Below are 115,343 nucleotides of genomic sequence, written 5' to 3'. Positions count from 1 at the left end.
GTGAAACTTCGGCCGAAGTGGCGGGGACCACACATATTTCGCTCCTTCGAAATCTGGCTTTTCCAAATATGTTTGATCGAGCATCAGATACTGCGGACATGTTTCTCCCCAGATATCGACACCGCGATTGCGTGCTTCCGTAATTTGCTGCACAGCCTCTTCACACGTCACATGCACCACATAGAGCTGCGAGTTGGCTAATGCTGTGAGCTTCGCAGCACGCCCTGTCGCTTCCCCTTCTATCAAGGATGGCCGTGTCAGCGCGTGATAAATGGGGTCCGTCTGACCCGCTTCGAGCGCTTCTTTGATTAAATACTCAATCACATCGCCATTCTCTGCATGTACCATCACGAGTGCTCCATGCTTTTTCGCCTCAAGCAAAGTCCTATACAGTGTGCCGTCATCCGCTTGAAAGACATTCTTATACGCCATGAAAACCTTTAGAGATGTGATCCCTTCGTCATGAATCATGCTCGGCAGCTCGGCCAGCACCTCATCATTGATTTCCGCAATCATCAGATGGAAGCTATAGTCAATGACGGCTTTGCCTTCCGCTTTCTGGTGCCACGTCTGAACAGACTGACTAAGCGGTTTCCCTTTATTCGTCAAACAAAAATCAATCACAGTCGTCGTTCCACCAAATGCAGCAGCAATCGTGCCAGTCTCGAAATCATCTGCGGTGACCGTCCCGCCAAATGGCATATCCAGATGGGTATGCGGATCAATACCGCCAGGAAAAACATATTTTCCTGTGGCATCTACAATTTCGGCGCCTTCGAGTGTAAGGTTCAAACCGATTCCAGTAATAATCCCATCTTCGATGAGAATATCCCCCTGATAGTGATCCGTTGCAGTGACAATGGTTCCATTCTTAATCAGTTTGGCCATGGCTACACAGCCTCCTTCTTATCGGCATCTTTACCCTCGGTCAGTTTGGCAACAGCCGCTTGACGCTCGTTCCACGTCATTGGCTCCTCTGTCCCCTTCACCTCAACCATCGAGATCACACCATCTACGGGACAGACAATCGCACACAAGTTACAGCCTACACAGTCCTCTTCCCTCACCTGCAAAAAGGACTTCCCTTGCTCATCTGTGTGTCGCTCAATGCATTGATGCGAGGTATCCTCGCAGGCAATATGGCACTTATTGCAGTTAATACATGTTTCCGTGTCGATCTTGGCAACGACGGCGTAGTTCAAATCCAAATTTCCCCAATCTGCATAGCGCGGGACGGATTTCCCGATTAATTCGGAGACGCTGGCTAACCCTTTTTCATCCAAATAGTTGTTCAGCCCATCGATCATATCCTCCACGATCCGAAAGCCATGATGCATAGCCGCTGTGCACACTTGAACACCTGTTGCGCCCATGAGCATAAATTCAACCGCATCACGCCAATTGGAAATGCCGCCAATGCCGGAAATCGGAATATTCACCCCTGGATTACGCGCGCAATCCGCGACCATATGAAGGGCAATGGGCTTCACAGCAGGACCGCAATAACCGCCATGTGAACCTTTGCCGCCGACATGTGGAATGGTGTTCCACGAGTCAATGTCGACGCCTGCGAGCGAGTTAATCGTGTTGATGAGCGAGATCGCATCTGCCCCGCCACGAACCGCTGCTAAAGCGGTGCTCGTTATATCCGTGATGTTCGGCGTCAACTTCACGATCACAGGTGTTTGGGCTGCTTCCTTCGCCCACATCGTCTGTGCCTCCACGAGATCAGGCTGCTGTCCTGATGCCGCTCCCATGCCACGCTCCGCCATACCGTGCGGACATCCGAAATTCAGTTCAAGTCCGTCTACGCCAACGGCTTCGACCTTTTTGACGATCTCGTGCCACTTCTCTCGCTTGGGCTCAACCATCAGAGAAACCACAAGCGCATGATTCGGAAATCGCTTCTTCGTTTCATAAATTTCCTTAAGATTAACCTCCAGTGGACGGTCGGTGATCAGTTCAATATTGTTAAAGCCCGCAACGCGTTGTCCATTGAAATGCACAGCAGCGAAGCGAGAGGATGTATTAATAATCGGATCGCCAAGCGTTTTCCACACGGCTCCACCCCATCCCGCTTCAAAAGCCCGTTGTACCTGATACCCCGTGTTCGTTGGGGGAGCCGATGCCAACCAGAAAGGGTTGGGTGATGCTATTCCAGCTAGATTCGTTCGTAAATCAGCCATGCTGAATCCCTCCTGAGTCTGAAGTAACCCTACCTAAGCTGACGCCTCTTGTCCCTTTACCAACTGCTTGTAAATCGCGTAAGCCACTAATTTGCCTTGTTGTGCTGCCGATACGACCATGGCTTCACCCTGTCCATCTCCGAAAATAACATCACCAGCTGCGAACACCTTCGGATTCGATGTCATTCCTGCAGCTGCATCTACCAATGTCACGGTGCCTCGTGAATGAGCGAGTCCGAACTGCTCGATCAGCGAGATATGTTTCGTCTGACCGATCGCCTTGATCACCGCGTCCACGTCGATGACAAATTCAGAACCTGCAATGGGTACCGGGCGTTTGCGCCCTCCGTCATCAGTCTCAAGAAGCTCCATCCGCACACATTCGATGCCAATGACGTTCCCCTGTTCATCACCAAGGATCCGTTTCGGCGCCGTTAACCATTGAAAGGCAACGCCATCGAGCTTAGCAAACTCATATTCAAAATCATACGCTGTCATTTCTTCTTGTGTTCGTCTGTATACGATTTGCACGTTGCCCGCCCCAAGCCGGACAGAGCACGTAGCTGCATCTATGGCGGTATTCCCAGCTCCAATCACAGCAATCCGCTTCCCGATGAAAGACTCATCGAGATCTGGGGCCGTTTTCGTCGCCTCTACGAAATCAATGGCGTCATAGACGCCGGTCAATTCTTCTCCTTCGATGCCTAGCATGGGCACCTTTGACATCCCAACTGCGAGCACCACAGCGTCATAATCACGTACCAATTCAGCAGCACTGACATCAACTCCGACACGCGTGTTCATCCGAAACTCCACACCAAGCTGCCTGACTTGCTCGACTTCCCAAAGCGAGATTTCCGGCGGTAATCGGAAGGATACGATCCCATATGTATCCAAGCCGCCAGCTTGCTCCTTCGCCTCGAACACGGTCACCTTAAAACCGAAGCGGGCTAGCTCACGAGCTGCTGCAAGTCCCGCAGGTCCGCTGCCCACGATCGCAACCGTTTTACCATTACTCGCCCCTGCTTTAAATAAAATCTGCTCATTCTTGATGGCCCAGTCGGTTGCATACCGCTGCAACTGACCAATTAAGATAGGCTTGGACGAATGATTGAGGACACAAGCCCCTTCGCATAATTCCTCTGTGGGACATACTCGTGAACAGGAAGCGCCAACTGGATTGGCATCCATAATTGTTCTGGCGGAGCCTTTTAGATTGCCAGTGGCAATCTTTTTAATAAAGGAAGGGATATCAATGCCTGTTGGACAGGCGTGCGTGCAAGGAGCGTCATAACAGAACAAGCAGCGATTAGATTCTTCGATCGCCTCTTTCGGCTTCATACCCGCTTTCACTTCGGCAAAATTGCGCTTCAACTCCGTTAGCGAAATAAATGTCGTACTCATCTTGCTCCTCCTCCCTCATTCAAAGTTGCGTGATTTGATCATAGGTTTCTGGCCTGCGGTCGCGATAAAACTGCCACACGTTACGTACCTCCCGAATCATCGTTTTGTCCATCTCCCCGATAATCACTTCGTCTTGATCCCGACTGCCTATCGTAACGATTGACCCCCGCGGATCCACTAAGTACGACTGGCCATAAAATTCACCCATGTTCCACGGCGCTTCCGTTCCAACTCGATTTATCGCAGCTACATAATACCCGTTGGCTACCGCATGCGCGGGCTGTTCGAGCTTCCATAGATATTCAGATGTGCCTGCAACGGTAGCAGATGGGTTAAACACAATCTCCGCACCGCCAAGTCCAAGTGCCCTTGCTCCTTCTGGAAAGTGACGATCATAGCAAATGTAGACGCCTACCTTGGCAAAAGAGGTATCGAATACGGGATATCCGAGATTGCCCGGCTTAAAATAATACTTCTCCCAGAACCCACAGGACCCGCCTCCTGCCGCAACATGAGGGATATGATGCTTCCGGTACTTCCCAAGATATGACCCGTCCGCATCAATGACTGCTGCTGTATTGTAGTAGGAGGCAATTCCCTCGCGCTCGTAAATGGGGAGAATGATTACGATACCCAGTTCCTTCGCTATGTCTTGAAAAAGCTTCGTCGTCGGTCCATTTGGGATTTCCTCGGCCGCATCGTACCATTTCGTCGTTTGCTCTGCGCAAAAGTAGGGACCATAGAAGATCTCCTGTAAGCACACGATTTGTGCTCCCTGTGCTGCCGCATTACGAACCAAACCAAGATGCTTCTGAATAGCGAACTCCTTATGTGTAGCGACCGGTTCATCACCATGGACGTCGTGTGAGGCTTGGATGAGACCGATGATGACGATACTCATACTCGGAATCCCCCTTTATCCACCACGATCTGGCGGGCAGTTCGGTACAGAAGTTCCGTCCCTAATGTTATATCCTCTGGGCTAGCATATTCCTTCGGATTGTGACTAATGCCCTCCAAGCAGCGCACGAAAATCATGCCATACTCGCACACGTAGGACATGGTTAGCGAATCATGGAAGGGACCGCTCATGAGCTCAGGCGGCTTCATCCCCATAAGACCCGCTTCCTTGTGCAGAGCAGCTTTGATCCAGTTTGCACAATAGCGAGGATCGCTGTTCGTATCTTCCCGAATCGTATAGGTGAGCCCATGTTCGCAGGCTACGTTCTCGATGACACTAAGGAGCTCCGCCTCAAGTGCGTTTCGACGACAGATATCGATGTCTCGTAAATCAATCGTAAAGCTGACCTTCTCTGGGATAATGTTACGAGAATCTGGAAATACCGTGAGTGAACCGACGGTTCCCACCGTTGGGACGCCTGGTTCACGACGAACAAGCTCGTTAAGTGCAACGATAATCTTGGCACTGCCTAGCAAGGCATCATGTCGCATCGACATCGGCACGGAGCCGGCATGACCCGCGAAGCCCGTCATTTCAACCGTGAGCCATAATGGACCGGAGATTCCGCTCACGATACCAATCGGCTCGTTCAGAGACTCCAAGACGGGTCCCTGTTCAATATGCAGTTCCAGGAAAGCGCCAATTCGGCCCTCTTGGAACGTATAGCCTTCGAAATCCGAGGGATCGCAGCCGAATTCCAATAGTGCTTCCCGGCGGGTAATGCCGTTTTTGTCCGTACGTTCCAACTCATCCGCTTCGAGTTTACCGGTCATGCCTCTAACGCCGAACAGCCCTTTATTGAAGCGACTGCCTTCCTCATCACAGAAAGCAACAACTTCGACATTACAAGCGGGTATCACTCCTTGTTCCACCATCGTTTGCACCGCTTCTATCGCGCCAAGCACACCAATTGCCCCATCAAATCGCCCCCCATAGGGCTGCGAATCCACGTGTGAGCCGAGCATTAATACAGGTGCCCCCGGATCACTCCCGCGCCATACACCGACCAAGTTAGCAAAGGGGTCGATATAAGCCTCCATCCCGGCTTCTTCCATCCAGGATTTCACAAGCTCCACACCAGCACGATCTTCCTTCGATAGAGCAAGTCTGCAAACGCCTGTTTCGCCGATTTTACCTATTTGCGCCAGATCATGAATATGCTGTCCAAGACGTTCTGCGTTGATTTGGATAGGTGGCATTGTCGACAAGTCCAATCATCCTTTCTCTTGCTCGTTACTAAATACACTGAGTAAAGTTTCGATTATGAAACTCACATCGTCATCCGTAGAAGATAATGGCGGACTGAGCGTAAGGATATTGGCATAGCCAGGAACGGTATCCCCATTCTTACCAACGAGCAGCCCTTTGCTTTTGCAGGCAAGAATAAGATGAGTTACCCGTTCTACCGAAGCGGGAATCTTCGATATCCGATCCTCTACCAGTTCAATGCCCATGGCCGATCCGAAAATACGTATTTCCCCGACATGAGGATGCTCATTCAACGGTTCTAATCGAGTTCTGAACGCTTGCCCAATCTCAGCCGAACGTTCAACAAGGCCCTCACGCTCAATAATCTCAAGATTTGTTAAGGCCACTTTACAGGAGACAGGATTTCCACCAAACGTATTGACATGTCTAAAATGGCTAGTCGCTTCTTTCTCTTTGAAAGAGTCGTATAATTCGGCTGATACAGCGGTGGCTGATAGAGGCGAATAGGCGCTTGTTAACCCTTTGGCCATCGTGACGATGTCGGGTCTTACCGCATAATTCTGATGACCGAAGGGCTTCCCCGATCGCCCAAAACCACAAATAACTTCATCTACGATTAGCAAAACATCATATTTATCACAAATGCTTCTAACCGCCGGTAAATAACCGTCATGAGGAACAAGCATCCCCCCGCCAGTAATAACAGGCTCCAGAATCACACCAGCAACGGAATCTGCTCCCTCCCACACGATGGCATTCTCGATTGCTTTGGCACATTGTAAGGAACAAGTCTCTTTCGTCTGCCCGAAGGGACAACGATAACAATAAGGCGGAGGCACATGCTGGAAGCCTACTCCAAGTGGTTCATATTTCAGCTTGCGTTGTGCTTGCCCCGTGGCTCCCAATGCACCCATGGAATTCCCATGATACGCGCGATGACGCGAGATGAACTTATGTTTACTCGGTTTTCCATTCTGATGGTGATATTGACGAGCGATTTTGAACGCGACTTCATTCGCATCTGATCCTGAATTGGAGTAAAAAATACGGTACTCCCCTTCAAGCCATTCATTTAATTTCGCCGCTAATTCAATAGCCGGGATATGGGATTGAACCAATGTCGCATAAGCAATTTTCATCATTTGGTCAGCAGCTGCTTCAGCAATTTCTCGCCTTCCATGACCGACATTCACGCACCATAATCCTGACATACCGTCTAAATAACGATTACCATCAATATCTGTCACCCAACTGCCTTCGCCGGAAGCGATGATCATAGGATTCTCATTATGGGCAGACATATGATGCCAAACATATTTGCGATCCTTCTCTAGCAATTCCTCTTTCACCAATGGATCAACGTCATCCTGAGCACGCATAAGCAGTCCCTCCATCTCTTGTCCATTCGTTCTTACACTAATCCTATGTTCAAAAAGAGGATGTCATCCCTAGCTATTGTTGTTATTTTTCAATTAGTAGATTTGGTTTTGACAGCGTAGTAAGTTGGTGGTAAATGAAAGATAACCTTAGCATTGTTTAAAAGTTACTCTTCGGAGGATTCACTTCCCTCGTAAACAGACTTTCGAATTGCAGCGGTTAATTCCTGAAAAAGTGGGGAATCCCTCGTTTGCAAAGTGCGATCATTACCTAATGGAACCTGATGAATCGCATGCACACGACCTGGATTGGCGGATAAAACGATGATCCGATTTGAGAGGAACACGGCCTCAGTTGTACTACGGGTGACAAAAACGATGGTTTTGTTCATTTTCTTCTTCATTTCCAGTAAATCGATTTGTAATTTGTCATTCGTAAATTCGTCTAAAGTTGAGAAGGGTTCATCCATAAAGAGTATGGGAGGATCGAGGGATAACGCACGGGCTATAGCTACTCTAATTTGCATACCAACACTGAGCTGCCAGGGGTAATAATCCTTAAATTTAGTTAAACCGAGTGTATCGAGTAAGTGGTCTACCCGATCTTGGTACGTATGTCGAGACTGTTCGTAAACTTCAAGTGGCAACTCGATATTCTCTCGTACAGTCCGCCATTCAAATAAGTTAGGCGTTCGAAAAATAATGCCGAATTTACGGCGCAGCCGCACTTCCTTGGGATGCTCCTTCTGAATCGTAATTTGCCCACTGGAGGGCTGTAAGAGATCAGCCATAAGTCGCAGCAACGTTGATTTGCCACAACCTGAAGGCCCTAATACCGTGACGAATTCATTCTGCCCAACATTGAAGGTAATGTTCTGAAGGACGGTCACTTGCCTCCCTTTTTTACCGAACACCATACCGACGCCATCCAACGAAATTTCCACTTTCTGACGGGAAAAGTCTGAATTCACCGGGCTCCTCCTTCTATCCACTGAAGATCGCGTTATCTCTCTGTGAGTATTAGTAACTCTATATGTTATATTATATCTCGAATTTCATTATTTTCATTATACATTCTGTTCCTAAATTAGAGCCGAAATTTGACATAGTGTAAACTCATGTATCTATTTCTGCACTATGGATTCGCGGATTAGTTCTTTTGAGTTCATTTTAATGACATAACTAATATTATGTAAACAAAATTTCAGCTTATTTCTCATATCCATATATTGTTCATATTCTCTATTTCTTCAATTTGATAGAATGTGTAAGTAACCACATTCGACATCTAGGAGGAAGACGATGAAAAAGATCATTCTTACAACAGTTGTTGCTACTAGCCTCATGTTCGGTGGAATTGCAAATGCCGCGCCTTCCAATACGTACATAGCCACGGATTCGGACACCTTCTGGTCCATTTCTCAGAAGTTTAATGTGCCTCTGTCCGAGCTTATCGCAAATAACCCTAAAGTGAATGCGGATAATATTTATGAAGGCGTTATCATTTCTATTCCTTCGAAGGCGACTCCAAAAGCTAGCTGGGAAGTCAAAGCCGATGCGATCATTGCAATTGGGATGAAGCAGCTTGGTGTACCTTATGTTTTTGGCGGCAGCACACCTTATGTAGCCTTTGATTGTTCGGGTTTTGTTCAATATGCGTTTAATCAACAAGGATTTAATTTGCTTCATTCTGCAGCTTTACAAAGTCAATTAGGAGCGCCTGTGGAGAAGAGCAACCTTCGCAAAGGAGATTTAGTTTTTCTACAAGGAACCTATACAACTGGTGTTTCTCATGTCGCTATCTATCTAGGCAATAATCAAATTCTACAAGCAGGAACAATGGGAACAAGAGAAGTGAAAGTCAGCACTTTATTTGGTACTCCTTATTATGATGCGCATTATTGGGGAGCACGCCGTTTGATTAACTAACGACCAGTGAAGGACAAAAAAGCCGGTATCTACCGGCCTTTTCCTTTTATATTTTCCAGCAGTTAAGTTGAGCTATCCTGTGACGGTTGGTTCTAAAACGGTCAGTTTGTTCGCATACGTATCAAGTTCAGCCATAGCCCCGATGGGAATAGCCGCTTTGTATAAGCCATGGGCCGTACTAAAGTTAGTCAAAAGTGGTTTCCCTAAAGGCACGATGATCCCCAAAATTAAGTCATTATAGGACGTCGCATAGGACGTGGTACAGTTCGTACATTGTCCCATCACGATCCCCACGCAATCTCGAAATTTCCCCGCCATAATCAATTGCGTCAAATAGCGATATATCGCATTCGTCGGTTCATGCGTCTCTTCGATGACGATTATTTTACCCACTGTATTTACTTCGAAAGGTGTCCCCAGTGTCCCAACGAATGAGGTGAGATTACCACCAACAATTTGCCCTCTTACCGTACCCTTCACAAGCCCATTCAACGGCATACTAGGTGGATTTTGAATGACTCTCGGGCTAACAAGCGTGGAGGTCGCTGCATAAAATTGATCGAAATTATAGGCTGGTGTATTCGGGTTAAAATCAATCAGCAATAGACTTTGAAATGTAATGAGATTCGAAAATTGAAATAAAATATTTAATAAAATCGTAATATCACTGTATCCCGTAACGATTTTCGGATGACTATTAATGAGGGGATAATCGAGAAGTGGCAATATATCCTTAACCCCTGTACCACCTCGAGTTGGGAGAATCATACTTACATTCGGATTGACAAACATACTCATCAGGTCTTCCGCTCGCTGTGCTGCCGTCGCTGCAACGATCCCTCCATACGCGTATGCGTATTTGCCTACGACAACATTAAAACCCATGTCCCCAAGTGTCCCTATTCTAGCATCAATCGTGCTCGCATCAAGTGGGCTTCCTAATGTAACAATGCCAATGGTATCTCCACTTTGTAAGATGGGTGGGCGTATTGCCATCGCTATACCTCCTACCAATGACATTGTGTGAAAAAAGGAACTTCTCCCTCAATCCCTTTTATGCTCCGAATTAGCCAATTATGACAACTTAACCCTTAGATCCCCATTCCGACTGGAATAAATGCGGATACACGATTCATGGCTTCCTGCTTTTGTTTATCCCCTACATGTGTGTATATTTGGGTCGTTTGAATACTGGCATGTCCAAGCAACTCTTGCAGAGTTCGAATATCCGTCCCCGCTAACACTTGCATCGTTGCAAATGTATGCCTCAACTTATGGCTCGAGAAAGATTTCCCTTGCAGCTCCATATATCGCCCCTTCAATTGCTCGAACTGCTTCTCAGCAATCGATTGAATCATTCGTATGCTAATACGCCGACCGAATTGGGATACAAAGAACGGCTGCTCGCTCCCACTTCTCGCCTCCAGTCGCTCAACAAGCGCGCGCTCAAGCACATGTACGATTTCACTGGGAAGCGGGATGACACGCCACTTGCGACCTTTCCCTAGAACCATTAATGAATTCGTGCCGCGATTAAAATCGGAGATATTTAACCGATGAAGCTCACTGACCCGTAAGCCCGCATAGCTCATTAATAGGAACATGGCTACATTGCGAATCTGATATTTCCCTTCGATGGATTGTAGAAAGACGGAAAGCAGCTCCTCACTCAGAAATGTCGGAACCGAATTCTTTTCTACCTTCGATTTCTTGACTGCGATAGAAGGATTGTTCTTCACTATCTGCAATTCAATGAGTGCTGAGAAAAATGTTCGGATCGATGAGAGGTAGCGATTCCGCGCGGCATCTCCCGCCCCACCCTGTCGCATCTTCGTCAAGAAGCGCATGATATCAATTGCTTCAATCGTAGACAACTCATTCTCTCCAAGGCTCGTCAGAAATAAACGCACATCTCCCAGGTACGCTTGTTGTGTTCGTTTCGTGAACCCCTGATCTTTCATCCAAGTGTCAAAAAGCTCCAAAAAGTCGTCATCATATGTGAATCTAGTGTCCATGCTAGTAAACTCCGTCCGTTTCAAACTAAATTGCGTTAAATATAGATTTAGTGCAATTTTTTGGGGTGAAAAAATCGCTTATTCTTTACTATCATAGCCAGACGCGTAACAACCGCTGCATACAAAAGTAAAAAATAAGCGTATGGGTTAAATTTCAAGCTGTCCTTTCTATTAATCCCGCGGATACTCCACTTTCATAATATCCATGAACGGCACCTTATCCAGCTCGCCTTTACAATCCATATGTACTCTTCCCGTACGTGAATCCATCGTCGAGATCGTGCCTCGCACCGTTTCCTCGCGCCCCCAAACCGTTAAAACAATCTCGGAATTCTCCATCTTCGCTTCCGACAACTGGTTCCCGATTTCTTCTAATACGAATTCATCGCGTGTTGGCCGTTTCGCTACCTTCGCTTTTGCCATCCCCTATTCTCCTCCATGTTCCGTCAATTGGACGGCGTAATAATTTCTTTCACCCGACCGACTTGGCCATCTGTGAGTCTTACTTTTATACCATGAGGATGTGTAGGTGAGTTCGTTAATAAATCCTTCACGATCCCGCGTGTAAGTTTCCCGCTTCGTTGGTCTTGCTTTAACACAATGTTCACTTCTCTGCCAGGTACTACATCTTTCCGATTTTGTCCATTCATGCTGCGTAAGTCGCCTGCTTTCATGCCATAATGTGATTCATTATACCATAGTTTCCCCATCTACCCCATCTCGATGAAGGATTTTACTCATAATATTTAATTAATGCCATTAATATTTTATCTCATTAAATGAAATCAAACACAAAAAAAGCGGGAATCCTAAGATTCCACGCCTTTCATAACCGTCCTCACAGCTGATTCATCACTTTTTCTCGAAAAATAGGGGATTAACAAGGCACTTGAGAAACTAAAGATCATCACAGCCTTAAATACGTATCCATCAAAGTCCTGAATCCCGAGGATCAACGCCAGTAGAAACATTCGTGAAATAACAAGGATAAGTTCCCGCCATACCATTACTCTTGTTTGATGAATCGGTTCTAATTGATATGTCACAAGAAATTGTCGGGAACTCCAAATTGTAGAGAAGAAGAACAATCCGATCGTCGTTAAGATGTTGGAAAGAATCAGAATCAAAGGAGTCGGGAATAACGCTAACAAGAAACCTGCTGCCGCGGCTGCCATGCCAAAGCTTAACCATTTGTTGTCACTAATCTCTCGTGTACGACTAAAAATACGATAAATGAACACACAAGCAATCGTGAACGATGTGTACATGATTTGGAGCAATGCAATGTTGAGCTTATCTTGTGTGACTGAAAAGGTAAAGATCAGTGAGAATATCCCCTGAAACTGAATGAAAAAACCGCCAGCAACAAGCGAAGGAATCATCCATTTCAATTGTGGTGTTGCAAATACATGGCCCAAGCGGAACTTACGAAAAACAGGTTCATTCGCTTCTTTTAAAGAAATAGGTGGAACGAAATACGATGTGAAAATCATAAGTGCGATGAAGATGAACATAATGAAGAAGGACGCAGTGAATCCCATCCACTTAATAATCACTGCAAATAGTAATGGATTAAGGAAAGAAATCAACTGACCAATCACATTGACTGCAGAAAAAAATACGGTAAACTCCTTCCCTTTGCCGAAAAGCGAGATGCCCATATTATTCGCAGATCCATACAAACCGTTCGTAAGCCCCACGGGAATTGCGATCAAAGAAATATAAAGGATTTTCGGTTCAAAATGCACCCAGGATAGAAGAACAAATGTGACGCCTGCCCCTATGGCAGCAACTCGCATCACGGAGCCAATCGTAAACTTAGATAGAAGATTGGCTCCGTACATAAAAGCCACTCCCCAAGCTAGAAACATAACGAGATTAAACCACGCAACGTCGAAGATTTGATTTCCTTTTTCCCAAATAAAAAGATTAATAAATATGCCCATATAGTTAAAAATAATGCCAGAACTTATACTCATCCATAATAGTCGTTTTAATGCGGTCGTCATGTTGTCCACTCTTTCTGAACGAATTTTTATAAACTAGTTACGTAGGCATAGATTCTCCCTTATAATGAAAATATACGAAAGTTTATGCGGTTTAACTTTCATCATCATATCACGGAGTCAGTTCGGAAGGAATGTATGTTATGCCCAGGTTCATGGACGATACAATAAGTCCTTATCCACTTCGAATCATTACTTTACCAATCGATGCTAGTAAATTGAAGCTGCAATCCCTCCTCATTCGACATGTCGGACATCTGCCTGGGCGGATTATGTTTCGCGGACATGCCACATTCGAGAGCTTTGCCATTGTATATATCGCAGGAGGCAAGGGAACTTACCGAGTCAATGACGGACCAGTTCAAAAAGTGGAGAGCGGCAGTCTATTTTTCTTCCGGCCGAATCAAGTTTATCAATATGGCCCTGATCCCGGAGGCTTCTGGGATGAGTATTATTTTACGCTCGAAGGCAGCCGAGTAAAGGAATGGCAGAACAGTTGGTTGACAGACTTAGATCAAGTGAAACAGGTTGGTTATGAAGATGCTGCCCAGCATAATCGAATTGAGCGAATATTCATTGCGATGGAAAGTGGCATTCCTGCTAATATTGATCGAGCAGCTTTACTTATTGAGTCGTTACTGTTTGAATTCATTCAGCGGGCGGAAGCCACAACGGAAACAACGAAGTCGGGGCAGTTCATCAATCTTATCAATGAGCTCAGTGATTCGTTATATCAACCCTTTGATGCACATAGCATTGCGAAACGACATCACATTTCACTTTCTACCCTTCGCAGAGTCGTCAGTGATTATTCCGGTTATCCGCTAAACACTTATATGCATAGAATGAAAATGGCTGAAGCCAAAAATATTTTGTTGAATACGACGAATTCCGTAAAGGAAATTGCCGACTCGCTGGGTTATAAAGATGTCTTCTACTTCTCGCGTATTTTCAAAAAGTATGTAGGCGTCTCCCCTCATATCTTCCGAAATACGATGCACACATAATCACAAAAATTTCCGACTACTTAGCACGACTTGTCACATTGCCGCATATGATAGATTGAAAGCAAATCTTCGTATGTGGGGGTGAATCAGACATGGCACTTACACTATCGGGTTTAATGCTTTATGCAATGTGGCTTGTCTTGGGAGTCATGGGTCTTAGCTTTGTAGTAGATTTGTTCAAATCGTTCTCATCAGGCACGTTCTCCAGTTCTACGATTACAAATTACTTGAGAGACCTTTTGTACTTTGTGTTCCCATTATTCTTACTTTCCAACATGATGCCGCTAGATCATACCGATTTCATTATCAAAATCGCCTATTATATCGGTGTAGTTGGCGTCCTCTACAATTATGTTGGAGGCTATTTTAAAAAATAATTTTGCAATCGCATTCAAAGCTGCTGAGACGCTCAGCAGCTTTTTTAATGCAAAATGCAAAAAAACTGTTCACCATATGAATGGTAAACAGCTTTTCAAATCCTTTAAAATCGCGGTAAATTCGATAAATTATTGCTTGGATCTCCATCCGGATAGGAACGTAAGGTTTTCTCGCCTTTCCGATTTACCCCCGTATTCGCATCTTCGATTAAATCGGCTTCCGTCATCTCAATAGCTGTCTGGACATCGACCACTTGGCCATTTTGAAATTGAACAGCCCCAATACTTCCATTTTCATAATGTACGGATTGAATCATAGCTTTATTCGGATCAATCGTATGCGGACCACTATTACGACGTCGCGGCATTATATCTCCTCCTCTATCTTCCTGCAAGTTGTACAACCCCACGAAAGTGGGGTCGCAGTATAGCTTCATTCAGATACTATGACTGTGTAGACTCACTCTGGGATTTAATTTCCTGCTTCAGATCTTCCGTCTTCTGCTGCGCTTGCTTAATTTGAGTTTGAAGATCCTCTAATTGCTGCTCAGCCTCAGTGAGAGCGGCAGCCGTAGCTTGCGAATAGATTTGCTGTGCAACTTGCAGCGTTTGCTCTGCTGCTTGCTCTGCTTTTTGAGCAACATCTTTGATTTGTGCTAAACCAAGTTCCTTTTGTTGCGGCATGGTAATACCCCCAGCTGATGTTTTGCATACCCAATTAATGTAGGCAACCTAGTCCTTTTTTATTCGGGCAAAAGATAAGCATGTGTACTTAACTGATCAGCTAAAAGATTGGTCGGTATGATGAATTCTGGTGTCCCCATGTAACCTGGTGTAACCCCATATTTTTGAAACACGATGACAAGCTTGCCATCCTTATTGATATAGAAGCTTTGATCTTTTTTTATGGAACTAAAATAAAATTTCACATCATTTGGAACACCCTCTACCCAATAAATTATAGCTGGGTCCTCTTTCATCCGTTGTATCATTTGCTCCTTAATATAATCACTAATCACTTGAACATATCCTTCATCCTTAAATAAGCTCGGTAAGGTGATTAGCAACTGATTTTTCTTATCAATCGTGTCATATTGGAAGGTTGTGGACGAGGAACCCACAGTATTGACAACATATCTGCCCACCGCTAAGATCTGATCATTGTCGGTTTTTACAATATAACCACTATCTACCCCAAGATGTCCCTCTAATCCACTAGCTTTCATCTTCTCAATGTCGAACATGAAATCCGTGTAGAGCTTCTTACTTTCTTCCAAGTATTTGGTATTTAGGGATTCCTCTAACACTTTATTATCCAAATTCGTGATGATGGGGACTTCTACTTTTGCATTATGTGCGCCATCATCATACAAGTATTCGCGGAAGGTCAGCACTTTGATCAGTTTGCCAACGACGGGCATATCTGCTAACGAATGAGCGAAAGCTGGGCTCGTGTTAAGACCCGCAACAAATACGATAGCTGCCGCCGCGACTGCGGTCATCCATTTCAGATTAGTCCTAGGCTTTTTTCTATGTTGATTTATCGCTTGATTGACAATGAAATCGAGTTCTGCAGGAATGGGTATGTCCATATAGGTTTGTTTCATTTGTTCTAACTTCTCGTCCATGGTTAGTTTACCTCCACAAGCGTATCATCGTTCATTTTTATCCGTAAAAGCTTAAGTGCTTGGTAGAGCCGAGTCTTGATCGTACTCGTGTTTTCTTTTAACACATCCGCAATTTCATCGATCTTCAAATCTTCAAAATAGCGAAGCGTAATCACACTGCGATACATGGTAGGTAAATCTTCTAACGCTCTCTCCAAATCAATATTCGTATAGGCATCTTCACTGCCAGGCGTTATCGCTTCCATCGTCACATCATCCATAACAGTAAGTTTCTTATGTTTACGCAAGAAGTCTAATGAAGTATTGATGACAATTCGGTAAAACCAGCTTTTAATTGCCACATGGCTTTTCAATGAATCTGCGGCAGCAAAAGCTTTCTGAATCGCCTCTTGTACGATATCAAGTGCATCTTCTTGATTTTTCACATAGCTATAGGCAAGACGATATACATGCTCCTTTTGCTCCGTTATACAGGTAATTAGTTCGGTTTCTAGCTTCCTATTCTTAGTCATATCGTTGATGACGCTCCTTTTACCGCGCGGTTAATCAGAATTGAATCATGTTGTAGCTAAGACGTTTATGGAGGCCAAATAGTTTGATCTCGATGCCTACCAATTTAGGGAATCCACTGGTATACTAACAGCAAGACGCTTATGAGGTGAACCGTATGAATATTATTAAAGTCAAAGACCGCCATGAGTTAGATCGACGAGTCCCTTCGATGCCTTGGTATATCGAGAAATTTATTAATTATAAGCTCCCTGATCTTTCACCTTCATCGCTTCTTGAATATGTACGTGATTATGAAATTTTCCTATCCTGGCTTCTTGCCGAAGGATTAAGCACGGCGACTGTAATGAATCAAGTTCCCCTGGAGGACTTAGAGCGACTACATATGGACAGCGTTAATAATTTTCGCATGTTCCTTGCAACTCGTAAAGCACAAGCTAATGGTAAAACTACGATTAACCGCAAATTGTCTGCGCTGCGTTCCTTATTTCATTATTTGAGTCAAATTGCCGAAGATGATAACTTCTACCCGCTCCTGAAACGAAATGTAATGGCGAAGGTGGAGATCAAGCGTGCGCACAAGGCCAAAGACAGCGCGGCGAAGCTCGAAGGCAAGTTGCTGCAAGAAGAAGAAATTGCCGAGTTCATTGCTTATGTGAAGGAAGGCTATGAGCACGATGTCGCAACGAATAAACAAGCACTGTATGCCTATGAGTTAAATAAAGTCAGAGATGCCTGTATCGTCACACTAATCCTAAATTCAGGACTTCGTGTATCCGAGGTGTTCAACTTAAACGTCGATGATATCGACATGAAATTGAAGCTCGTTCATGTGTATCGCAAAGGTAAAAATGACGATACGTTCAAAACGCCGGTCTACTTTCGTCTCGATGCCATTCAAGCCATCACGGACTACTTGAGTATCCGCACCTCCCGGTACAAGCCAGCCAAAAAAGAAAAAGCCCTCTTCGTTGCCATGGCTAATGGCAAAAAAGAAGGCGAACGTATGACGAAACGAGCAATTCAAGAGCTTGTGATCAAATACGCCAAAAGGTTTGGAAAGCCGTATTTATCTGTACATAAGTTGCGACACTCATTCGCTACCGACTATTACCTACAGAACGACTTGTACAAAACGCAAGAGCAGCTCGGCCATGCTTCCCCTGAGACCACGCAAATCTATGCGCATCTCACCGATCGTACGATGTCTGAAGCGATTGATAAGCGCGCGGAGTCTTAACCCTTTCAAATTACTCCACGCGCGCACTGCTATTTCATTAATCAGCCAGCCATGTTGTTGATAGAGTGAACGGTATCAAATACAGAAATATGATCTACTTTGCCAGAGGATTTAGGAATAATAAATTTGAGTTGAAATTCTTGTGAGGCTTTATAAATATAAATGGTATCATCACCATTGACTTTGGTGTCAGTCGGTTTGCCTAAAGCTTGTTCAATCTGACTTAACGTCAACGTGTGCAACTTTGAATCATTCGAGCGAATATCTATGATTTGACTTCCCTTATTATAGCCAATAACAGCATTCTTCTTGGAGTAGGTCGCGTAAATGCCACTACCCGCTGATTCGGTCTTATCTGCCTTTCCCCACAATTTCTCGACATCTTCGGTAAGTCCAGTATTCGCTGCAAACGGAATGCCGCTAACTTTGCCTGATTTGGCAAGCTCAAACATATCTTTAATTTGCTTAGATACCGTACTAGCACTTGTAGATGACGAAGGCACTGTTGAAGCAGTAGGAGCCGCAGAAGGACTTGCTGTTGGACTCGCTACTGAAGTTGTTGCAGGTGTAGTGGTCGGTGATGGTGACGAACTAGGACTCGGAGTCGTCGTATTGGACGCCGGTTCTTGTGTTGACGAACATGCTGTTGCTAAGAGCATTGTCGACAAAATCAAAGTATATATCGTTGTTTTTCTTTTGTATATTTTCATAGTAATCTCCTCTAATCGATTTAGTTACAGTTTACTAACGAAGAAACCACATAAAAAGTTGCTAATCTCGAAATAAAACAAACCATAAGGGAATAATCCCCTATGGTTTGCGTTGTTCCATGCAATTCAATTTTACTATGTAGTATGTTTCAAATCTTCTCTGATAATCCCTTGATTCTGAAAGATTACTTCAAGATCTTCTCAATTGCTGCCAATTCTTCCGGAGCAAACTCCAGATTTTTAAGTGCAGCCACATTCTCCTCAATTTGTGACACGCGGCTTGCACCAATCAATGCTGACGTAACACGTTCGCCGCGAAGTACCCAAGCCAGCGACATCTGCGCGAGGCTTTGACCACGAGAACTCGCCAATTCGTTCAATTGAATGATTTGGTTAAGCTTTTCTTCTGTGATGTCTTTTTCCTTCAGGAATTGGCTCTTTCCGCCGGCTCTTGAATCCGCAGGAATCCCGTTCACGTATTTATTCGTCAACAAGCCTTGAGCAAGTGGGCAAAATGCGATACTTCCAACACCGAAATCATCCAGCACATCTTGTAAGCCCTCCTCGATCCACCGATTCATCATACTGTAAGAAGGTTGGTGAATAAGAAGTGGAGTACCTAAACCTTTAAGAATCGAAGCAGCTTCTTTGGTTTGCTCAGCCGTATAATTGGAAAGTCCAACATAGAGCGCTTTACCTTGACGTACGATTAAATCCAACGTCGCCATTGTTTCTTCGAACGGTGTGTTCGGATCTGGTCGGTGAGAGTAGAAAATATCTACATAATCTAGGCCCATTCTTTTCAAACTTTGATCTAAACTGGACACCATGTTTTTCTTGGATCCCCACTCACCATAAGGACCTTCCCACATGTGGTAACCCGATTTTGTCGAGATGATGATCTCGTCGCGGTAAGCCCCGAGGTCACTTTTAAGCACACGACCCATTAATTCCTCTGCTGATCCTGGTGGCGGCCCATAGTTGTTCGCTAAGTCAAAGTGTGTAATCCCCAAATCAAATGAACGAAGCAGCATGGCTCTTCCGTTCTCATGTAAATCTAACCCCCCGAAATTATGCCACATGCCGAGTGATATAGCAGGAAGCTTAAGCCCTGATTTCCCAGTACGATTATATTTCATTTCTGCATAGCGTGTTGAACTTGCTTGATAGACCATGATTATCCTCCTTCATAATTCTAAGTAACATTGTTATTTGGCAAGAAACCTATGTATTCACTAAAGTTTTCACAAATATCCTGCTTCCTATGTACCAGTATAGTTTAAGCCTATCAACAAAAAAAGAACTGAAAAAAACGTGTCTTACTAACCTTAAGGTTAGTATGGCACGCTTTATGGATTAATTCAGATCAAAACGAAGTAAGGTATTATGCTCTTGGAGCCATTTCGTTTTCTCATAGGTATTGCCAATAATATCGACCAACACACCTTGTGGATCTACCCCATCCAAGTATCTTCCTAGGAAATGAATGAAAACATCTAGTCTACGAAGTTCGATTAACAAAGGTAATATCCTGATTTCTTCTTGTGATAATTGGACAAATTGACGGTAACCGTCATAGAATGCTTTGCTATTCCTTCTGAGTCTATCCTCGGGAAGCATCGGATCAATTAGATCGGATAAACAAACGGCAAGTTCCATAACCCTCGCATCGATGGTTACAAATTCAAAATCAAGAATGGCTACAAAACGGCCCTTGTCATCCACCAGCATGTTGGAACCGTTAATATCGCCATGAACGAGTTGATGGGGAAGCTGACGAATCGTTGGTATTGCGCTGTACAAGGCCATGTATCGATTAAATATATAAGCAAGTTCGTCCTGCTGTGCGATGAAAGGCTCTGGCGGTTGCAGCGCAAACGCTCGAATCGCATCTGGCTTGCAGCTAGGATGAATATGTTCTATTTCATAGTAAGGAGCGTACTCCGGTTTATCTGTAATTGAAATCCTGGCTAAGGAAGCAGATAATTGTCCTGCTGCTTTCCCCATCTCTTGCAGTTGACTTATACCTAATTCGATTGGATTATGACCATCTGTAAAAGTAAACAAGGCAGCAAGCTTTCCCTCATCATCATCCCCTAACGTCACCACAGTTCCCCCAGTTGGTAACTCTAGTGGCATCGGAATTTCGAAAGGAAGCTCCTCCTTCATTTCAGCTAAACGAAGCAAAACGCTATGCTCAAACATAATTTTGTTCCGGTCACGATGTGTCTCGTACAGCCTTAGAACATATGTACGACCCTCCACCTCAACGAATCGTGTTGTATTATTCATCCCGCCTGCACCAACACGAAGCGTCCATGTTTGGGCCCCGAACCAATTAGCAGGGAGTAATGCTAACTGTTCCTCTTTTTCAATGACTCGCATAATACCCTGACTCAGCTCCTCTTCTTATACTTGGTTGTCGCCTTCCACCGCGAATTCAAAATCCTCTACATCGAAAGCCTCAACAGGTATGGCAAATTCCACTAATCGTTCAATAAAATCAAATTGATCCGTTAATAGTACAGCTTGTTCTTTAATCGAAGTCAATATCAATTCCGTTTCGATGGGATCAAATTGGTCGCCATAAGCTTCATTATCAATCGCATAAACAATTTTCAATGTGACATGCTCATTTATTGGTAACGGCGGGCTTTTCCCCCATGGTATGGACAAAGCTTTTTCTATTTTTTTCTTATTAAACGATTCCTCAAAAAATGCAATGAGCTCACCAATCATTTGTTTGACGAAGCCATCATCTTCTTGCTCTAACATAATAGGTTCAGGGCTGCTATGCAGCTCATATAATTCTTGAATGGTCGTATATGGAATCAAATAAGTCACAGGCTTTGATGGCAGCATGAGCTGGCCATGCACGGCTAACATCACCGCTTCAATAATAAACGTTTTGCTCATGGAGTCCCCCCTAATGCTACAATCATTATTCAGCAATACTTCGCTAAGAATACGCGGAAACCCTTTTTTCAAGTAGAAACACATCATACCCTTGCCTTAAAAACGAAACCGTTAGCTCCCAAGATCGCTTTGACCATTCGAGCTAACGGTTCATAACCCAGCTTATAAACTGCCATCGAACACCTCATTGTCTTCATAAAGGGGTCGATAAGGTTTCTTGGAGAAGCGATTCGCATAGGCGGATGCAACATAGCAATCGGGTTTAATGACCGGCACCATACCAACAGATTCCACCCGTCTCACCATTTCTTGGACGAATTTTGCCGTCCGATTTCTATTCTCATCATCTCCCGCATCAATATGAATGAACATATCGAAAGTGGCACCTTGATACAGATGAGGAAGAATAATATTTTCCATATCTAATCGCTTGTTTTCGTCAAAATACATCGCAATCTCTTCGCTTAACGTCGTTTCCATCGAAAGCTTTTCTTTGATGGAGTGAAGCGCTCTTGGTACGATGACTTGACGATAACATGCCCACGCTCCTTTCCCTAGCCGCTGGATCACTACGCCGGTAATGAATTTCGTATGACCTGTGTGTACCTGACAATCCGTCCCTATTATGAATTTATAGGTTGCCACGGGGTCAAGACGCATGAAATGAAGAATACGCTCGTGCACGGTATCCAGGTTAAGTCCTCTTTCCGTTGTGTTCCTAAATTCCAGTGGTTGGTTCGTCGCCGAAGGTTTCAAAGATAAGGCTCTCCCTTTCTCCATAGACTATGAGAAAAAAAAGGCGGATGCTGAAGGCAGCACCCGCCTCTCTTCTATAGTATATGGCAAACCTTGCCTGTTCGAACCATCAACTTATTTTAAAACAGGCCCACCGTACAAAAATCGATTTTCCCACTGCTTGCCATCAATTGTATCCACACGAACGCCGCCGGATTCAACGGAATAGGTATGCATCATTTGGCCGTTGCCCAAGTATAAACCAACATGTGTAATCGGCTCAGTCAATACATTAATGCCATCGTAATCTGAAGCTTTGGAGCCTTTATAGCTGCTAAAAAATAGAAGATCCCCGCGTTTTAACTTCGTCCAATCCTTCACTATGGATCCCAGGGATCTCACATAGCTACCTTGCGCAGCAGAGTCACTTGGCAAGGACAAACGGAGCGCATCCCAGTACATCGTTTGCACAAAGTCAGAGCAGTCAAATGTAGAGGGATCATTCCGTTCGGAACCAAATTCATAAGGAGTCCCTAAGTAGACTTCGCCTGCGTCAATCACGGCTTCAATCTCATCCGCTACTGGCATATTAGGTTTGATAACGGAGAAATCCGCTGTTATGTATTTGGAACTAGAGCTTACAAAGCCACTGACACCGTCAGAATCTTTGACTTTATACCAGCTATCATTCACTTTATCAGTGATAAGAACTTCTTCCCCTTTGCTCAGCATTCGAATCACTTTCGAACCTGAACTTACGTCTGATGACGGCAACGTACGGAAATTAACGCCATAAATGATCTGTGCATTGCTCACAATCGTTATGTATTTACTGTTGGTCGATACGAATCCACTTACACCTTGCGCATCCTTAATTTGAAACCAATTCACTGTCGTATAGTCTTTCACCGTGACCACTTCGTTGGCCTTCAACATGCGCATGACATTACTCGACGTACTTGGTTGATCTCGAAAGCTTACACCTGCTACGATCTGAGCCTTCGTCACGACACCTTCTTCAGCTTGCGTAACTTTGGGAAGTAGAGCCATGAAGGATACCATCAATACCGCGATAACCATTGTCAACTTATTCATCGTCTTACCCTCCATCCTCTTGATGTTAAAATTTTCAATCGTATCCTTATTATAGTTTGAGGGGGTATTAGGCGAATATAGGTGAATGGTAGCGATTATTGCCATCGTATGCGTGGCGATTAGCCTATTGACGGCTAGGTTTAATTTTCCAATTTCCGCGCTTCTGCTTTACGTGTTAAAGAAGACCAAAACAGGCGCCATTGCGGGGAGTTTTTGAGTTTTACATTCCCTATTTTCATCTCGTTTTCTTCCAATTCAATCACTTGCCAACTGCTTGGATCTGGAACGGCTTGCGATTCTAAAAAGGCTAAAGCGTGCTCGTTCGCTTCCTCTCGCTCATGCCAGAATTTCACACCATAGTAGGCGAGTCCATAATGGTTAACTAGCGTTGTCGTATAAATTTGCTCAGACTCTTTCTGCTGCAGCACATAAGGCATCTTCCATTCCTCCTGGTAAAAAGGCCCATTCACCACGAGGGGAATGGGCCTCCGTTTATAGGCGAGCTTATCAGTTAACAGTTACGCCAACTTACAAATACGCATTCTCATGCTTCGCTTTCAGCATATTCCAACGGCGTTCCACTTCCGTCTCGAACGATTTCAGTGAACCTTCATATTCGGGTTTCGTAAGATGTTTCGTTTTACCCATCGTTTTCAACCAATCGGATAACGGAATCTTCTTACTCTTATCCTCCGGATTGTAAGTGATCGAAGTCACTCCATGCTCCACTTCATAAAGTGGGAAGAAACAGGAATCCACCGCAGCACCAACGATATTGGAGCCCTCTTGGTCATCCGACAGCCAGTTCAATGGGCAAGCAATGAGAATTTTGCCATATACCAACCCCTCATGCTGCGCATACCATTGCGCCTTCGCCGCTTTCTTGACCAGATCTTGCGGATACGCTTCGGAACCGGTAAATACATACGGAATATGAGTTGCAGCCATAATTTGCGCCGTATCCTTGTGATGGAAAACCTTACCACCTTGATGCTTTCCGACATTGGAAGTCGAAGTCCGATGACCCATCGGCGTTGAATACGATAACTGTGCACCTGTGTTCATGTATCCTTCATTATCGTACTCAAGAATAATCATTTTATGATTCCGTAAAGCTGCCCCAATAGCAGGCCCCATTCCGATATCCATACCGCCATCGCCCGTAATCATGACGAAAGTGAAATCGTCCTTTAACCCTAGATGATCAAGTTCTCCGCGACGCTTCCGCTCCCAGAACATCTCTACAACACCTGACAGCGTTGCTGCGCCATTCTGGAACAGATTGTGAATATAAGTAGCTTTATGTGCCGAGTACGGATAACCGGTGGTTACAACCATTGCACAGCCTGTATGGAAAATGGAGACAATATCGCCTTCTATTCCTTTGAAGAACAGTTCGAGTCCTGAGAAAATACCACAGCCCGGACAAGCGCCATGACCTGGTGCAATCCGCTTTGGCTTTTTGGTCAAGGAACGAAGAGGCGGAATGCGTACATTCAATTTCCCAGTATTCTCATCTGGAGAAACGGTGATGAGACCCGTCTTCAAATCTTCATACTTCATTGGCGTCAATACTCGCTTCGGTGCTTTCGAAGGATCCCCCGGCGTATGGCCGTAGTAATCGAAAGGTACATCTACCTTGCCGCTTTCCATCGCATCAATGGCGAATTGGAACAGATTATGCCCATCCTCGGCATAAAAGTCTTTGCCACCTAAGCCATAGATTCGGCTTATGACAAGCGTGTCTCTGTTCCCATTGGTGAACAGCGCCGCCTTAATTTCATTGACCATGTTGCCGCCATGTCCGCCATAGGAATCCGCGCGATCGCCTACCGTTATCGCTTTAACATTCGCAAGCGCCTCGGCGATCTGCTTCGCTGGGAAAGGTCTGATCAGGTTCGGAGCGATCGAACCTGCTTTAATGCCCTTCTCGCGGAGCTGGTCGACGACATCCTTGATGATTTCGGAAGCCGAATTCATCAGGAATACCGCGACTTCCGCGTCCTCCATCCGATATAGCTCTAGAATCGGATAGTCACGACCCGTTAATTCGGCATACTCCTGCCGAATGCGGTCATATACTCCTTCGGCATTATACATCGCCATCGACTGTTGATAACAGTTATTAATGTAATCCGGCTCATTCATATAAGGTCCGACGGTGATCGGATTATTACGATCTAAGGTATCTGGGAAGCCCTGTGGCTTCTCACCTACGAATGCCTGCACATCAGCCCGATGTGCGAAGGTTTGCACTCTGCGCTTCTGGTGAGAGGTGAAATAACCATCGGACGCGACCATAACCGGCAAACGCACCTCAGGATCCTCTGCTAATTTCAGCGCCATAATATTCATATCATATACGGCTTGCGGATCTCGACACATGACAATCGGCCAACCCGTATTCAAAGCATAGTAAAGATCAGAATGATCCCCATGAATATTCAGTGGTCCCGAAACAGATCGGCAAACCAAGTTCATAACCATCGGAAACCGGGTTCCGGATTGTACCGGCATTTGTTCCAACATGTACAAATAACCGTTGGCGCTTGTCGCGTTAAATACGCGGCCGCCAGCAGTTGATGCGCCATAACATATACCTGCTGAACCATGTTCACCGTCTGCAGGAATTAACACAATGTCATGCTGTCCATTGGACTTCATGAGATCTAGAAACTGAGCTACTTCCGTGGATGGTGAAATCGGAAAGTATCCCATGACATGATAATTAATTTGATGTGCGGCATAGGCAGCCATCTCGTTCCCTGATTCATACACGATGCGCTGTTCAACTTTAGCTACCCCAAATTCCTGCTTGATATCAATGGCCATGCGTGTAGTTCCACCCTTCTCCCATAAATACTCTCTAAGAGTTTATAGCTAGATTGAATCGATGCGGCATGCGATTTAGATCAGCATAACCATCTTCTTCACGCTCACTAGAGAGCGCATCGGTTGGACAAGCTTGTACACATTTAAGGCAACCTTTACAATATTGATAGTCTATGCCTTGCAGGAACATTTGGGGACGGCCTTTTTTGTCAGGGAGTTCATCCCATACAAAACAAAAGTCAGGACACACATTGTCGCATGAAGCGCAGTGAATACAGGAATCTTCATGAAAATGCGGCATCATCCCAGCACGGGAAATACTTAAATCTTTTAGTATACTATTACCTGGGTTCGTAACGACTCCCCCGATAGGCTGTGTAGCAAAGCCCAGAACTGGTGTATCATACCGTACAAAATCTGGCATAGATTCCCCTTCTGGAAGCGCATACGTTTGGAAAACGACCTCGTTGTATCCACGATCGAATGTCCGTAATGCTGGTGCAACTGCAAGTGGGTATTTCTTTTCTAATGACTTTCTAATAACACCTCGCATGACATCTGGATCCAGAAAATCACACAATCGGAACATGGCACCCAACATGGCCATATTTACACGATTCTTTTCCTCAAGCGAAATACCAATTGCGTCAATGACAGCAATCGTGCCTCCCCTGAGCTTCATCTTCTCTTTTAATTCGTCAGGCGTTTTCGTTGAATTTACTAATACGGTACTATCCTCATAGATGCCACTGATAACGTTTACAGTTTTGGAAAGTGACTCATGAAAAACACCTACAACATGCGGTCGTTCAACGGGCGATGTATCCCGAATCTTCGTATCCATGTCACAAAATCGAATATGTGCTTTTACTGCTGATCCTTTCTTCTCAGACCCATAGGATGAGAAACTGACACCGTTCAAACCAACGCCAACGACTCCTGCTTCAGCCAGCATTTTACCTGCCAGATTCGCTCCTAGACCGCCGATGGATTCCAGTCTTATCTCGAAAAATCCGAGATCGTTCAATTTAGGTAAAGTTACCATGCTTGGTCTCCTTTCAAAAATGAACCGCATATAGAGTGAATAGCGTGAATAATAAATCTACTATTATTGTAACAAGAAATGGCTGGTAATCAACCTTTTTTTAAATCAGCCATTTAAAGCAAATAATCAATGATTAAACCGCTTTTCCCCAAATAAAAACTAAACGATTCCCGTTCCACTTCCACGTCATTCTGCCTTGCCTCACAATCTTCACAAACGTCTACATAATCGTCTTCAATCGGATTAAACACAACACCGCACACCTGTGAGCACAACCGCATTCACATCTCTCCTCGGCTTCAAATCCCCTAATATTGTAAACGTTTGCAAACTTTGTTTTCTTTATTATACAGCGGTTTATACAGCATTGACTATAAGTCTTTATGAAATCTTTAGCATTCCAATTAGAGCATTTCTCTTGATTCAGATCGCATTTATGAGATAATGTAGAAATAATTCCCAGATTGTCGAAATATGGAAAGGATGCATAGGATTGCTTCATTTCATTATTGCCAATGAATTACAAAACCTTTTCTACATCATGAGCGCTGCTCTGCTCCACCTTATTCTCGCTCCTCTTTTCATGCATAAAGAAAAGCATTTGAATCTCTTATTCTCTTTAATTCTAGGAAGCTTCATCCTTCTTTATTGGAACTTTGCGGATATTGACCCCTTAATCTACTCCTTACAATTAGTTCCTGTCTGCTTGCTTTTTGTGACATTAGGCGTTGGCATTGCGCCTTCAATTATGACATGGATCATATTCAATATCGGTTGTATGTTCGTCTTAAACTATTATTGGGAGCCAGCGCTACTAAGCAGTACATTCTTACTGATGCTAGGAATTTTAGTTCGAAATCGCGTAGCTAACGCCGATTTGATAGTGAAACTCATGTATGCAACCGGAATCCTCATCATATATGAACTACTATATGCACCACTTGCTCCTTATGTCTTAGCTCCATTTTCCTTATACACTGGCTTTGTTTTAGCCCTTGCTTTTATCTCATTATGGATTATGATTTCATTACTTTTTTATATTAACAAATATGAAATACAGAGAAGGCATATCACTCATCTTGAAAAAAATCGCATGCTTGCCGAGCTATCGGCTACAGTTTCACATGAAATCAGAAATCCTCTAACATCAACGCGTGGATTTCTGCAATTATTGGCAAGATCGGATCTTACGCCACCAGATCGTAGGCGTTATGTTGACCATGCTTTATCGGGCGTGGACCAAGCTATCACTATATTGACAGATTTCCTTAACTATGCGAAGCCCTCCGTTGACATGAAAGAACAGCTTGATATTAAAGAAGAACTGGAACATACCATACGATTTATTACCCCCTATGCGCTTGATTTTCAAATTACAATTGATATTTCACATGAATGTGAAACACCTCTTTATATTCTTGGAGAGTCTCAAAAGCTTCGCCAATGTTTACTTAATCTTATTAAAAATGCCATTGAATCCATGCCAAATGGCGGAAAGCTGTCGTTACGTACTTGCAAACATCCTAGTGCCGTTCAGATCTCGATCACAGACACAGGTGTTGGTATGTCCAGCAAGCAGTTGAACTCCTTGGGCAAGCCTTTCTACACGACCAAACAACACGGCACTGGACTTGGGCTTGTCGTAGTCATGAGTCTAATCAAGAAAATGAATGGCAAAATTTCATTCACTAGCAGCCTCAATTGCGGAACGCAATGTTCTATTATTTTTCAACAATACTGAACAAAACCAAAAAGCAAGCTAGACAAGAGGCTCACTCTTATCTAGCTTGCTTTTTACTGTATTGTATGGCACTTACTTAATCAGTCCATGTTGAGCCGCGATATGTGCAAGCAACCGACTACAACTTTCCTCAACCATTTCATATACTTCTTGAAAATTCCCCGTATAGTAGGGATCAGGCACTTCAGTAATTGTTTGATTACTTGCGAAGTCCAATAATTTATGTATGGAGGCGCGCTTCTCATCCTCCGTATATTCTGGAGCAAATGCAGCTAAGTTCACGACATTACTGTCATCCATAGCGATAATATACGTAAATTGATAGAAATCATCTGGGCGGACCTGCCTAGCTTTTAAGCCCTCATATGCAATCTGATATTGGTCAAGAATATCACGTGTTCCTTGATGGGGAGGATGACCGATATGCCAATCCCCAGTACCCGCTGAATCAATTGAAATGACATCCTCAAGGCCGGCTTGCTTCACTTGGTGACGAAACACCGCTTCCGCCATAGGTGATCGGCAAATATTGCCCAAACAAACGAATAAGACCTTAATCATATTTGACCAAAAACAAGCATTTTTTCATTCAACGTGAGTGGTCTAGCTGGAATGTCCAAAACGATCCGACCTTCCGATACTCCCCAAATACGTGTAGCAAACCGCTCGGCGAGTTCGACCTTATGAAGCGTCGCGATCACGCTCATGTTCCGTTCTTTGCATAACGATTTCAAATCCTGTAGGATGTATTCCGTTGATTTAGGATCAAGACCCGATACAGGTTCATCTGCTACTAGAACTTTGGGCCCAAGAATCAACGCTTTCGCAATGGCGACACGTTGCTGCTCTCCACCGCTAAGCTGACCAACTTTCTTTTCTCCTTTATCCAGCAGACCAACTTTCTCCAAGAAGTCCATGCTATCGATTTTCTCATTTCTCGACGATAAGCCTGTAACCATCCGAAGTGGAGCCTGATATACCCTACCCATCAACACATTTTTGACAGCGCTTTTATTCCGATTTAGAAAAGGCTTCTCCTCCAGGTAAGCGAAATCCTTACCCAATTTGAATCTGTCCCACGGTCCTGGCTTCGTTATATCAATTGAGTTATATATGAGCTGACCGCTTGTCCATTTCTCTTGATGACTAATACAACGAAGCAGCGTTGTTTTCCCACTACCACTGCTGCCGATTACCGCGATAAACTCTCCGGCATCGACTTGAAAGCTAATTTGCGATAGGACTTGATTGTCCGGAGGGAATACTTTACTCAAATTTCGAACTGTCAGCATGACAACTCTCCTTCACGTAAGCCTAGTAGTCATTGATAAGAAATAATAAATCGCCACTCAACTCTGGCCATTGAATTGCTCGTTGAGGGCGATTCCTTTCTCATTTACATGTCAAAATTAATCACATGAAGTCGGCGCTTCTGCCGCGCCTGCTTCAACATTAATTTTATCCGAAATCGTGTCTCTAACTACGGACATAACAAGTTGAAGCAAATAGTTGATATCTTCTTGTGTTTGCTTGAACTCATTAACGATGGGAATGCCATCTAATTCATCTTGCAGAACTTCGATTTCATTCTCGATTTTTTCCACCATTTTCTTATTTTGGAACGTTTCAAAAGCAACAATCTCTTTTTGCTTCTTCTTAATCGCACTAATCAAACCTTGAATATCAGGATTCGTTGCAATTTGCTTTTCCGCTTTTTGATAGAACTGAACTTCATTGGAAGTAGTAAGCAACGCAGCTAGTTCCTTCGCTTTCGCCAGAATATCTTCGCGGACGATCATTTCTGTATTCGTAAATTCCTCTACTTGAAATGCATGAGGCTGGTTATCATCATGTGCATGATCACATTGGGACATTTCTTAACACGCTCCTATTTATCCTGTTCGTAATTTTATACAGACATCTGAAGCGGCTTATGTACAATCTCACCCTTCAATATCCAAGTTTGTGCATGTGTAACTTTGACATGAACCATTTGACCGATCAAGGATGGATCTCCAGTGAAGTGAATTAGCTTATTCGTCCGGGTACGACCAGCAAGCACATCTGTATTGTTCTTGCTCTCGCCTTCTACTAAGACTTCGACAGTTTGATCTAGCAAACGTTCATTACTATCTTTACTCAGCTTATTTACTAGCTCATTTAATCTATATAAACGCTGTTTCTTTACTTCCATCGGTACATTATCTTCCATCTCGGCTGCAGGCGTACCTACTCTCGGTGAATAGATAAAAGTAAATGCAAAATCGAATCCAACTTCCTCGTACAGCGTCATCGTATCCTCGAATTGCTCATCGGTCTCACCGGGAAAACCAACGATAATATCTGTCGTTAATACGACACCTGGCATTGTAGCCTTGATTTTACCTGCAAGTTGCAAATAATGATCTCTCGAGTACTTTCGACTCATCCGTTTTAGGACTTCTGTGTTACCAGCTTGCACAGGTAAGTGGATGTGCTCAACGAGATTGCCACGCTTCCCTAGTACCTCAATCAAACGATCATCGAAATCTCGCGGATGTGAGGTTGTAAAACGAATACGAGGAACATCAATCTTACGAATATCGTCCATCAGATCAGCGAAAGTGTACGTTATATCTTCAAAGTCTTTGCCATAGGCATTGACATTCTGTCCAAGTAGCGTAATTTCCTGAAAGCCTTGACGAGCCAAATCTCTGACTTCTGCCAGAACATCCTGCGGTCTACGGCTTCGTTCCTTACCACGTGTATATGGAACAATACAATAAGTACAGAACTTATCACAGCCGTACATAATATTAACCCAAGCACGGATACCTTCCCGTTTTTTGGGGAGATTTTCTACGATATCGCCTTCCTTTGACCATACCTCCACAACCATTTCTTTGTTGAAAAAGGCATCTTTCAATAGGCTTGGCAAGCGATGAATATTATGTGTGCCGAAAATCATATCGACAAAGGCATGTTTCTGCATAATGCGATGAACCACGGATTCCTCTTGCGACATACAACCACATACTCCAAGAATAAGTCCTGGCTTCTGCGCTTTCAATGTCTTCAAATGACCTAGTTCACCGAACACTTTGTCTTCCGCATTCTCACGAATCGCACACGTATTTAAGAGGATCACATCTGCGATCTGCTTGTCATCCGTAGCTGTATAACCCATCTGCTCGAAAAGACCTCGCATGACTTCGGTATCATGTTCATTCATCTGACATCCATAGGTCGTGATTAAATAATATTTGTCCTTACCAAACTCCTGCATATCTTCTGGAATCGCAAAATCGTAGTGAACCTGAATGTCCTCTTTACCACGTTGCTTCTCATCCTTGTAGTTCGGCGCAGAATTAATTTGGATGTTTCTACCTTTAATTCGATACGTCGTTTTGCCCTCTTCTTGGCTTAACACTTTCGCATCCGAGAAGTCAAAGTATTTGGAGTAGTCCTTAACCTTGTCGGATTTTAAGTCCGATGTATTTTGGTTCTCCTTTGACATGGTGAATTCACTTCCCTTTATCTATAAATATAGCTCTAACTTGTATTAACCCAATATCAAATTATAGCACAAAAGATACCTGTATATCCATATTGGCTTCCGTTTCAGATTCATGAGAAAAACCTTCTCCAAAGAGAAGGCACTTAAATCACATTTAACCAAATGTATATTGCTGCTTAATGATACCAGTCATCTCCTGCGCAGGTAATGGACGGCTAAATAAGTACCCTTGCGCTTCATTGCATTCTTTTAGTAGTAAAAATTGAAGCTGTTCCTTCGTTTCTACCCCTTCTGCGATTACCTTCAGATCCAAATTATGTGCCATTGAAATGATCGTATGTACGAGTGCAGCATCTTTCGCATCCTCAAACATATTTCGAGTAAACGATTGGTCAATCTTCAAACTATCAATTGGGAACAACTTTAAGTAATTCAATGATGAATATCCCGTTCCAAAATCGTCAATCGATAAAAAGATACCCATAGCCTTTAATTTATGCATAGTTTCAATGGCGTACTTGGAATCTTGGATAATACTTTCCGTTAGCTCCAGTTCTAGATACTGGTGATCTAGTCCGGACTCATCTAAAGCTTTACTTACCATATCGATTAGATTACTTTGTTTAAATTGCCTGGAAGATATATTTACAGCTATACGAAATGGTGCATAGCCTTGCATCTGCCATTCTTTATTTTGGCGACAAGCCTCATTTAGCACCCATTCGCCAATTGGAATGATTAATCCGGTTTCTTCTGCTAGTGGTATGAAATCCGCTGGTGATATCGGCCCCCAATCCGGGTGCTGCCAACGAATCAATGCCTCTGCACCAGTAATCTTCCCCGTATTCACATCAATTTGCGGTTGATAAAAAACTTTAAATTCTTTTCGCTCTAAGGCTTTGCGCAGCCCAATTTCCATTTGCATTTTTTTGGTGACCGCTTCATTCATCTCTGGAGTATAAAATTGAAAATTATTTTTACCTTGTTCTTTTACACGGTACATCGCGGTATCTGCATTTTTAATTAACGTCTCAATATCCCCTCCATCAGATGGATAGAGACTAATACCAATGGAAGGTGTAACGAATAACTCGTGTTCAAGGATGGTAAAGGATTGTGAGAAAATACGAACAATTTTGTTCGCATTTTTGATCATCTCATCAGCAGTTGTATGTGCCCAAAGAATAATAAATTCATCGCCACCTTGCCGAGAAACCGTATCTCCTTTACCGATGCAAGCTTCGAATCGCTTCGCAACCTCAATCAATAATTTATCTCCCATAGCATGGCCAAGCGTGTCATTAATAAATTTAAATCGATCCAAATCAATAAACATGATCCCCATACTTTGTTGATTTTCATACGCTTGGTCTAAAGCTAGATCGAGACGATCATTTAATAAAAGCCGATTTGGCAGACCCGTTAAAGGATCACGATACACCATCTGATTAATCTTTTCTTCTGTTCTTTTTCTTTCAGAGATATCTCGAATTATGCAGCTAAAGTATGTATTGCCTTCTTCTTTCCACACTGCAAGTGAAAGTTCAATTGGAAACTCGGTTTGATCTTTTCGTAACCCAATTAATTCGTAAGTCAATCCAAGCTCATCCACTTCACCAGTGGCAGTCGCAAGAAAACTCTCCAATCGCTCTTTATGCGATGCAAAGAACCGTTCTGGGAAAATACGATGTAACCTTTCTCCAATAAGCTCTTGTTCTTCATAGCCAAAAATGAGCTGTGCACCCTTATTCCAAGAGATAATTGTCCGATTATGATCAGCCAAGATAATCGCATCATGGGCTGATTCAACAACGGAACGGAATCTTTTCTCCGACATCATCATCTGTGATTCAAATCGTCTATCGATGAATGTACTGATGAACGCTAGTCCTAGAATGAATAAAATACCAAAACCTATTAAATAAGCCAGCAATTTCGTATCGAACGTAAGGTCTGAAACGATTTGTGAATGATCATGCTTGAAGGTTGCTGCTGCCATTCCTGTATAGTGCATACCACTAATTGCTATGCCCATGACCAACGAACTAACTAACTTTCGCAACATAATACGTGGTGAGCTCGCATTTTGTTTTACGGCGAATAACAACAGAAGTGCTACTAATGAGACAACATAAGCAATGATAGCAGAAAGAGCCCATAGAAAGGGATTATATTTAATCGTTGCTCCCATCACCATTGCTTCCATGCCAATGTAGTGCATGGATACGACTCCTGTCGCAATAAAAGTAGCTCCAATAAACACATGTGGTTTGCGCATCACGGGTCTACTGATAATATATAAGGCTAACCATGATGCAAGCAACGCTGGAACGATTGAATAAATCACAGTAGATAATTGGTATGTGACAGATATAGATAAATGAAAAGCTAGCATCGCAACGAAATGCATCGACCAAATACCCATTCCCATTGCAAAAGCACCGCCTGCCAACCAGGCTTGCCTCGCTGAACTTTTGGCCTTATGAATTCGAATTCCCAGGTCCAATGCAGCAAATGATGCAATGATCGCAATGAGAATTGAAAAAATGACAAAGGGGATGTGATACGTACTTGAGATAGTTTCCAATGTGATGTCTCCTAACTTAAGGCAATGATAATGATATCTACAGGAGCCATTGAATCAAATCGATACGGCTAAGCAAATATATGTACTATGAATCTATTACAAACTATTTTACCATGATTTACTTAGTGCCTCTATACGTTTACGTCGAAAATAATCGAAAAATGTAAAACTTACATCTCAACGTAATTTTCATGCAAAAAAAGCGCAAAAAGCATCCCTTACACGTCTTAGAAAGGATGCTTTTTGAATGTATTAACCTCATTAATAATTAATGCCATTAATCAATATTATAATAAGAGCTCCGCTTTGTCCCCCGTTTTCACGCCTGCTGCATTTCCTTCGTCTGTATCAATATGCATATCCAACGCGAATTGGTCTGACACTCGGGCAATCACATCTTCAAATATTAATGGCCTTTCTCCCCGCAGATGAACTCGTAGAAGTTGTTTATCTTGAATTCCCCATTGAGTGGCATCAGAAGTATGAAAGTGAATATGTCTTGCCGCTACAATGACTCCCTGCTCCAATGTAACTTCTCCTTTAGGGCCAATGACACGCACTCCAGGTGTTCCTTCAATATGTCCTGATTCGCGTACTGGCGGATGGATACCAAGTGCGAAAGCATCAGTACGTGATACCTCGATTTGCGTTTGTGGTCGAATCGGTCCGAGAATTCGGACCTTATCGAATTGTCCTTTAGGCCCTATTATAGCAACTGTTTCTTGTGCTGCGAATTGGCCTGGCTGCGATAAATCCTTGAACCTCGACAACTCATATCCCTCTCCGAATAGTGCAAGTAAATCGGTTTGTGAAAGATGTATATGTCTTGCTGAAACACCAATTGGAATCATGGGCATGGTAGGTACTCATCCTCTCTTTAGATCATAATTGTCAGTATTACCGCTCAGCAAAAAAGGCATACGGAATATCACCGTATGCCTTCTTAGGAAATTGTTATTTAAACTCTGTAAGCAATTTGCTGAAGTCAGCTTCGGAAAGCTTAAGATCTTGTTTAGCTAGACCTTCTTTAGCAAAGCTTGGAATGGAATCTTCATAGCTCTTTTTATCTTTGTTTTGGTAGATGATACCTGTCAACATGGAGTTTGTTTCCATGATTTTGGTCATCGCCATCACACGGTTTGTGTAATCATAGTCTGGGATCTCATCCAAATCAACAATATTCTCTTTGAACCAGTCATATGTGTTTACTTTATTGAAAGTAACACAAGGGCTGAATACGTTGATCAAGGAGAAACCTTTGTGATTCAAACCAGCTTCAATAACAGCTGTTAACTGTTTCAAGTTACTGGAGAATGACTGTGCTACGAAAGAAGCACCTGCAGCCATTGCAATTTCAAGTGGTGAAATTGCGGACTCAATTGTACCGGATGGTACACTTTTCGTTTTGAAACCTTCCGCACTACGTGGTGATGCTTGACCTTTCGTCAAACCGTAGATTTGGTTGTCCATTACGATGTAAGTAACATCAATGTTACGACGAATAGCATGAACAGTGTGCCCCATTCCAATTGCAAAGCCGTCTCCGTCTCCACCAGAAGCAATAACTGTCAAATCACGGTTAGCCATTTTCACACCTTGTGCGATGGGCAGGGATCTTCCGTGAATACCGTGGAATCCGTATGCATTGATGTAACCCGAAATACGTCCGGAACATCCGATACCTGAAACGATTGCTAAGTTTTCTGGCTCCAAACCAACGTTAGCTGAAGCACGCTGAATAGCCGCTTGTACGGAGAAATCTCCGCATCCAGGACACCAGTTAGGCTTTACATTGTTACGAAAGTCTTTTAATGTTGCCATGCTAAAGTCAACTCCTTACATTTTTGTTCGATTTCTGCTGGTAAGAACGGGTTACCGTTGTATTTAAGTACGTTTTTGATTTTATCTGCATGGCCAACATGCAATTTAATTTGATCAGCTAATTGACCTGTAGCGTTGTTTTCAACAACGATAACTTGTTTCGCTTTTTCAACAAGCGGGCGAAGTTGGTCAGCTGGGAACGGATGAATCAAACGTACTGTTGCGTGGTTAGTTTTGATACCTTCCAATTCAACACGACTTCTTGCTTCATCAATTGTTCCACCTGTGGAACCCATTCCGATAATAAGAAGGTCTGGATTCTCGTGAGGAGCATCAAATTTGATAGCATCTGTCACTTGAATATGTTTCAACTTCTCAAGACGCTTATCCATCATACGTTGACGATTTTCTGTGCTTTCGGAAGGACGACCTGTTTGGTCATGCTCTACTCCTGTAACATGGTGAATACCATGCTTCACGCCAGGGATTACACGAGGAGAAACACCTTTCTCCGTGAACTCATAACGTTTGAACAACTGATTAGGCTCTTGTTCAGGTGCTTCAGTTACTAGTGCGCCGCGGTCAATAACGATGCGGTTGTAATCAAGCATTTCTGCGGATTGTTTACCTAAGGAAAGTTGAAGGTCCGTCATAAGAATAACAGGCACTTGATACTGCTCAGCAAGGTTGAAAGCTTCAATTGTATCGTAGAAGCACTCTTCAATCGTACTTGGAGAAAGAACGATTTTTGGAATTTCACCGTGCGTTCCGTAAACCATTGCGTTTAAATCAGATTGCTCTTGTTTAGTAGGAAGTCCTGTACTTGGACCACCACGTTGCGTATCAACGATTACTACTGGCGTCTCGGTCATACCTGCAAGACCAATTGCTTCCATCATTAGGGACAAACCAGGACCTGCCGAAGCTGTAAGTGCACGAGCACCTGCGTAGTTAGCGCCGATAGCCATTGTACATGCTGCAATTTCATCTTCCGTTTGAATAACTGTCCCACCCAATTTAGGAAGTACTTTTTGCAAATACTCCATAACTTCGGATGCAGGCGTAATTGGATAAGCCGGCATGAAGCGGCAACCTGCAGCAACTGCTCCAAGAGCGATTGCATCATTACCGATCATGAATAATTTTTGTTGTCCGTCAGCAGGCTCAAGTTGGAAGTCAGCGATAGGTCCGCCAGCTAGTTCAAGTACAGATTCTGCACCTTTGCGAACTGCTTCAATATTCTTCTCAACGACAGCCGCACCTTTACGGCCAAATTCTTCTTCAACAGCTTTATTAAACACGTCAATCGGCAAGCCAAGTAGAGCCCATGAAGCGCCTGACGCGGCCATGTTCTTAAATAGGGAAGTTCCTAATTCCTCTGCAATTGCAGTAATTGGTACTGGGAACAATCTAGCTTTAATTCCTTCAGGTAAAACAGGGTTAAATTTAGCGTCCGCAACGATTACCCCATTGTCACGAAGTTCGTGTGCGTTGAAATCGATACTTTCTTGATCGAAAGCAACTAGAATATCCAAATCGTCTGAAATTGCGCGAATCGGTTTGGTGCTGATGCGAATCTTGTTATTTGTATGTCCCCCCTTAATCCGTGAAGAGAAATGACGGTACCCATACAAATAGTAACCGAGACGGTTCAATGCAGTAGAGAAAATGCGGTCTGTACTTTCGACCCCTTCACCCTGCTGACCTCCGATTTTCCAAGATAACTGACTAATCACCGTACGTCCACTCCTTTTGATTGTAGCTGCGTGAAGAAAATTTGATAAGCTGATTGTTTAGTAATTTAAGATGATGCAATAAAAAATTTCTTTCACTTGTCATCCAAATTCTATGCCTTTACAGAGCAAAATGCAAGAGGTTTCACCGTTTCTAACAGATAGAGTTTTTAGATTGTATCCATATCAATATTAGATTGATTTCGACTTATTCATTGCGGAAGGTTCCGCAACATGAAATTTCGCCAGTTCCCGTACAAAAACGCCTCCACTTGCGACTCCGTATAGTTTTTACACAAAGCTTCTATAATATTTCCGTAATGACCAACATGTCTTAAATCTTTTACCCATTGTTCAATCCCATCAAAATCCGAACCAAAACCTATTTGGGACTCTCCGCCTAATGCACAGATATGATCAATATGTTTCAGAATCGCTGAAATCTCGACTGGCGTTTTCAAGTTCTCCAGAAAGTAAGGAACAAATGTAATCCCCATTATTCCTTTACATTGTATGATAGCTTTAATTTGATCGTCTGATAAATTTCTTGGATGAGGACATAACTGATAAGCGTTTGAGTGAGAGGCGATAAACGGTTTTTGGTAAACCTCCACAAGCTCCCAGAAGCCCGCAACGGAAAGATGGGACACATCGACTATTATACCCATAGTTTCTATTTCTTTTAACATGAGCTTCCCTTTTTTTGTAAATCCGCCTTTTCTCTGTTCCATAACGCCATCCGCCGCCCAATTTGCGTAATTCCACGTGAGTCCTGCACAACGAACACCTAAGTAATCGAGAATTCGCAAGTTGGTTAGATTACCAGCAAGCGCATCCATACCTTCTAATGTCAAAATAGCACCAATCTCCTGGGTTTGCTCCACGTCTAACCAATCCGAAGCAGTACGAATAAATTTCATTTGCGGATGGCTAATAATCTTTCGTTGAAAAATATCTACCATTTGCAAAACATGCTCAAAGCTAGGGTTAGGGATGGATTCCGGAAGATAGATCGCAAAACATTGTACTTTAACACCTGCCTGCTGCAGCTTTGGAATGCTTACATCCAATTCTAATACATCTTGGTTAAATTCCAGTTTAACATTCTGATATAGTTTCGTTAATGCGTCACAATGTCCATCTACAATTTTCATTATAACCCGCCTCCTGACATCGCACTTTATGCCCAAACAGCACAAAAACCTCTATACAGAGGTTTCATAGGTACTGTGATAACATTTCGATTTAACTGGTTGTCAGTCATGAAAGTCAACACTTATGCAGTTGCCTTACCGTCTACCGAGGCTCGACAATCAATTTAATAGCTGTCCGGTCCTCCCCATCAATAACGATATCCGTGAAGGCTGGTACACATATTAAGTCGACTCCACTAGGCGCCACAAACCCTCTTGCGATAGCTACTGCTTTGATGGCTTGGTTCAATGCGCCTGCACCTATCGCTTGAAGCTCAGCGGCTCCACGCTCACGCAATACGCCTGCCAATGCACCTGCTACGGAGTTTGGATTGGATTTTGCTGAAACTTTTAACACATCCATGAATAGTACCTCCTCGGAAATGATGGATAGCTTCCAATACCCATCATATTCACGAGGAACACGAAACATGCTACCTCATCCCATTTATACGGTTACTACTAATATTTTTACTACTAATCCATAAATACTTGATCTTCATCATACCTAATCAAGTTAATCCCTTTAGATAAACCTGTTTGATCGTTTAATTCAATAACAACGGCATGGAAATGCCATTTACCTTCATCTGTAATGAAACGAACGGGAAGCTGTGTCTTAAACTTCTGAAGCACTGCATTACGTTCTACCCCTAGAATGCCATCACGAGGCCCTACCATCCCTACATCCGTCACATATGCAGTGCCTTGAGGCAATACTCGATTATCATTTGTTTGAACGTGTGTATGGGTTCCTACGACCGCAGACACCTTACCGTCCAAATGCCAACCCATTGCAATTTTCTCCGAAGTCGCTTCCGCGTGGAAATCGACAAAAACAAATTTGTGCTTTTTCTTATCGGCTTCCAATATTTCATCCACTTTACGGAATGGACAATCAATTGGGGGCAAGAATGTTCGTCCTTGTAGATTAATAATAAGAAGTTCTTGGTCCTTTACTTTGATGACTGTATGACCTTTACCAGGTGTACCTGGCGGGAAGTTCGCAGGACGAACCATTTTATCGTCACGATCAATAAAATCGAAGATTTCTTTCTGATCCCACGTGTGGTTTCCCATCGTAATGGCTTGAATACCCATTTCATATATTTCTTTGGCAATTGCTTGCGTAATTCCTTTACCCGCGGCCGCATTCTCTCCGTTGGCAATGAAGACTGCATGTGGATGCAATTGTTTAAGTCTTGGCATGATATTTTTCAATGCTTTTCTTCCTACAGAACCTACGATGTCACCAATAAACACAATTTTCATAACGTAAAACGAGCTCCTTTATATGACCCAATTCCATTCGGCCTTGAAAATAAGGAAAAGTGGCTATAATAGCCACTTTTCGCATTTGATTCTTATTTAGCGTATTCAACTGCTCTAGTTTCACGAATGACCGTAACCTTAATATGTCCTGGATAGTCGAGTTCACCCTCGATTTTCTTCGTAATATCACGGGCTAAACGGAACGCTTCAGTGTCATCCACTTTCTCTGGCTGCACCATGACACGTACTTCACGACCCGCTTGAATGGCGTATGATTTCTCAACACCCTCAAACGATTCTGAAATCTCTTCCAGCTTCTCAAGACGTTTAATATACGTTTCTAGCGTTTCTCTTCGAGCACCTGGTCTCGCCGCTGACAATGCGTCCGCAGCACCGACTAACATGGCAATTACTGAAGTTGCTTCCACATCACCGTGATGTGAGGCAATACTATTAATTACAATTGGATGCTCTTTGTATTTCTTGCCTATCTCAACACCGATTTCGACGTGAGACCCTTCCACTTCATGGTCTAACGCTTTACCAATGTCATGAAGCAGCCCGGCACGTTTCGCCAAAGTTACGTCTACCCCGAGCTCTCCGGCCATTAAACCAGCCAGATACGCTACTTCCATGGAATGTTTCAACACGTTTTGTCCGTAACTTGTTCTGAACTTTAGGCGCCCCAAAATTTTGATCAAGTCAGGATGCAAACCATGTACCCCAACTTCAAACGTCGCTTGCTCCCCATATTCGCGGATACGTTCGTCCACTTCTTTGCGAGACTTCTCAACCATCTCTTCGATACGTGCGGGATGAATACGTCCATCCGCCACAAGTTTCTCAAGTGATGTGCGAGCAATTTCACGACGGATTGGGTCAAAACCAGATAAGATTACTGCTTCAGGCGTATCATCAATAATAAGGTCAATTCCGGTCAAAGTTTCCAAAGCTCGGATATTTCTACCTTCACGACCGATAATGCGACCCTTCATTTCTTCATTAGGCAACGAGACAACGGATACCGTGGTTTCCGCTACGTGATCTGCCGCACAACGCTGAATAGCAAGTGTGATAATCTCACGTGCTTTCTTATCGCCTTCTTCTTTGGCTTGTTGTTCAATCTCTTTGATTAGCTGAGCAGTTTCATGGCGAACTTCTTGCTCTACATTAGTAAGAATGATGCTCTTAGCTTCTTCCATTGTAAGACCAGAAATTCGTTCCAATTCTGAAACTTGGCTTTTATAGAGCTGATCAATTTGTGTTTGTGTATCCTCGATTCGCTTCTCTTTGTTGGCAACTAGCTCTTCTTTACGCTCGAGAGACTCTAATTTTTTATCCAGCGATTCCTCTTTTTGCAACAGTCGTCTTTCTTGTCGTTGAATTTCATTCCGACGTTCACGAATGTCTTTTTCAGCTTCGGATCGTAGTTTGTGAACTTCGTCCTTTGCTTCCAGAACCGTTTCTTTTTTCAGTGCTTCTGCTTCCTTTTTGGCAGATTCTTTTATCTGCTCAGCGGCTGTTTCAGCACTGGAAATTTTCGCTTCTGCAAGAGATTTACGGATAAAATAACCAATCCCTAAGCATGCAGCTCCAACAACGAGAATGATCGCGATCCAGATGGCAGTCATCATCTTGTTCACCTCCTCGTTGGTTTCTCCAAGGTGTTAGCCTGGGGTACCTTCGGTTTTTTAATCCGATTCAATTGTTTGACTAGTCATACATACCCTTAAAATGTAAGAGTATGGCTTTTAAATGAATGCGCACAGTGCGTTAGGGCACTATAGTGCTAATAATCCATAATCAACAGTGTAAAAATTGGCGGTTTTTACATCTGTCTCTCAAAATCAATGAAATTAGTATGATTTTGAATACATTATGAAAATATACACTGTTATTTTATCTTTTGTCGAAGAAGCTTGTCAAGCGAATGTCCAAGAGTTGATTATTTAGACCCAAAACTCAAATGCAAATAGTTAATGCCATTAAGTTTCTCGCAATTAATTAATGTGATTAATTATATTCGAATCCATCCTCCACAAATTCCAATTCTTCCTCATCCGTTTCATTGCTTATGAGCCCCAATACCTTGGTAACAATAGCCCCCGTGTAACCTCTTCGCATTAGAAATGCCGCAGTTTTACGCTTTCTATCCATTAGTTTTCCTGAGGTTTGCTTCCACTTCGTTCTCGCTATTTTCAGTGCCCCGACGTACTCATCCTCTGGATTAATTGACTCCATGGTACTTTTAACCACATCTTGATGAATCCCTTTTTGTTGAAGTTCTTGTCGAATCAGATTACGTCCCTTGCGTTGAGAAATCACCCGGTTGTCCGTCCACATTTTAGCGAATTCTTCATCATTGATGTATTTATTTTCAATAAGCTTGTCACTCGCCCAATCAATAATAGGCGCTTCAAAACCCTTTTCTTTCAATTTACGCTTCACCTCTGAGAGCGAATGCGGACGTCTTCCTACCATATGGAGCGCCTTTACATAGGCCATATTTCGCTCTTCATCTAAAATGATAGCTTCAATCGCTTGCTGATAAAGGGATTCTCCTTTGTTTAAACGGTGCTTGATCAGAATATCTTCATGCACAGAAAAAGCGTATTCCTCATTCAGATAAATGTTATAGCGATGTCTTCCTTGTTTTTGTTTTTCCACTTTGGTTATTACTTGTAATTCTTCCTCTTCGTGATTCATCTCAATAATCCCCCAAATGAAGAAAAAACACCCCAACACAAGGTTAAGGTGCTTTATCCATCCTATTTTTCAAACCTATTCAAAAGCTGTTTCCAATTCGTCTTCTTCTTCATCCATGTTCGGACCAACAACTTTAATCAAGTTACTATTTTCTCTAATTCTTAGCTCAATCGTTTCTGAGATCGCTTTATTATCTTTCAAGAATTGCTTCGCGTTCTCACGTCCTTGGCCAAGACGCTCACCTTCATACGAATACCACGCGCCGCTTTTATTCACGATATCCAGCTCAGTTCCGATATCAATAATGCTACCTTCGCGTGAGATACCTTCACCGTACATAATATCGACTTCAGCTTGTTTAAATGGAGGTGCTACTTTATTCTTAACGACCTTAATTCTCGTACGGTTACCAACCATGTCATTGCCTTGCTTGATAGTTTCAATACGACGAACATCCAATCGAACGGAAGAGTAGAACTTCAGTGCACGTCCACCCGGAGTTGTCTCTGGATTTCCGAACATAACGCCAACCTTTTCTCGCAATTGGTTGATGAAGATAGCGATAACTTTAGATTTATTGATTGCACCAGACAGCTTACGAAGCGCTTGTGACATCAATCGCGCTTGAAGACCTACGTGAGAATCTCCCATATCGCCTTCAATTTCTGCTTTCGGTACTAGTGCTGCAACGGAGTCGATAACAATAATATCTACCGCACCACTACGAACAAGTGCTTCAGCGATCTCAAGTGCTTGCTCACCTGTATCTGGTTGAGAAAGCAATAGCTCATCTATATTAATACCAAGCTTGCTTGCATAGGAAGGATCTAACGCATGCTCCGCATCGATAAAGGCAGCTTGTCCACCTACTCTTTGAACTTCAGCAATCGCATGTAAAGCTACAGTTGTTTTACCTGATGACTCTGGTCCGTAAACTTCAATAATTCTTCCGCGTGGGAATCCACCTATTCCAAGTGCGATATCCAGAGCAAGTGCGCCCGAAGAAATCGTTTCAACTTGCATATGTGTAGATTCTCCAAGTTTCATAATGGAGCCTTTTCCGAACTGTTTCTCAATTTGACGTAATGCATTATCTAGCGCGGCACGACGATCTGACAAAACGACCACTTCCTTCTATCATTATAGGTATATGATAACTTGTTTTGGCATGTTTGCCAAGCATTTTTTCGAACATACATTCGTTTTTTTTGCGAACAAACAAAAAACCGTAACAAAGTTATCGCTTTGCTACGGTTCTTCCGTTAACTAACTCTGATTATAGAGGATTTCTAGTTTTCTTTCAACTGTTTCCACAATTGATAGAGTGCACGCTTAGCAGCCCTTAATTTTATTGACTCCCTGTTGCCTGATAGTTGGAGAGTAAACACTTCCGTCTTCTCATTCTTTTGTGCTAATCCCACATAGACAAGCCCTACAGGCTTCCCTTCAGACGGGCTTGGACCCGCCACACCGGTCACGGAGATGCCGAAGTCACTACCAGTCCTAACTAGCAACTGTTCGGCTAAAATGACAGCTGTTTCGCTGCTAACAGCACCAGGAGCACCTTCCCCCTCCAAAATATCCATTGGCACACCGAGCAGCTTATTTTTTAACTTGTTTGAGTAAACGATAATCCCGCCTAAGAAAGATTCTGAGCTACCTGGCACTGTCGTTATTAAATCACTAAGTAAACCTCCTGTGCAGCTCTCAGCGACTGATAGCGTCTTCTTGCTAGCCGCCAGCAATTGCAAGACAATCGTTTCAATAGGGACGTCTTGATCCGCATAAAGATACTCACCAAGTCGCTTCTTAATTTCAGCTTCCGTAGCTTTCAGCTTCAACTCGCCTTCTACTTCCGCATGGGCACGCGTTGTCAATCGTATTGTTACTTCACCTTCTTTGGCGTAAGGGGCAATTGTCGGGTCGGTCTGTGATTGAATCAAATCCAACAACAGATGCTCCAAATTGGACTCTCCTATGCCTGCAAACTTTAGCATCTTCGAATACAGCGGAACTTCAACTGTCATTCGTGACTGAAGCCACGGCACTGCATATTTTGTAAACATCGGCTTCATTTCTTTAGGAGGTCCCGGTAAAAGCACGAAATGTGTCCCCTCGAATGTGAGTGCATTTCCCACAGCTAATCCTGTCTCGTTATGTAAGGGATCGCTTCCTTCTAGCATAAGGGCTTGACGACGATTGCTTTCCACCATATGAATCCCTCTAGAAACAAACATCTCAGAAATAGCCTCCATAGAAGGCTCATGAAGCACCAGATTACGTCCCATCAGTGTAGCTAACACATCCTTAGTCAGATCATCCTGTGTTGGCCCTAATCCTCCTGTACAAATCACGACATCAGCTCGAGATGCAGCTAAACGAAGACTGTCCAACAAGCGCTGTTCATTATCCCCAACAACCGTTTGAAAGTACATATCAATCCCTAGTGCTGCACATTCTCTAGAAATAAACTGCGCATTGGTATTCACGATTTGACCAAGCAGCAATTCTGTTCCTATCGCAATGATTTCTGCTTTCATGTACGAAACCTCCTTAAATTGAGAAAACCTCTAACACGATCGCTCGTTATTGATCGACCGCGTTTAGAGGTAAGTTTAATGGAACTATGACTTTTCCGAAAAGTCTATGACGTGTTTATTTTTAACGAAATATTCCACACCTGAATAAACGGTAATAATTGCTGCAGCCCAACTAGCTATAACATCAAAGGGAAAATCTAGAAACGTAAATGGAAAATTATTAATCAGCAGTGCAATGATGGCTGTAATTTGAGCCGCGGTCTTCGCTTTACCCCATTTGCTGGCCGCCATGACCGTACCCTCTAAGAGGGCAATTTGACGAAGTCCAGTCACAGCCCATTCTCTGCTAATAATGACAATAACGATCCAAGCATCAACTTTATCCATTTCTACTAGTGAAACAAGTACAGCGGTAACAAGCAGCTTGTCTGCCAATGGATCCAATAGCTTGCCCAGATTCGTAACAAGATTACGTTTCCTAGCAATGTAACCATCTAAGCTATCTGTACTCGCAGCAATAATAAAAATTAAAGCAGCAATAATTTGATTATACGTTATGCTAAACTCCTCTATCCGTATTTGAGGAAATTTTACCTTAATCAACAAAAAGAACATGATGATGGGTACTAATAAAATTCTCGCTACGGTGATGCGGTTAGCTAAGTTCATGCAATTACCTCCCCGGATAAGTCAAACTCATAGGAGTGGGTAACACGAACTTTCGCAAGTTCTCCAATGTTCAATTTCGCATTCGAAACGAATACTTCACCATCAATTTCAGGTGCATCGAACTGGGAGCGCCCAATATAAACGTCGCTTCTGCCATCGTATCTTTCAATAAGCACGTCGATTTCTTGCCCAATACGACGACCACCGCGAATATTCGAAATTTCACGTTGAATTTCCATAATAGCGTTAGCCCGGTATTCTTTTACATCATCAGGCACTTGATCCGGCAGTCTTGCTGCTGGCGTATCATCTTCTTTGGAGTAGGCAAACACACCAAGACGATCGAACTGAACATCCCGCACGAATTGTTTCAAGTTCTCAAAATCTTGTTCAGTCTCACCTGGGAAACCAACAATAAGCGACGTACGCAAGGCAACATCAGGAATGGATTCGCGAATTTTACGAACGAGTTCACGTGTATCCTTTTGGCGGCCTGGTCTACGCATACGCTTAAGAATAGAATCTTCACTATGCTGTAAAGGCATATCAATGTACTTGCATACTTTAGGATTCGTTGCCATCACTTCAATCAATTCATCACTGAAGAAGCCCGGGTATGCATAGTGCAGACGTACCCATTCAATTCCTTCAACTTCACTTACTTTGTTCAGCAAGGTAGGAAGCATGAAGCTATCATAGATATCAGTTCCATAGTTTGTGGAATCTTGAGCAATTAAGCTAATTTCCTTAACGCCTTGAGCCGCAAGGTTAGCAACTTCTGCAACGATTGATTCCATGCTTCTGCTCTTAAAAGCACCGCGCATAATTGGAATGGAGCAGAATGTACAAGCGTTATCGCAACCTTCTGCAATTTTCACATAGGCTGTGTAACGAGGAGTCGTCATCAGTCTAGGCAGGTCAGCGTCATAGTTAAATACCGGATTCCCTACTAGAACCGGTTTCTTCCCTCTAAGCGCTTCGTCCACAATGTGATTAATTTTATCAAAATCACCCGTACCTACAATGCCATCGATCTCAGGCATCTCTTCCATTAACTGCTTTTTGTATCGTTGTGTTAAACAGCCTGAAACGATTAGCGCCTTGAGATTCGCTGTTTGCTTCAGTTCTGCCATATCCAAAATTGTATTTACGGATTCTTCTTTAGCAGCATCAATGAACCCGCAAGTGTTCACGATAATGACTGTAGCATCTTCCTTGTTGTCTACAAGTTGGAAACCACGGCCATGAATTAAACCTGACATAATCTCGGAATCAACTAAATTCTTCTCGCATCCGAGAGTAACTACTTTAACCTTTTCTGTCATGAAAGAAACAACCTCCAATAGTCCTAAAAAACACTCCCTACCAGTATAATACAAGCCAATAGGGGTGTCAAAATGTAAAAACCCCCTGCATCCAGGGGGTTTTCCTTCAAGCAACCATAAATTCCTGATTATTTCATATTAACAAACTGCAAATCCAATGGAATATCTGCTTTCCGAAGCAAAGCGATAACAGCCTGTAAATCGTCACGGCTCTTCCCGGTTACACGGATTTGATCCCCTTGAATTTGAGTTTTCACTTTCAATTTTGAATCACGAATCAGTATATTAATTTTCTTAGAGTTGTCTTGATCGACACCTTGTTTCATGCTGATTTTCTGTCTAACTGTGGAACCAGCGGCTGGCTCTACCTTGGAATATTCGAGATTTTTAATCGAGATTCCACGTTTGGTCATTTTGGCATGCATAATATCAAGGACATTCTGAAGCTTAAACTCATCATCCGAAGTGACAACAAGCTGATCTTTATCTAATTTAATGCTACTTTTACTTCCTTTAAAATCAAAACGGGTCAACATCTCTTTCTCCGCTTGTTGAATCGCATTATTTAGTTCTTGCATATCCACTTTGGATACAATATCAAACGAACTCTCTGAACTCATCTACATCCCAACATCCCTTCCATCAAATTACATTAGCATTATAGCAAGAACACGTAAAAAAGGAAATATCCTACCGCCAATGGCTTCGAATATTTCCCATAAAACTATTTTCATTACCCGGGAAAGCGCAGGAACTGGCAAATTGCTAGCTTTTCTGCAAATTCAGTTGAACCCGCTTCGGATTCGGCGTATCGCCAACAGGTACGAGAGTGCCATTGACCATGAGCTGCAATGCACTAGCTGCTCCAACATTCAAAAAAGCTGAACTTGCTAAATCAAATGTATCCGTTTCACCGGAATTATACAGTTTCTGCCTTAGCAATGTTCCCTTCTCACCCTCAGGGGTAAGTTCATTAACAGCGATCCAGCATGAACCAGTAATTTTGAATTGAATATTCAAATTTGCAGTACCTGTAATGATGTAATTATCTACACCCTTTTCAGTAGCGCTAAATTTCACCTGTACAGCAGGCGGTGTAGGGGTCGGAGCTGGTGTTGGGGTTGGCGTTGAAAGCCCTGTTGCTTTACCATCCCCAGTAGCATTAACAGACGTGCTCGGCGAAGGGTTCGTCGAGTCTGTAATACGCGGCGATTGCGTTTGCGTTGGCTTCTCGTCCGCTGGCGTTCCCTTATAATTCTTATATGTATAATAGTATACGATCCCGAATATGAGCAAAATAAAACAGACAAACATCAGGCTCGAAGCCCAGCGGCTCATCTTTTCTGTATTGCGAACACTTGATCTATTCTTGCGAATCGCTTCCACAACAGGCTTCTCAATTGTTGGGGCAGGAAGCGTTGATTGATACATATTCAGAACTTCATTCGGATCAAGCCCTAATGCTTCCGCATAACTTTTAATAAAAGCCCTCACATAGAAACTTCCTGGCAGCACCTTGTAGTTTCCTTCTTCAATGGCTTCTAGATAGCGCTTGCGGATCTTAGTAACTTCCTGGAGATCATCCAGTGAAATCTTTTTTTCCAGTCGAGTTTTGCGCAAAATGTAGCCTAAGTCAGACATATGGTCACCTCCCCGAAGGAATTATTCATCCTGTTATTGACGTTTGAAACACTAAAAAGGTTCGGACGTATACGTAAACGAATCGTAGTTAATTTCTTCATCCGGGCTGTTCCGGAGCTCAATGATATAATCGAAGTGATTATAGGTGTATTCCGATTCGCGAATAAAAATGTCTGGATGCTCGATAACCTTTGTTGAAGGGAGACCCATAATATCTTGCAAAAGACTGTAGTGCTTCTCATTGGAACGAATTGTAGAAACAATACCGTCAATGATATAGACATTGTTTGGGGCCATCTCATCCTCAGAAAGCTGACTGCGAACGGTTTGTCTTAATAAGGTGGAAGAAACAAATGTCCACCTTTTGTTCGCACAAACACTGCCTGCAATAATAGATTCCGTTTTACCAACTCGCGGCATGCCACGAAGTCCAACAACTTGATTGCCTTCACGTTTGAATATTTCACCTAGGAAATCAACTAACAAGCCTAGCTCGTCTCGCGTAAAGCGAAATGTTTTGCGATCGTCGGAGTCGCGCTCTATATACCTACCGTGGCGAACAGCCAAAATATCCACTAATTTAGGTGGTCGCAAAGCAGTAATAGTAATATTATCTACTTTTCTCAACATTTTACCCATTAAATCAATTTTTTCTTCATCATTTGTTTGTAGAAGCATTCCACGTGTACGATCTTCAACCCCATTAATCGTCACGATGTTAATATCCAGCATCCCCATTAATGAAGCTATATCTCCTAATAAACCGGGACGGTTCTTGTGAATTTTGTATTCCATATACCATTCTTTAACGTCCAATTCTTCCACCTCATCATCATCTCTGTCACTCATATCTGTTAATGAACCAGACTGTTTATGGCCATTTAATTAATTTCTACAAATTCCGCCATAATCCTTCTTAAAAACCAAATTACCCTGATATTATTTCATTTTTAGTTCCTTTAGCTCTTGCGGATTGTAGTTTTGGATTCCTTTTTGCCAAGTATGAGTTTTCATCATGGCGAGTCGGTTATCAAAAATTTGTGTCCAATTGAGATCGGCTGTTAATGCCCCGGCAAAGTCCATGACTGATACCCCCAAAGATTTTGCTTTCTGCAACTGATCTTCACTCACCGGGCTATAAAAAATAACCCATGCTGCGTGATGTTGATGTACTTGAAAAGTCAACTGCTGAAACCATTGGTTGTTATTGTTTAGCAAAACAATGTGATCGGATTCCTCGGAAGGTGCCCATGCGGATGGAATTGGACGCTCGCTTTGCGTCACCCATTCGATAACCACATTTTGAAACAGAAGATCTTGAATCGCCTTATTCTTCATGGTTTCCATCTGTTGCAAGTCCAATTGGAGCAAAGATGCCTGCTCATTCACGGTAATTGCGCTGCCCTCTGCAAATGGCTGACTTTGTAAAAAAGTCCATTTACTTGTAGTAAGACCTAATGCCATCTTCTCATTGGCTGAAGGGAATAGCTCATTTCCAACAACGTATATGTAATCATATGTTTTCGATTTTAGTTTCGAATCCACATTATCATCTAGCGCATTTAAATCTTTAACCCACTCATAAGCAATCGAATTTCCGTCTCGCCAATTCTTTAGCGTTTGACCTAGCACGTCTTTTGCTGATGCCGATAACCCGCTACTTGAGAGCATTAAAACAGACATTTTCTGATCGAGTAGTTCTTGCTTAATAACTGGAATTCCACGATTCCCGCAACCAGCAAGTAGTGATATTAATAAAGTTATAATAAATAATAATCGCGTCTTATGCATACATTGATAATTCCTTTCCAGCTTATAAAGCATGCAAAAGCCTCCGAAAGAGGAGGCTTTCACATCATACCCTATTGAATTGTAAAACGGTTATTAACCTTTGTCTACTAATTTTACCATGAGGCGAGCAAGAGTATGCTTTTCCTGTTCATCCCCAGCATCCCACAACTCTTTGAGAACTCGTTCTTGCTCATTCTGAGGATCCACCTTGTCTGCCAAAAACTCCCCAATTTGAAAAGCCAGCTTGGAGATGGTTTCATCACTCATCCCTGCATGTCCAGCCTGACTCACGCGTTCAGCCAAAAATTCTTTCCATTTGTCGAACACCTTAAGTACAGTAGCCATTGTAAGAAGCCTCCTTTGAGTTATGAGAAATGGTCATTACATACGTAATATGCGCTTCTCAAAACAGAATTATGCGTGGACTTCTCTACAATGGATTCATGTGACTACGTAAGCCAGCCCCCGTTGGGTGAGATGATTTGACCTGTAATATAACCGGATTCAGGCAAGGCTAAGAAATAGACAAGCGATGCTACCTCATGTGGAGATGCGAGCCGGCCAGCAGGAATTTCGTTGGTAATGGCATCGATTTCGTCAGCCTGAAAGCCAGCCATCATATCCGTCTGAACAGCCCCAGGTGCTACGGCATTCACCGTAACACCGGATGGAGCAAGTTCTTTGGCTAGCGCTTTCGTAAACGCATTAAGGCCACCCTTGGCCGTTGAATAGAGTACCTCGCACGAAGCACCAGAGATGCCCCATATCGAGGATACGTTAATGATTCGACCATACTTTTGTTTAACCATGGCGGACATAAAAGCTTGAGTACAAAGGAAGGAACCCTTGAGATTGACATTCATAACACGATCCCAATCTTCTTCCGTCACATCAGCTAGCATCCCATAGTGAGAAATACCTGCATTATTAACGATGATGTCTGGTACCATGTTCATCTGTTCAAGCTTATCTCTCATTTTGAGAATCTGCTCATGCGATTGAATATCCGCGGATACTGTTAATACCGTTGCCCCTTGCTTCATACAAGAACGGGCAATTTCATTGGCTGCTTCATGTGAATCCCGATAATGAATAACAATCTGCATGCCTACCGCGGCGAAACGTTGGGCTATTGCAGCACCAATCCCTCTGCTAGCTCCCGTAATCAGCACGGTCTGTTCACTAAACGGTTTTACAACACTCACGATGGCTCACGACTCTGTACAATGGAAACTGCGAGCTTACTCCAATCAAAATGCTCACGGAAGCGACGATTCACATCTTCAAGTGTTAGCTGTTCGTATACCGGCAAGATATCGAAGAGATCGATCCCTTTGAATCGATATTTGGTATATTCATTCGCAATTGATTCAGGTGAGTTCATCATTCGCAGGAAACTGCCAATCTTCTTCTTACGACTTCGTTCGAAAGTGACACTATCGAGGCCAGCTTCTTTCCTTTTTTCAACCTCGTCTTGAATCCTTGTAATAAGCTGTTCCGGATCCTTGGTGTCCCCCCCAACAATGGAGAATGCATACCCATCACTACAGTTATACTCATGACCGAAATTATCAGAAATTAACTGATCATCATAGAGTGTCTGATAAATATCAGAGCTGGAGCTAAATAAGATATCCAACATTAATTTGGTCGTTAATTCTCTTACCAACAAAGGCTTGCCTGTTACCGCTGGTGCGGCTTCCTTGAAGCCCATTAAACATTTCGGCAACGAGACTGGAAGTATGATATGTCTGCGGGATTCCTTGACTTCTACTGGCTCATCAGGAAAGAACCTTTGGATCTCACCTTGTGGCGGAAAAGTTTTAGCAGCTTGATTATCTTTCACTAACGTAATAACCTCTTGTGGAACTACCCCTCCTACAACGAATAAACTCATGTTGCTTGGGTGATAGAACGTGTTATAGCACTCATATAAGGTCTCTTTGGTAATTTCTGCAATTGACGCAACAGTTCCGGCAATATCAATATGAATCGGATGTTTCGCATACAAGGATTCAATTAAGCCGTAATAACTTCTCCAGTCCGCATTATCCTCGTACATCTTAATCTCTTGCCCGATAATCCCTTTTTCCTTTTCAACATTCTCATCCGTAAAATAAGGGTTTTGCACGAAATTAATTAATGTCGTTAAATTTTCTAAATAGCGATCTGTTGATGAAAATAAATAGGCAGTCCGGTCAAAGCTTGTAAAAGCATTGGCCGATGCCCCGTTCGTAGCAAACGTTGCAAAAATGTCTCCTTCCGGTTCCTCGAACATTTTGTGCTCTAAGAAGTGCGCAATACCGTCTGGTACTCGCACGACATCTTTACCTTGAACTTGAAAATGATTATCAATAGACCCATATTGGGTAGTAAAAGTTGCATACGTTTTCTGGAAACCTGGTTTGGGTAACACGAACACATGCAGCCCATTATCAAGCTTTTCATGATAAATGGTTTCATCAAGATGTGGATAAGGTATACTCTGCATGGTTTACTCCCCCTTCTGATCCCGTAAAAAGTATATCGTGTCCAACTGAACTCGTTTCGCAACCTCTGCTATAGCCGGTATATCCACTTGCTCGACTGCAGAAATTAAACCCGCTACCGTACGCTCTTTCCCTGACAAAATGGCATTAAAATCAAACGAGATCAGCTCAAACGCTGAATCTTGTATTTCACGCAATTGATTGGAAATCATAGCTCTTGTTTGACTCCATTCAATGTCGGTGATTTCTCCTTGTTCCAATGCTTTCAGTTGTTTACGTATGATATCTACGGCTTTCTCATAGTTAGCCATCTCAATACCAGACTGAATTGTCAAAATGCCTTTATGTCCATCAAAACGAGAAGAAGCATAATAGGCTAGACTCGCTTTCTCGCGAACATTTGTAAATAATTTGGAATGCGGATATCCGCCTAGAACCCCATTATACATAAGTGCAGCCGGGTACTGATCGTCGCTGTATGAAATGTTCGTACGAAGACCCATGTTCAGCTTACCTTGGTTAACATCCAATCGTTCTACGATCGTTTTCACTTCACCTGTTACGCCACGCGGCGCAGATGTGACATAGTTAGCATCAGAATTCCGCTCAATGGCAAACGATTGCTTCACGATTTCTTCAACTTCACTTAGCGTTGTGTTGCCAACAACATAAATGTCCATTGGTGAAGTTTGGAGCCATTCTTTATATTGTTCGTAAAGCTGCTCCGCATTCATACCGTCGATATCTTCTATTTTACCTAATGGATGAAGTCGATACGGTTCATCACTGCACATTTCTTCCATACAACGTTCGGCAGCATAACGAATTTTATCATTTATGACCGATTCGATTCGTTTACGAATTGTCTGCTTTTCTGCGTCTACATATTTCGCGCGAAAATGTTGATCCTCTAATGCTGGACGGGTTAACGTTTCACCCACAAAATCAAGTCCTTGTTTCAGCAAAGAATCCGCTGATTTCACGAATCGATCATTGATAATGTCCATGCGTAACTGAACGATTTGGTAGTCGCCTCGCTTATAAATATCAAAGCCAAACCCTGCACCGTACAAATCATCTAAATACTCCCGGAACTGCTTCGTTTCAGGACGAAGCTCTGTACCTCTGCGAAGGATAAAAGGTGTTATTGCGGTACTTGTGACCGTCTCATCATCTAATTGACGTCCTATGTATACGGAAATGGCAAATGTTTTGAAACGATCTGTCGGTAGAACGTGTATTCGGATATGCTTCCAGCTGCTGCGCTCAAATTGAATAGGCTTCAAAGGTCAGTCTCCCTTCTATGTCCGTGTAATAAATCCATTATATTCCTATACGAAGAGGAGAAGCAACCACATGTGGTTCCTTCTCCTTGTCCAATTTATACGCAGAAAATGTGTTTACCAATTTTTTTAATTTGTTTTCTTGTCCAAATCCATTTGGACGTAGCCGTTTCTGGGTTGAAGTAATAGATACAACCACCCGTTGGGTCCAATCCATTCAATGCATCTCTCACAGCTTTTTTGGATGATTCGTTCGGTGTTAGCCATATTTGACCATCAGCAACAGCTGTGAAAGCACCTGGTTGAAATATAACACCAGAAACTGTGTTCGGAAAACTTGCCGATTTCACTCGATTTAAAATAACGGCCGCTACGGCAACTTGACCTATGAATGGTTCACCACGCGCTTCACCATTGACAGCATTGGCCATTAAGTTAATATCCTGTTCCGAGTAACCAAGATTGTTCGAGGGAGTTAAATTAGCCGGAGTATCCGTTCCCGTTCCAGTACCTGCACCTGCACCTGAATTACTAGCACCTTGATTACTATTCGCAGTTTCTCCTGCTGAAGGTTTCCAGCTTTTCGTTGCTTCCCAGAGCTTCAGTTTGGTCTTCGGTCCAACGATACCGTCTACCTTCATGCCAAACTCACCTTGGAATCGCTTTACTGCGGTTAATGTCTTGTACCCATAGTCGCCGTCAACACCACCGTTATAAAACCCAATGAATTTCAACCTTCCTTGAAGTTCATAAACATCAGATCCTGTGGCGCCATAGCGTACTTCATTCTTACTAAATGTTTCTTCCGTCGGCGGATTGAATTTGCCCTTCAATTGAAAAGAAACTACCAAAACAAATACAATACAAAATGTAATGACAATTAGTCGTTTATTCATTCCCCTTCTCAACCTCACTTTTCAAATTACAACCTTTTCTTGCTTATTATGAGAAAGTGAGTCCATGATTATACAAATAAAACACTCCCCAGAGGAGAGTGTTTGTCCGATACAGATTAAGAACTAATCCGGTTATGATGATATTGTTCAAGTGAGATCAGTACTTCACGCGGTTTACTGCCTTCATATGGGCCAACAACCCCTTTAGCTTCCATGGCATCGACAAGCCTAGCAGCACGTGTGTAACCGACTCTCATTCGACGTTGAAGTAAGGATACGGATGCTTGCTTCGCTTCCAAAACAATTTGAACGGCTTGATCGTATAGCTCGTCCTCAAATTCATTCTGCTGCTCTGGCATTTCTTCAACCTGTGGTACGAGTTCCTCCCGATAATTGGCTTGTTCCTGCGTTCGTACGAACCCAACAACTTGCTCTACTTCGCCATCGGAGAGGAATGCCCCTTGGATACGTACAGGCTTGGATGCACCTACTGGCAAGTAAAGCATATCTCCACGACCTAGTAGTTTCTCCGCTCCTACCATATCCAAAATTGTTCGCGAATCCACTTGCGAAGAAACACCAAAAGCGATACGGGATGGAATGTTAGCCTTGATAACACCAGTAATAACATCCACCGAAGGACGTTGTGTCGCAATAATTAAGTGAATTCCTGCAGCCCGAGCCATTTGAGCAAGACGACAGATGGAATCCTCGACATCATTAGCTGCTACCATCATAAGATCTGCTAACTCATCCACGATAATCACATAGTAAGGCAGAGGTGCTGCAGTGCCACTCTCTGTCAACATCGCGTTATAGCCTTCAATATTTCGTGTCCCACTCTTAGAGAATAGCTCATAGCGTTTCTCCATCTCGACAACGATTTTCTTGAGCGCTAGGGATGCTCGCCGCGGATCCGTAACAACAGGTGCTAATAGATGCGGAATGCCATTATACACATTCAATTCAACCATCTTCGGATCGATCATTAAGAACTTCACTTCATTTGGCTTTGCCTTATATAAAATGCTTGTGATAATCCCATTGATACAAACCGATTTACCAGATCCGGTAGCACCAGCAACTAGTAAATGGGGCATCCTTGCCAGATTCCCAACAATCGGTTGACCCGAAATATCTCGTCCAAGAACTACAGATAGTCGTGAGCTAGACTCCTGAAAAGCAGTCGTCTCCATGACTTCTCGCATCGTAACAATGGAAACTTCTAAGTTTGGCACTTCGATACCTATCGCAGATTTTCCTGGTATTGGTGCTTCCATCCGAATATCCTTTGCTGCAAGAGCTAGTGCAATATCATCCGTTAAAGAAACAATTCTGCTAACCTTCACACCCACATCAGGTTGGATTTCATATCGCGTTACCGCAGGGCCTCTTACTACCTCAAGAACCTTAGCTCGAACTCCGAAGCTCTCTAATGTTGCTTCAAGTTTTCTTGCATTGGCTTTGTAATCCGCCATTTCGCTTCCTTTGCCAAGAGCTGGTCTTGCTAATAAATCAAGCGAAGGTATTTCGTATGGACGAGTCACGATAACTGGAGCATCTTGAAACTCAATTGTTACTGGCTCATTCTCATCTCCATCCACACTAGTTGGAACTGTTGTCGCATTATTGGATACAGAAGGAGTTGCAGGTCTAACAACTTGTTGTGCTTCTTGAATAACCTGTTCTTGAAAATCACGAATAATCGGTGCTCCAGTAGGTTCATCTGTATTATGTATCGGTTCAGCTGTTGGATGTACAGGGTTCGAGTATACAACTTCCTCCCCGACCACATCAGCTTCGCCATCTGACAAATTATCCTCGATGTTATCACTTTCTCTTGCTGCAGATTTCTTCCGGTTCTCCTTAATTGGTCGAAGGAGTTCCATAAATAATGGCGTTTTCTTCGCACGCTTGACTGGTTGAAAGACTTCTTCATCAAATTCATCATCAACAGGTACATAAGCTGGCTTCTTCACTTTAGTAGGCGCACTTCCCGCTGACGCTGATTGTGCCTGCGGTTGACGTCCTTCTCGGTCTTGCAGCCATTCCTTCATCCGGTCTTTAAAATTTTGTCCTACATTACTGAAACGACCCTTAACGATATTACCTAGATCCACATAAGAAACACCTGTCGCTAGAATAAAACCCATAACAAAAAGCATATATTGGATTAATCTGGCTCCAAGGTAATCGAATAAGAAATAGAGGATGCTGTATAAAAAAGCGCCTACCATTCCTCCACCAATACCATGTTCTAAGGCTGCTCTCCCAGCTTCAGTAGGGTGCAATCCCTCAAGCATGGCAGACCATGTCGAAGAAATGACTTTCCCCGATGTAAAATCGTTGTTAGGATACAGCTGAGCAAATAAATCAATATGATTCTTGATTAATAAACCAAGAATGAACAACAAAATTCCCGCTTTCTTGGGAGTAACCATTTGTGGCCAAGCTCGTTTGATCATTGCGTATAAGGCCACGTAAATGAAAATAAGTGGTATAAGTGAATACCAAGTCCCCACAAAAAAACGAAACAAATAAATCAAAGAATTTCCGACATGACCTTGATGTGCAAGGGCAATGACCGAGAAAATCAAGATGAGGATTCCATACAGCTCGAATAATAAGCTGGTTTTTACAGCCTTCGTCTTTTTCCTGCGTTTCGCCAAGATTGTCACCCCCAAGTCCACATTATACCATATTTGACTCGAGGGATGATACGGGAACAAGACCTAACGAGCTGAATTGACCGCCAGCTGAGGTTGGTAGGAAATGATGCTGCCAGGCGTGAAGTGTTCATTTAAATAATCTTGTGGATTACAGCTATACAACCTTACAATACGTGCTTGATAGCCACTTAACGGCTCAATTTGCATCATAAAACCGTCTACTTCTATATCTAAGTATTGTGGGCTAAATGCATCGAATCCTTCAAATATAACCTCCATCGGAATCACGGAATAATGGATCACTGAACAATCCCCCCAGAGTTCGCCACTTTCTTCGCTTCAATCCGGCTGTTCAGCTCACGAATGGCATCTCCGATGCCACCTACTTGATTGATTAATCCATATTTTACCGCATCAATACCAATTACCGTTGTACCGATATCTCTCGTAAGTTCACCCGTCTTAAACATCAGCTCTTTAAACTTCTCTTCCGTTACGTTAGAATGCTTCGTTACGAACCTTACAACACGCTCTTGCATCTTATCTAAATATTCAAAGGTTTGCGGCACTCCGATCACCAAACCATTCATTCGAATCGGATGAATCGTCATGGTCGCTGTTTCTGCGATGATCGAATAGTCAGCAGATACGGCGATTGGAACGCCTATACTATGTCCTCCACCCAAGACTAATGCAATCGTTGGTTTCGATAACGTCGCGACCATTTCAGCAATTGCTAAACCAGCCTCCACATCGCCGCCTACAGTGTTTAATATGATCATGACACCTTCAATTTTGGAATTCTGCTCAGCGGCTACAAGTTGAGGAATCAGATGTTCATACTTGGTCGTTTTATTCTGAGGTGGGAGCACAATATGTCCCTCTATCTGTCCTATTATCGTTAGACAAAAAATATTGGATTCACCAGAAACCGTGTTCGTTTGTCCTAATTGTTGGATATTTTCGAGAACCGCATTTTTCTTGACTTCCTCTGTTACCGGTTCTTGTTCCTGTTCTTTCGAGCCTGGTACTGATGCCACTTCATAATCCCCTTTCAAATTAACTACAAAGATAAGTCGTTCAAGATCTCCCATAGTATGAATAAACTTGTATACTTTCATGCATACTTCACTTTGCAACAACAAGAAAAAGCTCCCTCCAATTGGAGAGAGCTTTACTATTTGCATAGGCTCAAGTGACTTGTTCGAGTACCTAAACTTCCATAATGATAGGAAGAATCATTGGTCTTCTTCTGGTTTGTTCATATAAAAAGCGTCCGAGAACATCTTTCACATTTGTTTTTAAAGATGCCCATTCATTTACATTTTCATTCATAAGTTTAGTTAACGTATTTGTTACGATTCGATTGGCTTCTTCAAGAAGTCCTTCGGATTCACGAACATAAACAAATCCACGTGAAATAATATCTGGGCCAGACAAAATTTTGCCATCTTGCTTACTAAGTGTAACCACGACAACAAGAATTCCATCTTGCGACAGTAATTTACGGTCACGCAATACGATATTGCCTACATCCCCTACACCTAGTCCATCAATTAGGATGTTGCCGCTTTGAACTTTCGATCCTTTGCGTGCAGCCCCATTTTGAATTTCTACCGTATCACCAATATCGCACATGAAAATGTCTTCTTTAGGAATGCCGACAGTTTCGGCAAGGATAGCGTGTTGACGCAGCATGCGATATTCGCCATGAATTGGAATAAAGTATTTAGGCTTCATCAGGTTAAGCATTAACTTTAATTCTTCCTGACTACCGTGACCTGAAACGTGAACACCAGTTACAGATCCTGGTCCATAAATCACGTGTGCACCGATGCGCATAAGCTCATCAACCGTTCTGCCAACGTAACGCTCATTTCCTGGAATCGGAGTTGCCGCAATAATAACCGTATCCCCTGGTAAAATATCAATTTTACGATGGGTTGAACGTGCCATTCTTGTCAGAGCAGACATCGGTTCGCCTTGGCTACCCGTTGAAAGGATAACTACACGATCAGCTGCAAGCTTATTAACTTCCTCTGGCTCAATCAACATGCCATCTGGAATATGCAAGTAGCCTAATTCGCTAGCGATCGAAACCACGTTGACCATACTGCGACCAATTACTGTCACTTTGCGATTCGTTGCTGCAGCTGCATCAAACACCTGTTGAACACGGTGAATATTTGATGCAAATGTCGCAATGACAACTCTTTGCTTCGCTTTACGAAACACCTCTTCAATCTCAATCCCTACGCCGCGCTCAGAGCCCGTGTAGCCAGGACGTTCTGCATTCGTACTGTCTGAAAGCAAGGCAAGAACGCCTTTCTTTCCGATCTCAGCCATACGATGCAAATCTGCATATTGCTCATTAACTGGAGTCTGATCAAACTTAAAATCTCCCGTATGAACAACAACACCTTCTGGCGTATCAAGTGCAACACCCACAGAATCCGGAATACTATGATTGGTTTTGAAGAATGTTGCCGTAAGAACGCCTAGGGGAAGAACTGATTCCGAATTGATTAGAATTCGATTCGTCGTTCCGAGCAAGTTTGCTTCCTTCAGCTTAGCTTCAATAAGTCCCATCGTTAACTTCGTAGCATAGAGGGGAACATTAAGATGTTTAAGCACGTAAGGTAAGCCACCAATGTGATCCTCATGGCCGTGAGTGATAATGATGCCGCGTACTTTATCCCGATTCTCTGTTAAGTACCCGATATCTGGGATGACAATGTCGATTCCGAGCATGTCCTCCTCAGGAAATTTCAAACCACTGTCAATGACAATAATATCGTTCGCATACTGAACGCAATACATATTTTTTCCGATTTCGCCCACGCCGCCAAGAGCGAAGATCAAAAGTTTATCAATATTTTTTTTGGACAAGAATATACCTCCTTCATAGATTGGACGACGAATTTTAAATGAAAAAACCGAACTAGTCACTTGCAACCATTATACATGAAAAAAAACAGCAAATACAAGTTAATACTGAATACGTTTAGATTTCCCAAAAAAAGAAAACCGATGCCGGAAGCACCGATTCATTAGGCATGATCATACAAAAAGTGATTGAATGAATTGACCTTCTTGCTCGGATACACGAACTAACGGAAGTCGAACGCCGCCTGTTTCAATCCCCTTAAGTGCCAAAGCATGCTTAATTGGCGCAGGGCTCGGTGCACAAAAGATGCCAGTGAATACAGGATGAAGCTTACGATGAAGCTCAGCAGCTTGCTGAATGTTGCCTTCTAGATAATACTTTATCATAGTTTGCATTTCTTTTCCAATCACATGACTCGCTACGCTGATAATCCCTTCACAGCCAATAGCTAAAGAAGGCAAAGTATTACTATCATCTCCGCTATATACGAGGAAATTAGGGGCAGCATGTGTAAGTATACGTGTCATTTGATCCGTATTCGAGCAATCTTTGGTCGCCACGATATTCGGTATTTGGGAAAGACGAATCGTTGTATCCGCATCCAGGTTCACTCCTGTACGGCCAGGTACATTATAAAGCACGACAGGTGTATTAACAGCCTCTGCTATTGCTTTGAAATGTTGATACACCCCCTCCTGTGAAGGACGGTTGTAATAAGGAGCAACAAGAAGTAAAGCATCCACGCCAATCTTTTCTACTTTGCGCGAAAAAGCAATTGTATGATTAGTGTCGTTGCTTCCAGTACCTGCGATGATTTTGCAACGCCCAGCCGCTACACGAACGGAAAGTTCAATAAGTCGCAACTTTTCATCTTCTGATAACGTTGGCGACTCCCCTGTCGTCCCACAAATCACAAGGCTATCCGAATGTTGTTCTTCAATTAAATAATTAATTAATGGCTCTACTTGATCCCAGTTCACTTGCAACTGATCATCAAATGGAGTAACCATTGCTGTGACTACTCTTCCAAAACTCACTTGGTACGCCTCCTGACTTTCTTGATTTATTTAAATAAATTGAATTTTCGATGAAGTGCACGCACAGACTTGATCATGTCAACACCTTGGACAAGCACCCAAATGGTCGTGTTCGAATCTGCTGATTGCAGAATTCGGATATCTTCCACAGTTAATGCTTCAACAATATGCGCCATAATACCAGGTACACCATTCATTCCGCCACCAATCACGGACACCTTCGCGCAGCCGCTCGTAAACTTGGGCTCGTAACCCTGTGCCTTAAGTAATTGAACTGCACGTTCAGCTTCATGATCAAAGACCGTATATACAACGCCTGAAGGGTTCACATTAATAAAATCAACACTAATCTGATGCTGAGCCATCGTTTTGAATACACGAAGTTGAAGATCAAATTCGCCATCAACGGCAGCGACCTGGATCTGTGTAATATTCGTGAAGTGTGCAATCCCCGTAACAAAGCGATCTTTAACATGGTTAATATCTGTCGAGGTGTTGTCAGAAGCTGTGACTAGCGTTCCTTCTTCCTTGGTGAAGGTTGATCTCACACGAATCGGAATGTTCGCTTGCATAGCAACTTCTACAGCTCGTGGATGAATCACTTTGGCACCATTGTGTGCCATATTACAAATCTCACTGAAGCTCACGCGTTGTAACGGTTTAGCATCTTCAACGATTCTTGGATCCGCTGTCAAAATACCATTAACATCTGTGAAGATATCCACAATTTCTGCTTTGAGTGCGGCACCAAGTGCTGTAGCTGATGTGTCACTGCCCCCGCGGCCTAATGTAGTCAACTCATCATTGCTTGTTTTCCCTTGAAACCCAGTGACAATGACAACCTGGTCTTGCTCTAACAATTCAAGAATCCGATTAGGCTTCATCGCTATGATCTGAGCATTACCATGATTCTCATTCGTGATCAGACCAGCTTGCCCACCCGTCAAAACCGTGGATCGAATTCCTGTTTTGTTCAATAAACTACACAATAGTACTGCAGATATTAATTCTCCGCATCCCATTAACATATCGAGTTCCCGTGCTGGCAGTCCCTCCCCATTCTTTCGAACGAGGTCAAGGAGCGTGTCAGTCGCATAGGGTTCCCCTTTTCTTCCCATCGCAGAAACAACAACAACAAGTTTATAATGTTGAATTAGTGCGTCTTGAATATGTCCTATAACGTGTTCTCTAGCTTGTGCGGTAGAAAGTGAAGTACCTCCGAATTTCTGGACAAGAATTCGCATGAGTTTCCCCCATTTTCACTGCTCAAATAAGCAGTTTGCTGATTATTGTTGCTCTATAGCAATATATTCAGCAATTTGCACTGCATTCCAAGCAGCACCTTTTAACAAATTATCTGAAACAATCCACATGTTAAGCGCTTTAGGGTTACTTAAATCACGGCGCACACGCCCAACGAAAGTTTCAAGTTTACCTGCAGCATCAGTAGCAAGTGGATATTGTTGTTCTGCCGGATTGTCAATGAGTACTATGCCAGGGGCATTTGCAAGTAGTGTTCTCACGTCTTCCATGTCGAAATCTTCTTTCAATTCTACATACACGGATTCAGAATGCCCGTAAACTACTGGAATACGCACGCATGTAGCAGTGACTTCAATGGACTCATCGCCCATAATTTTCTTTGTTTCAAGAATCATTTTCATTTCTTCATTTGTAAATCCATTATCTAGAAATTTATCAATTTGAGGAATAGCGTTAAAAGCAATCTGATGCTTTACTGGTAAGGAGCCAACTGGTAAAATATCTGGTTTTGCCTCATTACCTGCTAGTACTTCTTTGGACTGTCTAAGCATTTCATTAATGGCTTTAGCACCTGCACCTGAAACAGCTTGGTACGTGGAAACAATAATACGTGAAATTCCATAACGGTCATATAGCGGCTTAAGCGCTGCAACCATTTGGATCGTAGAACAATTTGGGTTTGCAATAATCCCTTTATGTTCATTGATTTTCTCTACATTCACTTCAGGAACAACAAGTGGTGTGTCTGGATCCATACGGTACGCACTTGTATTGTCAATACAAATCGCACCCGCTTCTACTGCATGCGGAGCTAATGCTTTCGTGACATCGCCTCCTGCACTAAAGAGCGCAAGATCAACACCTTGAAAGCTATCAGGAGTTGCTTCTTGCACAACTACTTCTTGGCCTTTAAATGCAATCTTTACACCTGCAGAACGAGCAGAAGAGAGTAATTTCAATTCCTTGATGGGGAAATTCCGTGCTTCTAGTAGACGGATGATTTGCTCGCCGACAGCGCCTGTAGCGCCTACAACTGCAACATTGAAAAGCTTCTGGTTGGACATATGCTGGTTTCTCCCCCTCAAGTTGACATCTATCCGTTAGTATTGAAATCTCTCAATAATCATGGGCTGCAATTGTTTACCTTCCAGTGCAGCTTCACAAGCTTCCATAATCAAGTCCATTCGGGCCACCAACGAATTTGGTTTGGCTCCTGGTGCATCTTGACCGTAAGGCACGAAGTAAATATTCTTGGTAATCAAAAGTTTTGCAATATTCATTGCATTCAAACCCAAACCATCATTCGTTGAAATCGCTAAAACAAGCGGTCTCAAGTTTCTCATTTGTGCTTTAGCTGCCATAAGAACGGGGCTTTCTGTCATCGCATTTGCTAGTTTACTAGTTGTATTACCCGTACAAGGAGCAATCACCATCACATCCAATAACTTGGATGGACCTAGTGGTTCTGCATCAACAATAGTCGAAATAATTTCATTCCCCGTAATATCTTTCAGCATTTGCTGCCAGTCAGCAGACTTACCAAAACGTGTGTCAGTCGTCATAATTGTATTCGATACAATCGGAATGACACGAGCACCCGCATCTACAAATCTCTTAATTTGAGGCATGACCTCTTCAAGTGTACAGTGAGAACCGGTTAATGCATAACCGACTGTTTTCCCTTGCCAATTCATTCCACATCGCTCCTGTCTTTGAAGTCTTCCTCGATCAGCTGACTTAAGGTGTTAGCCATAATACGGCCAGCTGTTTTGGGGGCGACGATTCCAGGTAAACCGGGCGCTAGCATCGCTTTAATGCCTCTCTTCTCGGCAAAACGAAAGTCCGTTCCGCCGGGTTTTGAAGCTAAATCGATAATAAGCGCGCGATGTGGGATATTGGTAATAACTTGCGCTGTGACTATCATAGTCGGAATTGTGTTAAAAAGCAAGTCAATATTCCCCACTTCCGGGTACAGATCCTTCGTATAAAAAGGCTGAAAACCCATCTCCCACGCCCTTGCATAATGCTCCGGTTTCCTAACGCCTACCTTGACGGTTGCCCCTAATCCTTGCAAAGTTTTGGCCATTGTGAACCCTGTTCGACCAAAACCCAAAACCATACAAACGGATCCATGAATTGTAATATCGGTGTTCTGGATGGCCATCATAAGCGCACCCTCTGCAGTTGGAATCGAGTTATAAATGGCTATGTCATCACGATCTAATAACTCTACAAGCTCAATATCATGTGTCGAGACGAGCTTCTTCAAATAGCTCTTCGCCATACCTGTATATACCTTCGCATGTTTCGGCAATGAAGATATATGCTCATCTGTCAAAATCATCTCTTCACTTGAGAAAATAGATTCCACTTGTCCTGTCTCATCCGTACCTACAACTGGCAATATAAGTGCATCCACATGCCCAAACAATTCTGGATCTAACTTCACATTCGTGACACCGTGAAATTGCCTCCCGAGATTGTCAAATCCGAGTAAAATAACGGTAGCGTCTAGCTCAGTAAATTTCTGAATTACTTCAAGTTGCCGGGCGTCTCCCCCCATAATAGCAACCGAAATCCCAGTAAGCATTCTTGCTTACACCCCTTCCTCGGTCCGTTTCGATACGTTATAGTATGCGTTCGCCTATAGATGGGTGACTTCCGACTTTGCAACCTCTGAAACAAGAAAGAACCCCTTCCTAAGAAGAGGTTCTTTCTTGTTCGTATTATGTAACCAGCCGTATTAGCGCCCAGTATGGCCAAAGCCACCTGAACCACGTACCGTTTCTGACAACTCATTCACAACGGTCAATTGAATTTGTGGTACACGTTGGAATACCATCTGAGCGATGCGCTCATTCCGCTGAATAACGAATGGCTCATGGCCATGATTAATCAGCAACACTTTAACCTCACCGCGGTAATCCGCATCAATGGTTCCCGGTGAATTAAGCGTTGTAATACCGTGTTTATAAGCAAGACCGCTTCTTGGGCGAATCTGTGCTTCTAGCTCAGGTGGCATACTTAACGCAAAACCAGTTGGAATCAGTTGACGCTCTCCAGGTGCGAGTACAATTGGCTCTTTAACTGCAGCATGCAAATCATAGCCGCTAGCTGCTTCAGACATTTTCTGAGGTAAGAGAATATCTTCTTGACCTTCGATTCTTTTCATTTGTACTTCAAAATCAAAGAGAGACAAGCTGATCCCTCCTGAAGCCGCTAATGACATCATCCGCATTTCCGACCATGGACAGAGCAAAGGGGGTTGCAAATAAATTTTTCGTCAGTTGGCGAATATGATCCATGTTCACACTTTCAATACGTTCAATCATTTCATCCAAACTATAATGTTTACCTGTCATCAATTCATTTTTACCAAAACGGTTCATCCTGCTGCTAGTGCTTTCTAAACTTAGAATAAGGCTGCCTTTCAGCTGCTCTTTACCCTTCTTAAGTTCATTATCTGTCATTCCGTTTACAGCAATATCATGAAGCAGCTCCATCGTAACTTTCAATACTTCTTCCGTTTGCTTAGGGGCCGTCCCTGTATAAATTGTAAACATCCCGCTATCAATATGTGAAGAGTGATAGGAATATACGGAATAAGCTAAGCCACGTTTCTCACGAATTTCTTGGAACAGTCTTGAGCTCATACCACCACCAATGGCATTATTCAATAAAACCATCGGATACAAATTATCCTCTTGTAACGACAATCCAGGTAATGACAGACAAATATGATTTTGTTCTGTTTTCTTCGCATGGAAAATCAACTCGCTAAGGAAATCTGGTGCATCATAGCTTGTTTCAAAACCTGATTGTGAGAAGTCACCGAAATGCTTTTCAATTAATTCCTTTACACTATCATCAATATTCCCAGCAATACTCAGCACGGTATTTTCTGTATTGTAATTTTGTTTGAGATAAGAACGAAGATCATCTGACTTCATTTTGGACAAATTGTCTTGCGTGCCTAGGATCGTATAACCCAAAGCATGCGTGCCATATGAAGCTTTCGCTAACAAATCATGAACGAGATCATCCGGTGTATCTTCATACATAGAGATTTCTTCGTAAATGACGTTCTTCTCTTTTTCTAGTTCACCTTCATCAAAGGTTGAATGAAAAAACATATCCGACAGTACATCCATCGCTAAGGGTAAATGTTCATCCAATACTTTGGCATAATAGCACGTATATTCTTTGGAAGTGAAGGCATTTACATTCCCGCCGATGCCATCAAAGATTTCTGCGATATCTTTCGCCGAATGACGTTCCGTACCTTTGAACAACATGTGCTCGATAAAATGTGAAATACCATTGTTCGTTTGCGATTCATTGCGTGAGCCTGTTTTTACCCAGATCCCGAATGTTACTGATCGAAATGTGGGGATTTGTTCCATAACCACTCTCAAGCCATTATGTAAGCGATATTTGATCACCAAGGTTCCTCCTCGAAATGGTACACCTAAAAGTCCAATTCTCCTATTATACTTCCTCAGTCTAACAAAAATGTGCCTAGGACTCAAATTAGCAGCAGTAAATCATGACTATTTCATGATTTGCCCCTGTCCGGTGATCCTTTTGGAGGATAGAAGATCTGATACAGTACCTAATACCAACCCTTTTTTCTTAATCAAACTGATCATTCCTGGCAATGCATCACGTGACGAAACGGTTGGGTGCATCAAGATAAGTGTCCCAGGTTCAACATTGGTGGATAAACGCTCCAGAATGCGACCTGCTCCTGGATTTCTCCAATCTATCGTATCAAAGGTCCACAACACCGTTTGCAACTTTAATTCGGAAGCAACTTGAATCGTTTCTTGATTGAAGTATCCTGAAGGAGGAGCAAATAGTGAGTTTTTAACACCCAGCTGTTTCAGCAAATCTTCTGTTTTCGAGATTTCTTCTACTGCTTTACTTCGCGAAATCGTACGCATGTCTTTATGTGAATAGGCATGGTTCGATACCTCGTGTCCTTCGCTTAGAATGCGTTTAGCCATTTCAGTATTTTTCTTTAACCAAGAACCATCAAAAAAGAATGTCGCGTGGACATTTTCCTTACGTAACGTTTCTAACATACTAGGCAAAAATTCATTGCCCCATGCGACATTGATCATAAATGAAACCATTGGCTTCTTCGAATTACCTTTATATACTGGATTGGGAGCAAGGTCGTCTAATTGAATTTTCGGCTCTATTTCCTTCATCACATAATTAATTTGATTTGGTGATAAATGATGCTCCGCTAACTTCAGAGTCTCCTCAATATCCACTTCAAGACCATTATAACCAGGGATAGCTTTCCATACAGAATCTACTTTTGCATTAATCGGAGCTACCTTACGGTTCTCTGCTTCTTTGGTTATCGTTTCTAATAAAGTAGATTTGTTGCCAGAAGCAAAAACTGGACGTATGTCAACCCTCGTTTCAACATGCTCACGATCATCTCGAAGTTGATTATTTTTTACACTTTGAATATAGGTTTCAACACTTGGGATCGCATTTACACTAAATAGAACCATAGCAAAAAAACTCCCAAGCAAAATCCATTTTTTGTGGAGCATACACAGGTCCCCTTTCTTCATCTCCTGATTGTATGAAGGTTAGGACAAGAGTAGAACCCGTGCATGTCCTCGAAAGTGTGAAAAGCAAAAAAGAGACAGATAGATCTGACTCTTTATCCTGAACTATGAATGAAACGCACTCACGATTTACGATTCTCTAGCTTTGTGTAGAGACCTGTGAAGTTAACGTTGCTTTGCGTGAAAGATTTACTCTTCCTTGTTGATCGATCTCAGTAACTTTAACCGTAATCTGATCTCCAACGTTCACAACGTCTTCTACTTTTGCTACACGCTCAGTAGAAATTTGTGAAATGTGTACGAGACCTTCCTTACCAGGTAGAATTTCAACGAATGCGCCGAATTTCTCTACGCGCTTCACTGTACCAAGGTAAGTTTCGCCAACGATAACTTCACGCACGATACCTTCAATAATGGAACGTGCTTTCTCGTTCATTTCTTGATTGGACGATGCAATGAATACGCGGCCGTCTTGCTCGATGTCGATCTTCACGCCAGTTTCCTCAATGATTTTATTGATGATTTTACCACCTGCACCAATAACATCACGGATTTTGTCGGGATTGATGTTCATTGTAAGAATTTTAGGCGCATATTGAGAAAGATTTTTGTTTGGTGTAGAAATACGGGATACCATTTTACCCAAAATGTGCAAACGGCCTTCTTTTGCTTGTTGCAACGATTGTTGCAAGATGTTCCGGTCGATGCCATCAATTTTGATATCCATTTGAAGTGCTGTGATACCTTCAGCAGTACCAGCAACTTTAAAGTCCATATCTCCCAGATGATCTTCCATACCTTGAATATCAGACAGAATGGAGAAATGATCGCCGTCTTTGATAAGACCCATCGCAATCCCTGCAACTGGAGCTTTAATTGGCACACCAGCATCCATAAGGGCAAGTACACTTGCACAAATACTCGCTTGGGAAGTTGAACCATTCGATTCCAATACTTCAGATACGAGACGAATTGTGTAAGGGAACTCCACTTCGTTCGGGATGATCGGCTCAATAGCTCGCTCGCCTAACGCACCATGTCCAATTTCACGACGGCCTGGAGGACGTAAAGGTCTTGCTTCCCCAACGCTGAATGGCGGGAAGTTATAATGATGCATGAAACGTTTCGTTTCCGTCAGATCTAAACCATCCAAGATTTGAACATCGCCAAGCGCACCTAATGTACAAATGCTAAGAGCTTGTGTTTGTCCACGTGTGAATAAGCCAGAACCGTGCGTGCGCGGCAACAAGTTGACATCGCACTCAATTGGACGTATTTCTTCTGGTTTACGTCCATCGGGTCTTACTTTATCATGCGTGATTAAGCGGCGTACTTCCTCTTTCACGATATCATAAAGCGTTTCTTTTACATCACCTAGAAGACCAGGTGTTTCTACATATAAAGCTGTGAAATGCTCAACAGCATCTGCATTGACAACATCGATTGCTTCTTGACGAGCATGTTTCTCAGGAATTTTAATCGCATCCACTAATCGTGCTTGAGCGAATTCACGCACCGCGCTATTCACTTCAGCATCGACAGCATGGAGTTTAACTTCCATTTTCGGCTTACCTACTTGTTCAACCAATTCCTCGATGATCGCAACAATCTTGCGAATTTCATCATGACCGAACATGATCGCTTCAAGGACAACTTCCTCTGAAACTTCTTTTGCTCCAGCTTCAACCATCATAATCGCATCTTTGGTACCGGCAACAGTTAAGTGAAGATCACTCTTCTCTGCTACATCACCTGTAGGGTTGATAACGAATTGTCCATCAACACGACCAACAATCACGCCACCAACAGGTCCGTTAAAAGGAACATCAGAGATCGCAAGTGCAGCGGAAGTACCGATCATTGCAGCCATTTCAGGTGGGCACTCTTGATCCACACTCATGACGATCGACACGATTTGAACATCATTACGGAAGCCTTCTGGGAAAAGTGGACGAATAGGACGATCCGTCAAACGGCTCGCAAGAATCGCTTTCTCACTAGGACGCCCTTCACGCTTAATAAAACCACCAGGAATTTTACCTACAGCGTATAATCTTTCTTCATAGTTCACCGTTAACGGAAAGAAATCTAAATCTTTCGGTCCGCTGGAAGCCGTTACTGTGCTAAGCACAACCGTATCGCCATAACGAACAGTTACTGCTGCATTGGCTTGTTTGGCTAGTCGGCCTGTTTCAAGTATGAACGGCTTACCGCCAAGTTCCATTTGTACCCTTGTCTCCATAAAATCCTCCTAAGGCATGGTTTGAATTTCAAAATATGTGTTTGATAAACATGTACAGAAATCATGAGATCCAGAGACCAATCCGAATCTACTCCGTATGTATGCAAAATTGACAAGCTATGGAGTTATCCTCTATTTCTGCGTTATGTCTAGTATTTCCTTCTTTTCCCGTTTTAAAAATACAAGAAAAAGCAACCTTTTGCTGCTCTCTGCCAGAGCTTTATCAAGCCTAGCAAAGGAGCAACAGGTTGCTTCTCATTGTCGGTTTTATCGACGCAAACCAAGCTTTGCAATCAAAGCACTATAGCGGCTTACATCTTTGTTTTTAACATATGCTAGCAACTTACGACGTTGTCCAACCATTTTAAGCAAACCACGACGGGAGTGGTGATCTTTCTTGTGCGTACGAAGGTGGTCTGTAAGGTTAACAATGTTTTCTGTAAGGATTGCTACTTGTACCTCAGGTGAACCTGTGTCGGTATCGTGTACCTTGTGAGTTTGAATCAGTTGTGTTTTGCGCTCTTGCGTAATTGCCATAATCGTTCATCTCCTAAATTCTATTAGTATCCCCGCTAGCCTAGAAAGCGCCGATGAAAACGTCAATCCAAGCTAAGGTTCATGCCAAACGAACAAGTCCATTTGACAACGTTACTCAGTATATCACAATTGACTAGTAGAAGTAAATGTATGATTACGTCTCTAACGTCAATTTCTCTCTTGCTTCTGCTGCATCAAGTTTTATTTGAGCAACTAAATCTTCTAGTGAAGTGAATTTACGTTCTGGTCTAAGAAAAGCAATTAGCTCAACCATGACGGTTTCTCCATAAATTTGCTCGGAAAATTCGAATAAATGCGCTTCAAATGATGGTTTTAGTTCTCCAGTCTCAAATGTTGGTTTCACACCAATATTCATGACACCTTGATAAACATCCCCGCGGACGGTTGCTCTAATTGCGTAAACACCGTTCGTTGGACTGACATACGGTTCTTCTAATTGGAGGTTAGCTGTAGGGAAACCTAGCGTTCTTCCTCTCTTCGCGCCATCAACAACCTTACCGCTTATGCTATAAGGGCGTCCCAATAGCCTTGTTACGGTGTCCATTTCACCTTGCTGCAAAGCTTCACGAATACGTGTACTGCTTACTTTTTCACCATTCATATGAAAAGGTCTCACCACTTCAACAGAGAATTTACCGTGACTCAACTCGCAGAGTGAATCCGGAGTACCTTTACCTTGGAAACCAAAGGTAAAATCAAAACCACAAATGACGCTATCCACACCAAGCCGGTCTAGGACTTGATCCACGAATTGTTCTGGAGATAAACGCATGAGCGATGCATCAAACGTTACAATGTAAGCGTGATTGATGCCCATGCTTTCAAAGATCTCCATCTTCTTCTTCGTGGGAGTCAACGACTCCACATATTTATCTTGCCCCATTACCGCTCTAGGATGAGGATAGAAGGTCATGATGGCCGAGTTAAGTCCAAGGGTCTTAGCCGTAAGCATAGCCCGTCCTATTACCTCTTGGTGCCCTAAATGCACACCATCAAAGTCACCTATAGCCACCACTTGTTTGCCAACAATCTGGGCCAACCGATCCGAATCCATCGGATATGATATTGGTATTATTTGCATATAAGTTCGTTCACCTACCCATTTCAACCCGTCCCGCGACGATTATGATTAAAGAAAAACTTTGGCCGGGACCAAGACGTGGCTAGTGCTATTCCATTCAAACAGACCCAGAAATCGTTCATCTGGTGAATAGGCCCGAAATATGGTTTGAGATGCATCTGCATGAGCCACTCGATTCGCAGCTAGAGCTATTTTCTTTCCTTGTAATGAATGAACTGTTTCTTGATCAGTGAGAGCAATAGATGGAATATGTGAGATGGCGATGTCCATAGGTATCATATGTTGCTGCAATGAGCCTTCTTCTTTCATTTGAACAATTTGCTCAAATGTTAAACACTGCTCTTTGCGGATGTTTCCTGTTGACGTACGTATCAAACTTTCCATAACGGCAGGGTATCCTAGTACTTTGCCAATATCTACACACAATGTTCTGATGTAGGTACCTTTGGAGCACACGGCACGGAAACGAATTTCAGGGTGCTTCTGATCCAAGTTAAGCTCGAGAATCTCAAGTTCATGGATTGTCGCTTTCCTAGCTTTTCGTTCAACTTCCTTACCTTCTCTCGCCAATTCGTAGAGTCGTTTGCCATCTACTTTAACAGCAGAGAACATAGGAGGGATTTGCTCGATGTCTCCTATGAAAGATTCCAGCACATTACGTACTTGAGTTTCGTCAAGTGACACAAGAGGCACTTCTTCCAAGACAGTCCCCGTCATATCTTCAGTATCTGTAGACAAGCCAATACGTAAAACAGCTTCATATTCCTTCGGCAACTCTTGAATATATTCAACCATCCGTGTAGCACGACCAATGCAAAGTGGTAGTACCCCTGTTACTTGTGGGTCAAGCGTACCCGTATGACCAATTCTTTTAATACTTAGAATCCTTCTAACTTTGGCGACAACATCATGTGATGTAAAGCCCGCAGGTTTCCAAACAGGCAGTATGCCTTCTAGCGTCATTTCAGCTTGTCCCCTACTTCCTCAACCATTCTAGCAATTGCTTCATCTAGCGTACCATGGATTGTACATCCCGACGCTCGAACATGTCCTCCACCGCCAAGTGACTGTGCTACTGCAGCAACATCGACTAGTCCCGAGGAGCGCAGACTTACTTTAATGACACCAGGCGCCTTCTCTTTAATCAACATACCCACTTCAACACCCTCAACATTGCGAGGATAATTCACTAAACCGTCCAAATCATCGCTCGACGCACCTGTTAACTCTAAATCTGCGAGCGACACAGCAAGCCAAGCTAACTTTCGATCATAGGCAAAGGATAGTGTGGATAGCGCTTTTTGGAGAAGTACAATCTGTGCATATGTCATTCGTTCAAGTACAAGTTCAGCGATTTCAGCACCCTTGACCCCTAACTCCAACATAGAGGCTCCAATTTTCATAACCTCTGAAGAGGTATTTGAGTAACGGAATCCACCTGTATCTGTAAGCAAGCCCGTATAAATGCATTCACCGAAAGAAATATCAGGTTGCAGTTTCATATGTAACGCCAAATCATACAAAATTTGAACGGTTGCCGCGGCATCATGCTTGATTAAATGACAGGAACCAAATTGATCATTCGTTGGATGATGGTCAATATTGAGCAGTTTTACCTGCTCATCAAAAAGAGAGCTGATCCTACCCATTCTGGAGAAATCAGCACAATCAACACTTATGATGGTTTGATAAAGTCGATTCGGTGCCTGTTCACTATAATCAATTGTATATTTACTACCTGCTAAGTAGGAAAATTTAGAGGGCATAGCGCCCTCATTGATCATTGTGAATGACTTCCCAAGTTGACTTAAAATCCAACCTGTTGCATACGTTGAACTGGCTGCATCTCCATCCGGCTGGATGTGAGATACAACCAAGAAATCATCATGCTGCTCGATAAATGCAGCCGCTGCTGCCAGCTGCTGACAGTATTCGGTGGCATGGTTCATTCCGATATTCATACGTTTGTATTTCCTTCCTGATTGAGCTTATACAACAATTGGTCAATGTGACTACCATAGTCGATAGAAGCATCAAATTTAAACTGAAGCTCTGGAATCTTACGTAAACGAATTCGCTTGCCTAACTCAGAGCGAATATACCCTGAAGCAACAGAAAGTGCCTTAAGGGTGGCAGCTTTCTCTTCTTCAGTTCCCATTACGCTTAAATAAACACGAGCGAGGGACAAATCATTCGTCACTTCAACCCCTGTAACGGTCATGAAACCAATACGAGGATCTTTCAGTTCAGCTTGAATGATTTGACTAAGCTCTTTCTTAATCTGTTCGCCAACTCGACCTACACGAACTCTAGCCATTTATAATCACCTCTCAACGGACTCCATGATAAAGGCTTCGATGATGTCGCCCTCTTTAATATCATGATAACGCTCAAGAGATATACCACACTCATAGCCTTGTGCAACTTCTTTTTGATCATCCTTGAATCGTTTCAAGGAATCAATTTTGCCTTCATGAACAACAATTCCGCTACGAACTAAGCGTGTTTGTGCATTACGAGCAATTTTACCTGAAGTTACATAACAACCTGCAATTGTTCCTGAACCTGTAATTTTGAATACATTACGTACTTCAGCTTGACCAAGTACAACTTCTTTGAAGATTGGATCCAGCATGCCTTTCATCGCTTGCTCGATTTCTTCGATTACGTTGTAAATGATGTTATGCAGACGGATATCAACTTTCTCTTGATCAGCCGTTGCTTTCGCAGCAGGCTCAGGACGAACGTTAAATCCAATAATAATCGCATTGGAAGCAGACGCCAGAATAATATCTGATTCTGTTACTGCGCCAACACCATTGTGAAGAATCTTAACGCGAACACCTTCAACTTCAATCTTCTCAAGAGAGCTTTTCAGTGCTTCTACAGAGCCTTGAACGTCACCTTTGATGATCACATTCAGATCTTTCACTTCACCATCTTTAATATGCTTAAAGAGGTCTTCCAAAGTAACACGTGAATTAGCTGTCATCTCGGATTGACGAAGTGCAATCGCACGACGATCTGCAATGTCTCTTGCTTTACGCTCATCTTCATAAGCCAAGAACGGATCCCCAGCTTGTGGGACTTCTGTCAGACCCGTGATTTCAACCGGAGTTGAAGGACCCGCTTCTTTCAAACGTTTACCTTTATCATTTACGATCGCACGAACACGACCGAAGCATACACCGGCAACGAAGCTATCTCCAACTTTTAACGTACCGTGTTGAACTAGGATTCTAGCTACTGGGCCTCTTCCTTTATCCAATTCAGCCTCAATGACAGTCGCTCTAGCACGCTTGTTCGGGTTAGCCTTGTACTCTTGCACTTCAGCTACTAGCAAAATCATTTCAAGCAAGTTTTCAAGACCAATACGTTGTTTTGCGGAAATTTCGCAGAAAATCGTATCGCCGCCCCACTCTTCCGGAACTAACTCATACGCCGTTAGAGCTTGCTTAATTTGATCAGGATTAGCGCCTTCTTTATCAATCTTGTTCACAGCTACAATGATCGGTACGCCAGCCGCTTTAGCATGACTAATCGCTTCTACGGTTTGTGGCATGACACCGTCATCTGCTGCAACAACGATAATTGTAATATCCGTAACTTGAGCACCGCGGGCACGCATTGTAGTAAACGCTTCGTGACCAGGCGTATCCAAGAAAGTAATTTTCTTATGATTAACTTCGACTTGATAAGCACCGATGTGCTGCGTGATTCCGCCTGCTTCGCCTTCCGTAACACTCGTTTTACGAATGGCATCAAGCAATGTTGTTTTACCGTGATCGACATGACCCATGATAGTAACAACAGGAGGACGCTCAAGTAAATCAGCCTCGTCATCGATTTCTTCGAATGTTTCGAAGTTATCTTCTTCGACTTTAATTTTGATTTCAACTTCAACACCAAATTCGGTCGCAATCAATTGAATAGTTTCCAAATCTAGCTCTTGGTTGATCGTAGCCATTGTGCCAAGGAATAGAAGTTTCTTAATAACTTCAGAAGCATCTTTGTGAAGCAATTTCGCTGTCTCACCAACAGTCATATTACCACGAACAATGATCTTCTTAGGTGTGTTATCCACTTTTTCTTTCTTAACCATATCTTGTTGGTAACGACCTCTGTTGTTTCCGCGTTGGTTGCCTCTGTTGTTGCCACCAGGACCACGGTTACCACCAGATCGATTATCGTCAAAACGTTTAGGTGTTGGTTTAGATTTCTTCGTTGTAATCACGCCAGCTTTTGCTGCTGCATCATCCAACTCAGCCGCTGTTGCGCCAACATGGAATTGCGGTTTGGCTTCTTGAACAACCGGTCTTCCACTTTGGTTATTGTTGCGGTTCTCGAAAGGCTTGGACTGACGATTAGGACCAGCACTGCGATTCGGACTAGATTGTGGACGTCCACTGTTTGCACTTTGACCACTGCTTGCGCCAGCGCCGCCAGCGCCTTGATTCGGACGTGAGCCTGCATAGTTACTATTCGTGCGAGGTGCTCCGCCTTGTCCTTGGCCGCCTTGGCTGTATCCTTGACTAGCTGGACGACTGCTATTGTATCCACCGCTGCTTCCACCTGAAGGACGTTGTCCACCAGGATTGGAACCTTGGTAACCACCCGTACGCTGTCCGCCTTGGCTGGAGCCTTGACCTGCAGGACGTTGTCCACCAGGATTGGAACCTTGATAACCTGTACGTTGTCCACCTTGGCTGGAACCTTGACCACTAGGGCGTCCACCGTTTGGATTAGATCCTTGATAGCCCGTACGCTGCCCGCCTTGACTATTGCTAGGGCGGTTTCCACCTTGATAATTACTGCTTTGACCACTTGGACGTGACTGTGGTGGGCGACTTGACGTATTTTGTGTAGACTGACTTTGTTGAGGAGACGTGGCTCCAGTTGATGTAGTCGGTTGACTAGTGGATTGTTGCTCAGTAGTAACTGGCTTAGCGGCCGGGGTTACTGCACCTTTATTCTCTTGTGCTGGAGCCTGCGATGCAGGATTCTGATTCGTCGTAGATGAACTCACATTTCCTCCGTCCGTAGCTGCTCGTTTGGCAGCTGCATTAGCTTTGATATCTCTAAAAAACTTTTCCACACTGCTAACTGCGTCATTCTCCATAACACTCATATGGTTGTTAACAGGTATATTTAATCGTTTGAGAATGGTAATAATTTCTTTGCTGCTCATATTGAGCTGTTTCGCGTATTCGTACACGCGTGTCTTGTCTTTATTATCTTGTTTATTGGTCAATATGTTTCACCTCCGCAGGATTTTCTTGACTCTTCTGCAGCATCTGCGCGAAGCCTCCGTCCAATACACCTATGGTGACACGCATTTCTTTCCCAATGCTGCGGCCCAATTCATACTTCGTACCGACTTCCATGAGCTTAACCCCATAAAATAGGCATTTATCTTGAAATTTTTTGCGTGTATTAGCAGAAGCGTCTTCCGCCATAATAACTAGCTTGGCCTCACCCGAGCGAATGGCTTTGAATACTCCTTCGTCACCCGTTACGAGTTTCCCGGCTCTCATCGCTAATCCTAATTGATTTAAAAATTTAGGATTCATCTTCTGATTCCTCCTCCTCTTTCGAAGAAAGGAATTCATCTTCTACACGAATGAAATCTTGTTCCAGTTGGTCATAAATGTCTGCGCCTACAGCATGCTTCAGAGCTCTATCCAGGGCTTTGCTTTTCTTTGCCAATTTAAAACAAGAAACTTTACCGCACAGGTAGGCACCGCGCCCAGACTTCTTTCCCTTAAGATCAATGAGAATGTCATCCTCAGGCGTTTTGACGACGCGGATCAATTCCCTCTTCGGCATCATTTCCTGACAGGCAACGCATTTTCTCAGAGGGATTTTTCTCTGCTTCATTCCGATCACCCCTTGTTCCAAACAAAAACTTAATCGATGCTAATCGAATCTTGGTGCATCTCTTCCGAGTAAGTTTTCACTCTGCCATATTCTTGTTCTGCTTGTGTTTCGCTCTTGATATCGATTTTCCAGCCAGTTAACTTAGCAGCTAAACGGGCGTTCTGTCCTTTAATCCCAATTGCCAGAGAAAGCTGATAATCAGGTACAATGACTCGTGCCATTTTTTCATTTTCATGAATCTGAACTTCAAGCACTTTAGAAGGGCTTAGCGCATTCGCTACGTACTCTTCTACACTCTCCATCCAGCGAACGATATCAATTTTCTCTCCGCGCAGCTCGGTTACAATCGTTTGTACGCGAAGACCTTTAGGGCCTACGCATGATCCGACTGGATCAACCTCTGGGTTACGAGAATGAACAGCAATCTTCGAACGGAAGCCTGCTTCACGTGCAACGGAACGAATCTCAACTACGCCATCGAAAATTTCAGGTACTTCAAGCTCAAATAAACGCTTCAACAACCCTGGATGTGTTCTCGATAAAATAATTTGAGGTCCCTTTGTCGTGTTCTCAACTTTCGTTATATAAGCTTTAATACGATCTCCCTGTTTGAACTTATCCGTAGGCATAAGCTCTGTAAGTGGAAGAACAGCTTCTACTTTGCCAAGGTCAACATAAATATTACGTTGGTCTTGACGCTGCAGGATACCCGTTACGATATCTTCTTCTTTATCGATAAACGCATTATAAATTAAGCCACGCTCGGCTTCGCGGATTCTTTGCGTTACAACCTGTTTAGCGGTTTGTGCGGCAATACGTCCAAAATCACGAGGCGTTACTTCAATTTCAACAATATCTTCCAATTGGTAGTTCGGATTAATTTCACGCGAAGCATGAACAGAAATTTCCAATCTTGGATCCAATACTTCCTCTGTTACGGTCTTCCGTGCATAAACCTTAATAAGACCCGTATGTCGATTGATATCTACACGTACGTTCTGTGCCGTGTTGAAATTACGTTTATAACTTGAAATCATCGCCGCTTCAATAGCATCAATGAGTAGCTCCTTGGAGATACCCTTCTCTCGTTCAATTTCCGACAGCGCTTCAATAAAATCCGTGTTCATTTGAACTGAGTCCCCCCCTTCAATAAGTAACGATTACTAAAATACGATAGCAAGACGTGCACTAGCTACTTTGGCAACCGGAATGCTGATTTTCTTTTTACCAATCTCAATCACGAGTACTTCCTCGTCATAAGACTGCAACAACCCTTCAAATTCCTTAGAACCGTCGATCGGTTCATATGAAGTAACAAATACGTGACTATTCACGGCTTTATAAAAATCTTGAGTTTTCTTAAGCGGACGTTCTGCTCCAGGAGAAGAAACTTCCAAGAAATAAGCATCAGTAATCGGATCTTTCTCATCCAATTGAACACTTAAGTATTCACTGATGCGGCCGCAATCATCTATATCAATTCCGCCTTCTTTGTCAGCATAGACGCGAAGGAACCAATTGCTGCCTTCTTTGACGTATTCAATATCCACGATTTCAAATCCATTTTGTTCAACAAAATCCTTCAGCATGTCCTCAATGATGGATTTGATTTGTTCTTGTGTAGCCACAGATATGTGTACCTCCTAAATTGACTTCTCCTTGTCGTATCCCGAAAAGTCCTATATCAAAATGTAAAGAGTGGGTTTCCCCACTCTTTAATCACAAGATGATATCCTCATTATTGCCAATAAAAATTATACCATAACCATTCTTTGCATTACAATAGCAAACTTGTTAATCATTTTCACTTGACAGCTGATTTTTAAAATAAAGAAAGCTGATTGGATTCAGGCATACCACGGAAGCACCCCATAGAAGTCAGAAGCTCTATGACGGTTTTAGAAGCCTTAGATTTATTCTGGAAATCCTCAATTGATAGGAAATCGCCTTCTTCTTTGGCAGCCGCAATATTCTTAGCAGCATTTTCACCAATTCCTGACATTGCAGCAAACGGTGGAATTAAGGAATTGCCATCTATGATAAACTTCGTTGCATCGGAACGATAGATATCAATCGGCTTGAAACTAAAGCCGCGTGAAGTCATTTCCAGTGACATTTCAAGAATTGAAACCATGGCTTTCTCTTTCGGCAGTGCTTGGAAACCTTTGGCTTCAATCTCAATTAATACTTTGAGAATCGCATCATAGCCTTGGCAGAGCAATTCCAGATCAAAGTCCGCTGCACGTACACTAAAATAAGTCGCATAGTAAGCGATTGGGTGATACACCTTGAAGTAAGCGGTACGAACAGCAGAGATAACGTAAGCAGCAGCATGCGCTTTTGGAAACATATACTCAATCCGTTCGCAAGATTCAATATACCAAGCTGGCACATTACAACGCTTCATCTCATCTTTCCATTCATCGGTAAGGCCCTTCCCTTTACGCACACTCTCCGTAATTTTAAATGCAAGACCTGCATCCATCCCTGCTTTATAGATCAAATAGAGCATGATATCATCCCGACAGCCAATAACCGTCTTAATGTTACAAATCCCTTTTTTGATCAGTTCTTGTGCATTACCTAACCAAACACCTGTTCCGTGTGACAACCCCGAAATTTGAAGTAAATCAGCGAAAGATGATGGTTGTGTTTCTTGAAGCATTTGACGAACGAATTTCGTCCCCATCTCAGGGACTCCATACGTTGCGACAGGAGAACGAATCTGATCAGGTCTAACGCCTAGCGCTTCCGTTGAATTGAAAATACTCATCGCTTTCGCATCATTCATTGGAATCGTTGTGGGATCTACGCCCGTCAAATCCTGAAGCATTCTCATCATCGTCGGATCGTCGTGTCCCAGAATATCTAATTTGAGCAAGTTCGCATCGAAAGCATGATAGTCAAAATGTGTTGTCATCCATTCTGAATTTTTATCATCTGCTGGGAATTGAACCGGCGTAATATCATCGACCTCAATGTAATCAGGGACAACAACAATACCGCCTGGATGCTGCCCAGTACTTCTTTTGACCCCTGTACAGCCTGAAGCTAATCGAGCAATTTCAGCCCCGCGCCACTTCTGGCCCTGTTCTTCTTCATATTTCTTGACGAATCCGAAAGCCGTTTTTTCAGCAACAGTACCGATTGTCCCTGCCCGGAATACATTCTTAGGTCCAAAGATCTCCTTCGTGAAGTTATGCGCAACCGGCTGATAAACCCCTGAGAAGTTCAAATCGATATCGGGAACTTTGTCCCCTTTAAATCCTAAGAAAGTTTCGAACGGAATGTCATGTCCATCCCCTTTTAAATCCCCGCCGCAGGAAGGACATACTTTGTTCGGCAAATCGAAACCACTCGGAACACTACCGTCAAGGAACCATTCGCTGTGCCTGCAGGAAAGGCATATATAGTGAGGTGGTAATGGGTTAACTTCTGAAATTCCCAACATCATGGCAACGACAGAGGAACCAACGGATCCCCGAGAACCTACCAGGTAGCCATCCGCATTCGATTTTTTTACGAGACGTTCCGAAATCAAATAGTTGGCAGAGAATCCGAATTTAATGATCGGAACTAGCTCTTTCTCTAACCGAGCAATAATGACTTCGGGCAGTTCTTCCCCATACATACTTTTCGCCGTATCATAACAAGTCGTACGAATTTCTTCGTCTGCCCCTTCGATAATAGGTGTAAATAGCTTGTCTGGGAAAAGTTCGATAGATTCAAAACGATCTGCAAGATCATTCGTACTGCGTATGACAACTTCAATCGCCTTCTCTTCACCCAAAAACTTAAACTCTTCGAGCATCTCTTTCGTAGTACGGAAATGTGCGTCAGGCTTCTTCATTGCTTTCAGCGGACTAAAACCTGTAATCCCATTGATCGTAATATCCCGACATACTTTCTCACGTGGATTCAGATAATGAACGTTCCCTGTCGCGATGACCGGCTTACCCGTTTTATAACCGATTTCACATACACGCCGAACAGCATCCTCTAGATCTTCTTTAGAACCAACCAAGCCTTTTTCTACGAGATGCATATTATAGCTAACGGGTTGAATTTCGAGAATGTCATAAAACTCTGAAACTTGCTCAGCTTCTTCAATTGATTTGTTCAGTACAGCTTCGAAAAATTCACCCTTTTCACAACCAGAGGTGACCAAGAGTCCCTCTCTGTGCTCAACTAACACACTCTTGGGAATCGTCGCAGCTCGCTGCAAGTAAGTGGTATGAGACAGCGAAATCAGTTTAAATAGATTTTTCTTACCAACTGGGTTTAATGCGTATATACAGCAATGAAATGGACGTTGATTGGATAAATCTTTACCTACATAATCATTCAATTTCGCTAGGCTCGTAATCTGACGATCATTAGCCTCATTAATTAAATGATAGAGCACATAACCTAGCGCAATGGAGTCATCAATCGCACGGTGATGATTATCCAGACCTACTTTAAATTTATCAGACAACGTATTTAATCGATGATTTTTCATAGATGGGAAGAGAAATCTCGCAAGCTCTAATGTATCAACTACCGAATTTGTAACCTCAGGCAAGCCCATGCGCTTTAAATTCGTTTGAAGGAAGCCCATATCGAAACGCGCGTTATGCGCTACTAGCACGCAATCTCCAATAAACTCTATAAACTTAGGAAGCTCGTCCTCAATATCCGGAGCATCCTTCACCATGTCATCATTAATATTCGTTAACTGTTGGATGTTATAAGGAATTTTCTCGTGCGGATTAATGAATGTGGCGAAACGATCAATCTCTTTGCCATCTTGCATTTTCACGCCTGCAAGCTCAATAATTCGATTATTAATAACAGAAAGTCCTGTCGTCTCCACGTCGAAAATAACATAAGTCGCTTGCTTTAAATCGAGATCTCGACCATTCATAACGATAGGGACAGAATCATTCACGACATTCGCTTCAACACCGTAAATAACTTTGATGCCATGCTTTTTAGCAGCTTTCCCGGCGTCAGGGAAACATTGAATATTACTATGATCGGTAACAGCGATCGCTTTATGTCCCCATTTGGCCGCCATTTTCACATATTGATCAATCGGTGTCAGTGCATCCATCGTACTCATAGTTGTGTGCAAATGGAACTCTACTCGCTTCTCAGCAGCATCATCCATACGATCCCTTGGAGCCATCACTTCGTATAAATCATTCGGAATCATCACAAGCTCAGGAATTTGCATGAAACGATCATACTCAACTTTTCCTCTTGCTCTAATCCAAGTACCGTTAGCAAGAAGACTCATGATCTTCACGTCGTCTTTGGTCTTCGCAAAAACCTTCATAGCTAATGAATCACTGAAATCCGTAATATTGAAAGTAAATAACGTATTACCATTTCTTAATTCTTTGACATCCAAGCCAAATACGGTACCTTGTACTGTAATTTTCTTCTCTTCTTCTTGGATATCCTTAAGTGGCGTAGGAACTTCTTTTATATCAATGCCCATGACTAGCTTCAGATCACCCTCTGGTAAAGAAGATTCTTCTTCCTCCATATCGATGGACATCATGATTTCTTGTGTATATGATTTTTCACCTTGTTCTCGTTGCTTTGCAAACTTCTCATATTCTGCAACGATTTCCGTAGTGTCACTTATTGCATACTTGACAGATAGTTCAGTTTGAAAAAAATTATGGAAAAAATTCCGAATAAACATATCGATATTCTTTTTCTTCGCTAATTCTAGACCTATAGCATCTAACATAATCAACGATAGGGCATTTCCTTGTACTTCGAACCTAGCTTTTGACATCCAACCATTGACAGAGGGAACTTCCCGCTGTAACCATTCCATAAATAAGCCCCAATACTCCTCAACGAGAGCAGCAGGTTCTGCTTGTTCATATTTCCAAATAAACCGAATTTTTGCGATCTGTGCAAACTTCTCTTGAATCATTTTACAAAATGAACGATAAATATTTAGAGGCACAAGGTCATTTTTCACCAAATAGAACGTCCAGTCACGATTTTTTCGACTAATCTCTACTTGATCAATGTAGCCCTCTGTAAAATATGACCGTACAACATCGGCTGGAATCTCGGCTTGCTGCATCAAAAGCTCAAAGCGATTCCGTTTATCAGCCAAATTACTCATGAACAGCCTCCCCATAAAACATACCAAGGGCAATGGAGTTAGACCTCCATATGCCCTTGATTGTAATTAATAGCTTCGACCAAAGACAACTGTATGCTTGGCAGGATCGCCACACACAAGACAAGTCGATTTGGTTTCGGATGGTGTGAACGGGATATTACGACTTGTTGCTCCTGTTTCTTCCTTCACTTGCGATTCACAAGCGTTAGATCCACACCAGCCAGCCAAGGCAAATCCGCGTTTCGTCTCCAAGAATGTCTTAAACTCATCGATCGTATCTACCGCAATATAATGCTCGTCACGGAATTGCTTCGCTTTATCATACATCTGCTGATGAATCTCAGCAAGTAAATTTTGAACTTCTTGCACGAAGTCAGACTGTTGAACAATTTTCTTTTCTCCACTAACGCGAGAAACAAGAACGACTACGCCATTTTCCATGTCGCGAGGACCTAACTCTACGCGAATTGGAACGCCGCGCATTTCGTACTCGTTAAATTTCCAACCTGGGCTTTGATCAGCACGATCATCCACTTTAACGCGAACGCCAGCTTTCTTCAGATCCGCAAACAACTCGTCAACCCGCCCAATTACTTGTTCACGCGTCTTCGGTGGTCCAATTGGAATCATGATAACTTGCGTAGGTGCAACCTTCGGTGGTAATACTAATCCCCGATCATCCCCGTGAACCATAATAAGTGCGCCAATTAAACGTGTACTAACTCCCCATGAAGTTGTATGTGCAAATTGGTGTTGATTCTCACGATCTAGGAATTTGATATCAAAGGCAACAGCGAAATTCGTTCCAAGGTAATGAGAAGTCCCTGCTTGAACAGCTTTGCCATCCTTCATCATGGCTTCAATTGAAAAAGTATCAATGGCACCAGCAAACTTCTCTGAAGGCGTTTTTTGACCTACAATTACCGGGATCGCTAGGAAATCTTCCGCAAATTGACGATAGACATCCAGCATTTGCATCGTTTCGCGGCGAGCATCTTGCTCATCTTCATGCGCAGTATGACCCTCCTGCCACAAAAACTCAGTTGTACGGAGGAACGGCAACGTGCGTTTCTCCCAACGAACTACGTTTGCCCATTGGTTGATTAACAAAGGTAGATCACGATAGGAGTTAATCCACTCGGCGTACATATGCCCAATCATCGTTTCAGATGTAGGACGGATAGCCAAACGCTCTTCTAACTTCTCTCCACCTGCCTCAGTAACCCAAGGAAGTTCTGGATTAAAGCCCTCGACATGTTCTTTTTCCTTTTGGAAAAAGCTTTCTGGGATAAACAATGGGAAGTACGCATTACGATGACCCGTTTCTTTAAACTTGCTATCCAACTCACGTTGAATATTTTCCCAGATTTCATAACCATCCGGTTTAAAAACGATACACCCTCGAACCGGGGAGTAACTCATTAAATCTGCTTTCTTAATAACATCTATATACCATCGGGAGAAGTCTTCTCCTTGTGGTGTAATTTCTTTAACAAATTGCTTTTCGTTTGACATAAACCCTCCCACAGATTAAGACTAACCCTTAATCAATCGTAAAATATCATTGTATGTAACAGCTACCATCAACAGCATCAGGAGTGCAAATCCAACAAAATGAACCATACTCTCTCGGTTCGGGTCTATCGGTTTACCTCTCAATGCTTCTAACCCCATGAACAGCAGACGACTTCCGTCTAGCGCAGGGATAGGCAATAAATTAAAAATACCTAGATATAAACTTAATGTGGCAGCCCAAGAAATTAAGTATGTCAGTCCCATTTTAGCAAACTCAGCAGATACTTGAGCAGTTCTCACAGGCCCACCAAGATCATCTAATTTGAATTGAAGCATAACTAATTTTTGCAGACCAGTCACGATTCCAATGGTAGTACCTACTACCTGATCATAGGTTCCTGTAAATACTTCACCCAATGTTGCACTTCTCCGGTCACCGCTTATGACAACACCAAGCTTCCCAGCTCCTGCTTCCATTTCTGGTGTTACTTGAAGTGTAATTGGATTACCTGCACGATCGATCACCCATGTCATTGGCTTTCCAGCAGAAGATTGTATCGAGGTAACTAGTTTCTCCCTATCATCCCCAATAGGCTGCTTATCAATGGACATAATGATGTCGCCTTTCTGAAGACCTGACTTCTCACCAGCTTTACCAGCAAGAACAGAATCCAGCTTCACATTCGTGAACACACCAGACATAATCACGACAATGAAGAACAAGACAATCGCCAAGATAAAATTCATTACTGGTCCCATAACGATAGCAATGGCACGTTTCCCTACGGATTTTGAGCCGAATTGACGATCATATGGAGCTATTTGGGTTTCTGTTCCCTTCGTCACCATCATGGCTTGTGGATCAATTGGGTAAGTCACTTTCTCACCGTCAACATCGAGGGATAAGCGAAGTGTTCTCTCTAAATCAATTTGTTCCACGACACCCATGATGACGTTAGAACGACGATCTAATTGATCTAGATATAAAAATGTAACTTCGTTCTGTTTGTTTAATTTAATTGCAACCGTCTGTCCATGATTAACTTGAACGATTTCTGGGTCTTCACCTGCCATGCGGACGAATCCACCAATTGGTAAAATCCGTAACGTATATCGGGTCTCCCCTTTTTTATATGAAAAAATTTTGGGACCGAAGCCAATCGCAAATTCACGAACTAAAATACCTGCACGTTTTGCAAAGTAAAAATGACCCCATTCATGAATCGTAACAAGAACGAAAAACAGCAGAATAACCTTTAAACCAACTTCAATAGCCGACAAGTCGTATTTCCTCCTTCGGGTTTTCTTCAGAAAACTACCTTATGTAGCAATGACCCGACGCTTTCGGTAAATGTGTCTACCTTCTAAGCATCTACTTCAGATCAGCTGTTCTTGTTCTTAGATTACCACTATTGAACGGCTGAATACAAGCTATGCTCGTAAAGGTCATTATACGATCTAAGTGAAATATATAGACTTTGCTTTACAACCTCGGTTGTCGGAAATTGAAAAGAAGAGCTGAGCCATGCAAGCTGACCTCATCTCTTCCTGACATTTAGAAACGGATAGACGCTGCAAACGATCTAGCCCATTGATCCTGTTCGTGAATAATCTCAATTGTAGGATTAGCATATGACTCATGTTTTTGCAATGAAGCTTCGATAATATCTTCAATTTGTAGAAATGAAATGTCACCCTTAAGGAAACGAGCCACCGCAATCTCATTAGCAGCATTATACACAGTAGGGGTAATTCCACCTTGTTTACCACTTTCAAATGCCATGCGCAAGCAAGGGAATCGCGTATAATCCATCTCACGGAAATGAAGTTTACCGATTGCGGCTAAGTCTAATCTTGTTGTTGGCGTTGAATAGCGATCTGGATACGTTAACGCATACTGTATGGGAACCCTCATATCCGGATTACCTAACTGAGCGATGACACTATAATCAACAAATTCAACGTAAGAGTGGATGACACTTTCCGGATGAAGCAACACTTTGATATCCTCATAAGCTAACCCGAAAAGCCAGTGTGCTTCCATTACTTCAAGTCCTTTATTCACCATTGTTGCAGAATCAATGGTGATTTTGGCGCCCATCGACCAATTCGGATGCTTTAGTGCATCCTCCACGGTTACACCTACGAGTTGTTCACGCGTACGATCACGGAATGAGCCACCTGAAGCCGTAATCGTGATTTGGGCAATTTGAGAACGCTTCTCACCATTTAAACATTGAAAAATTGCAGAGTGCTCGCTATCTATCGGTAATAAGGCAACACCTTTACGAGCTACAGCTTCAGTTACAATGTGACCCGCACTCACTAAGGTCTCCTTGTTGGCTAATCCAATATCTTTTCCTGCTTCAATCGCGGCTAAAGTTGGTCTTAATCCTTGACTCCCAACCAATGCGCTTACAAGCAAATCCGCATCTGTCGCAGCTGCGACCTCCAACAATCCGACTTCACCATAAAGAACTTTAATGTTTGATGGTATTTGCCCAGCAACAGTTTCAGCTAATTCCTTCGTAGCAACAGAAACGAGCTTTGGTCGAAATTGGTTAGCCTGCTCAATGACAAGATCACTGTTGTACCCTGCTGATATCGCCTCGACCTGAAACTTTTCTGGCGAATGCTGTACAAGATCCAAGGTTTGAGTTCCAATGGATCCTGTCGATCCCAAGATGGCAATTTTCTTCATATGTTCAACCCCGCTCATGAGAATTAGTTAGGAATCAAATTGAGCAGATAGATAAAGGGGAAAACAATTAACCAACTATCCATCCGATCGAGTACACCACCATGACCTGGCAGCAAAGTTCCAGTGTCTTTAATTCCTTTAACACGCTTATAAGCGGATTGAATTAAATCACCAATTTGTCCTACTACTGCAATAACAAAGCCTAATAAGAGTGATTTCCCTACACTTAAGAGATCCGGTGCGTACAATGCAAAGCATACGGCCAAAATCATCGCAATAACTACTCCGCCAAGTGCTCCTTCAATCGACTTCTTAGGGCTTATTTGTGGCCATAAAGGATGCTTACCTAACTTCGAACCGACAAAATATGCGCCTGCATCTGATGCCCAGATACAAACGAACACCATGATCGTCCAAAATAATCCATTATCCGCCAAGCGAGCCTCGATCATATAGTTAAAGCCAAATCCAATGTAAACGACACCTAGTAATATCACAGATACTTGATCAATCGTTATTTTGTTCTTGGAAGCAACTGTTATGAAAAGCAACAAAAACATGGCAAACCAAATAACGGCTGTAAATGAAATGGTCCATGTTATACCTAACAACCCCCAAGGGATCGTTAAACATAAAAGTGCTATGAGGCCAGCAACAGCTGTGAGTTTAAAAGGCATATAACCATTCATTTGTAAGTACTCGCGATATCCGATAATTGAAACGAGTACGATTAATCCTGCATACCACAAATCACCAAGAACTAGAAGAGTAATAAATGCTAGACCCGCTATAACGCCTGTTATGATCCTTTGTTTCAAGTTGAATCCCCCTAGATGAACAACGTTTATCTCTAAGACTTCCTTTTTAGTGAAAAACGATTACACAATCAGATGTTAAATACCACCGTATCTTCTTGCGCGGCGCTGATATTCAGCAATGGCTTGCATAAATAACTCCTCTGTGAATTCTGGCCAATAGGCATCTGTGAACCATAATTCCGAATAAGCTAATTGCCATAGTAAAAAGTTGCTCAATCGCAATTCTCCACTTGTACGAATCAACAAATCGGGGTCAGGTAAATCTGACGTTAACATATAGGATGAAAAGAGTGATTCATTCAACTCATCCGGGTTCAAGTTTCCGTTTTGCAGATCCTTCATCATATCTTGGACACCTGCAATGATTTCCTTACGTCCGCCGTAATTTAAAGCAAAATTCAAAATAAGACCCGTGTTATCTTTCGTACGCTCGATCGCACCTTCTATAGCTTTCAGCGTATAGTCAGGTAGACCATCTTTCCACCCCGTCATTCGAATACGCACATTGTTCTGAATTAATTCTTCAATTTCCAAAGGAAAAAACTCTTGAGGAAGCTTCATTAGAAACTCGACTTCTTCTTTGGGGCGTTTCCAATTTTCCGTTGAAAAAGCATACATGGTTAGTACTTTGACACCAATATCATTGGCTGCCATTGTAATCTTCTTTACATTTTTCATGCCCGAATGATGACCTGCTACGCGAGGCAAGCCTCTTTGTTTGGCCCATCGACCATTTCCATCCATAATTATCGCAACGTGCGCAGGTACTTTGTCCAGCTCTATATCCGCTGCTGTTGCATTTGCTGGCTTGCGTGTTGGATTTAACCATTTCTTAAATAGCTTGAGCACAGTTGTTCCTCCCAACTAGGGAAAGATGAAAAACCCCCAGCAAATGAATACCCGGGGGCATATCTATCTTATACTTCCATGATTTCTTTTTCTTTAGCAGCCAAAACTTTCTCAACTTCAGCTACGAATTTATCAGTAAATTTCTGAATGTCCTCTTGATGCTTACGGGATTCATCCTCAGAAATACCTGCTTTCTCAAGCTTTTTAATTTCGTCATTCGCATCACGGCGAATATTACGAATTGCAATTTTGGCTTCTTCGCCAAATTTCTTCGTCATTTTCACCAAGTCACTACGACGCTCTTCAGTTAATGCAGGAATAACAATACGAATAACAATTCCATCATTGGATGGAGTTAAACCTAAATCGGACTTCATAATTGCCTTCTCAATAGAAGACATAGAGCTCTTATCCCATGGTTGAATGAGAAGAGTACGTGAATCTGGTGTTGTCAAATTAGCTAATTGATTAACAGGCGTCATTGCGCCATAGTATTCCACTTGAATACGATCTAATAATGATGGTGTTGCACGTCCCGCACGAAGAGAAGTCAAATCCCTTCTAAGTGCTCCAATTGCTTTGTCCATCCGATCTTCTGCGTTCTTCTTCACTGATTGAGGCATGGTTTATACGCTCCCTTTAACTGTAGTCCCAATTTTATCGCCAAGGACCACTCGTTTGATATTCCCTTTTTCCGTGATATTAAATACAACCAACGGAATGTTGTTATCCATACAAAGGGAAGATGCAGTGGAGTCCATGACACCAAGGTTATTGCTTATAACTTCCATATAGGTTAACGTTTCGAATTTCTTCGCTGTTGGATCTTTGAATGGATCAGCTGAATAGACGCCATCCACTTTATTTTTGGCCATAAGAATAACTTCTGCTTCAATCTCTGCAGCTCTCAAGGCAGCCGTCGTATCCGTCGAGAAATAAGGATTACCTGTTCCCGCGGCGAAAATAACTACTCTACCTTTTTCAAGATGGCGCATAGCTCTCCTACGTATGTAAGGTTCAGCAACTTGTTGCATAGTAATGGAGGACTGGACTCTTGTTGGCACCTCTAGGTTTTCCAATGCATCCTGCAAAGCAAGTGAATTCATGACAGTAGCTAGCATTCCCATGTAATCCGCTGTCGCACGATCCATCCCTTTCTCACTACCCGCGATTCCACGCCAGATATTCCCGCCGCCAACTACGATAGCAACTTCAACATTTAACTCTACAACATCCTTCACTTGTTGAGCAATGGAAGTAATCACTTCTGAATCAATGCCATATCCCTGCTGTCCGGCTAAAGCTTCGCCGCTCAATTTAAGCACTATTCTTTTATAAAAAGGTTGACCCAACTTGTATGACCTCCGTTTCCATGCGTAACTCCATGTCTTTAAGGGCTAAAAAAGAAGGAACACCAAGTGTTCCATCTTTTTTGAATGCCTATTATAGTTTAACTTGGGACATAACTTCTTCCGCAAAGTTTTCTTGTTTTTTCTCAAGACCTTCACCAAGTCCGAAACGAACAAAACGACGAATGGAGATGTTCTCACCGATTGCAGCGATTTTCTCATTCAACAATTGGTCGATAGTTTTGTCTGGATCTTTAATGAATGCTTGCTCCATTAAGCAGAACTCTTCGTAGTATTTACCAATACGGCCTTCAACCATTTTGTCGATGATTTTCTCTGGTTTACCTTCGTTTAAAGCTTGGTTACGAAGAATTTCTTTTTCTTTTTCCAAAGCTTCTGTTGGAACTTCTTCACGACGAACATACGATGGGTTTGCTGCAGCGATGTGCATAGCAATGTCTCTGCAGAACGTTTTGAATTGCTCTGTTTTACCAACGAAGTCAGTTTCACAGTTGATCTCAACAAGAACGCCAACTTTACCACCAGCATGGATGTAAGATTCTACAGCGCCTTCTGTAGCAATACGTCCAGCTTTGTTAGCTGCTGCAGAAAGACCTTTCTCACGAAGAAGTTCTCCTGCTTTAGTGATATCGCCGTTTGCTTCTTCAAGTGCTTTCTTGCAATCTAACATACCTGCACCTGTTTTTTCACGTAACTCTTTTACTTGTGCTGCTGTAACTGCCATTAGAAGAAACCTCCTGTTAAATGTTTATTGTTTATATGTAACACTAGTTTATTCTTTAAAAAAAGGGTGGTGACAGGCTGTTACACCTTCCAACCACCCTTTTCACATTGCTATAATTTAAGCTGTTGTTTGCTCGCCTTGGTGTGCTTCGATAACTGCATCAGCAATTTTCGCTGTTAACAATTTAACTGCGCGAATCGCATCATCGTTACCTGGAATCACGTAATCAATCTCGTCTGGATCGCAGTTTGTATCAACGATACCAACGATTGGGATACCCAATTTACGAGCTTCTGCTACAGCAATACGCTCTTTGCGAGGATCGATAATGAAAAGTGCACTTGGCAAACCTTTCATGTTCTTGATTCCGCCTAGGAATTTCTCAAGACGCTCTTTCTCTTTGCGAAGAATGATAACTTCTTTCTTAGGAAGAACTTCGAAAGTGCCATCCTCTTCCCATCTTTCAAGAGTTTTCAAGCGATCGATACGTTTTTGAATTGTTTGGAAGTTAGTCAATGTACCACCCAACCAACGTTGGTTGATGAAGTACATGCCACAACGTTCTGCTTCTTCAGCAACGGAATCTTGGGCTTGTTTCTTAGTTCCTACGAAAAGAATTGTACCATTGTCCTCGGATACGGATTTAACAAAGTTGTAAGCTTCCTCAACTTTTTTAACCGTTTTTTGAAGATCGATGATGTAAATACCGTTTCTTTCAGTAAAGATATACTTGTCCATTTTCGGGTTCCAACGACGTGTTTGGTGACCGAAATGTACGCCAGCTTCTAAAAGCTGTTTCATGGAGATAACTGCCATCCCCAATCCCTCCTCTAAATGGTTTATTTGGTATCCGCCGCCCCTCGCATCTTTGCATAAAACCTACCGAAGTAAGCACCATTATGCAAATTGACGGGCGTGAGTTTTTAACACCGTGAATAAATATACCACAACTGAAAACAAGGTGCAACCTTTTATCCTGAATGTCATTCTTCCCTTGAATTGGATAGTTTATGTATAAGCAAACAAAAAAAGATCTCTATATAAAGATCCTTTTCCTACAATGATTATTGAACTGTAATAAGATTCGTTACAAGTGTTGGCATATCCATTTTACCTTCAAACTCATGGTATCCAACTTGAATTTTGGTGTTGCCACCTTGTTTATCAAGCTCAGTAATGAATGCCTTACGATCCGAAATTACACCTGCTCTAAACAATAAATCAGCTACTGTAGAAGCATCTAAGTTTTGCTGAACATAAACGACGATCTTAGAAGAAACTGCAGGCGGGGATGCTTTAGGCTGATCTTGTGGTTTACTTGCTGCTAATTTATCCGTTTCTTCTTTTAGCTTCTTCTGGACGGCTGAATCTAATTCGGCTTGAGTATACATTTTCACATTTTTCTCAAGTACTAAATAGTATTTAGAGGCCTCTTCCTTGAGCTTCTGAGGATCCATCTCCTCCAACGATATACCTGACTTGCTCGGGCTACTTGGACGAATCAGCATCACTTGAAGAAGAATAGCGCCAACAATAATACCTACCCCAATACCAGTAACTAAGGCTCTATTTTTAAACACGGGTCCTTTCCTCCTGTCTTGAAAGTTGAAGGATCAAACTGACCTCGCCTTTATTCATACTAAGCTTTTTGGCAATAGCCTCCACGCTTTTCCCTTGATCATGTAAAGTAAACAATTCAGAATATCTGCTCTTCATACTTAAACCCACATAAACTGGCTCCTCAGGAAGAAGATCAGGAGCACTCTCGATTACGTTTACGGTAGCAGGAATATCATGATTAGGTGCGTTCAGAGCACTAAGCATCTCCGCAGGAGAAAGAACTGGCGGTTGATTCACATGAAGAGTCGTAAGCTCTTTGGACAGCTCGTGCTTTTGGCGCTCCAAGGTTTCCAAACGGCCTGCTAACTTAGCAAGCTCCACTTCATAATCTTGTTTTGTCTTTGAAAATAGATCAAGCATCGCTTGATTTTGTTCATCCATCTCAGCGGCGAAATGTTCTATCGTATCTTCGATTTCCTGCACAACCGTAGCATTTGCGGATGAAGCCGTCGTTTGTTCCTTCGGTATAAATCTCGCATAAACAATCATCACAAGACCAAGAAGGATGACATAGAGCACCGGCTGCATAACCATAAAGTTCACCTTTTCCTATAGCAAGTTAGAGGGAGAAGTCAATATGATGACCTTTATAAGGATGGTCCGGTTGGTGTTCCGGATCCGTAGAAAGATTATTTAATTGCCCTCTTGTCTTACCTTTACCTATTTGCGTTTTTTTCTGTTCACGACGATCTAAGATATCAGCGCGTCCACTCTCTTCTAGTTTGCTTGTCCGCCCTCGATCACGTTCCGTCGTTTGTATAGCTTGATTTTCTAGAATCGTTCCATCTTGCCGCGGCTTCTGCATCATATGATTCTGCTTTATACCAGCCTCATCGTTCTTGTGTACAGCGAATTGTAAATCGATGGCTTTGAAACTCATCGTCTACTTCCTCCTCACTTACACATTTGCACTCATGACAATATCGCCGTCACTTAATCGGAAAGTCATTCGGTTCGTTGGATCTTTAATAAATTTCGTGTAACGACCAATGACAATTTTGCTGCCACCATAAATCGTCGAAACAACTTGAACCTTTGCATTCTCAGAATCCTCTAGAGATTTCTCAATTTCCAAAATACGTTCCTTAATCGATACTTGTTCATCTACCGACTGCTTCTTCGTATTATTAAGTTTGATACGCATGGCAAGTTTATCAGGACTGAGCTGACCCGCTGCAGCTAATTGATCCAACAAAGTAAGCGCTTTACTCGTCTTCTCCATATTCTCACTTAGTATTCTTAGTTGATTACGAAGTTGAATCATTTCATTACGCAATTCTGGCAAAACACCTACCTCAACAACAGTTGCAGTAGACATTGAATTCCCAATTGTTCGAGCCGTAACGCGTTCTCCAGCTTGAATTGTCCCGCCTACGATTAAACCTTTTGCACCCACACAGTTAACACTTCTACCCGCTCTCACCGTCGAATGCATGATACTTTGGGAAACGTTTAGATCACCAGACACTTCAATCGTGGCATCTTGGATGAAAGAACTCTTCACATTCTTACCAGCTTTGATCAAAGCTTTATTTTGCCCTACAATACCTGCCGAGATTTCAATCGATCCTTCTGCTTCAAGCTCTGCGGCTTCAACACCACCGGTCACACGAATGTCTCCAGCTGCTCGAATCTTGAATCCAGGTAGAACATTCCCTCTAACAACAACTGTACCGATGAAATCAATATTACCAATATTATAATCGACATCCCCATTAATCTCGTACACAGGGAATACGTTTATTTTATCCCGATCGGTTCGGACTACCATGCCATCAATTGTTGCGTATAGCCCCATCTGCTCCGCATCAGTTACAACATTTTTACCTACTTTGAATCTAGCTTCTTTACCTGACTTTGAAAAGAGCGTTTCGCCAGTAACTGCACGACCAGGTGTACCGGCTGTAGCTAAAAAGCGCTGACCAATCAATTGCCCTTTTCTAACATTATGAATGGATACAACTTCTTTATAATTGACCCGGCCGTCTTCCAGCTCCAAAGGTTTTTTTTCGTTGTCATCGAAGTCAAAAGATAATTTAATATATCCATTTTGACCATCTACCTGTTTAGTTCCCGTGGCAATTAATGTCTTTTTAAGAGAAAATGATTTAGGATTAGCTGCAATTTCTGCAAGCACTACTTGATTTACTCCATGAATAATACGATTTTTTTGAACCAGGTCTAATAATTGCCCAACTGAGACTTTAAACGTATCTTCAGTATTACTGATAAGTAAATGAGCAGATAACTTGTCATCTGACACAGTAATACTTATGAAGAAATCCAAAGGCATGTTCCCTTCACTCACGGACATACCACCTTTCCATACTTTCAGAATAAGTTTAATTATCTTGAAAAAGTTGATTTTTAAATCGTCCGAGTACACCTTTAAGTCTTAAGATCGCTTTAGAATGCAATTGAGAAATGCGAGATGGTGATAAACACATGACCTCAGCAATTTCACTTAATGATAACTCTTCGAAATAAAATAGTGATACAACGGTTCTTTCTTTTTCTGTCAAACGATCTATTGCTTTCGCCAATGATTCTTTCAAATAAAACTCGTTTACTTGAGACTCTGGGTTCTTGGCTTTCTCATCAACAATGAGGGATAATCTTGTCTCTGATTCTTCTTCGCGTATGGGATCATCAATCGAACAAATCGTCGTAATAGAAATATCCTGTAACATTTGTTGAAAATCTTGCTCACTAATTTGTAAAAAAGTGCTTATCTCCGAATCTGTAACTGATCGTAGATATTGTTGTTCGAGCTTTTGATAAGCGTCTTCTACTTTTTTAGCTTTTTCTCTAACTGACCTTGGAACCCAATCCCCTTGACGTAAGCCATCAATGATTGACCCGCGAATTCTCCAAGAAGCATAGGTTTCAAATTGTAAACCCCTTGCATAATCAAACTTCTCAATAGCATCAATTAATCCCATAACTCCAAAGCTAGATAAGTCATCTTTGGATACACTTTTGGGAAGACCAATGGCTAACCTGCCTGAGACATACTCCACTAAGGGTAAGTAGTTCTCTATTAGAGCTTGTCTAGCCGCAATAATACCTTGTTCTTTCCACTGTTTCCATAAATCAATATTTGCAAGCTGAACTTGCTTTTGATCAATCATGATTAATGATACACCATCCTTAATCTTCAGACATTCGCCTCAAGGCACCCGCCAGTTGTTCAGGGTCCAAATTATTCTTGGTGACTAGCTTAGGTGGATTCAATGGTGAAAATTGCATATCATTAGATTGTGCATCTTTTGTCTGATTCGTGTGGTTCGACTTCATTAGTTGACGTGTTTCTTCATCCTCATCGGGTGTACTTAGATCTAAGTTCTGACCAACCGCGGATGAGGAGTTCTCGAGTATAGAATCCTCCAGTGAAGAAACAGGTCCAATTAATAATCCTAATACCCATCTAAATCCAAATGTGACAACGAATAAAATGAGAAAGCTATATCCTGCTTTAATACAAGATGATAAAAATAGATTATTGTCTATCGATAAGGCAAACGTAAAAATTCCAGCTAACAAAGCTACGATGAGATTAATTCGAATAGTACCAATCATCATTAAATTTCCTTTACTCCTAATTGAACACTACGAATCTGGAGGATACCTGTCGCACAAAAGAACTCAATCGTACGACCATAATTAGCTCCTGTATCCTCTGCCAGAATAGGAATCTTGTAACGATTCAACATTTCTTTACAAGATTCTACATTCCTCGGTCCAATTCTCATCGTATCATTATTTCCGGCAAATGCAAACATTTGAGCACCACCAGCTAGCTTGGCTTCAAGCTTACTTATATTGGCTCCTAGCTTTTCCATTCTCGAAATTAGCTCTGGAATAGCTGTATCTGCATACTTCGCTATGTTCAATGAACCTTCTCGCGCTATTTCAGATGAAGGCAGCATGACGTGAGCCATTCCTGCTACTTTTGATCGGCTGTCGTATAGGGTAACACCTACACATGAACCCAATCCTGTTGTCTTCAAAACTCCAATTTGATGAGCAACATTCAAGTCAGCCATACCTACTTTAATTAAGTTTTCTAGCGTCATGGAGAGACTACCCCTAATGCCGAAAAGATTTTACCAAACGATTCCGGATCAGGGATTAAGAAAAAGTGCCCTTGCACTTCATTCTCCCCTTCCAAGAATTTAGTATCAATGAGAAGAGCCTGGTCTCCCATTTGACCAAATTGCAATAAACCATAGCTTAAAATTGCACCAGCCATGTCGATCGCCAGCGCTGGAACCGTCGGCTGCATATTTAAATTCGTAAAATCAGCAAGCGAGGATAAATAAGAACCGGCAAGGATGTTTCCAATTTCATTCAGTGCTGATAATTCTAACTCTGAATATTCTTCTTGATCAGTAATGGATAAACCAACCAAATCATGAAGCATGTTTTTGGCAGCATCCAAGTCAAGAATGAAAAACATATTTCCCGGAGCATCCCCTTCTACACGTAAGAAGATGGCTAGTACGACTGTCTCAGCCCCACCGACGCTTTCGCAAATTTCTTCGAAAGGCAACATTCTTACTTTTGGTACCAACATATCGATCGGCTTATCCAGTAAGGTAGAAAGCGCAGTTGCTGCATGCCCTGCGCCAATATTACCTACTTCCTTAAGCACATCTAATTGAAAATCCTCTAATTGGCTAAAAACGTCCACAAGCTATTCCTCGAATCTTTCTAGCTGTTGAATTTCACTGCGATTTAAAACTTGCTCTAGGTTTAGAAGAACTAATAATCGACTCTCGCCTACACGAGCGATTCCATCCAAATATTTCGCTTTAATGCCACCAACTACTTCTGGCGGTGTATTAATATTATCTGTATCGACATCAATGACATCATTAGCCGAATCAACAATCAAACCGACTTCAAATTCAGCCGCAGAAACGATAATAATACGAGTTGCATCCGTACTAGCAACCTCTTCAAGCCCGAATCTAGCGCGTAGATCAATAATTGGAATTACGACACCACGCAAATTAATAACACCTTTAATAAACTCAGGTGCTTTAGGTACGCGTGTCATTGGTTGCATTCTTTCGATCGTTCTAACCTTTTCTACTTCTACACCATACTCTTCCGATCCAAGTGCGAAGACAATTACTTTCTTTTCTTCTCCCATTGTCAAATCCTCCTTAAGGAATATGGTTTATTTAATCAATGCATTAGGATCAATGATCAAAGCAACTTGTCCATCCCCAAGGATGGTTGCTCCTGAAATTGCGAAAATCCCAGTTAAATATTTACCTAGTGTTTTTAACACGATTTCTTGTTGACCAATAAATTCGTCCACCATAAGTGCTACTTGCTTATCGCCCTTGCGAACAACAACGATTTCTGTTTCTTCTTCCAAATCCTCGTTAAAATCAGGAACTTGAAATAAAGTGCTCAGGGACAATAATGGGATAACCGTTTTGCGATAATCGATCATTTTAGTACCTTGGATGTTCCGGATTTGCGATTTCTGAATGGCTGACGTTTCCACAATTGAGGATAAAGGAATCGCATATTTCTCACTACCCAAACGTACTAACATCGCCGAGATAATGGAAAGTGTCAGTGGCAGCTGGACGGAAAATTTACTTCCAAAGCCTGGTTTAGAATCAACTTGAACATGTCCGCCAAGCATCTGAATTTTTGTCTTCACGACATCTAAGCCCACACCACGACCAGATATATCTGAAATTTTCTCCGCCGTACTAAACCCTGATGCGAAGAGCAAGTTATACACTTCATGATCTGTTAATTTAGCTGCTTGTTCTGCTGTAACGAGACCATTTTTCAAAGCAGTTTTCAAAACTTTATCTCGGTAAATCCCTTTACCATCTTCTTCGATTTCAATAAATACGTGATTCCCGCTGTGAAATGCACGAAGTTGAATCGTACCTTGCTCATGTTTACCAACGGCTACACGCTCACTAATCGATTCAATACCGTGATCAACTGCATTTCGCAATAAATGGACTAACGGGTCCCCAATTTCATCAATAACAGTTCGATCTAATTCAGTATCAGCACCAGTAATCACTAGATCTACTTTTTTGTCTAAGGATTTGGCAAGATCTCTGATCATACGAGGGAATCTATTGAATACCGAATCTACAGGAACCATGCGAAGCTTCAGAACGATATTTTGCAAATCACTGCTGACACGGGACATATGTTCTACTGTCTCAGTCAAATCATTCCGTTTCACTTCACTTGCCAATTGTTCGAGACGAACACGATCAATCAACAGCTCACTGAATAAATTCATCAGTGTGTCTAAACGCTCAATATCTACACGAATCGTACGGCTTGCAACTGGAGCTCCGCCTGCGGCTGGTTTAGCAGCACCTGCATTCACAGCTGGTTCTGAAGCTTTGGGTGCAGCTACTTCAATTGTAGGTACTGCAGTTACACCTGCAGCAGCGATTTCTTTACGAGCTGTTTCAATCTCTGCAATCGGTCGGGATAATTCTGCAAGAGATTCTGTATCAACGGTTATAATAACAGCAGAAGCAATTTCAGAAACATTTAGAATTTCTTTCTCAAGCGTTGCTTGATCAACTTTGGAGATAAAGTACAATGAGAACGAGCGATCAAACTTCTCTTGCTCAATTTCTTGAACGGAAGGCGTCGACTTAATAATTTCGCCCATTCTCTCCATAGCATCGAATACCATGTAAGCACGTGCAGCTTTTAACACACAGTTTTCATTGACACTAACTTCGATATAGAAAACTAGAAAGCCTGAATCGATCGATTGTTGAAGAATTGAGTATTGAAACTCATCCACTTCAATGCCTTTGGCTGGTTCTTTTACTGCAACTGTTGTTGTAATAGCTGGGCCTTTTTTGTAGTCGCCTGTCACGATGGATCTTAGAGAGGTAACGATTGGACTTACATCGGCTTTACCTGTCCCACCTTGAATGATATCTTCAACCATAGATTCCAAGGAATCCAAACTTTTAAAAATACAATCAAATATGTAAGGGTCCATATCAAGTTTACTATTACGGACAAGGTCAAGCACATTCTCCATGTCATGGGTAAGTGCTGCGATGTCCTCAAACCCCATCGTTGCAGACATCCCTTTTAACGTATGAGCTGAACGAAAAATGTTATGTACAATACTTATATCTTTCGGATTACTTTCTAAATTAAGAAGATTTTCGTTCAATGATTGCAAATGCTCTTTTGATTCATCGATAAACATCGATAGATATTGACTAAGTTCCACTACCACACACCTCCAATAGAATCATCCAGTACCCCATGTTTGCTTCAATTCATTTCATTCTTGTACACACCTAGTTAAACGAACCGCAATTTCCTGCTGAGGTAATACATGCATTGCAGCTTGATTTTCTACAGCAGCTCTTGGCATCCCATATACGACACAAGTTTCTTCCGCTTCAGCAATAGTTGTGGTTGCCCCCGATTGTTTCAAGGAAAGCATCCCTTTGGCTCCATCACTTCCCATTCCTGTCATCAAAACGACATGTCGTTTTAACTCATTCATGTTTAGTAAGGATTCAAACATCACATCTACTGAGGGTCGATGACCTGAAACAGGTTCATCTTTGGTTAATCGAATTTTGTACGTTCGGTTAGGATCTTTGTGAATAACCATATGCCATCCACCCGGGGCCACATAAGCAGTCGCCGTTTGAAGGACTTCTCCATCAGCAGCTTCAACAACCCTAATTTGAGAAATATCATTCAATCGTTGAGCTAATGATTTGGTGAAGTTAGGCGGCATATGTTGAACAATTAAAATTGGTGCTGGAAATCCTGCAGGAATATTGGAGATAACTTGATGTAATGCTCTCGGACCACCGGTTGAAGTCCCTATGGCTACTACATGACTAAAATGTGTTGTAGTTGGAATAGTCTGAGCAACTGAATCCGATTGTTTCAAATTGTCTTTCATCATCTTGGATCTCAAAGACAAGGGATTAACCTTTACTACAAGTGATTGTACGCTTGCTGGTTGGTTGACACACATTTTCGAACGTACTGCCATGAGTAGTTTCTCATGCAGCAACAGCTTAACTTTATACAAATCCAGAGAGATGGAACCCGATGGCTTTCGAATAAAGTCTACTGCCCCCAACTCCAATGCTCGAATCGTCTCAAAAGCGCCCTCTTGCGTTAAGGAGCTCAGCATGATAACGGGAGTTGGCTGCTCTTCCATAATGTGTTTAAGCGCATCCAATCCATTCATAACAGGCATTTCGATATCCATTGTAACAGCATCCGGTCGAAGCAGCTTAACTTGTTCAATTGCTTCTTGACCATTCTTAGCAGTACCAATGACTTTAAATTGCGGATTCTCTGAAATTAAATCACTTACTATTTTTCGCATAAAGACGGAGTCATCTACGACAAGAATGTTATATATTGCCAAGCTGCTTCCCCCCTCTATCTGCTTATTCGACACGTTTTTCAAAATTCCTATTTCAAAAGTTTCAACATTTTATTTAAAAAGCTCTTGACACCGGTTGAAGGTGTTTCAATTACGCGATATCCCTTAATATAATTGTCGGTAAGTGTTTTGATGCTCTTAGTTGCCGTTGAATATGGAAATGCGATTGAGAAAGGAATTTGCCTTTTCACTGCTTTAGAAACAACCGGATCGTCATCAACAAACCCTAAGGTTGGAATATGAATATTCAGAAATTGTTTAGCTACTAAAGAAATTTTGTCAGCTGTCTGTTTGCCTTCTCTAGCATCTGTAACACGATTAATAACTAGTTTAAATGAAACGTCGTGGCCCATTGAATTCACCATTTTAATGATGGCATAGGCATCTGTAATGGATGTTGGCTCAGGAGTCGTAACCACGATGGCTTCTTCGGCCGCAAGAATGAATTTTAACGTTTCTTTGGATAAGCCTGCACCTGTATCGAAAATAATAAAATCTACATAGCCGTTCAGTTGCATAACTTGTTCCGCAAAATAATCTAATTCATCTTCCGTTAATCGCAATAGGTCATTAAAACCGGATCCACCCGCAATGAACTCCAAATCATTCGATCCTTTTTGGATGATTTCCCAAATCGTCTTATCCTTCTTTAAAAGGTGATATAGACTATAAGTTGAAGATACGCCCATTAATACATCAATGTTCGCGAGTCCTATATCTGCATCGAATACAAGCACCTTGTAACCCAAAGACTGCAGTGATAAAGCAAAGTTTAGCGTAAAATTGGATTTACCTACACCACCTTTTCCACTGGTTACGGTAATAATCCTGGTTGTTCTTGTGCCTTTATCACCTTGTGTTTGAACCAGATTCCGCAACCCTTCTGCTTGATCCTTCATGTTCTAGGCTCCTCCAATAACAAATCAATGATTTGCCACTCGTTCATTTCCGCAATATCATCGGGTACACTTTGCCCAGTTGTCACATACGAAAGCTTGAGAGAAAACTCATGAACAACATTCAAAATGGCGCCATAGGAATCCGTTTCATCCATTTTGGTAAAGAGTACTTTGTCCAATTTGAATTTACTAAAATTATTCGTAATCGCACGTAGATCTCGATATTTGGTCGTTAAGCTTAATACGAGTATCGTTTCACTGTTCCCTTGTGTCTTCAGTAATGAATTCAATTCTGAAACATACATTTCGTTACGAAAATTACGTCCAGCCGTATCCATGAAAATAATGTCACATTCTGCTAGATTTTGAAATGCCTTCGTCAAATCCTGCGGTGAAAATACAACTTCAAGTGGCACATTTAAAATGGTTGCATATGTTTTCAGCTGCTCAATCGCAGCAATCCGATAAGTGTCTGAAGTAATGAACCCAACTTTACGATGGTATTTCAATACTTGCTCCGCGGCCAACTTCGCTATCGTTGTCGTTTTACCAACGCCAGTAGGGCCAACGAAATGAACAACACGTGTTTGTGTAGATATATGCTTACTATGATCCGTTTGTAGAATCTCTCCTAATTTCGAACGAACAAGTTGATGAGCTGTTTCTTCAGTAACAGGTTCATCTGCAAGTTGAAAATCTGCCATAACCTCATCCATGATGTGTCGCACAAGCGTTGGATTCACTTCATGGTCATAGAGTCTTTGCTCAAGTTTTTGCAACGGCTCAGGTAGTTTATCCCCATCGGTCACTTGTGTAAGCTTCTTCATCATTTCTTTCATTTGTTTGAGTTCATCCATTACTTGATCATCTTTAACCGACGCCCTCGCTGCTGAATGAACAGAAGAAGGTGAATAGGCTTGATGCCCCGCAGGATTCATAACTCTCTCTGGTTGAGCAACGGTACTTACCGCTACTGGCTCACTCTTCATTGCCGCAGGTGCTAATACATCAGGTACATCCGGAAAATCTGATTGAAAACTAGTTTTAATGGGAGCTACCTGACTATTCACCTTTGGTTGAGGTGGAATCTGAGTTGCTACTCGTTGGGGAGCAGGCGCAGGTTTCGCATTAGCAGCATCAATTGCAGCAATGACTTCTATTTTCTTCTTCCCAAACATACCAAGAAAACCACCAGTCCGAATCTCTTTCGTATTCAGAATAACCGCATCCTTGCCAAGATCCGCACGAATTTTTTGCAAAGCATCTGGCATGGAATCAACAACATATCTTTTTACTCTCATAAATTGACTACCCCCATGCTTTGGATTTCAACGCTAGGCTCTAATTCGCTATAAGAAAGTACCGGTATATCTTGCAGTGTTCGTTCTAAAAGCTGTCTTACATACATCCGGATCGTTGGTGAAGTTAAAATAACAGGTTGCTGTCCTGATTGGATTAATTTCGTAACTTGCTCCGTTACACGATGATAAATAATTTGTGATGATGAGGGATCTAACGCCAAATAGCTGCCTTGATCTGATTGTTGCACAGAATCTGCGATTTTCTTCTCCACCGAAGGGCCTACCGTAATTACTTTGAGTGAATCTCCATGAGAAGTAAACTGCTGTGTGATTTGTCGTGATAGTGACTGCCTCACATATTCAGTTAAAATCTCAGGATCTTTCGTGTACGTACCATAATCCGCAAGTGTTTCTAAGATTGTAACCAAGTCACGAACAGATATTTTCTCGCGTAATAGTTTGGATAGAACTTTCTGAATATCTCCAACAGCAAGTACGGAAGGGATTAAATCATCAACAAGCGCAGGATATGATTCTCTTACATTTTCGATAAGCGCCTTCGTTTCCTGACGACCCAGTAGCTCATGAATATGTTTCTTAATAATTTCAGTTAGATGCGTCGCTACAACAGAAGGCGGATCTACAACTGTATAACCGGATAGCTCTGCTCGCTCTTTGTTTACTTCATCTATCCAAATTGCTGGTAAACCGAATGCCGGTTCCGTTGTTTCAATACCTGATATTGAATCATCATCAAAACCTGGACTCATAGCCAAATAGTGATTTAAAAGTAGTTCGCCGCGTGCAACCGTATTGCCTTTAATTTTGATGATATACTCATTGGGTCTTAATTGGATATTATCGCGAATTCGAATGACAGGAACCACGACTCCTAGCTCCAATGCACATTGACGACGTATGAGAATAATTCGATCTAATAAATCACCGCCCTGCTGCGTATCTGCAAGAGGGATTAGTCCATATCCAAACTCAAACTCGATCGGATCAACTTGTAGTAACGAAATAACACTTTCTGGACTTCGTACTTCCTCAATCTGCTGCTCTTCAACCAATTGTTCTTCTTTAATTGCTTCACGTTCCAAATTCTTTTGCATTTTAAATGCGGCATACACCAATAAGCCAGCTATCGGATATGTTGTAAACCAATGGATCGGAGTAAAAGTACCTAATACAACTAATGTACCGGCAACGATATACAACAATTTAGGTTGAGCCGTTAATTGTTTTGTTATATCATGACCTAAATTACCCTCAGATGATGCGCGAGTAACAATGATACCTGCTGCAGTTGAAATTAATAATGCAGGGATTTGGCTGACTAGTCCGTCACCAATTGTTAAGATCGAGAAAGTTTGCAGTGCCTCTTGAAAATCCATCCCCTTCATGGTCATCCCAATGATAAATCCACCAATTAGATTGATAACAAGGATAATAATCCCGGCAATTGCATCACCTTTGACAAATTTACTTGCACCATCCATAGCTCCATAGAAATCTGCCTCACGCTCAATCTTTTGTCGTCTTTCTCTTGCTTGAACCTCATTGATTAGACCAGCATTCAAATCGGCATCAATACTCATTTGCTTGCCGGGCATTGCGTCTAAGGTAAACCTTGCCGCTACCTCGGCAACGCGCTCAGAACCTTTGGTAATAACAATGAATTGCACTAAGACAAGGATGAGAAACACAACGAATCCCACGACGATATTGCCCTGCGCAACAAATGAACCAAAAGTTCTGACCACGTCGCCTGCTTCAGCATGCGCCAAAATATTACGAGTTGTTGACACGTTTAATGCCAATCGAAAGAGTGTCGTAATCAATAACAAAGAAGGGAAAATCGAGAACTGTAGTGCTTCTTGTGTATTCATAGCAACCAAGATAATCATTAGTGCTATGGAAATATTAATAATAAGTAAAAAGTCCAGCAAAGGGATAGGAACAGGTACAATCATCATCAACACGATGCCAATAATACCGACTAAAACTAATAAATCCTTGATTTTCATCAGATTGCACCTCCCTCTACGTTAATTCGTCTTACCCTTCATCTTATATACATACGCTAGTACTTCTGCCACAGCTTGGAATAGATCTGCTGGAATGGCATCACCAATTTCCACCTGTGCAAAAATCGCTCGAGCAAGCGGCTTATTTTCCATCGTCATGACGCCATTCTGTTTGGCGACTTCCTTAATTTTTAATGCAACATAATCTGCCCCTTTTGCAATTACTGTAGGAGCCTGCATATTTTTAGCATCATATTTCAGGGCAACTGCGAAGTGAGTTGGGTTGGTAATGATAACATCGGCCTTAGGAACTTCCTGCATCATGCGTTGCATGGCCATTTGACGTTGTTTGGCACGGATCTTCCCTTTAATGAGAGGATCGCCCTCACTTTTCTTATACTCATCCTTAATATCCTGTTTAGACATTTTGAGACTTTTCTCATGTTCGTATTTCTGATAAATAAAATCAAAAATAGCTAGTACAATCAGAATAGCCCCGATTTTTATTCCCAAACTTAGCGTAACCGAAGCAATAAATGAAAATGTACTCTCCAAAGGTGTGTGACCTAGCCCCAACAACCTCGCTTTTTGCCCCATCAACGTGGTGTAAACCGCATAACCGATGATCAACATTTTCAAAGTCGATTTTAGAAAGTCAACCACTGTTCGCATCGAAAAAATCCGTTTAAAACCACTGATTGGATTAATCTTGTCAAACTTCATCATCAAGGGCTCACCGATAAACATAAACCCAATTTGCGCGTAGTTCGCTATAAAAGCGATCAGAACTACCAGTAGAAAGATTGGAGCTACAATGACCAAGCCTTGTATCGTTAAATCCGTGAATAACACTTGTACGTTTCCTACGGTTAAATCCATACCTAATTGATTCTCATATACATCTCGAAAGATATGAATAATCCTACCTTTCATAAAAGAACCAAACATTAGAAAAGCCACGAATGAAAACAGTAAAATGGAAGCCGCGGGCAAGTCCATACTTTTAGCAACTTGACCCTTTTTTCTGGCATCCTGTCTTTTCTTGGCAGTAGCAGGCTCCGTTTTTTCCCCAGCAAACCATTGTAAATCAAGCTGTAAACGAAGTTGTTGGGACACGGTTCTCCTCCTACTTAGGTGTTGTCTGCGGCGAACCGCCCATTATATGTAGTATTTGCTCCATATAGTCAAACATTGTTCCAAACAATTGCTGAAATTGTGAAATTAACTCTGGGAATACAATAACAAGCAGGAAAAACCCAAGAATCATTTTAAGAGGCGCCCCGATTACAAAAATATTGAATTGCGGTGCAACCCTTGTCAGAAGACCTAAACCTAAATCTGTTAGAAATAATGCTGCTACTATGGGAGCAGCGAGTTGGAATGACAGGTAAAACATCTTGGAGAGCGATTTAAATAAAAAGTCAGAGATTTGTCCGTCGTATATGCGGCTAAATAATGCGTTATCAATTGGCACCCATTTGTAACTGTCAATGATCGCTCTGATCAAGTAATGATGACCGTCAAAAGATAGGAACAACAGAACAGCAATCATATATTTCAAATTACCTAGCATTGGTGTTGAAGCACCTGATAAAGGATCGATAACGCTTGCCATACTGAATCCAATTTGCATATCCATAAATGAACCCGCCGTTTGGACAACGGTGAAAAACAGATACGCGAGAAAACCTAAAATGATACCTATAAGCATCTCACGAATAATCAATAGTACGTATACACCATCAATCGGCATGGACTTCTCCATCCCCAATGTCGCAAAAATAATCAAGGATATAAATACAGAGAGTCCTACTTTGAACATCATTGGTATATTTCTGGAAGAAAGAATTGGTACCACGACAAAAAATGATGTAATTCGACAAAAAATAAGCAGAAAAATAGGGATAGCTTGAATAATTGTTGGCATTTCACTCACAACCTAACCAACGAATTTGTAAAGATTGTTGAGTAGATTAAATGTAAAATCAACTAATGTATTCATAATCCATGATCCAAAAATAAGGATGGAAAGCAATACAGCAACAATTTTCGGAACAAAGGCAAGTGTTTGCTCTTGAATCTGTGTCGTTGCTTGAAAAATACTAATAGCCAAACCAACGATTAATCCAATAAGCAGCATTGGCGCACTAGCCTTAAGAACGGTATATACAGCCTCGCCAGCAATTCGTATTACAAATTCCGAACCCATCTAGATTACCTCCGATATCTTGGTATTTAACCGTAGCTTAAGAGTAACGATCTCACCACAAGATACCAACCATCTACAAGAATAAAAAGAAGGATTTTGAATGGAAGTGAAATCATCACGGGCGGGAGCATCATCATCCCCATCGCCATTAATGTACTGGATACAACCATATCTATAACCAAAAATGGAATAAATATCATGAATCCCATTTGGAATGCAGATTTTAATTCACTGATGGCATAGGCAGGTACTAGTGAAGTGAGAGGTATGTCTTCTACACCAGTCGGCGCTTTAGCTTTGGAATAATCGAGAAACAGCTTCAAATCTTTCTGACGCGTATGCTTAAACATAAATTTCTTCATGGGTAATGATGCCGTCTGAAAAGCCTGCGTTTGATTGATTTCACCTTTTAAGTACGGTTGAAGTGCTGTTTGATTAACTTCCCCTAAAGTTGGAGACATAATAAAAAAGGTTAAAAACAGAGCGAGTCCGATTAAAACCTGATTAGGTGGCATTTGTTGAGTTCCTAATGACGTTCGAACAAAACCCAATACAATAACAATGCGTGTGAAACTCGTCATTAAAATAAGAATTGAAGGAGCTAGACTTAATACCGTTAGCAACAAAAGGAGTGTAACCGTATTCGAAGAGCCCCCCGTTGCCGTGCTCGTACCGATATTAACGTTTAATCCGGGAATCGGATTCGTAAGATCAGTTTCGGCAGCAGAAGCAGTTAATGACAGTAGGAACATGGATATCACAGTGAACAGTAATAGGGCAATTAATTTATTTCTTTTCATTCTTCATTCAACCGATCTGTTTGTTTTTGATCAGACAACCATTCTTCTACATGCTTATTCCGATCTGTTACACGCTTTAATTTATCTTGAAATACTTGTTGAAACGAAGAAGTAATCTCTACTTCCTCTTCTATATCGTTCTTCTTTCGTGGTATCTTGTTGATCCACTTGCTTATTGTACTAAAGCCCATTCGATCATCCTGTGAGGATTGTAAGAGCTCTGAGATATAAGCCACTTCATCGGCGTCCATGATTTTATCCAATAATTGAATATTCTCACCGACGCCAACAACGAAGAGGGAATGCCCGATTTCCACAATTTGTATGGATTTGTTTTGGCCTAGGGGAACTCCACCTAAAGAACGAATCGAGTTCCCAAACATTGTACCTTTATTTTTCTTTGCCACATATCTCATCAGTACATAAAAAAGAATAATAATAAATGCAAGAACTAAAATCACCTTAACAACCATTAAAAGTGAGTCCCCTGAGCCCAATGAACCTGGATAGTCAGTTATTGGATCAACTTTATTCGGTTCAGTTTCAGCATGTACGACTTTACTTGTGTAGAGCATGGCCATAAAACTGAGAATCGTTAAGTATGCTTTTTTCGATTGAAGTCTTTTCATAAGAACAACCCTTTCGGTTTATGTAAGACTCAACCGAATCCGGACGGTTTAACCTAGAGTCTTTTTGATAGCTTCGATTACACGGTCAGCTTGGAATGGTTTAACAATGAAATCTTTCGCGCCGGCTTGAATGGCATCAATAACCATGGCTTGTTGACCCATCGCAGAACACATAATTACTTTCGCGTTTGGTTCAATTTTCTTGATTTCTTTCAAAGCTTGAATACCATCCATTTCAGGCATTGTGATATCCATTGTAATTAGATCTGGTTTCAATTCTTTATATTTTTCGATAGCTTGTGCACCATCATTCGCTTCGCCACATACTTCATACCCATTTTTAGATAAAATATCACGAATCATCATTCTCATAAAAGCTGCATCATCCACAATTAGAATACGGTTAGCCATTGAAAATATCCCCCTAAAATTAAATTATTGTAATTTTTGAATTCGTTCCCATTGATTAACAATGTCAGTTACACGAACCCCAAAATTCTCATCGATAACTACAACTTCACCTTTGGCAATCAACTTATTATTCACCAAAATGTCTACCGGTTCACCAGCAAGCTTGTCTAATTCAATGATAGACCCTTGAGACAGTTCTAAGATGTCTTTAATCACCTTATTCGTTCTGCCCAACTCTACGGTTACCTTAAGTGGTATATCGAGAAGTAAATTCAGGTTTGTATCATCCGCTTGCGTGTAAGAGCCTGATTGCAAATTACCAAACTGGACAGGCTGAACATTCACATTACGATTAGGCATACCACCAAACGCAGCTGGAGGCTGTTGTTGATACATTGGCTGCTGCGGTGGATACATCGGTTGTTGTGGTGGATACATCGGCTGACCCATAGGAGGCTGCTGATACATCGGCTGCTCATACATCGGTTGTTGGTAAACAGGTTGCTCATACACAGGTGCTGGTTGCGATTTAGGAGCTTCTTGTACAGGTGGAGCTACTACTGGTGGTGCTTGCGCCGCTGGTGCAGCTTCCATTGCTGATTCAGTATCACCACCACCCATTAAGATCGATACCATTTCTTTGGCAAAAGGAACAGGCAATAACTGCATAATATTGGAATCAATAAGATCGCCAATGGCAAGTCGGAACGATATCTTTATAAATACGTCCTCGTCAGGCAGTTTTCCTTCTCCTTTCGACAAATTTAATATGTCGATTCCAGGTGGAGAGATATTGACAAATCGATTAAAGATCGTAGACATGGATGTAGCCGATGAACCCATCATCTGATTCATGGCTTCTTGCACTGCGCTGATATGAATTTCACTTAGGTTTTCATCACCGCCTGTGCCGTCTCCACCCATCATAAGATCGGCGATAACTTGTGCATCTTTGGTTTGAATAACAAGTAAGTTAATTCCATCGAAACCATCAACATAGTTCACATGTACGGCTACATGAGGTCTTGGAAACTGTTCTTCCAATTCTTCTTTACCGATAACAGACACCTTAGGTGTCGTAATATCTACTTTTTTGCCCAGTAACGTCGATAACGCTGTCGCCGCGCTGCCGAACGTAATGTTACCAATTTCCCCAAGCGCATCTTGCTCGAGCGGGGATAAAAAATCTTCTACTTGCGGAGGCCCATGAAATGAAGAGACAGAACTTTCTTCAGATGATTGTCTCAATAAAGCGTCGATCTCTTCCTGCGACAAATAATCTCTGTTATTCATCATATTCTTCTTCTCCTTCATTCACGATTTCTGTAATTTGTACAGCCATCTTCCCTTTTACGGTACCAGGGCTTCCGAGATATTTCAGCTTCTCGCCCACTTTGACTTGAAGCGAATCTTCGACGGATTTATGCAGAGGGATTACATCGCCTATTGTTAAGCCTAAGAAATCTTGGATAGAAATTTCAGACGATCCCAATTCTGCAATGAGAGGTAGCTTGGTTTTCTCCAAGCGTGATTGAAGTGCTTCCACTTCTTCAGGTGCTCTCGTTTTCTTCTGGGAAACAAACCAGTGATGTACAGAAAGCCGAGGCATAATAGGTTCAATAACAACATGAGGAATACATAAGTTGATCATACCTGTTGTGTCCCCGATTTTGGTGCTCAGCGATATTAATGCAATCGTTTCATTAGGAGAAACAATTTGCATAAACTGCGGATTCGTTTCTAGTGCCTCTAAACGAGGTTGAATATCAATAACGGTCTTCCATGCTTCTTGCAAGCTATCAAATGCTCGACTGAAAATGCGCTCCATAACGATTGTTTCAATCTCGGTTAATGCATTAATTTTGGTTGGCGTCGTACCTGCTCCGCCTAGTAATCGATCCAACATAGCAAAGGCAACATTGGGATGTACCTCAAGTACCATTCGACCCTCTAAAGGCTCTGCTTCAAAGATGTTCAAAATGGTCATTTTCGGGATCGAACGAATAAATTCATCATAGGGCAATTGTTCAACCTGAACTACACTGATTTGCACGAAAGTACGCAGTTGCGCTGAAAAATATGTCGTTAAAAAACGCGCGAAATTTTCATGAATCCGAGTTAAGCTACGAATATGGTCTTTAGAGAAACGTACTGCTCTCTTAAAATCATAAGCCCTTACCTTCTTCTGAGTATCCTCCTTCTTAAGTTCATCGGCATCCATTTCCCCAGAGGACAACGCAGCCAGCAAGGCATCGATCTCATTTTGCGATAAAACATCAACCATTCGAGTCACCTCCTTTAAGCAAAATCATTTATGAGTTACTGCAGCACTTTATCAGTTATCCAAATTTGTTTAATTTTACCTTCATGCAATAATGGGTTTAGTTTGTTCATTATTGTAGAAGTTAAACTATCTGAACCTTTGCTTCCTTCAATTTGCTCTTTCGTCATATCGCCAAGAATCTGGACAATCGTTCCCTTAACGGCAGAGTCGAGCAAACTATCGAATTCAGCTTTAGCCTTTGAATTTTCCATTTCAAACGCAAAGCTTATTTTAATGAAATTCTGACTGCCAGATAAGTTCGTTAAAATATCCTTAATGATTGAAGTATTCGCCTTAACGGTCTCCGCTGAAGGTGCTTTCGTTGGTTTCACACTCGCAACAGCATCCTGAGCCTTCACAGCAGGATCTGTGGACTCATTATTCTTCTCCATAAAGTTCCACAACACGAACGCAGCTGTAAGAATTAGTGTGATAGCAATAAGGATGGAAACAATGAGAATAAATATTTTGTTCTTAAACACTTATGAACCCTCCGTATCCCTGGACTGTATTGTCGCTCGGACGGAACCAATTTCTTGCATGTAGGTCCGCACTAAGCTTACCACAACCTCTGCCTTTTCGAGAACTGTGATTTTCTTGCCTGTCGTCAACGTAATCATCGTATCCGGAGTTTCTTCGATAAGCTCAATAAGAATTGCATTCAAGATAAGCGGCCTGCCATTTAAACGAGTGAGAGAAATCATCGTTCTCCTCCTGAATCAGGGTAAGGGGAGCTTAGCTCCCCCCTTCTATTCATTCAATTACTCACTATTGCTTAAGATTTACAACCTCTTGCAGGATTTGATCTGAAGTTGTAATAATTCTGGAGTTCGCTTGGAAACCACGCTGAGCAATAATCATTTCTGTAAATTCACCAGTTAAGTCTACATTAGACATTTCTAGTTGCCCAGAGACGAGTGTCCCCGTTCCCGTTTCTGGATCACCAGGAGAACCAACTACAATCTCAGGCTCTGGATTTGCGTTTGCAGTCATTTGATA

At 42.3% G+C, this 115,343-nt stretch carries 115 protein-coding genes (2 of these 115 cut by a window edge); 5 read left to right on the top strand and 110 right to left on the bottom strand.

Features of this window, described 5'->3' with window-relative positions:
• The 7 genes from hydA to ASL11_RS33705 form a co-directional block, all read right to left on the bottom strand.
• On the bottom strand, positions 1–888 hold the 5' portion of the coding sequence (gene hydA, locus ASL11_RS33735; protein ID WP_056625235.1) for a dihydropyrimidinase. It extends 555 nt beyond the left edge of the window; only the first 888 of its 1,443 coding nucleotides appear in the window; the start codon lies at positions 886–888; its stop codon lies off the left edge, out of view.
• A 2-nt stretch (positions 889–890) separates the two neighbouring features.
• Positions 891–2,186 carry an NAD-dependent dihydropyrimidine dehydrogenase subunit PreA gene (preA, locus tag ASL11_RS33730; protein WP_056625232.1) on the bottom strand — a complete coding sequence of 432 codons (1,296 nt, stop codon included), beginning with the start codon at positions 2,184–2,186 and terminating at the stop codon, positions 891–893.
• Positions 2,187–2,219: 33 nt separating this feature from the next.
• On the bottom strand, positions 2,220–3,590 hold the full coding sequence (locus ASL11_RS33725) for an NAD(P)-dependent oxidoreductase (protein ID WP_056625229.1): 1,371 nt from the start codon (positions 3,588–3,590) through the stop codon (positions 2,220–2,222).
• A 19-nt stretch (positions 3,591–3,609) separates the two neighbouring features.
• Positions 3,610–4,491, bottom strand: a complete 882-nt coding sequence (locus ASL11_RS33720) for a nitrilase-related carbon-nitrogen hydrolase (protein WP_056625227.1) — start codon at positions 4,489–4,491, stop codon at positions 3,610–3,612.
• Entirely contained in the window at positions 4,488–5,750 is a 1,263-nt protein-coding gene (locus ASL11_RS33715; protein WP_056625569.1) for a M20 family metallo-hydrolase, read from the bottom strand. Before ASL11_RS33715 ends, ASL11_RS33720 begins: the two co-directional genes overlap by 4 nt.
• Positions 5,751–5,765: 15 nt before the next feature.
• Entirely contained in the window at positions 5,766–7,139 is a 1,374-nt protein-coding gene (locus ASL11_RS33710) for an aspartate aminotransferase family protein (RefSeq protein WP_056625224.1), read from the bottom strand.
• 164 nt (positions 7,140–7,303) lie between these two features.
• Positions 7,304–8,107: an ABC transporter ATP-binding protein gene (locus tag ASL11_RS33705; protein ID WP_235550657.1), complete on the bottom strand. Its 804-nt coding sequence runs from the start codon at positions 8,105–8,107 to the stop codon at positions 7,304–7,306.
• Between the two features lie 331 nt (positions 8,108–8,438).
• On the opposite strand from ASL11_RS33705, the gene ASL11_RS33700 reads away from it, so the two are divergent.
• The gene (locus ASL11_RS33700) at positions 8,439–9,065 is read left to right on the top strand and encodes a C40 family peptidase (protein ID WP_056625221.1); all 627 of its coding nucleotides are present in this window, start codon (positions 8,439–8,441) and stop codon (positions 9,063–9,065) included.
• A 72-nt stretch (positions 9,066–9,137) separates the two neighbouring features.
• Here ASL11_RS33700 and ASL11_RS33695 read toward each other — a convergent pair whose 3' ends face one another.
• From ASL11_RS33695 to ASL11_RS33675, 5 genes are all read right to left on the bottom strand, one after another.
• Complete coding sequence (locus ASL11_RS33695) at positions 9,138–10,061, bottom strand: S66 peptidase family protein (protein WP_056625219.1); 924 nt, start codon at positions 10,059–10,061, stop codon at positions 9,138–9,140.
• A 95-nt stretch (positions 10,062–10,156) separates the two neighbouring features.
• Positions 10,157–11,080, bottom strand: a complete 924-nt coding sequence (locus tag ASL11_RS33690; protein ID WP_056625211.1) for a tyrosine-type recombinase/integrase — start codon at positions 11,078–11,080, stop codon at positions 10,157–10,159.
• Between the two features lie 171 nt (positions 11,081–11,251).
• Entirely contained in the window at positions 11,252–11,503 is a 252-nt protein-coding gene (locus ASL11_RS33685; protein WP_056625207.1) for a YolD-like family protein, read from the bottom strand.
• Positions 11,504–11,526: 23 nt separating this feature from the next.
• On the bottom strand, positions 11,527–11,730 hold the full coding sequence (locus ASL11_RS33680; RefSeq protein WP_056625563.1) for a YwbE family protein: 204 nt from the start codon (positions 11,728–11,730) through the stop codon (positions 11,527–11,529).
• Between the two features lie 159 nt (positions 11,731–11,889).
• Entirely contained in the window at positions 11,890–13,089 is a 1,200-nt protein-coding gene (locus ASL11_RS33675; RefSeq protein WP_056625203.1) for a hypothetical protein, read from the bottom strand.
• 140 nt (positions 13,090–13,229) lie between these two features.
• Between ASL11_RS33675 and ASL11_RS33670 the strand changes: the two genes are divergently transcribed.
• Positions 13,230–14,093 carry an AraC family transcriptional regulator gene (locus ASL11_RS33670; RefSeq protein WP_063795768.1) on the top strand — a complete coding sequence of 288 codons (864 nt, stop codon included), beginning with the start codon at positions 13,230–13,232 and terminating at the stop codon, positions 14,091–14,093.
• Between the two features lie 92 nt (positions 14,094–14,185).
• Positions 14,186–14,470, top strand: coding sequence for a hypothetical protein (locus ASL11_RS33665; protein WP_056625201.1), 285 nt, complete (start codon positions 14,186–14,188; stop codon positions 14,468–14,470).
• A gap of 104 nt (positions 14,471–14,574) precedes the next feature.
• On the opposite strand, the gene ASL11_RS33660 is transcribed toward ASL11_RS33665, so the two are convergent.
• From ASL11_RS33660 to ASL11_RS33645, 4 genes are all read right to left on the bottom strand, one after another.
• Positions 14,575–14,838 carry a DUF3892 domain-containing protein gene (locus ASL11_RS33660; RefSeq protein ID WP_235550656.1) on the bottom strand — a complete coding sequence of 88 codons (264 nt, stop codon included), beginning with the start codon at positions 14,836–14,838 and terminating at the stop codon, positions 14,575–14,577.
• A gap of 76 nt (positions 14,839–14,914) precedes the next feature.
• On the bottom strand, positions 14,915–15,154 hold the full coding sequence (locus ASL11_RS33655) for a hypothetical protein (RefSeq protein WP_056625198.1): 240 nt from the start codon (positions 15,152–15,154) through the stop codon (positions 14,915–14,917).
• Between the two features lie 59 nt (positions 15,155–15,213).
• Positions 15,214–16,098, bottom strand: a complete 885-nt coding sequence (locus tag ASL11_RS33650) for an RsiV family protein (RefSeq protein WP_056625195.1) — start codon at positions 16,096–16,098, stop codon at positions 15,214–15,216.
• Positions 16,099–16,100: 2 nt separating this feature from the next.
• The gene (locus ASL11_RS33645) at positions 16,101–16,610 is read right to left on the bottom strand and encodes an RNA polymerase sigma factor (RefSeq protein WP_056625192.1); all 510 of its coding nucleotides are present in this window, start codon (positions 16,608–16,610) and stop codon (positions 16,101–16,103) included.
• 155 nt (positions 16,611–16,765) lie between these two features.
• On the opposite strand from ASL11_RS33645, the gene xerS reads away from it, so the two are divergent.
• Positions 16,766–17,848, top strand: coding sequence for a tyrosine recombinase XerS (gene xerS, locus ASL11_RS33640; protein ID WP_056625189.1), 1,083 nt, complete (start codon positions 16,766–16,768; stop codon positions 17,846–17,848).
• A gap of 41 nt (positions 17,849–17,889) precedes the next feature.
• On the opposite strand, the gene ASL11_RS33635 is transcribed toward xerS, so the two are convergent.
• The 10 genes from ASL11_RS33635 to ASL11_RS36870 all read right to left on the bottom strand — a co-directional run bounded on the left by ASL11_RS33635 (position 17,890) and on the right by ASL11_RS36870 (position 27,462).
• A complete protein-coding gene (locus ASL11_RS33635) occupies positions 17,890–18,558 on the bottom strand; it encodes a YjgB family protein (RefSeq protein WP_056625186.1) in 669 nt (222 codons plus the stop codon).
• Between the two features lie 185 nt (positions 18,559–18,743).
• A complete protein-coding gene (gene mgrA / locus ASL11_RS33630; protein ID WP_056625182.1) occupies positions 18,744–19,733 on the bottom strand; it encodes an L-glyceraldehyde 3-phosphate reductase in 990 nt (329 codons plus the stop codon).
• Between the two features lie 181 nt (positions 19,734–19,914).
• Positions 19,915–20,943 (bottom strand): phosphotransferase enzyme family protein, encoded by a 1,029-nt coding sequence (locus tag ASL11_RS33625; RefSeq protein ID WP_056625177.1) that lies wholly within the window; start codon positions 20,941–20,943, stop codon positions 19,915–19,917.
• A gap of 24 nt (positions 20,944–20,967) precedes the next feature.
• The gene (locus tag ASL11_RS33620; protein ID WP_056625174.1) at positions 20,968–21,474 is read right to left on the bottom strand and encodes a hypothetical protein; all 507 of its coding nucleotides are present in this window, start codon (positions 21,472–21,474) and stop codon (positions 20,968–20,970) included.
• A gap of 162 nt (positions 21,475–21,636) precedes the next feature.
• Positions 21,637–22,230 carry a ribonuclease H-like YkuK family protein gene (locus ASL11_RS33615; RefSeq protein ID WP_235550655.1) on the bottom strand — a complete coding sequence of 198 codons (594 nt, stop codon included), beginning with the start codon at positions 22,228–22,230 and terminating at the stop codon, positions 21,637–21,639.
• 114 nt (positions 22,231–22,344) lie between these two features.
• Complete coding sequence (locus ASL11_RS33610; protein WP_056625168.1) at positions 22,345–23,304, bottom strand: C40 family peptidase; 960 nt, start codon at positions 23,302–23,304, stop codon at positions 22,345–22,347.
• Between the two features lie 140 nt (positions 23,305–23,444).
• The gene (locus ASL11_RS33605; RefSeq protein WP_056625165.1) at positions 23,445–23,741 is read right to left on the bottom strand and encodes a hypothetical protein; all 297 of its coding nucleotides are present in this window, start codon (positions 23,739–23,741) and stop codon (positions 23,445–23,447) included.
• 91 nt (positions 23,742–23,832) lie between these two features.
• Positions 23,833–26,136, bottom strand: coding sequence for a thiamine pyrophosphate-dependent enzyme (locus ASL11_RS33600; protein ID WP_056625163.1), 2,304 nt, complete (start codon positions 26,134–26,136; stop codon positions 23,833–23,835).
• 34 nt (positions 26,137–26,170) lie between these two features.
• Complete coding sequence (locus tag ASL11_RS33595) at positions 26,171–27,181, bottom strand: 2-oxoacid:acceptor oxidoreductase family protein (protein ID WP_056625160.1); 1,011 nt, start codon at positions 27,179–27,181, stop codon at positions 26,171–26,173.
• Positions 27,182–27,294: 113 nt separating this feature from the next.
• Complete coding sequence (locus ASL11_RS36870) at positions 27,295–27,462, bottom strand: hypothetical protein (RefSeq protein WP_157257145.1); 168 nt, start codon at positions 27,460–27,462, stop codon at positions 27,295–27,297.
• 212 nt (positions 27,463–27,674) lie between these two features.
• On the opposite strand from ASL11_RS36870, the gene ASL11_RS33590 reads away from it, so the two are divergent.
• Complete coding sequence (locus ASL11_RS33590) at positions 27,675–28,922, top strand: sensor histidine kinase (RefSeq protein ID WP_056625157.1); 1,248 nt, start codon at positions 27,675–27,677, stop codon at positions 28,920–28,922.
• A gap of 72 nt (positions 28,923–28,994) precedes the next feature.
• Here ASL11_RS33590 and ASL11_RS33585 read toward each other — a convergent pair whose 3' ends face one another.
• The 84 genes from ASL11_RS33585 to flgG form a co-directional block, all read right to left on the bottom strand.
• Positions 28,995–29,483, bottom strand: coding sequence for a low molecular weight protein-tyrosine-phosphatase (locus tag ASL11_RS33585; protein WP_056625154.1), 489 nt, complete (start codon positions 29,481–29,483; stop codon positions 28,995–28,997).
• Positions 29,480–30,214, bottom strand: a complete 735-nt coding sequence (locus ASL11_RS33580; RefSeq protein WP_056625152.1) for a phosphonate ABC transporter ATP-binding protein — start codon at positions 30,212–30,214, stop codon at positions 29,480–29,482. Before ASL11_RS33580 ends, ASL11_RS33585 begins: the two co-directional genes overlap by 4 nt.
• Before the next feature lie 117 nt (positions 30,215–30,331).
• Positions 30,332–30,796 carry a RicAFT regulatory complex protein RicA family protein gene (locus ASL11_RS33575; protein WP_056625149.1) on the bottom strand — a complete coding sequence of 155 codons (465 nt, stop codon included), beginning with the start codon at positions 30,794–30,796 and terminating at the stop codon, positions 30,332–30,334.
• Positions 30,797–30,831: 35 nt separating this feature from the next.
• Entirely contained in the window at positions 30,832–32,418 is a 1,587-nt protein-coding gene (miaB, locus tag ASL11_RS33570) for a tRNA (N6-isopentenyl adenosine(37)-C2)-methylthiotransferase MiaB (RefSeq protein WP_056625147.1), read from the bottom strand.
• A gap of 154 nt (positions 32,419–32,572) precedes the next feature.
• Complete coding sequence (locus ASL11_RS33565; RefSeq protein ID WP_063795767.1) at positions 32,573–35,005, bottom strand: EAL domain-containing protein; 2,433 nt, start codon at positions 35,003–35,005, stop codon at positions 32,573–32,575.
• Between the two features lie 287 nt (positions 35,006–35,292).
• Positions 35,293–35,862, bottom strand: a complete 570-nt coding sequence (locus ASL11_RS33560; RefSeq protein ID WP_056625145.1) for a phosphate propanoyltransferase — start codon at positions 35,860–35,862, stop codon at positions 35,293–35,295.
• A gap of 97 nt (positions 35,863–35,959) precedes the next feature.
• Positions 35,960–36,826 carry a 2-oxoacid:ferredoxin oxidoreductase subunit beta gene (locus tag ASL11_RS33555; protein ID WP_056625142.1) on the bottom strand — a complete coding sequence of 289 codons (867 nt, stop codon included), beginning with the start codon at positions 36,824–36,826 and terminating at the stop codon, positions 35,960–35,962.
• Positions 36,814–38,562, bottom strand: a complete 1,749-nt coding sequence (locus ASL11_RS33550; RefSeq protein ID WP_056625139.1) for a 2-oxoacid:acceptor oxidoreductase subunit alpha — start codon at positions 38,560–38,562, stop codon at positions 36,814–36,816. The genes ASL11_RS33555 and ASL11_RS33550 overlap by 13 nt, the downstream gene beginning before the upstream one ends.
• Before the next feature lie 209 nt (positions 38,563–38,771).
• Positions 38,772–39,713, bottom strand: a complete 942-nt coding sequence (locus ASL11_RS33545; protein WP_056625135.1) for a dipeptidase — start codon at positions 39,711–39,713, stop codon at positions 38,772–38,774.
• A 142-nt stretch (positions 39,714–39,855) separates the two neighbouring features.
• Positions 39,856–40,116, bottom strand: a complete 261-nt coding sequence (locus ASL11_RS33540) for a stage V sporulation protein S (protein WP_028558349.1) — start codon at positions 40,114–40,116, stop codon at positions 39,856–39,858.
• Between the two features lie 113 nt (positions 40,117–40,229).
• A complete protein-coding gene (locus tag ASL11_RS33535; protein ID WP_056625133.1) occupies positions 40,230–41,024 on the bottom strand; it encodes a TIGR00282 family metallophosphoesterase in 795 nt (264 codons plus the stop codon).
• A gap of 92 nt (positions 41,025–41,116) precedes the next feature.
• The gene (rny, locus tag ASL11_RS33530; RefSeq protein ID WP_056625130.1) at positions 41,117–42,658 is read right to left on the bottom strand and encodes a ribonuclease Y; all 1,542 of its coding nucleotides are present in this window, start codon (positions 42,656–42,658) and stop codon (positions 41,117–41,119) included.
• Between the two features lie 379 nt (positions 42,659–43,037).
• Positions 43,038–43,730 carry a regulatory protein RecX gene (locus ASL11_RS33525; RefSeq protein WP_056625127.1) on the bottom strand — a complete coding sequence of 231 codons (693 nt, stop codon included), beginning with the start codon at positions 43,728–43,730 and terminating at the stop codon, positions 43,038–43,040.
• Positions 43,731–43,805: 75 nt separating this feature from the next.
• The gene (recA, locus tag ASL11_RS33520; RefSeq protein WP_056625124.1) at positions 43,806–44,849 is read right to left on the bottom strand and encodes a recombinase RecA; all 1,044 of its coding nucleotides are present in this window, start codon (positions 44,847–44,849) and stop codon (positions 43,806–43,808) included.
• Positions 44,850–45,019: 170 nt separating this feature from the next.
• Positions 45,020–46,270: a competence/damage-inducible protein A gene (locus ASL11_RS33515; RefSeq protein WP_056625120.1), complete on the bottom strand. Its 1,251-nt coding sequence runs from the start codon at positions 46,268–46,270 to the stop codon at positions 45,020–45,022.
• Between the two features lie 84 nt (positions 46,271–46,354).
• The gene (gene pgsA, locus ASL11_RS33510; protein WP_056625118.1) at positions 46,355–46,939 is read right to left on the bottom strand and encodes a CDP-diacylglycerol--glycerol-3-phosphate 3-phosphatidyltransferase; all 585 of its coding nucleotides are present in this window, start codon (positions 46,937–46,939) and stop codon (positions 46,355–46,357) included.
• The gene (gene rimO, locus ASL11_RS33505) at positions 46,936–48,264 is read right to left on the bottom strand and encodes a 30S ribosomal protein S12 methylthiotransferase RimO (protein ID WP_056625115.1); all 1,329 of its coding nucleotides are present in this window, start codon (positions 48,262–48,264) and stop codon (positions 46,936–46,938) included. The genes pgsA and rimO overlap by 4 nt, the downstream gene beginning before the upstream one ends.
• Positions 48,265–48,392: 128 nt before the next feature.
• On the bottom strand, positions 48,393–48,884 hold the full coding sequence (locus ASL11_RS33500) for a YajQ family cyclic di-GMP-binding protein (protein WP_056625112.1): 492 nt from the start codon (positions 48,882–48,884) through the stop codon (positions 48,393–48,395).
• Positions 48,885–49,029: 145 nt separating this feature from the next.
• On the bottom strand, positions 49,030–49,905 hold the full coding sequence (locus ASL11_RS33495) for a helix-turn-helix domain-containing protein (protein ID WP_056625109.1): 876 nt from the start codon (positions 49,903–49,905) through the stop codon (positions 49,030–49,032).
• 51 nt (positions 49,906–49,956) lie between these two features.
• Positions 49,957–50,754, bottom strand: a complete 798-nt coding sequence (locus ASL11_RS33490) for a DUF3388 domain-containing protein (protein WP_420851876.1) — start codon at positions 50,752–50,754, stop codon at positions 49,957–49,959.
• A 90-nt stretch (positions 50,755–50,844) separates the two neighbouring features.
• Positions 50,845–51,729: a hypothetical protein gene (locus ASL11_RS33485; RefSeq protein WP_056625103.1), complete on the bottom strand. Its 885-nt coding sequence runs from the start codon at positions 51,727–51,729 to the stop codon at positions 50,845–50,847.
• Positions 51,730–51,789: 60 nt separating this feature from the next.
• Positions 51,790–52,041, bottom strand: a complete 252-nt coding sequence (locus ASL11_RS33480; RefSeq protein ID WP_028558337.1) for a DUF3243 domain-containing protein — start codon at positions 52,039–52,041, stop codon at positions 51,790–51,792.
• Positions 52,042–52,145: 104 nt separating this feature from the next.
• Entirely contained in the window at positions 52,146–52,901 is a 756-nt protein-coding gene (gene ymfI / locus ASL11_RS33475) for an elongation factor P 5-aminopentanone reductase (protein ID WP_056625100.1), read from the bottom strand.
• A complete protein-coding gene (yfmH, locus tag ASL11_RS33470) occupies positions 52,898–54,187 on the bottom strand; it encodes an EF-P 5-aminopentanol modification-associated protein YfmH (RefSeq protein WP_056625097.1) in 1,290 nt (429 codons plus the stop codon). Before yfmH ends, ymfI begins: the two co-directional genes overlap by 4 nt.
• A gap of 3 nt (positions 54,188–54,190) precedes the next feature.
• A complete protein-coding gene (gene yfmF, locus ASL11_RS33465) occupies positions 54,191–55,471 on the bottom strand; it encodes an EF-P 5-aminopentanol modification-associated protein YfmF (protein WP_056625095.1) in 1,281 nt (426 codons plus the stop codon).
• Positions 55,472–55,566: 95 nt separating this feature from the next.
• The gene (gene sleB, locus ASL11_RS33460; RefSeq protein ID WP_056625092.1) at positions 55,567–56,364 is read right to left on the bottom strand and encodes a spore cortex-lytic enzyme; all 798 of its coding nucleotides are present in this window, start codon (positions 56,362–56,364) and stop codon (positions 55,567–55,569) included.
• Positions 56,365–56,480: 116 nt separating this feature from the next.
• Positions 56,481–59,033, bottom strand: coding sequence for a DNA translocase FtsK (locus ASL11_RS33455; protein WP_056625089.1), 2,553 nt, complete (start codon positions 59,031–59,033; stop codon positions 56,481–56,483).
• A gap of 63 nt (positions 59,034–59,096) precedes the next feature.
• On the bottom strand, positions 59,097–59,336 hold the full coding sequence (locus ASL11_RS33450; protein ID WP_063795766.1) for a YlzJ-like family protein: 240 nt from the start codon (positions 59,334–59,336) through the stop codon (positions 59,097–59,099).
• The gene (locus tag ASL11_RS33445; RefSeq protein ID WP_235550654.1) at positions 59,333–60,178 is read right to left on the bottom strand and encodes a ClpP family protease; all 846 of its coding nucleotides are present in this window, start codon (positions 60,176–60,178) and stop codon (positions 59,333–59,335) included. Before ASL11_RS33445 ends, ASL11_RS33450 begins: the two co-directional genes overlap by 4 nt.
• Positions 60,179–60,245: 67 nt before the next feature.
• Positions 60,246–61,922 carry a ribonuclease J gene (locus ASL11_RS33440; protein ID WP_056625086.1) on the bottom strand — a complete coding sequence of 559 codons (1,677 nt, stop codon included), beginning with the start codon at positions 61,920–61,922 and terminating at the stop codon, positions 60,246–60,248.
• A 171-nt stretch (positions 61,923–62,093) separates the two neighbouring features.
• Positions 62,094–62,957, bottom strand: coding sequence for a 4-hydroxy-tetrahydrodipicolinate synthase (dapA, locus tag ASL11_RS33435; protein WP_056625079.1), 864 nt, complete (start codon positions 62,955–62,957; stop codon positions 62,094–62,096).
• Between the two features lie 26 nt (positions 62,958–62,983).
• On the bottom strand, positions 62,984–64,201 hold the full coding sequence (gene dapG / locus ASL11_RS33430; RefSeq protein ID WP_056625076.1) for an aspartate kinase: 1,218 nt from the start codon (positions 64,199–64,201) through the stop codon (positions 62,984–62,986).
• A gap of 42 nt (positions 64,202–64,243) precedes the next feature.
• Positions 64,244–65,284 (bottom strand): aspartate-semialdehyde dehydrogenase, encoded by a 1,041-nt coding sequence (locus tag ASL11_RS33425; RefSeq protein WP_056625073.1) that lies wholly within the window; start codon positions 65,282–65,284, stop codon positions 64,244–64,246.
• 36 nt (positions 65,285–65,320) lie between these two features.
• A complete protein-coding gene (locus ASL11_RS33420; RefSeq protein ID WP_056625070.1) occupies positions 65,321–65,914 on the bottom strand; it encodes a dipicolinate synthase subunit B in 594 nt (197 codons plus the stop codon).
• Complete coding sequence (gene dpsA, locus ASL11_RS33415; protein ID WP_056625067.1) at positions 65,911–66,810, bottom strand: dipicolinate synthase subunit DpsA; 900 nt, start codon at positions 66,808–66,810, stop codon at positions 65,911–65,913. Before dpsA ends, ASL11_RS33420 begins: the two co-directional genes overlap by 4 nt.
• Positions 66,811–66,963: 153 nt before the next feature.
• Positions 66,964–67,392, bottom strand: a complete 429-nt coding sequence (gene dut / locus ASL11_RS33410) for a dUTP diphosphatase (RefSeq protein WP_235550660.1) — start codon at positions 67,390–67,392, stop codon at positions 66,964–66,966.
• A 13-nt stretch (positions 67,393–67,405) separates the two neighbouring features.
• Entirely contained in the window at positions 67,406–68,662 is a 1,257-nt protein-coding gene (locus tag ASL11_RS33405) for a M16 family metallopeptidase (RefSeq protein ID WP_056625061.1), read from the bottom strand.
• 108 nt (positions 68,663–68,770) lie between these two features.
• Positions 68,771–69,790: a polysaccharide deacetylase family protein gene (locus tag ASL11_RS33400; RefSeq protein WP_056625058.1), complete on the bottom strand. Its 1,020-nt coding sequence runs from the start codon at positions 69,788–69,790 to the stop codon at positions 68,771–68,773.
• Between the two features lie 157 nt (positions 69,791–69,947).
• The gene (pnp, locus tag ASL11_RS33395; protein ID WP_056625055.1) at positions 69,948–72,050 is read right to left on the bottom strand and encodes a polyribonucleotide nucleotidyltransferase; all 2,103 of its coding nucleotides are present in this window, start codon (positions 72,048–72,050) and stop codon (positions 69,948–69,950) included.
• Positions 72,051–72,317: 267 nt separating this feature from the next.
• Positions 72,318–72,587: a 30S ribosomal protein S15 gene (rpsO, locus tag ASL11_RS33390; RefSeq protein ID WP_028558319.1), complete on the bottom strand. Its 270-nt coding sequence runs from the start codon at positions 72,585–72,587 to the stop codon at positions 72,318–72,320.
• A gap of 154 nt (positions 72,588–72,741) precedes the next feature.
• Positions 72,742–73,689 carry a bifunctional riboflavin kinase/FAD synthetase gene (locus tag ASL11_RS33385; RefSeq protein WP_056625052.1) on the bottom strand — a complete coding sequence of 316 codons (948 nt, stop codon included), beginning with the start codon at positions 73,687–73,689 and terminating at the stop codon, positions 72,742–72,744.
• 48 nt (positions 73,690–73,737) lie between these two features.
• The gene (gene truB / locus ASL11_RS33380) at positions 73,738–74,652 is read right to left on the bottom strand and encodes a tRNA pseudouridine(55) synthase TruB (RefSeq protein WP_056625049.1); all 915 of its coding nucleotides are present in this window, start codon (positions 74,650–74,652) and stop codon (positions 73,738–73,740) included.
• Complete coding sequence (locus tag ASL11_RS33375; RefSeq protein WP_235550653.1) at positions 74,649–75,650, bottom strand: DHH family phosphoesterase; 1,002 nt, start codon at positions 75,648–75,650, stop codon at positions 74,649–74,651. The genes truB and ASL11_RS33375 overlap by 4 nt, the downstream gene beginning before the upstream one ends.
• Complete coding sequence (rbfA, locus tag ASL11_RS33370; RefSeq protein WP_056625044.1) at positions 75,647–76,006, bottom strand: 30S ribosome-binding factor RbfA; 360 nt, start codon at positions 76,004–76,006, stop codon at positions 75,647–75,649. The genes ASL11_RS33375 and rbfA overlap by 4 nt, the downstream gene beginning before the upstream one ends.
• 6 nt (positions 76,007–76,012) lie before the next feature.
• The gene (gene infB, locus ASL11_RS33365) at positions 76,013–78,940 is read right to left on the bottom strand and encodes a translation initiation factor IF-2 (RefSeq protein ID WP_063795765.1); all 2,928 of its coding nucleotides are present in this window, start codon (positions 78,938–78,940) and stop codon (positions 76,013–76,015) included.
• Positions 78,930–79,259, bottom strand: coding sequence for a L7Ae/L30e/S12e/Gadd45 family ribosomal protein (locus tag ASL11_RS33360; RefSeq protein WP_235550652.1), 330 nt, complete (start codon positions 79,257–79,259; stop codon positions 78,930–78,932). The genes infB and ASL11_RS33360 overlap by 11 nt, the downstream gene beginning before the upstream one ends.
• Positions 79,249–79,566: an RNase P modulator RnpM gene (gene rnpM / locus ASL11_RS33355; protein WP_056625035.1), complete on the bottom strand. Its 318-nt coding sequence runs from the start codon at positions 79,564–79,566 to the stop codon at positions 79,249–79,251. Before rnpM ends, ASL11_RS33360 begins: the two co-directional genes overlap by 11 nt.
• Positions 79,567–79,595: 29 nt before the next feature.
• Positions 79,596–80,693 (bottom strand): transcription termination factor NusA, encoded by a 1,098-nt coding sequence (gene nusA, locus ASL11_RS33350; protein ID WP_028558311.1) that lies wholly within the window; start codon positions 80,691–80,693, stop codon positions 79,596–79,598.
• Between the two features lie 36 nt (positions 80,694–80,729).
• Positions 80,730–81,194, bottom strand: coding sequence for a ribosome maturation factor RimP (rimP, locus tag ASL11_RS33345; RefSeq protein ID WP_268796259.1), 465 nt, complete (start codon positions 81,192–81,194; stop codon positions 80,730–80,732).
• 194 nt (positions 81,195–81,388) lie between these two features.
• On the bottom strand, positions 81,389–85,699 hold the full coding sequence (locus tag ASL11_RS33340; RefSeq protein WP_056625032.1) for a PolC-type DNA polymerase III: 4,311 nt from the start codon (positions 85,697–85,699) through the stop codon (positions 81,389–81,391).
• Between the two features lie 66 nt (positions 85,700–85,765).
• Positions 85,766–87,214 (bottom strand): proline--tRNA ligase, encoded by a 1,449-nt coding sequence (proS, locus tag ASL11_RS33335; protein ID WP_056625030.1) that lies wholly within the window; start codon positions 87,212–87,214, stop codon positions 85,766–85,768.
• A 21-nt stretch (positions 87,215–87,235) separates the two neighbouring features.
• On the bottom strand, positions 87,236–88,495 hold the full coding sequence (gene rseP, locus ASL11_RS33330; RefSeq protein WP_056625028.1) for an RIP metalloprotease RseP: 1,260 nt from the start codon (positions 88,493–88,495) through the stop codon (positions 87,236–87,238).
• A gap of 274 nt (positions 88,496–88,769) precedes the next feature.
• Positions 88,770–89,915 carry a 1-deoxy-D-xylulose-5-phosphate reductoisomerase gene (locus tag ASL11_RS33325; RefSeq protein ID WP_056625025.1) on the bottom strand — a complete coding sequence of 382 codons (1,146 nt, stop codon included), beginning with the start codon at positions 89,913–89,915 and terminating at the stop codon, positions 88,770–88,772.
• Between the two features lie 23 nt (positions 89,916–89,938).
• Positions 89,939–90,733: a phosphatidate cytidylyltransferase gene (locus tag ASL11_RS33320; RefSeq protein ID WP_056625020.1), complete on the bottom strand. Its 795-nt coding sequence runs from the start codon at positions 90,731–90,733 to the stop codon at positions 89,939–89,941.
• A 75-nt stretch (positions 90,734–90,808) separates the two neighbouring features.
• Entirely contained in the window at positions 90,809–91,582 is a 774-nt protein-coding gene (locus ASL11_RS33315) for an isoprenyl transferase (RefSeq protein WP_082596048.1), read from the bottom strand.
• A gap of 68 nt (positions 91,583–91,650) precedes the next feature.
• Positions 91,651–92,205: a ribosome recycling factor gene (frr, locus tag ASL11_RS33310; protein WP_056625017.1), complete on the bottom strand. Its 555-nt coding sequence runs from the start codon at positions 92,203–92,205 to the stop codon at positions 91,651–91,653.
• A 3-nt stretch (positions 92,206–92,208) separates the two neighbouring features.
• Positions 92,209–92,934 (bottom strand): UMP kinase, encoded by a 726-nt coding sequence (gene pyrH, locus ASL11_RS33305; RefSeq protein WP_056625013.1) that lies wholly within the window; start codon positions 92,932–92,934, stop codon positions 92,209–92,211.
• A 91-nt stretch (positions 92,935–93,025) separates the two neighbouring features.
• Positions 93,026–93,676 (bottom strand): translation elongation factor Ts, encoded by a 651-nt coding sequence (tsf, locus tag ASL11_RS33300; RefSeq protein ID WP_056625011.1) that lies wholly within the window; start codon positions 93,674–93,676, stop codon positions 93,026–93,028.
• Positions 93,677–93,793: 117 nt separating this feature from the next.
• Positions 93,794–94,492 carry a 30S ribosomal protein S2 gene (gene rpsB / locus ASL11_RS33295; RefSeq protein ID WP_056625008.1) on the bottom strand — a complete coding sequence of 233 codons (699 nt, stop codon included), beginning with the start codon at positions 94,490–94,492 and terminating at the stop codon, positions 93,794–93,796.
• A gap of 248 nt (positions 94,493–94,740) precedes the next feature.
• Complete coding sequence (locus ASL11_RS33290) at positions 94,741–95,256, bottom strand: hypothetical protein (protein WP_056625005.1); 516 nt, start codon at positions 95,254–95,256, stop codon at positions 94,741–94,743.
• A complete protein-coding gene (locus ASL11_RS33285) occupies positions 95,249–95,830 on the bottom strand; it encodes a hypothetical protein (RefSeq protein WP_056625003.1) in 582 nt (193 codons plus the stop codon). The genes ASL11_RS33290 and ASL11_RS33285 overlap by 8 nt, the downstream gene beginning before the upstream one ends.
• A gap of 25 nt (positions 95,831–95,855) precedes the next feature.
• Positions 95,856–96,176 (bottom strand): hypothetical protein, encoded by a 321-nt coding sequence (locus tag ASL11_RS33280; protein ID WP_056625001.1) that lies wholly within the window; start codon positions 96,174–96,176, stop codon positions 95,856–95,858.
• An 18-nt stretch (positions 96,177–96,194) separates the two neighbouring features.
• On the bottom strand, positions 96,195–97,610 hold the full coding sequence (locus ASL11_RS33275) for a DUF342 domain-containing protein (RefSeq protein ID WP_056624998.1): 1,416 nt from the start codon (positions 97,608–97,610) through the stop codon (positions 96,195–96,197).
• Positions 97,611–97,638: 28 nt separating this feature from the next.
• The gene (locus ASL11_RS33270) at positions 97,639–98,427 is read right to left on the bottom strand and encodes a FliA/WhiG family RNA polymerase sigma factor (RefSeq protein WP_056624996.1); all 789 of its coding nucleotides are present in this window, start codon (positions 98,425–98,427) and stop codon (positions 97,639–97,641) included.
• Positions 98,428–98,446: 19 nt separating this feature from the next.
• Positions 98,447–98,878 carry a hypothetical protein gene (locus tag ASL11_RS33265; RefSeq protein WP_056624993.1) on the bottom strand — a complete coding sequence of 144 codons (432 nt, stop codon included), beginning with the start codon at positions 98,876–98,878 and terminating at the stop codon, positions 98,447–98,449.
• Entirely contained in the window at positions 98,878–99,372 is a 495-nt protein-coding gene (locus tag ASL11_RS33260; RefSeq protein ID WP_056624992.1) for a chemotaxis protein CheD, read from the bottom strand. The genes ASL11_RS33265 and ASL11_RS33260 overlap by 1 nt, the downstream gene beginning before the upstream one ends.
• Positions 99,369–99,989: a chemotaxis protein CheC gene (locus ASL11_RS33255; protein WP_056624989.1), complete on the bottom strand. Its 621-nt coding sequence runs from the start codon at positions 99,987–99,989 to the stop codon at positions 99,369–99,371. The genes ASL11_RS33260 and ASL11_RS33255 overlap by 4 nt, the downstream gene beginning before the upstream one ends.
• A 3-nt stretch (positions 99,990–99,992) precedes the next feature.
• The gene (locus ASL11_RS33250; RefSeq protein ID WP_056624986.1) at positions 99,993–100,454 is read right to left on the bottom strand and encodes a chemotaxis protein CheW; all 462 of its coding nucleotides are present in this window, start codon (positions 100,452–100,454) and stop codon (positions 99,993–99,995) included.
• A 27-nt stretch (positions 100,455–100,481) separates the two neighbouring features.
• Positions 100,482–102,554 (bottom strand): chemotaxis protein CheA, encoded by a 2,073-nt coding sequence (locus tag ASL11_RS33245; protein WP_056624979.1) that lies wholly within the window; start codon positions 102,552–102,554, stop codon positions 100,482–100,484.
• A gap of 54 nt (positions 102,555–102,608) precedes the next feature.
• Complete coding sequence (locus tag ASL11_RS33240) at positions 102,609–103,724, bottom strand: protein-glutamate methylesterase/protein-glutamine glutaminase (RefSeq protein WP_082596047.1); 1,116 nt, start codon at positions 103,722–103,724, stop codon at positions 102,609–102,611.
• Between the two features lie 47 nt (positions 103,725–103,771).
• Positions 103,772–104,641 (bottom strand): MinD/ParA family protein, encoded by an 870-nt coding sequence (locus ASL11_RS33235; RefSeq protein ID WP_056624977.1) that lies wholly within the window; start codon positions 104,639–104,641, stop codon positions 103,772–103,774.
• Positions 104,638–105,942, bottom strand: a complete 1,305-nt coding sequence (gene flhF, locus ASL11_RS33230) for a flagellar biosynthesis protein FlhF (protein WP_056624974.1) — start codon at positions 105,940–105,942, stop codon at positions 104,638–104,640. Before flhF ends, ASL11_RS33235 begins: the two co-directional genes overlap by 4 nt.
• Positions 105,939–107,972 (bottom strand): flagellar biosynthesis protein FlhA, encoded by a 2,034-nt coding sequence (flhA, locus tag ASL11_RS33225; RefSeq protein ID WP_056624971.1) that lies wholly within the window; start codon positions 107,970–107,972, stop codon positions 105,939–105,941. Before flhA ends, flhF begins: the two co-directional genes overlap by 4 nt.
• Before the next feature lie 21 nt (positions 107,973–107,993).
• Positions 107,994–109,088, bottom strand: a complete 1,095-nt coding sequence (flhB, locus tag ASL11_RS33220; protein WP_056624970.1) for a flagellar biosynthesis protein FlhB — start codon at positions 109,086–109,088, stop codon at positions 107,994–107,996.
• Positions 109,089–109,098: 10 nt separating this feature from the next.
• Positions 109,099–109,899: a flagellar biosynthetic protein FliR gene (gene fliR / locus ASL11_RS33215; protein WP_056624967.1), complete on the bottom strand. Its 801-nt coding sequence runs from the start codon at positions 109,897–109,899 to the stop codon at positions 109,099–109,101.
• Positions 109,900–109,911: 12 nt separating this feature from the next.
• On the bottom strand, positions 109,912–110,181 hold the full coding sequence (fliQ, locus tag ASL11_RS33210; protein ID WP_028558285.1) for a flagellar biosynthesis protein FliQ: 270 nt from the start codon (positions 110,179–110,181) through the stop codon (positions 109,912–109,914).
• A gap of 26 nt (positions 110,182–110,207) precedes the next feature.
• Complete coding sequence (gene fliP / locus ASL11_RS33205; RefSeq protein ID WP_056624964.1) at positions 110,208–110,981, bottom strand: flagellar type III secretion system pore protein FliP; 774 nt, start codon at positions 110,979–110,981, stop codon at positions 110,208–110,210.
• Positions 110,978–111,610 carry a flagellar biosynthetic protein FliO gene (locus ASL11_RS33200; RefSeq protein ID WP_056624961.1) on the bottom strand — a complete coding sequence of 211 codons (633 nt, stop codon included), beginning with the start codon at positions 111,608–111,610 and terminating at the stop codon, positions 110,978–110,980. Before ASL11_RS33200 ends, fliP begins: the two co-directional genes overlap by 4 nt.
• 48 nt (positions 111,611–111,658) lie before the next feature.
• On the bottom strand, positions 111,659–112,021 hold the full coding sequence (locus ASL11_RS33195; protein WP_028558282.1) for a response regulator: 363 nt from the start codon (positions 112,019–112,021) through the stop codon (positions 111,659–111,661).
• A 24-nt stretch (positions 112,022–112,045) separates the two neighbouring features.
• Positions 112,046–113,314: a flagellar motor switch phosphatase FliY gene (gene fliY, locus ASL11_RS33190; RefSeq protein ID WP_056625531.1), complete on the bottom strand. Its 1,269-nt coding sequence runs from the start codon at positions 113,312–113,314 to the stop codon at positions 112,046–112,048.
• The gene (gene fliM, locus ASL11_RS33185; RefSeq protein WP_056624958.1) at positions 113,307–114,305 is read right to left on the bottom strand and encodes a flagellar motor switch protein FliM; all 999 of its coding nucleotides are present in this window, start codon (positions 114,303–114,305) and stop codon (positions 113,307–113,309) included. The genes fliY and fliM overlap by 8 nt, the downstream gene beginning before the upstream one ends.
• 35 nt (positions 114,306–114,340) lie before the next feature.
• A complete protein-coding gene (locus tag ASL11_RS33180; RefSeq protein WP_056624955.1) occupies positions 114,341–114,826 on the bottom strand; it encodes a flagellar basal body-associated FliL family protein in 486 nt (161 codons plus the stop codon).
• Positions 114,827–115,048 (bottom strand): flagellar FlbD family protein, encoded by a 222-nt coding sequence (locus tag ASL11_RS33175; RefSeq protein WP_056624951.1) that lies wholly within the window; start codon positions 115,046–115,048, stop codon positions 114,827–114,829.
• Between the two features lie 64 nt (positions 115,049–115,112).
• On the bottom strand, positions 115,113–115,343 hold the 3' end of the coding sequence (flgG, locus tag ASL11_RS33170; protein ID WP_056624947.1) for a flagellar basal body rod protein FlgG. It continues 591 nt past the right edge of the window; 231 of the gene's 822 nt are visible here — the last part of the coding sequence; its start codon lies off the right edge, out of view; it ends in the stop codon at positions 115,113–115,115.

It is taken from the genome of Paenibacillus sp. Soil750 (assembly GCF_001428045.1).
GTDB lineage: Bacteria > Bacillota > Bacilli > Paenibacillales > NBRC-103111 > Paenibacillus_E > Paenibacillus_E allorhizoplanae.
The sequence above is the reverse complement of the archived record's forward strand: the minus strand, read 5'-3'. Positions and strand labels throughout refer to the sequence as shown.

Bases quoted from the DNA above. Each gene is read 5' to 3' on its own strand.
- preA (WP_056625232.1), bottom strand. From the start codon at position 2,186: ATGGCTGATTTACGAACGAATCTAGCTGGAATAGCATCACCCAACCCT.
- ASL11_RS33725 (WP_056625229.1), bottom strand. From the start codon at position 3,590: ATGAGTACGACATTTATTTCGCTAACGGAGTTGAAGCGCAATTTTGCC.
- ASL11_RS33720 (WP_056625227.1), bottom strand. From the start codon at position 4,491: ATGAGTATCGTCATCATCGGTCTCATCCAAGCCTCACACGACGTCCAT.
- ASL11_RS33715 (WP_056625569.1), bottom strand. From the start codon at position 5,750: ATGCCACCTATCCAAATCAACGCAGAACGTCTTGGACAGCATATTCAT.
- ASL11_RS33710 (WP_056625224.1), bottom strand. From the start codon at position 7,139: ATGCGTGCTCAGGATGACGTTGATCCATTGGTGAAAGAGGAATTGCTA.
- ASL11_RS33700 (WP_056625221.1), top strand. From the start codon at position 8,439: ATGAAAAAGATCATTCTTACAACAGTTGTTGCTACTAGCCTCATGTTC.
- ASL11_RS33695 (WP_056625219.1), bottom strand. From the start codon at position 10,061: ATGGCAATACGCCCACCCATCTTACAAAGTGGAGATACCATTGGCATT.
- ASL11_RS33690 (WP_056625211.1), bottom strand. From the start codon at position 11,080: ATGGACACTAGATTCACATATGATGACGACTTTTTGGAGCTTTTTGAC.
- ASL11_RS33685 (WP_056625207.1), bottom strand. From the start codon at position 11,503: ATGGCAAAAGCGAAGGTAGCGAAACGGCCAACACGCGATGAATTCGTA.
- ASL11_RS33680 (WP_056625563.1), bottom strand. From the start codon at position 11,730: ATGAATGGACAAAATCGGAAAGATGTAGTACCTGGCAGAGAAGTGAAC.
- ASL11_RS33675 (WP_056625203.1), bottom strand. From the start codon at position 13,089: ATGACGACCGCATTAAAACGACTATTATGGATGAGTATAAGTTCTGGC.
- ASL11_RS33670 (WP_063795768.1), top strand. From the start codon at position 13,230: ATGCCCAGGTTCATGGACGATACAATAAGTCCTTATCCACTTCGAATC.
- ASL11_RS33665 (WP_056625201.1), top strand. From the start codon at position 14,186: ATGGCACTTACACTATCGGGTTTAATGCTTTATGCAATGTGGCTTGTC.
- ASL11_RS33660 (WP_235550656.1), bottom strand. From the start codon at position 14,838: ATGCCGCGACGTCGTAATAGTGGTCCGCATACGATTGATCCGAATAAA.
- ASL11_RS33655 (WP_056625198.1), bottom strand. From the start codon at position 15,154: ATGCCGCAACAAAAGGAACTTGGTTTAGCACAAATCAAAGATGTTGCT.
- ASL11_RS33650 (WP_056625195.1), bottom strand. From the start codon at position 16,098: ATGGACGAGAAGTTAGAACAAATGAAACAAACCTATATGGACATACCC.
- ASL11_RS33645 (WP_056625192.1), bottom strand. From the start codon at position 16,610: ATGACTAAGAATAGGAAGCTAGAAACCGAACTAATTACCTGTATAACG.
- xerS (WP_056625189.1), top strand. From the start codon at position 16,766: ATGAATATTATTAAAGTCAAAGACCGCCATGAGTTAGATCGACGAGTC.
- ASL11_RS33635 (WP_056625186.1), bottom strand. From the start codon at position 18,558: ATGAAAATATACAAAAGAAAAACAACGATATATACTTTGATTTTGTCG.
- mgrA (WP_056625182.1), bottom strand. From the start codon at position 19,733: ATGGTCTATCAAGCAAGTTCAACACGCTATGCAGAAATGAAATATAAT.
- ASL11_RS33625 (WP_056625177.1), bottom strand. From the start codon at position 20,943: ATGCGAGTCATTGAAAAAGAGGAACAGTTAGCATTACTCCCTGCTAAT.
- ASL11_RS33620 (WP_056625174.1), bottom strand. From the start codon at position 21,474: ATGAGCAAAACGTTTATTATTGAAGCGGTGATGTTAGCCGTGCATGGC.
- ASL11_RS33610 (WP_056625168.1), bottom strand. From the start codon at position 23,304: ATGAATAAGTTGACAATGGTTATCGCGGTATTGATGGTATCCTTCATG.
- ASL11_RS33605 (WP_056625165.1), bottom strand. From the start codon at position 23,741: ATGCCTTATGTGCTGCAGCAGAAAGAGTCTGAGCAAATTTATACGACA.
- ASL11_RS33600 (WP_056625163.1), bottom strand. From the start codon at position 26,136: ATGGCCATTGATATCAAGCAGGAATTTGGGGTAGCTAAAGTTGAACAG.
- ASL11_RS33595 (WP_056625160.1), bottom strand. From the start codon at position 27,181: ATGGTAACTTTACCTAAATTGAACGATCTCGGATTTTTCGAGATAAGA.
- ASL11_RS36870 (WP_157257145.1), bottom strand. From the start codon at position 27,462: ATGCGGTTGTGCTCACAGGTGTGCGGTGTTGTGTTTAATCCGATTGAA.
- ASL11_RS33585 (WP_056625154.1), bottom strand. From the start codon at position 29,483: ATGATTAAGGTCTTATTCGTTTGTTTGGGCAATATTTGCCGATCACCT.
- ASL11_RS33580 (WP_056625152.1), bottom strand. From the start codon at position 30,214: ATGCTGACAGTTCGAAATTTGAGTAAAGTATTCCCTCCGGACAATCAA.
- ASL11_RS33575 (WP_056625149.1), bottom strand. From the start codon at position 30,796: ATGTCCCAATGTGATCATGCACATGATGATAACCAGCCTCATGCATTT.
- miaB (WP_056625147.1), bottom strand. From the start codon at position 32,418: ATGTCAAAGGAGAACCAAAATACATCGGACTTAAAATCCGACAAGGTT.
- ASL11_RS33560 (WP_056625145.1), bottom strand. From the start codon at position 35,862: ATGCCCATGATTCCAATTGGTGTTTCAGCAAGACATATACATCTTTCA.
- ASL11_RS33555 (WP_056625142.1), bottom strand. From the start codon at position 36,826: ATGGCAACATTAAAAGACTTTCGTAACAATGTAAAGCCTAACTGGTGT.
- ASL11_RS33545 (WP_056625135.1), bottom strand. From the start codon at position 39,713: ATGAAAATTGTAGATGGACATTGTGACGCATTAACGAAACTATATCAG.
- ASL11_RS33540 (WP_028558349.1), bottom strand. From the start codon at position 40,116: ATGGATGTGTTAAAAGTTTCAGCAAAATCCAATCCAAACTCCGTAGCA.
- ASL11_RS33535 (WP_056625133.1), bottom strand. From the start codon at position 41,024: ATGAAAATTGTGTTTATTGGTGACATCGTAGGTTCTGTAGGAAGAAAA.
- rny (WP_056625130.1), bottom strand. From the start codon at position 42,658: ATGATGACTGCCATCTGGATCGCGATCATTCTCGTTGTTGGAGCTGCA.
- ASL11_RS33525 (WP_056625127.1), bottom strand. From the start codon at position 43,730: ATGAATCACGAAGAGGAAGAATTACAAGTAATAACCAAAGTGGAAAAA.
- ASL11_RS33515 (WP_056625120.1), bottom strand. From the start codon at position 46,270: ATGAAAGCAGAAATCATTGCGATAGGAACAGAATTGCTGCTTGGTCAA.
- pgsA (WP_056625118.1), bottom strand. From the start codon at position 46,939: ATGAACTTAGCTAACCGCATCACCGTAGCGAGAATTTTATTAGTACCC.
- rimO (WP_056625115.1), bottom strand. From the start codon at position 48,264: ATGACAGAAAAGGTTAAAGTAGTTACTCTCGGATGCGAGAAGAATTTA.
- ASL11_RS33500 (WP_056625112.1), bottom strand. From the start codon at position 48,884: ATGAGTTCAGAGAGTTCGTTTGATATTGTATCCAAAGTGGATATGCAA.
- ASL11_RS33495 (WP_056625109.1), bottom strand. From the start codon at position 49,905: ATGTCTGACTTAGGCTACATTTTGCGCAAAACTCGACTGGAAAAAAAG.
- ASL11_RS33490 (WP_420851876.1), bottom strand. From the start codon at position 50,754: ATGAGTGACAGAGATGATGATGAGGTGGAAGAATTGGACGTTAAAGAA.
- ASL11_RS33485 (WP_056625103.1), bottom strand. From the start codon at position 51,729: ATGCTTTATAAGCTGGAAAGGAATTATCAATGTATGCATAAGACGCGA.
- ASL11_RS33480 (WP_028558337.1), bottom strand. From the start codon at position 52,041: ATGGCTACTGTACTTAAGGTGTTCGACAAATGGAAAGAATTTTTGGCT.
- yfmH (WP_056625097.1), bottom strand. From the start codon at position 54,187: ATGCAGAGTATACCTTATCCACATCTTGATGAAACCATTTATCATGAA.
- sleB (WP_056625092.1), bottom strand. From the start codon at position 56,364: ATGAATAAACGACTAATTGTCATTACATTTTGTATTGTATTTGTTTTG.
- dapG (WP_056625076.1), bottom strand. From the start codon at position 64,201: ATGCGAATTCTTGTCCAGAAATTCGGAGGTACTTCACTTTCTACCGCA.
- ASL11_RS33425 (WP_056625073.1), bottom strand. From the start codon at position 65,284: ATGTCCAACCAGAAGCTTTTCAATGTTGCAGTTGTAGGCGCTACAGGC.
- ASL11_RS33420 (WP_056625070.1), bottom strand. From the start codon at position 65,914: ATGAATTGGCAAGGGAAAACAGTCGGTTATGCATTAACCGGTTCTCAC.
- dpsA (WP_056625067.1), bottom strand. From the start codon at position 66,810: ATGCTTACTGGGATTTCGGTTGCTATTATGGGGGGAGACGCCCGGCAA.
- dut (WP_235550660.1), bottom strand. From the start codon at position 67,392: ATGAAAAGAATCGAAGGTCAAGAAGATATTCTCTTACCTCAGAAAATG.
- ASL11_RS33400 (WP_056625058.1), bottom strand. From the start codon at position 69,790: ATGCTCCACAAAAAATGGATTTTGCTTGGGAGTTTTTTTGCTATGGTT.
- pnp (WP_056625055.1), bottom strand. From the start codon at position 72,050: ATGGAGACAAGGGTACAAATGGAACTTGGCGGTAAGCCGTTCATACTT.
- rpsO (WP_028558319.1), bottom strand. From the start codon at position 72,587: ATGGCAATTACGCAAGAGCGCAAAACACAACTGATTCAAACTCACAAG.
- ASL11_RS33385 (WP_056625052.1), bottom strand. From the start codon at position 73,689: ATGCAAATAATACCAATATCATATCCGATGGATTCGGATCGGTTGGCC.
- truB (WP_056625049.1), bottom strand. From the start codon at position 74,652: ATGACGCTAGAAGGCATACTGCCTGTTTGGAAACCTGCGGGCTTTACA.
- ASL11_RS33375 (WP_235550653.1), bottom strand. From the start codon at position 75,650: ATGAATATCGGAATGAACCATGCCACCGAATACTGTCAGCAGCTGGCA.
- rbfA (WP_056625044.1), bottom strand. From the start codon at position 76,006: ATGGCTAGAGTTCGTGTAGGTCGAGTTGGCGAACAGATTAAGAAAGAG.
- ASL11_RS33360 (WP_235550652.1), bottom strand. From the start codon at position 79,259: ATGAATCCTAAATTTTTAAATCAATTAGGATTAGCGATGAGAGCCGGG.
- rnpM (WP_056625035.1), bottom strand. From the start codon at position 79,566: ATGAAGCAGAGAAAAATCCCTCTGAGAAAATGCGTTGCCTGTCAGGAA.
- nusA (WP_028558311.1), bottom strand. From the start codon at position 80,693: ATGAACACGGATTTTATTGAAGCGCTGTCGGAAATTGAACGAGAGAAG.
- ASL11_RS33340 (WP_056625032.1), bottom strand. From the start codon at position 85,699: ATGAGTAATTTGGCTGATAAACGGAATCGCTTTGAGCTTTTGATGCAG.
- proS (WP_056625030.1), bottom strand. From the start codon at position 87,214: ATGTCAAACGAAAAGCAATTTGTTAAAGAAATTACACCACAAGGAGAA.
- ASL11_RS33325 (WP_056625025.1), bottom strand. From the start codon at position 89,915: ATGAAGAAAATTGCCATCTTGGGATCGACAGGATCCATTGGAACTCAA.
- frr (WP_056625017.1), bottom strand. From the start codon at position 92,205: ATGCCTCAATCAGTGAAGAAGAACGCAGAAGATCGGATGGACAAAGCA.
- tsf (WP_056625011.1), bottom strand. From the start codon at position 93,676: ATGGCAGTTACAGCAGCACAAGTAAAAGAGTTACGTGAAAAAACAGGT.
- rpsB (WP_056625008.1), bottom strand. From the start codon at position 94,492: ATGGCAGTTATCTCCATGAAACAGCTTTTAGAAGCTGGCGTACATTTC.
- ASL11_RS33285 (WP_056625003.1), bottom strand. From the start codon at position 95,830: ATGGTTATGCAGCCGGTGCTCTATGTCATCCTTCTTGGTCTTGTGATG.
- ASL11_RS33280 (WP_056625001.1), bottom strand. From the start codon at position 96,176: ATGAGTTTCAAAGCCATCGATTTACAATTCGCTGTACACAAGAACGAT.
- ASL11_RS33275 (WP_056624998.1), bottom strand. From the start codon at position 97,610: ATGTCCGTGAGTGAAGGGAACATGCCTTTGGATTTCTTCATAAGTATT.
- ASL11_RS33270 (WP_056624996.1), bottom strand. From the start codon at position 98,427: ATGATTGATCAAAAGCAAGTTCAGCTTGCAAATATTGATTTATGGAAA.
- ASL11_RS33265 (WP_056624993.1), bottom strand. From the start codon at position 98,878: ATGATGATTGGTACTATTCGAATTAATCTCATCGTAGCTTTGTTAGCT.
- ASL11_RS33260 (WP_056624992.1), bottom strand. From the start codon at position 99,372: ATGACGCTAGAAAACTTAATTAAAGTAGGTATGGCTGACTTGAATGTT.
- ASL11_RS33250 (WP_056624986.1), bottom strand. From the start codon at position 100,454: ATGGGAGAAGAAAAGAAAGTAATTGTCTTCGCACTTGGATCGGAAGAG.
- ASL11_RS33235 (WP_056624977.1), bottom strand. From the start codon at position 104,641: ATGAAGGATCAAGCAGAAGGGTTGCGGAATCTGGTTCAAACACAAGGT.
- flhF (WP_056624974.1), bottom strand. From the start codon at position 105,942: ATGAGAGTAAAAAGATATGTTGTTGATTCCATGCCAGATGCTTTGCAA.
- flhA (WP_056624971.1), bottom strand. From the start codon at position 107,972: ATGAAAATCAAGGATTTATTAGTTTTAGTCGGTATTATTGGCATCGTG.
- fliR (WP_056624967.1), bottom strand. From the start codon at position 109,899: ATGCCAACAATTATTCAAGCTATCCCTATTTTTCTGCTTATTTTTTGT.
- fliQ (WP_028558285.1), bottom strand. From the start codon at position 110,181: ATGGGTTCGGAATTTGTAATACGAATTGCTGGCGAGGCTGTATATACC.
- fliP (WP_056624964.1), bottom strand. From the start codon at position 110,981: ATGAAAAGAAATAAATTAATTGCCCTATTACTGTTCACTGTGATATCC.
- ASL11_RS33200 (WP_056624961.1), bottom strand. From the start codon at position 111,610: ATGAAAAGACTTCAATCGAAAAAAGCATACTTAACGATTCTCAGTTTT.
- ASL11_RS33195 (WP_028558282.1), bottom strand. From the start codon at position 112,021: ATGGCTAACCGTATTCTAATTGTGGATGATGCAGCTTTTATGAGAATG.
- fliY (WP_056625531.1), bottom strand. From the start codon at position 113,314: ATGAATAACAGAGATTATTTGTCGCAGGAAGAGATCGACGCTTTATTG.
- fliM (WP_056624958.1), bottom strand. From the start codon at position 114,305: ATGGTTGATGTTTTATCGCAAAATGAGATCGATGCCTTGCTGGCTGCG.
- ASL11_RS33175 (WP_056624951.1), bottom strand. From the start codon at position 115,048: ATGATTTCTCTCACTCGTTTAAATGGCAGGCCGCTTATCTTGAATGCA.